General features: G+C 69.6%; 109 protein-coding genes, 2 tRNA genes and 1 riboswitch (1 of these 112 cut by a window edge). Of the genes, 39 read left to right on the forward strand and 72 right to left on the reverse strand.

What is annotated here, in order from left to right; genetic code table 11:
- The 8 genes from ACFWN2_RS33805 to ACFWN2_RS33840 form a co-directional block, all read left to right on the forward strand.
- Positions 1–160, forward strand: the final stretch of a protein-coding gene (locus tag ACFWN2_RS33805; RefSeq protein ID WP_382434413.1) for a hypothetical protein. Its footprint begins 164 nt before the window's first position; the window shows 160 of its 324 coding nt (coding positions 165–324); its start codon lies off the left edge, out of view; it ends in the stop codon at positions 158–160.
- Positions 161–165: 5 nt separating this feature from the next.
- Entirely contained in the window at positions 166–666 is a 501-nt protein-coding gene (locus tag ACFWN2_RS33810; protein ID WP_382434415.1) for an amino-acid N-acetyltransferase, read from the forward strand.
- Between the two features lie 63 nt (positions 667–729).
- Positions 730–1,581, forward strand: coding sequence for a MerR family transcriptional regulator (locus ACFWN2_RS33815; RefSeq protein WP_382434417.1), 852 nt, complete (start codon positions 730–732; stop codon positions 1,579–1,581).
- Positions 1,565–2,356, forward strand: a complete 792-nt coding sequence (locus ACFWN2_RS33820) for a hypothetical protein (RefSeq protein ID WP_382434419.1) — start codon at positions 1,565–1,567, stop codon at positions 2,354–2,356. The genes ACFWN2_RS33815 and ACFWN2_RS33820 overlap by 17 nt, the downstream gene beginning before the upstream one ends.
- A 94-nt stretch (positions 2,357–2,450) precedes the next feature.
- Positions 2,451–2,855, forward strand: a complete 405-nt coding sequence (locus ACFWN2_RS33825) for a hypothetical protein (protein WP_382434421.1) — start codon at positions 2,451–2,453, stop codon at positions 2,853–2,855.
- Entirely contained in the window at positions 2,852–4,006 is a 1,155-nt protein-coding gene (locus tag ACFWN2_RS33830; RefSeq protein WP_382434423.1) for a YcaO-like family protein, read from the forward strand. Before ACFWN2_RS33825 ends, ACFWN2_RS33830 begins: the two co-directional genes overlap by 4 nt.
- A gap of 4 nt (positions 4,007–4,010) precedes the next feature.
- Positions 4,011–4,664 carry a nitroreductase family protein gene (locus ACFWN2_RS33835; RefSeq protein WP_382434425.1) on the forward strand — a complete coding sequence of 218 codons (654 nt, stop codon included), beginning with the start codon at positions 4,011–4,013 and terminating at the stop codon, positions 4,662–4,664.
- Positions 4,665–4,748: 84 nt separating this feature from the next.
- Complete coding sequence (locus ACFWN2_RS33840; RefSeq protein ID WP_382434427.1) at positions 4,749–5,216, forward strand: phospholipase; 468 nt, start codon at positions 4,749–4,751, stop codon at positions 5,214–5,216.
- A 1-nt stretch (position 5,217) separates the two neighbouring features.
- Here ACFWN2_RS33840 and ACFWN2_RS33845 read toward each other — a convergent pair whose 3' ends face one another.
- Positions 5,218–7,602: a DNA translocase FtsK 4TM domain-containing protein gene (locus ACFWN2_RS33845; protein ID WP_382434429.1), complete on the reverse strand. Its 2,385-nt coding sequence runs from the start codon at positions 7,600–7,602 to the stop codon at positions 5,218–5,220.
- Between the two features lie 64 nt (positions 7,603–7,666).
- Between ACFWN2_RS33845 and ACFWN2_RS33850 the strand changes: the two genes are divergently transcribed.
- Positions 7,667–8,494 (forward strand): lysophospholipid acyltransferase family protein, encoded by an 828-nt coding sequence (locus ACFWN2_RS33850; RefSeq protein WP_382434431.1) that lies wholly within the window; start codon positions 7,667–7,669, stop codon positions 8,492–8,494.
- Here ACFWN2_RS33850 and ACFWN2_RS33855 read toward each other — a convergent pair.
- Both ACFWN2_RS33855 and ACFWN2_RS33860 read right to left on the reverse strand, forming a co-directional pair.
- A complete protein-coding gene (locus tag ACFWN2_RS33855; RefSeq protein ID WP_382434433.1) occupies positions 8,391–9,071 on the reverse strand; it encodes a hypothetical protein in 681 nt (226 codons plus the stop codon). The genes ACFWN2_RS33850 and ACFWN2_RS33855 overlap by 104 nt on opposite strands.
- Positions 9,072–9,119: 48 nt before the next feature.
- The gene (locus tag ACFWN2_RS33860) at positions 9,120–11,924 is read right to left on the reverse strand and encodes a BTAD domain-containing putative transcriptional regulator (RefSeq protein WP_382434435.1); all 2,805 of its coding nucleotides are present in this window, start codon (positions 11,922–11,924) and stop codon (positions 9,120–9,122) included.
- Positions 11,925–12,029: 105 nt separating this feature from the next.
- Here ACFWN2_RS33860 and ACFWN2_RS33865 point away from each other — a divergent pair, with 105 nt between their 5' ends.
- Positions 12,030–12,644: a class I SAM-dependent DNA methyltransferase gene (locus tag ACFWN2_RS33865; RefSeq protein ID WP_382434437.1), complete on the forward strand. Its 615-nt coding sequence runs from the start codon at positions 12,030–12,032 to the stop codon at positions 12,642–12,644.
- On the opposite strand, the gene atpB is transcribed toward ACFWN2_RS33865, so the two are convergent.
- From atpB to thyX, 8 genes are all read right to left on the reverse strand, one after another.
- Complete coding sequence (gene atpB, locus ACFWN2_RS33870) at positions 12,641–13,387, reverse strand: F0F1 ATP synthase subunit A (protein WP_382434439.1); 747 nt, start codon at positions 13,385–13,387, stop codon at positions 12,641–12,643. The two genes, ACFWN2_RS33865 and atpB, sit on opposite strands and share 4 nt — an antisense overlap.
- 156 nt (positions 13,388–13,543) lie before the next feature.
- Positions 13,544–15,223: a ribonuclease J gene (locus ACFWN2_RS33875; RefSeq protein ID WP_382434441.1), complete on the reverse strand. Its 1,680-nt coding sequence runs from the start codon at positions 15,221–15,223 to the stop codon at positions 13,544–13,546.
- The gene (gene dapA, locus ACFWN2_RS33880; RefSeq protein ID WP_382434443.1) at positions 15,220–16,116 is read right to left on the reverse strand and encodes a 4-hydroxy-tetrahydrodipicolinate synthase; all 897 of its coding nucleotides are present in this window, start codon (positions 16,114–16,116) and stop codon (positions 15,220–15,222) included. The genes ACFWN2_RS33875 and dapA overlap by 4 nt, the downstream gene beginning before the upstream one ends.
- Positions 16,117–16,135: 19 nt before the next feature.
- Entirely contained in the window at positions 16,136–16,747 is a 612-nt protein-coding gene (locus ACFWN2_RS33885; protein WP_382434445.1) for a TIGR03085 family metal-binding protein, read from the reverse strand.
- Positions 16,748–16,770: 23 nt separating this feature from the next.
- Positions 16,771–17,184, reverse strand: coding sequence for a hypothetical protein (locus tag ACFWN2_RS33890; RefSeq protein ID WP_382434447.1), 414 nt, complete (start codon positions 17,182–17,184; stop codon positions 16,771–16,773).
- A 3-nt stretch (positions 17,185–17,187) separates the two neighbouring features.
- Positions 17,188–18,630, reverse strand: coding sequence for a protein kinase (locus ACFWN2_RS33895; protein ID WP_382434449.1), 1,443 nt, complete (start codon positions 18,628–18,630; stop codon positions 17,188–17,190).
- A 71-nt stretch (positions 18,631–18,701) separates the two neighbouring features.
- Positions 18,702–19,103, reverse strand: a complete 402-nt coding sequence (locus ACFWN2_RS33900) for an ACT domain-containing protein (RefSeq protein WP_382434451.1) — start codon at positions 19,101–19,103, stop codon at positions 18,702–18,704.
- Positions 19,104–19,108: 5 nt separating this feature from the next.
- Complete coding sequence (thyX, locus tag ACFWN2_RS33905) at positions 19,109–19,813, reverse strand: FAD-dependent thymidylate synthase (protein ID WP_382434453.1); 705 nt, start codon at positions 19,811–19,813, stop codon at positions 19,109–19,111.
- A gap of 68 nt (positions 19,814–19,881) precedes the next feature.
- On the opposite strand from thyX, the gene ACFWN2_RS33910 reads away from it, so the two are divergent.
- The gene (locus tag ACFWN2_RS33910) at positions 19,882–20,391 is read left to right on the forward strand and encodes a toxin-antitoxin system HicB family antitoxin (RefSeq protein WP_382434454.1); all 510 of its coding nucleotides are present in this window, start codon (positions 19,882–19,884) and stop codon (positions 20,389–20,391) included.
- A gap of 5 nt (positions 20,392–20,396) precedes the next feature.
- Entirely contained in the window at positions 20,397–21,311 is a 915-nt protein-coding gene (locus ACFWN2_RS33915) for a DUF4097 domain-containing protein (protein WP_382434456.1), read from the forward strand.
- A 27-nt stretch (positions 21,312–21,338) separates the two neighbouring features.
- Here the strand turns inward: ACFWN2_RS33915 and ACFWN2_RS33920 are convergent, their stop codons facing one another.
- Genes ACFWN2_RS33920 through ACFWN2_RS33930 form a run of 3 tightly spaced genes read right to left on the reverse strand, consistent with a single transcriptional unit; the run spans position 21,339 to position 23,449 of the window.
- A complete protein-coding gene (locus ACFWN2_RS33920; RefSeq protein ID WP_382434458.1) occupies positions 21,339–21,833 on the reverse strand; it encodes a hypothetical protein in 495 nt (164 codons plus the stop codon).
- 18 nt (positions 21,834–21,851) lie between these two features.
- The gene (locus tag ACFWN2_RS33925; protein ID WP_382434459.1) at positions 21,852–22,460 is read right to left on the reverse strand and encodes a TetR family transcriptional regulator; all 609 of its coding nucleotides are present in this window, start codon (positions 22,458–22,460) and stop codon (positions 21,852–21,854) included.
- 5 nt (positions 22,461–22,465) lie between these two features.
- Positions 22,466–23,449 carry an aldo/keto reductase gene (locus tag ACFWN2_RS33930; RefSeq protein ID WP_382434460.1) on the reverse strand — a complete coding sequence of 328 codons (984 nt, stop codon included), beginning with the start codon at positions 23,447–23,449 and terminating at the stop codon, positions 22,466–22,468.
- A gap of 128 nt (positions 23,450–23,577) precedes the next feature.
- On the opposite strand from ACFWN2_RS33930, the gene ACFWN2_RS33935 reads away from it, so the two are divergent.
- Both ACFWN2_RS33935 and ACFWN2_RS33940 read left to right on the forward strand, forming a co-directional pair.
- The gene (locus ACFWN2_RS33935) at positions 23,578–24,120 is read left to right on the forward strand and encodes an ArsR/SmtB family transcription factor (protein WP_382434461.1); all 543 of its coding nucleotides are present in this window, start codon (positions 23,578–23,580) and stop codon (positions 24,118–24,120) included.
- A complete protein-coding gene (locus tag ACFWN2_RS33940) occupies positions 24,117–24,992 on the forward strand; it encodes an SRPBCC family protein (protein WP_382434462.1) in 876 nt (291 codons plus the stop codon). Before ACFWN2_RS33935 ends, ACFWN2_RS33940 begins: the two co-directional genes overlap by 4 nt.
- 170 nt (positions 24,993–25,162) lie before the next feature.
- Here ACFWN2_RS33940 and ACFWN2_RS33945 read toward each other — a convergent pair whose 3' ends face one another.
- Together ACFWN2_RS33945 and ACFWN2_RS33950 are read right to left on the reverse strand one after the other, a co-directional pair.
- The gene (locus ACFWN2_RS33945; RefSeq protein WP_382434589.1) at positions 25,163–25,660 is read right to left on the reverse strand and encodes a hypothetical protein; all 498 of its coding nucleotides are present in this window, start codon (positions 25,658–25,660) and stop codon (positions 25,163–25,165) included.
- A gap of 30 nt (positions 25,661–25,690) precedes the next feature.
- On the reverse strand, positions 25,691–26,233 hold the full coding sequence (locus tag ACFWN2_RS33950) for a GNAT family N-acetyltransferase (RefSeq protein ID WP_382434464.1): 543 nt from the start codon (positions 26,231–26,233) through the stop codon (positions 25,691–25,693).
- 62 nt (positions 26,234–26,295) lie between these two features.
- Here ACFWN2_RS33950 and ACFWN2_RS33955 point away from each other — a divergent pair, with 62 nt between their 5' ends.
- Both ACFWN2_RS33955 and ACFWN2_RS33960 read left to right on the forward strand, forming a co-directional pair.
- Entirely contained in the window at positions 26,296–27,501 is a 1,206-nt protein-coding gene (locus ACFWN2_RS33955; RefSeq protein WP_382434590.1) for a winged helix-turn-helix domain-containing protein, read from the forward strand.
- 69 nt (positions 27,502–27,570) lie between these two features.
- Positions 27,571–28,242 carry a hypothetical protein gene (locus ACFWN2_RS33960; RefSeq protein ID WP_382434466.1) on the forward strand — a complete coding sequence of 224 codons (672 nt, stop codon included), beginning with the start codon at positions 27,571–27,573 and terminating at the stop codon, positions 28,240–28,242.
- Positions 28,243–28,318: 76 nt separating this feature from the next.
- Here ACFWN2_RS33960 and ACFWN2_RS33965 read toward each other — a convergent pair whose 3' ends face one another.
- From ACFWN2_RS33965 to rimP, 18 genes are all read right to left on the reverse strand, one after another.
- Complete coding sequence (locus tag ACFWN2_RS33965) at positions 28,319–28,756, reverse strand: tetratricopeptide repeat protein (RefSeq protein WP_382434468.1); 438 nt, start codon at positions 28,754–28,756, stop codon at positions 28,319–28,321.
- Positions 28,753–29,490: a 4-hydroxy-tetrahydrodipicolinate reductase gene (gene dapB / locus ACFWN2_RS33970; RefSeq protein ID WP_382434470.1), complete on the reverse strand. Its 738-nt coding sequence runs from the start codon at positions 29,488–29,490 to the stop codon at positions 28,753–28,755. The genes ACFWN2_RS33965 and dapB overlap by 4 nt, the downstream gene beginning before the upstream one ends.
- Positions 29,487–30,779 carry a M16 family metallopeptidase gene (locus tag ACFWN2_RS33975; RefSeq protein WP_382434592.1) on the reverse strand — a complete coding sequence of 431 codons (1,293 nt, stop codon included), beginning with the start codon at positions 30,777–30,779 and terminating at the stop codon, positions 29,487–29,489. The genes dapB and ACFWN2_RS33975 overlap by 4 nt, the downstream gene beginning before the upstream one ends.
- Before the next feature lie 107 nt (positions 30,780–30,886).
- Positions 30,887–33,127, reverse strand: coding sequence for a polyribonucleotide nucleotidyltransferase (locus tag ACFWN2_RS33980; protein ID WP_382434472.1), 2,241 nt, complete (start codon positions 33,125–33,127; stop codon positions 30,887–30,889).
- Positions 33,128–33,359: 232 nt separating this feature from the next.
- Positions 33,360–33,629, reverse strand: coding sequence for a 30S ribosomal protein S15 (gene rpsO, locus ACFWN2_RS33985; protein ID WP_045318466.1), 270 nt, complete (start codon positions 33,627–33,629; stop codon positions 33,360–33,362).
- Between the two features lie 309 nt (positions 33,630–33,938).
- Complete coding sequence (locus tag ACFWN2_RS33990) at positions 33,939–34,424, reverse strand: helix-turn-helix domain-containing protein (RefSeq protein ID WP_382434593.1); 486 nt, start codon at positions 34,422–34,424, stop codon at positions 33,939–33,941.
- Positions 34,425–34,508: 84 nt separating this feature from the next.
- Entirely contained in the window at positions 34,509–35,441 is a 933-nt protein-coding gene (locus ACFWN2_RS33995) for a bifunctional riboflavin kinase/FAD synthetase (RefSeq protein ID WP_382434475.1), read from the reverse strand.
- 52 nt (positions 35,442–35,493) lie between these two features.
- Complete coding sequence (gene truB / locus ACFWN2_RS34000) at positions 35,494–36,381, reverse strand: tRNA pseudouridine(55) synthase TruB (RefSeq protein WP_382434477.1); 888 nt, start codon at positions 36,379–36,381, stop codon at positions 35,494–35,496.
- Between the two features lie 11 nt (positions 36,382–36,392).
- Positions 36,393–37,754, reverse strand: a complete 1,362-nt coding sequence (locus ACFWN2_RS34005) for a nitrate/nitrite transporter (protein WP_382434478.1) — start codon at positions 37,752–37,754, stop codon at positions 36,393–36,395.
- A 96-nt stretch (positions 37,755–37,850) separates the two neighbouring features.
- A complete protein-coding gene (locus ACFWN2_RS34010) occupies positions 37,851–39,152 on the reverse strand; it encodes an MATE family efflux transporter (RefSeq protein ID WP_382434480.1) in 1,302 nt (433 codons plus the stop codon).
- A 46-nt stretch (positions 39,153–39,198) separates the two neighbouring features.
- Positions 39,199–40,332: an ROK family protein gene (locus tag ACFWN2_RS34015; protein WP_382434482.1), complete on the reverse strand. Its 1,134-nt coding sequence runs from the start codon at positions 40,330–40,332 to the stop codon at positions 39,199–39,201.
- Complete coding sequence (locus ACFWN2_RS34020) at positions 40,329–41,315, reverse strand: bifunctional oligoribonuclease/PAP phosphatase NrnA (protein WP_382434483.1); 987 nt, start codon at positions 41,313–41,315, stop codon at positions 40,329–40,331. The genes ACFWN2_RS34015 and ACFWN2_RS34020 overlap by 4 nt, the downstream gene beginning before the upstream one ends.
- A 205-nt stretch (positions 41,316–41,520) precedes the next feature.
- Positions 41,521–41,970: a 30S ribosome-binding factor RbfA gene (gene rbfA / locus ACFWN2_RS34025; protein WP_382434485.1), complete on the reverse strand. Its 450-nt coding sequence runs from the start codon at positions 41,968–41,970 to the stop codon at positions 41,521–41,523.
- A 13-nt stretch (positions 41,971–41,983) separates the two neighbouring features.
- Positions 41,984–42,280: a DUF503 domain-containing protein gene (locus tag ACFWN2_RS34030; RefSeq protein WP_258947864.1), complete on the reverse strand. Its 297-nt coding sequence runs from the start codon at positions 42,278–42,280 to the stop codon at positions 41,984–41,986.
- A gap of 70 nt (positions 42,281–42,350) precedes the next feature.
- Positions 42,351–45,551: a translation initiation factor IF-2 gene (infB, locus tag ACFWN2_RS34035; protein ID WP_382434486.1), complete on the reverse strand. Its 3,201-nt coding sequence runs from the start codon at positions 45,549–45,551 to the stop codon at positions 42,351–42,353.
- A gap of 87 nt (positions 45,552–45,638) precedes the next feature.
- Positions 45,639–45,887, reverse strand: coding sequence for a YlxR family protein (locus ACFWN2_RS34040; protein ID WP_382434487.1), 249 nt, complete (start codon positions 45,885–45,887; stop codon positions 45,639–45,641).
- A 117-nt stretch (positions 45,888–46,004) separates the two neighbouring features.
- Positions 46,005–47,018, reverse strand: coding sequence for a transcription termination factor NusA (nusA, locus tag ACFWN2_RS34045; protein ID WP_382434488.1), 1,014 nt, complete (start codon positions 47,016–47,018; stop codon positions 46,005–46,007).
- Positions 47,015–47,539 (reverse strand): ribosome maturation factor RimP, encoded by a 525-nt coding sequence (gene rimP / locus ACFWN2_RS34050; protein ID WP_382434489.1) that lies wholly within the window; start codon positions 47,537–47,539, stop codon positions 47,015–47,017. The genes nusA and rimP overlap by 4 nt, the downstream gene beginning before the upstream one ends.
- A 128-nt stretch (positions 47,540–47,667) precedes the next feature.
- On the opposite strand from rimP, the gene ACFWN2_RS34055 reads away from it, so the two are divergent.
- Both ACFWN2_RS34055 and ACFWN2_RS34060 read left to right on the forward strand, forming a co-directional pair.
- Positions 47,668–48,111: a hypothetical protein gene (locus tag ACFWN2_RS34055; protein WP_382434491.1), complete on the forward strand. Its 444-nt coding sequence runs from the start codon at positions 47,668–47,670 to the stop codon at positions 48,109–48,111.
- Positions 48,108–48,539, forward strand: a complete 432-nt coding sequence (locus ACFWN2_RS34060; RefSeq protein ID WP_382434493.1) for a ferritin-like domain-containing protein — start codon at positions 48,108–48,110, stop codon at positions 48,537–48,539. Before ACFWN2_RS34055 ends, ACFWN2_RS34060 begins: the two co-directional genes overlap by 4 nt.
- 170 nt (positions 48,540–48,709) lie before the next feature.
- Here ACFWN2_RS34060 and ACFWN2_RS34065 read toward each other — a convergent pair whose 3' ends face one another.
- From ACFWN2_RS34065 to ACFWN2_RS34080, 4 genes are read right to left on the reverse strand one after another with little or no spacing between them, the layout of a single operon-like run.
- A complete protein-coding gene (locus tag ACFWN2_RS34065; protein WP_382434495.1) occupies positions 48,710–49,438 on the reverse strand; it encodes a hypothetical protein in 729 nt (242 codons plus the stop codon).
- A gap of 55 nt (positions 49,439–49,493) precedes the next feature.
- Entirely contained in the window at positions 49,494–50,447 is a 954-nt protein-coding gene (locus tag ACFWN2_RS34070; protein ID WP_382434497.1) for an aminotransferase class V-fold PLP-dependent enzyme, read from the reverse strand.
- Entirely contained in the window at positions 50,440–50,904 is a 465-nt protein-coding gene (locus tag ACFWN2_RS34075) for a DUF4442 domain-containing protein (protein WP_382434499.1), read from the reverse strand. The genes ACFWN2_RS34070 and ACFWN2_RS34075 overlap by 8 nt, the downstream gene beginning before the upstream one ends.
- Before the next feature lie 11 nt (positions 50,905–50,915).
- A complete protein-coding gene (locus ACFWN2_RS34080; RefSeq protein WP_382434500.1) occupies positions 50,916–51,869 on the reverse strand; it encodes a glycosyltransferase in 954 nt (317 codons plus the stop codon).
- Positions 51,870–51,892: 23 nt separating this feature from the next.
- Between ACFWN2_RS34080 and ACFWN2_RS34085 the strand changes: the two genes are divergently transcribed.
- Both ACFWN2_RS34085 and ACFWN2_RS34090 read left to right on the forward strand, forming a co-directional pair.
- Complete coding sequence (locus ACFWN2_RS34085) at positions 51,893–52,450, forward strand: sugar O-acetyltransferase (RefSeq protein ID WP_382434501.1); 558 nt, start codon at positions 51,893–51,895, stop codon at positions 52,448–52,450.
- Between the two features lie 4 nt (positions 52,451–52,454).
- Complete coding sequence (locus tag ACFWN2_RS34090; RefSeq protein WP_382434502.1) at positions 52,455–52,862, forward strand: YjbQ family protein; 408 nt, start codon at positions 52,455–52,457, stop codon at positions 52,860–52,862.
- Here ACFWN2_RS34090 and ACFWN2_RS34095 read toward each other — a convergent pair.
- Positions 52,758–53,720, reverse strand: a complete 963-nt coding sequence (locus tag ACFWN2_RS34095) for an ABC transporter permease (protein WP_382434503.1) — start codon at positions 53,718–53,720, stop codon at positions 52,758–52,760. The two genes, ACFWN2_RS34090 and ACFWN2_RS34095, sit on opposite strands and share 105 nt — an antisense overlap.
- Positions 53,721–53,837: 117 nt before the next feature.
- Between ACFWN2_RS34095 and ACFWN2_RS34100 the strand changes: the two genes are divergently transcribed.
- Complete coding sequence (locus ACFWN2_RS34100) at positions 53,838–54,809, forward strand: hypothetical protein (RefSeq protein ID WP_382434504.1); 972 nt, start codon at positions 53,838–53,840, stop codon at positions 54,807–54,809.
- A 486-nt stretch (positions 54,810–55,295) separates the two neighbouring features.
- On the opposite strand, the gene ACFWN2_RS34105 is transcribed toward ACFWN2_RS34100, so the two are convergent.
- Positions 55,296–57,038 (reverse strand): proline--tRNA ligase, encoded by a 1,743-nt coding sequence (locus tag ACFWN2_RS34105; protein WP_382434506.1) that lies wholly within the window; start codon positions 57,036–57,038, stop codon positions 55,296–55,298.
- A gap of 135 nt (positions 57,039–57,173) precedes the next feature.
- Here ACFWN2_RS34105 and ACFWN2_RS34110 point away from each other — a divergent pair, with 135 nt between their 5' ends.
- Entirely contained in the window at positions 57,174–57,533 is a 360-nt protein-coding gene (locus tag ACFWN2_RS34110) for a VOC family protein (protein ID WP_382434508.1), read from the forward strand.
- Here ACFWN2_RS34110 and ACFWN2_RS34115 read toward each other — a convergent pair.
- Positions 57,530–58,486 carry a GNAT family N-acetyltransferase gene (locus tag ACFWN2_RS34115; protein ID WP_382434510.1) on the reverse strand — a complete coding sequence of 319 codons (957 nt, stop codon included), beginning with the start codon at positions 58,484–58,486 and terminating at the stop codon, positions 57,530–57,532. The two genes, ACFWN2_RS34110 and ACFWN2_RS34115, sit on opposite strands and share 4 nt — an antisense overlap.
- A gap of 86 nt (positions 58,487–58,572) precedes the next feature.
- Here ACFWN2_RS34115 and ACFWN2_RS34120 point away from each other — a divergent pair, with 86 nt between their 5' ends.
- The gene (locus ACFWN2_RS34120) at positions 58,573–59,328 is read left to right on the forward strand and encodes an SAM-dependent methyltransferase (RefSeq protein WP_382434512.1); all 756 of its coding nucleotides are present in this window, start codon (positions 58,573–58,575) and stop codon (positions 59,326–59,328) included.
- A gap of 612 nt (positions 59,329–59,940) precedes the next feature.
- On the opposite strand, the gene ACFWN2_RS34125 is transcribed toward ACFWN2_RS34120, so the two are convergent.
- The 3 genes from ACFWN2_RS34125 to ACFWN2_RS34135 form a co-directional block, all read right to left on the reverse strand.
- Positions 59,941–60,012 (reverse strand) — tRNA-Lys (locus ACFWN2_RS34125).
- Between the two features lie 6 nt (positions 60,013–60,018).
- A tRNA-Gln gene (locus tag ACFWN2_RS34130) sits at positions 60,019–60,091 on the reverse strand.
- A 16-nt stretch (positions 60,092–60,107) separates the two neighbouring features.
- Positions 60,108–61,439 (reverse strand): hypothetical protein, encoded by a 1,332-nt coding sequence (locus ACFWN2_RS34135; protein ID WP_382434514.1) that lies wholly within the window; start codon positions 61,437–61,439, stop codon positions 60,108–60,110.
- Between the two features lie 60 nt (positions 61,440–61,499).
- On the opposite strand from ACFWN2_RS34135, the gene yaaA reads away from it, so the two are divergent.
- From yaaA to ACFWN2_RS34150, 3 genes are all read left to right on the forward strand, one after another.
- Entirely contained in the window at positions 61,500–62,228 is a 729-nt protein-coding gene (yaaA, locus tag ACFWN2_RS34140) for a peroxide stress protein YaaA (RefSeq protein WP_382434515.1), read from the forward strand.
- A 208-nt stretch (positions 62,229–62,436) separates the two neighbouring features.
- Positions 62,437–63,405 (forward strand): serine protein kinase RIO, encoded by a 969-nt coding sequence (locus tag ACFWN2_RS34145; RefSeq protein ID WP_382434516.1) that lies wholly within the window; start codon positions 62,437–62,439, stop codon positions 63,403–63,405.
- Between the two features lie 232 nt (positions 63,406–63,637).
- Positions 63,638–65,182, forward strand: a complete 1,545-nt coding sequence (locus ACFWN2_RS34150) for a DEAD/DEAH box helicase (RefSeq protein WP_382434517.1) — start codon at positions 63,638–63,640, stop codon at positions 65,180–65,182.
- Positions 65,183–65,241: 59 nt separating this feature from the next.
- On the opposite strand, the gene ACFWN2_RS34155 is transcribed toward ACFWN2_RS34150, so the two are convergent.
- From ACFWN2_RS34155 to ACFWN2_RS34230, 16 genes are all read right to left on the reverse strand, one after another.
- Positions 65,242–65,667, reverse strand: a complete 426-nt coding sequence (locus ACFWN2_RS34155; RefSeq protein ID WP_382434518.1) for a hypothetical protein — start codon at positions 65,665–65,667, stop codon at positions 65,242–65,244.
- Positions 65,664–66,215, reverse strand: coding sequence for an RNA polymerase sigma factor (locus ACFWN2_RS34160; protein ID WP_382434520.1), 552 nt, complete (start codon positions 66,213–66,215; stop codon positions 65,664–65,666). Before ACFWN2_RS34160 ends, ACFWN2_RS34155 begins: the two co-directional genes overlap by 4 nt.
- A complete protein-coding gene (locus tag ACFWN2_RS34165; protein ID WP_382434522.1) occupies positions 66,212–66,400 on the reverse strand; it encodes a hypothetical protein in 189 nt (62 codons plus the stop codon). The genes ACFWN2_RS34160 and ACFWN2_RS34165 overlap by 4 nt, the downstream gene beginning before the upstream one ends.
- Before the next feature lie 74 nt (positions 66,401–66,474).
- Positions 66,475–67,392, reverse strand: coding sequence for a hypothetical protein (locus tag ACFWN2_RS34170; protein ID WP_382434524.1), 918 nt, complete (start codon positions 67,390–67,392; stop codon positions 66,475–66,477).
- Between the two features lie 121 nt (positions 67,393–67,513).
- Complete coding sequence (gene cobA, locus ACFWN2_RS34175; protein ID WP_382434526.1) at positions 67,514–68,722, reverse strand: uroporphyrinogen-III C-methyltransferase; 1,209 nt, start codon at positions 68,720–68,722, stop codon at positions 67,514–67,516.
- A 51-nt stretch (positions 68,723–68,773) separates the two neighbouring features.
- Positions 68,774–69,487 carry a PIG-L deacetylase family protein gene (locus ACFWN2_RS34180; RefSeq protein ID WP_382434528.1) on the reverse strand — a complete coding sequence of 238 codons (714 nt, stop codon included), beginning with the start codon at positions 69,485–69,487 and terminating at the stop codon, positions 68,774–68,776.
- A 42-nt stretch (positions 69,488–69,529) separates the two neighbouring features.
- Entirely contained in the window at positions 69,530–70,306 is a 777-nt protein-coding gene (locus ACFWN2_RS34185; protein WP_382434530.1) for a S1 family peptidase, read from the reverse strand.
- 123 nt (positions 70,307–70,429) lie between these two features.
- Positions 70,430–71,800 (reverse strand): M36 family metallopeptidase, encoded by a 1,371-nt coding sequence (locus tag ACFWN2_RS34190; protein ID WP_382434532.1) that lies wholly within the window; start codon positions 71,798–71,800, stop codon positions 70,430–70,432.
- Between the two features lie 103 nt (positions 71,801–71,903).
- A complete protein-coding gene (locus ACFWN2_RS34195) occupies positions 71,904–73,160 on the reverse strand; it encodes a cobalamin biosynthesis protein (protein WP_382434534.1) in 1,257 nt (418 codons plus the stop codon).
- Between the two features lie 43 nt (positions 73,161–73,203).
- Complete coding sequence (locus tag ACFWN2_RS34200; RefSeq protein ID WP_382434536.1) at positions 73,204–74,025, reverse strand: hypothetical protein; 822 nt, start codon at positions 74,023–74,025, stop codon at positions 73,204–73,206.
- A complete protein-coding gene (locus ACFWN2_RS34205; RefSeq protein ID WP_382434538.1) occupies positions 74,025–75,068 on the reverse strand; it encodes an SAM-dependent methyltransferase in 1,044 nt (347 codons plus the stop codon). Before ACFWN2_RS34205 ends, ACFWN2_RS34200 begins: the two co-directional genes overlap by 1 nt.
- A gap of 34 nt (positions 75,069–75,102) precedes the next feature.
- Entirely contained in the window at positions 75,103–76,479 is a 1,377-nt protein-coding gene (locus ACFWN2_RS34210) for a cobyrinate a,c-diamide synthase (protein ID WP_382434595.1), read from the reverse strand.
- 40 nt (positions 76,480–76,519) lie between these two features.
- Positions 76,520–77,134 (reverse strand): cob(I)yrinic acid a,c-diamide adenosyltransferase, encoded by a 615-nt coding sequence (cobO, locus tag ACFWN2_RS34215; protein WP_382434540.1) that lies wholly within the window; start codon positions 77,132–77,134, stop codon positions 76,520–76,522.
- Positions 77,135–77,274: 140 nt separating this feature from the next.
- On the reverse strand, positions 77,275–79,179 hold the full coding sequence (locus ACFWN2_RS34220; protein ID WP_382434542.1) for a putative cobaltochelatase: 1,905 nt from the start codon (positions 79,177–79,179) through the stop codon (positions 77,275–77,277).
- 38 nt (positions 79,180–79,217) lie between these two features.
- Positions 79,218–79,354: riboswitch (cobalamin riboswitch) on the reverse strand.
- A 30-nt stretch (positions 79,355–79,384) separates the two neighbouring features.
- Positions 79,385–80,347 (reverse strand): threonine aldolase family protein, encoded by a 963-nt coding sequence (locus ACFWN2_RS34225; protein WP_382434544.1) that lies wholly within the window; start codon positions 80,345–80,347, stop codon positions 79,385–79,387.
- Between the two features lie 7 nt (positions 80,348–80,354).
- Entirely contained in the window at positions 80,355–80,861 is a 507-nt protein-coding gene (locus ACFWN2_RS34230; protein WP_382434546.1) for a helix-turn-helix domain-containing protein, read from the reverse strand.
- Positions 80,862–80,943: 82 nt separating this feature from the next.
- On the opposite strand from ACFWN2_RS34230, the gene ACFWN2_RS34235 reads away from it, so the two are divergent.
- Positions 80,944–81,777 carry a zinc-binding alcohol dehydrogenase family protein gene (locus ACFWN2_RS34235; protein WP_382434548.1) on the forward strand — a complete coding sequence of 278 codons (834 nt, stop codon included), beginning with the start codon at positions 80,944–80,946 and terminating at the stop codon, positions 81,775–81,777.
- Here ACFWN2_RS34235 and ACFWN2_RS34240 read toward each other — a convergent pair.
- Positions 81,761–82,822 (reverse strand): hypothetical protein, encoded by a 1,062-nt coding sequence (locus tag ACFWN2_RS34240; RefSeq protein WP_382434550.1) that lies wholly within the window; start codon positions 82,820–82,822, stop codon positions 81,761–81,763. The two genes, ACFWN2_RS34235 and ACFWN2_RS34240, sit on opposite strands and share 17 nt — an antisense overlap.
- A 43-nt stretch (positions 82,823–82,865) precedes the next feature.
- On the opposite strand from ACFWN2_RS34240, the gene ACFWN2_RS34245 reads away from it, so the two are divergent.
- On the forward strand, positions 82,866–84,059 hold the full coding sequence (locus ACFWN2_RS34245; protein WP_382434552.1) for an 8-amino-7-oxononanoate synthase: 1,194 nt from the start codon (positions 82,866–82,868) through the stop codon (positions 84,057–84,059).
- On the opposite strand, the gene ACFWN2_RS34250 is transcribed toward ACFWN2_RS34245, so the two are convergent.
- Together ACFWN2_RS34250 and ACFWN2_RS34255 are read right to left on the reverse strand one after the other, a co-directional pair.
- The gene (locus ACFWN2_RS34250; RefSeq protein ID WP_382434554.1) at positions 84,013–84,471 is read right to left on the reverse strand and encodes a GNAT family N-acetyltransferase; all 459 of its coding nucleotides are present in this window, start codon (positions 84,469–84,471) and stop codon (positions 84,013–84,015) included. The two genes, ACFWN2_RS34245 and ACFWN2_RS34250, sit on opposite strands and share 47 nt — an antisense overlap.
- A 13-nt stretch (positions 84,472–84,484) precedes the next feature.
- Positions 84,485–85,219: a serine protease gene (locus ACFWN2_RS34255; protein WP_382434555.1), complete on the reverse strand. Its 735-nt coding sequence runs from the start codon at positions 85,217–85,219 to the stop codon at positions 84,485–84,487.
- Positions 85,220–85,367: 148 nt separating this feature from the next.
- On the opposite strand from ACFWN2_RS34255, the gene ACFWN2_RS34260 reads away from it, so the two are divergent.
- Complete coding sequence (locus ACFWN2_RS34260; RefSeq protein ID WP_382434556.1) at positions 85,368–85,976, forward strand: LysE family translocator; 609 nt, start codon at positions 85,368–85,370, stop codon at positions 85,974–85,976.
- Here ACFWN2_RS34260 and ACFWN2_RS34265 read toward each other — a convergent pair whose 3' ends face one another.
- From ACFWN2_RS34265 to ACFWN2_RS34280, 4 genes are all read right to left on the reverse strand, one after another.
- Complete coding sequence (locus tag ACFWN2_RS34265; protein WP_382434557.1) at positions 85,977–86,825, reverse strand: hypothetical protein; 849 nt, start codon at positions 86,823–86,825, stop codon at positions 85,977–85,979.
- A 71-nt stretch (positions 86,826–86,896) separates the two neighbouring features.
- Positions 86,897–87,652, reverse strand: a complete 756-nt coding sequence (locus ACFWN2_RS34270) for a S1 family serine peptidase (RefSeq protein WP_382434558.1) — start codon at positions 87,650–87,652, stop codon at positions 86,897–86,899.
- A gap of 22 nt (positions 87,653–87,674) precedes the next feature.
- The gene (locus ACFWN2_RS34275) at positions 87,675–88,451 is read right to left on the reverse strand and encodes a S1 family peptidase (RefSeq protein ID WP_382434560.1); all 777 of its coding nucleotides are present in this window, start codon (positions 88,449–88,451) and stop codon (positions 87,675–87,677) included.
- A 15-nt stretch (positions 88,452–88,466) separates the two neighbouring features.
- Complete coding sequence (locus ACFWN2_RS34280; RefSeq protein WP_382434562.1) at positions 88,467–89,489, reverse strand: M48 family metallopeptidase; 1,023 nt, start codon at positions 89,487–89,489, stop codon at positions 88,467–88,469.
- A 70-nt stretch (positions 89,490–89,559) separates the two neighbouring features.
- Between ACFWN2_RS34280 and ACFWN2_RS34285 the strand changes: the two genes are divergently transcribed.
- Genes ACFWN2_RS34285 through ACFWN2_RS34305 form a run of 5 tightly spaced genes read left to right on the forward strand, consistent with a single transcriptional unit; the run spans position 89,560 to position 95,459 of the window.
- Positions 89,560–90,456, forward strand: coding sequence for an alpha/beta hydrolase (locus ACFWN2_RS34285; protein ID WP_382434564.1), 897 nt, complete (start codon positions 89,560–89,562; stop codon positions 90,454–90,456).
- A 34-nt stretch (positions 90,457–90,490) separates the two neighbouring features.
- A complete protein-coding gene (locus ACFWN2_RS34290) occupies positions 90,491–92,365 on the forward strand; it encodes an ABC transporter ATP-binding protein (RefSeq protein WP_382434566.1) in 1,875 nt (624 codons plus the stop codon).
- On the forward strand, positions 92,362–92,997 hold the full coding sequence (locus tag ACFWN2_RS34295; RefSeq protein WP_382434568.1) for a CatB-related O-acetyltransferase: 636 nt from the start codon (positions 92,362–92,364) through the stop codon (positions 92,995–92,997). Before ACFWN2_RS34290 ends, ACFWN2_RS34295 begins: the two co-directional genes overlap by 4 nt.
- Complete coding sequence (locus ACFWN2_RS34300) at positions 92,994–93,536, forward strand: hypothetical protein (protein ID WP_382434570.1); 543 nt, start codon at positions 92,994–92,996, stop codon at positions 93,534–93,536. Before ACFWN2_RS34295 ends, ACFWN2_RS34300 begins: the two co-directional genes overlap by 4 nt.
- Positions 93,537–93,578: 42 nt before the next feature.
- On the forward strand, positions 93,579–95,459 hold the full coding sequence (locus ACFWN2_RS34305) for a patatin-like phospholipase family protein (protein ID WP_382434572.1): 1,881 nt from the start codon (positions 93,579–93,581) through the stop codon (positions 95,457–95,459).
- Between the two features lie 6 nt (positions 95,460–95,465).
- Here ACFWN2_RS34305 and ACFWN2_RS34310 read toward each other — a convergent pair whose 3' ends face one another.
- Positions 95,466–95,936 carry a hypothetical protein gene (locus ACFWN2_RS34310; RefSeq protein WP_382434574.1) on the reverse strand — a complete coding sequence of 157 codons (471 nt, stop codon included), beginning with the start codon at positions 95,934–95,936 and terminating at the stop codon, positions 95,466–95,468.
- Between ACFWN2_RS34310 and ACFWN2_RS34315 the strand changes: the two genes are divergently transcribed.
- Positions 95,929–96,372: a hypothetical protein gene (locus ACFWN2_RS34315; protein ID WP_382434576.1), complete on the forward strand. Its 444-nt coding sequence runs from the start codon at positions 95,929–95,931 to the stop codon at positions 96,370–96,372. The genes ACFWN2_RS34310 and ACFWN2_RS34315 overlap by 8 nt on opposite strands.
- Before the next feature lie 101 nt (positions 96,373–96,473).
- Entirely contained in the window at positions 96,474–97,502 is a 1,029-nt protein-coding gene (locus tag ACFWN2_RS34320) for a hypothetical protein (protein WP_382434578.1), read from the forward strand.
- On the opposite strand, the gene ACFWN2_RS34325 is transcribed toward ACFWN2_RS34320, so the two are convergent.
- Entirely contained in the window at positions 97,475–98,272 is a 798-nt protein-coding gene (locus tag ACFWN2_RS34325) for an SAM-dependent methyltransferase (RefSeq protein ID WP_382434597.1), read from the reverse strand. The genes ACFWN2_RS34320 and ACFWN2_RS34325 overlap by 28 nt on opposite strands.
- An 85-nt stretch (positions 98,273–98,357) precedes the next feature.
- Between ACFWN2_RS34325 and ACFWN2_RS34330 the strand changes: the two genes are divergently transcribed.
- Positions 98,358–99,068, forward strand: coding sequence for a hypothetical protein (locus tag ACFWN2_RS34330; protein WP_382434580.1), 711 nt, complete (start codon positions 98,358–98,360; stop codon positions 99,066–99,068).
- A gap of 76 nt (positions 99,069–99,144) precedes the next feature.
- Positions 99,145–101,493 carry an endopeptidase La gene (gene lon, locus ACFWN2_RS34335; protein ID WP_382434581.1) on the forward strand — a complete coding sequence of 783 codons (2,349 nt, stop codon included), beginning with the start codon at positions 99,145–99,147 and terminating at the stop codon, positions 101,491–101,493.
- Positions 101,494–101,556: 63 nt separating this feature from the next.
- Here the strand turns inward: lon and ACFWN2_RS34340 are convergent, their stop codons facing one another.
- The 3 genes from ACFWN2_RS34340 to ACFWN2_RS34350 form a co-directional block, all read right to left on the reverse strand.
- Positions 101,557–102,033, reverse strand: coding sequence for a hypothetical protein (locus ACFWN2_RS34340; protein WP_382434583.1), 477 nt, complete (start codon positions 102,031–102,033; stop codon positions 101,557–101,559).
- Between the two features lie 66 nt (positions 102,034–102,099).
- Positions 102,100–102,567: a hypothetical protein gene (locus ACFWN2_RS34345; protein WP_382434585.1), complete on the reverse strand. Its 468-nt coding sequence runs from the start codon at positions 102,565–102,567 to the stop codon at positions 102,100–102,102.
- A 93-nt stretch (positions 102,568–102,660) separates the two neighbouring features.
- Positions 102,661–103,434, reverse strand: a complete 774-nt coding sequence (locus ACFWN2_RS34350) for a polysaccharide deacetylase family protein (RefSeq protein WP_382434586.1) — start codon at positions 103,432–103,434, stop codon at positions 102,661–102,663.
- An 88-nt stretch (positions 103,435–103,522) separates the two neighbouring features.
- Here ACFWN2_RS34350 and ACFWN2_RS34355 point away from each other — a divergent pair, with 88 nt between their 5' ends.
- Positions 103,523–104,050, forward strand: a complete 528-nt coding sequence (locus ACFWN2_RS34355; RefSeq protein WP_382434587.1) for a YbhB/YbcL family Raf kinase inhibitor-like protein — start codon at positions 103,523–103,525, stop codon at positions 104,048–104,050.
- The last annotated feature ends 332 nt before the right edge of the window (positions 104,051–104,382 follow it).

The following is a 104,382-nucleotide window of genomic DNA, read 5'->3' on the forward strand; positions in this document are numbered from 1 at the left end:
CCACGCTCTCGGCAACGAGACCAGGGAACAACGCGACCATTCGATCAAGTTGCTCCGCCTGCTCTTGAACGCTCGCGACCGCTCTCTGCCCGAATCTCCGCCGGCAGCACCCGACCCACCGCCTGACGAAACACCCGGCGACACGGCGGCCCATACTTGACGGTTGTGACCAGTGGGGTAGTCGTGCGGCGCGCCCGCACCAGCGACGTGCGCGCCATGAAGGCGTTGATCGACGGGTACGCGGGCAAGGTTCTGCTGGCCAAACCCCTGGTCACGCTGTACGAGGCGGTGCAGGAGTTCTGGGTGGCCGAGGAGGACGGCGAGCTGCTCGGCTGCGGCGCCCTGCACGTCATGTGGGAGGACCTGGCCGAGATCCGCAGCGTCGCGGTGTCGCCGCTGGCCCTGGGCAAGGGCGTGGGGCACCGGATCGTGGCGCAGCTCATCGCGACGGCCAAGGAGCTGCAGCTCGTGCGCATCTTCTGCCTGACGTTCGAGACGCGGTTCTTCAACAAGCACGGCTTCGTGGAGATCGAGGGCACGCCGGTGAGTCCCGAGGTTTACGAGGAGATCATGCGGTCGGTCGACGAGGGTGTCGCCGAGTTCCTCGACCTGAGCTACGTGAAGCCGAACACGCTCGGCAACAGCCGGATGCTCCTGGAGCTGTAACTCTTCGAGTAATCACTCGAAGAGTCTTGACTCGACGAACCTAAGCACGCCAGGATCAACGGCGTGCCCGAATCGCTCACCGTCGACGAGCTCGCTGCCCGGATCGGCCTGCCCAGCAGCACCATTCGCATGTACCAGACGAAGGGTGTGCTGCACGCGCCGAGACGGCAGGGGCGCGTGGCGTACTACGACGCCTCGCACGTCGAGCGGCTGACGTTGGTGCAGCGGTTGCAGCAGCGGGGGTTCTCGCTGCCCGCGATCGCCGAGCTGATCACGGCACGTGAAAAGGGCGAGTCGGTCGCCGCGGTGCTCGGCATGGGCGAGACCGAGGGGCCCGACGACTGGGTTCGGATCAAGGTGCGCGACATCCGGCACCTCGTTCCGATGGGAGACGTCCAACCGCGACTCCTCCTCCGGGCTATGCGGTTGGGCTTGGTGCGGTGGAAGTACGGCTGGCCGCACGCGCGTCGCTGGGCACTCGAAGCGGGCGGCAGGCTTGCCGGCCTACGGGTGCCCAGCGATGACGTCATGGACAGCTTCACGCGCCTGCGCACGGCCACCGACGCGGTGGCGGCGGACTTCGTGCGGTTGTTCGAGCGGCAGTTCTGGCCGGAGCTCGCGCGCAAGGCCGGTGACGAGAACCAGCTGGAGAACGTGCGGGCGTTGCTGGTCGAGCTGACGTACACGGCGGAGACCGCGGTGGTGGGGACGCTGCGGGAGTCGATCCGGGACGCGGCCGAGGAGTTCGCGTCGCGGCACGGGTTGCTGCCTAGCGACGACTACCAGCCCGCGTGGGCCGAGCAGCCGTTGCCGCCGATCGCCGAGAACCTCATGGATCCGGCCGGGGATCTGCCGAGCGAGCAGGAGATCGAGAACTTCCTGAAACGGGGGGACGAGGATGAGCCTGGTCGCTGATCCCGCCTGGCACGCGCAAATAAGAGACGAAGGCCTTGTCGTGTACGCGGGTGCTGATCTCGCGTACCTGATCCCGGACCTGCCCAGGGCGGTGGCCGTGGCGCTGGCGGGACTGTTCGAGCCGGTTTTGAGGGGAGTGGCTCGCACGGTCGACGAAAGCCGGTTGGGGGAACCGGTTCGTCAGCACCTGGCCCAGCTGAGGACCCTGGGCGCTCTCCGCCCGGCCGGGTTGCCCGCCGACGACGCGAAACCGATGGGGGTCGGCACGCGCGTCGTCGGGGAGGCACCCGCCGGGCTGGCAGAGCGGTTGCCGCACGACGAGAATCCGGATCTGCTGCTCGTGGTGCGGACCACCGGCACGCTGGTCGACCTGGTCGAGGTGGCACGCGAGACGAAGGTTCCGCACCTGTTGCTGGACCTCGCGTACCACCACACCGCCGCCGTCGGGCCCTTCGTGGTGCCCGGTGCCGGCGCGTGCCTGGCGTGCCTCGCGGTGCGGGCGGGGCGGCGGTGGGGGGATCCGCCGCCTCCCCCGCGTCCGGGGGCGCTCGACCACGAGTTTCCCATTTCCCTTGCCCTGCAAGCGATTCACAACATCCACAACGGCTCGCTGGCGTTGCTCGACACGGTCGTCACCGTCAACCTCGACGAGTTCACGACGACGCGCGAGAGCGTGCTTCCCGCCGCCGGGTGCGAGGTCTGCCCGACGGTCGAGTTCGGGCGCGTGTCACTTCCTTGGGGGAACCATGAACGCGACGGCAGTACGGTTACCTGACCAGTTCTCACCCGGTGCGGCCGCGGCCAACGCGGCGACGCCCACCTGTTGCTGTTGTTGTTGCTGTTGCGCGGTTTCCTCGGTCGGCGCGGCCGTGCACATCCCCGCGGCTCTGCACCAGGACACCAAGGACCTGCCACAACCGCGCAGCCTGCTCGTCCTGCCGTCCGCGATCTTCCCGTTGCTCGTCGTCGTGCTGCCGTTCGTCACGGCGGGCGCGATCTTCGACCTGCACTGGGGCTGGTGGGCCGGCGGACTCGGGGTGGCGCTGGCGTGGGCGGCGGCCTCCGGGTTCCTCGCCCGGTCGCCGAAGCCGTGGATGAGCCTGGTCAGGCTGCTCGGCTGGATCCTGCTGTGGTGCGTCGAACCGTTCCTCGTGCTGCCCGTGCTCGGCACACTGGCCGAAGTCACCCACATCGCCGTCATCGCGCCGATCTACGTCGGAGGCGCGCTGTGGCTCGGTTACTGGATCTTCCGGCGCTACCGGAGGAAGCGGTGAAGACCGTCGCGGAGGCGCTGGTCGAGCGCGCGGTCGGCTGGCGGCAGGGCGTGGTGTCGCAGCTGCAGCCCGTGCCGCACAGTCTGTCCGATGTGGACGTCGAGGGCTGGGCGGCGGTGCCGGAGCCGTTCGCGACCGGCGGCACGTCCGGCGGCACCAGCAAGGTCGCCGCGATCGCCGAGGCACTGGAACGCCACGCCGCCGCACGAGCCGAGCTGGAGACCGTCTCCGACGGCGAGTGCTGGCCGCTGGAACACTTCAGCCTGCACACGGTCGAGCAGCGCGTGGCCCCGAACTACCGCTATCGCAAGGGATACGTCGACACCCCGTACACGCGGGCGTGGACGCTCCCCGGCAACGACCCGATCCGCGTCCCGGCCGGCCTGGTGGCCCTGGACGCCTCCTACGGCCTGCCCGCGACCTCGTCCGGCCTGGCGGCAGGACCGTCGACGACCAGCGCCCTGCTGCGGGCGGTCCAGGAACTGGTGGAGCGCGACGCGTTCACCACGACCTGGCTGCATTCCCTTGCGCCGCAACGGTTCGACGCCGGACTCCCGCACGGCGCCGAGGCGTTCGACCTCACCCCGGCCTACAGCCCGCACCCGGTGGTCGCCGTAGTGGGGTCGCTCCCGATCGCGGGCAGACCCCGCCCGACGCTGGGACTGGCCTGCCGCGCGACAACGGCGGAGGCGGTGCGGAAGGCCTACGAGGAGTGGGTGCAGGGCACGGTGTTCATCGAGGTGTGGCTGGCGCGCAACGGCGACAGTCCGGTCGAGGAGGCCACCGACTTCGACAAGCACGCCGCCTACTACGCCACCCACCCGGCGAAGTGGGACGACCTGCCGTGGTTCACCGGCTTCGAGGCGGACCCGCCCAATGACGCCACGGCCCGCGGCACCACAGCGGAACTGACCGAACTGGTCCACGCCCTCGACGACGCGAAGATCCGCCTCGCCTACCGCGAGCTCACCACGCCGGAACTCTCCGCCGTGGGCCTGCACTGCGTGCGGGTCCTGTCCCCCGACCTGGCCCCGCTGCACTCGGACCACCGCTGGCCCCACCTGGGCGGCCGCGCAGGAGAACTCAGCTGGCGCTACCCGCACGCCTCACCGGGCGTGTTCCCGAATCCCGCACCACATCCACTGGGGTGAGCCCGTGTTCGACGACTTCTGGGCAGCGAGCCGCTTCTCCCCGCTGCACCAGCGCAAACTGGCCGACCGCCTGCGCGACTTCCGCCCGCAGCCACCCCTGGTCGACCCGCTCGAACCACCCACGCCGCCGATCCCGCTGCCGCGTCCGAACGACCGCCTGCAGAAGCTCTTCCAGGCACGCAGGAGCACACGGGAGTTCGCCGACAAGCCGTTGAGCGACAAGCAACTCGGCTCGGTCCTGGGCGCCCTGTCCGACAACAGCTTTCCGTCGGCCGGCGGGCTCGACCCGTTGCGCTGCTACGCCTTCGTCAACGGCCGCGCGGTCCGCTACGACATCCGCCGCCACGCACTGCAGGACATCGGCGCCGCACCGGACACCCTCGCCGAGATCCTCGGAACCTCTTCGGTGCCACCACTGACGATCGTCCTTGTGTTAACGGACAAGGACTCGTTCGAGAAGTACGGCGAACGCGCGGGCCGCTTCGGCTTGATCGAAGCAGGAGCGGCGGCCCAGACCATCTGCCTCCGTTTGGCGGAACAGAAACTGGGCGGCTACCTGCTCGGCGGAGTAGCGGACAACGAGATGCTGCACGTCCTGGGCCTTCCCCGTGAACTCCGCGTGGCCACGGCGATCGCCTGCGGGCACACGATCACCTGACGTTCATCAGATCGTGTCTACCGAGGACAGTCGATCACCGGCTACAACTGGGCGAGACCCTGCTCACACACCGAGGAGCTCGCCATGTCGAACACCCTGCGCTCGGCATTCGTGGGTGCCGCCGCCTCCGTCGCCCTGATCTTCACGGGCGCCCCGGCACACGCCGTGGACATCGTCGCGGTCACCGACGACTACCTGTACTCGAAGTCCCTCAGCCAGTTCACAACACTGCGCGCGCAGCAGCCCAACGCGGGCCAGCTCGACTGGTCCTCCGACGGCTGCTCGTACTCGCCGGACAACCCCTTCGGCTTCAAGTTCCTGCCGACCTGCCACCGCCACGACTTCGGCTACCGCAACTACAAGCGCCAGGGCCGGTGGAACGAGGCGAACCGCCTGCGCATCGACAACAACTTCAAGGCCGACATGTACAACCAGTGCGGCTCGAACTGGGCCTGCAAGCGCACTGCCGACCTGTACTACGCGGCGGTCCGCCAGTTCGGTGGCAGCGCGAGCTCCACGGCCACCAGCATCCAGCAGGCCGGCCTGAAGTAGGTCACTCGTCGTCGGCGGGGCCGCCTCCACGCATCAGGTAGACCACGTTCTCGAGCTCGTCCGGCTTGATCAGCACCTCGCGTGCCTTCGAGCCCTCGGACGGCCCGACGACGCCACGGGTCTCCAGCAGGTCCATGAGGCGCCCCGCCTTCGCGAACCCGACGCGCAGCTTGCGCTGCAGCATCGACGTCGAGCCGAACTGCGACGTCACGATCAGCTCGGTCGCCTGCACCAGCAGTTCCAGGTCGTCGCCGATGTCGGCGTCGATCTCCTTCTTCTCGCCGGCCTTCTGCGCGGTGACCCCGTCGGTGTACTCGGGCTGAGCCTGGTTCTTGGTGAACTCGACGATCGAGGAGATCTCCTCGTCGCCCACGAACGCACCCTGGATGCGCACCGGCTTCCCCGCCCCCATCGGCAGGTACAGCGCGTCACCCATGCCGATCAGCTTCTCGGCACCGGGCTGGTCCAGGATGACCCGCGAGTCCGTCAACGACGACGTCGCGAACGCCAGCCGGGAAGGCACGTTCGTCTTGATCAGACCGGTGACGACGTCCACCGAAGGACGCTGAGTGGCCAGCACCAGGTGGATACCCGCGGCACGGGCCTTCTGCGTGATGCGCACGATCGCGTCCTCGACGTCACGGGGCGCCGTCATCATCAGGTCGGCCAGCTCGTCGACGATCGCCATGATGTACGGGTAGGGCCGGTAGACCCGCTCCGATCCGGGCGGCGCCGTGATCTCGCCGGACTTCACCTTGCGGTTGAAGTCGTCGACGTGACGCACCCGGTTGACCTGCATGTCCTGGTAGCGCTGCTCCATCTCCTCGACGAGCCACGCCAGCGCCGCCGCGGCCTTCTTCGGCTGCGTGATGATCGGCGTGATCAGGTGCGGGATGCCCTCGTACGGCGTCAGCTCGACCATCTTCGGGTCGATCAGGATCATCCGGACCTCGTCGGGCGTCGCGCGGGCCAGCAGCGACACCAGCATCGAGTTGACGAACGACGACTTACCGGAACCCGTGGAGCCCGCGACCAGGAGGTGCGGCATCTTCGTGAGGTTCGCGGTGACCATGTGGCCCTCGATGTCCTTGCCGAGGCCGATCACCATCGGGTGCGCGTCCTTGACGGTGGACGGCGCGCGCAGCACGTCGCCCAGTCGCACCATCTCGCGGTCGCTGTTGGGGACCTCGATGCCCACCGCGGACTTGCCGGGGATCGGGGCCAGCAGGCGGACGTTGTCCGTCGCCACCGCGTACGCGATGTTCTTGGTCAGCGCGGTGATCTTCTCGACCTTCACGCCGGGGCCGAGCTCGACCTCGTAACGCGTGACCGTCGGGCCGCGGGTGAAGCCGGTGACCTGGGCGTCGATCGAGAACTGGTCGAGGACGCCGGTGATGGCCTCGATCATCTGGTCGTTGGCCTTGCTGCGGGTCTTCGGCGCGTCGCCGTCCTTCAGCACGTCCGGCGGCGGCAGCTGGTACTCGCCGTCGACGGCGCGCACGACCAGCGCCGGGGCGGCCACGGCCTTCTTCTCCCTCGGCGGCTTGGCCACCACGGGCTCCGAAGGTTCCTCCAGCGGCAGCTCGGCCTGCGGTTCGTCGTCCGCAACGGGCTCGACGGCCTGGCGCCGGCGCGACGGGCGGCGCAGCCTGACCGGCTTCGGCTCCTCGACGGGCTCTTCCTCGTCGGACGGGGACTCGTCGGCGGGCTTGCCGGGGTGCAGCAGCGAGCGGATCCGTTCGGGCGCCTGGCGGATCGGCGTGTGCGTCACGACCAGCAGGCCGTAGGCGAAGATCAGGAACAGCAACGGCCCCGCGACCCACGGCGTGAGGCCCTGCGCGAGGAACCCGCCTGCCAGGTAGCCCAGGGCACCACCGGCGCTGCGGCGTTCGATCGGGTCCATCGGCAGGCCGCCGATGAGGTGGAACATGCCGAGCACGCCGATGATCATCAGGAACGAGCCGATGATCAGCCGCGGCCGCGCGTCGGGCTTGGGGTCGGTGCGCATCAGCGTCACGCCGATGCCGAGAAGCACGACCGGCACGATCACCGCGGGGAACCCGACGGAGCTGCGCACGGCGACGTCCACCCACTGCCCGACCGGTCCGCCTGCCTGCCACCACACGCCCGCGCCGGTGATGACGGCGAGCGCGATCAGCAGGAGCCCGAGGCCGTCACGACGATGTTCGGGATCGAGGTCCTTGGTGCGGCTGACGGTGCGCACGACACTGCCGACGCCACGCCCCAAAGCACCCCACACGGCGCTGATGGCACCGCCGCTCTTGCGCGCGGCGGGCTTTCTGGACGCGGTGGACCGCGCCCGCGGCTTCGCCGGTGCTTTGCCGCGTGACGTGGTCTTTCTCGAAGTCCCTGTGCGCCCGGCCATGCCTACAAGGTAGTCCCTCGCATCTCACCAGCCACGTTGGTAACGGGGACGCGCGTGAAATCCCATGGTTCACCGGATCGTGCACGGCGTCCTCCCGACACGCCGTACGCTGCCCCGCGTGTCCACACCGCTTTTCTGGCGCGTGCTCATGGTGGTCGACCGGGGCCTGATCGCGCTGACCGGCAAGCTCGAGGTATCGGGTGACATCCCCCCGGAGCTGCTCGGCAAGCCGTTGCTGCTCGCCTCCAACCACATCGGCAACCTCGACCCGATGGTGCTCATCGCGGCCTGCCGCAAGATCGGCGTCAACCCGCGGTTCATGCTCGCGGGCGGCCTGCTCGACGCACCGGTCATGGGTCCGGCCCTGAAGGCGTGCGGTCACCTGCGGGTCGACCGGCGGTCGGCGAACGTCGGCGAGGCGATGCACCGGGCCGTCGAGGCGTTGAACAAGGGCGGCGACCCGATCGCCGTCTACCCCGAGGGCAAGATCAGCCTGGACCCCGGACTGTGGCCGGAACGCGGCAAGACCGGTGTCGCCCGCATGGCGCTGGGCGGCGGCATCCCGGTGATCCCGATCAGCCAGTGGGGCGCGCACGAGGCCGTCTACTGGGGCAACCTCAACGTCAGCGGCTGGAAGGACGTCCTGCCGTACCTGACGTCCTGGCTGCGCGCGGTGCGCAAGCGGCCGAAGCTCAAGGTCCACTTCGGCAAGCCGGTCGAGCTGTCCGACCTCAGGGCCGAGACCATGGGCGACGCCCGGCGCGCCCACGAGCGGATCATGGTCGCGATCACCGAGGGCTTGGTGCCGCTGCGCCTCGACGAGCCGGACCTGCCGAAGTTCCACGACCCGACGCGTCCGACGACCGGCGTCTCCCCCTGGCGGCCCGCCTGACCGAGTAGGCGACCACGACGACCAGCATGGTCAACGGCATCGGGTGGCCCATCCACAGCCCGAGCGCGAGGTCGACCAACGGGATCGTCAACGCCAGCACGAACGCCTTGGTGCTCGCCGTGGGCAGCTTGACCTTGGGGTCGGCCCACGGCGTGCGCCCCCACGGCTTCGCGACGCTGAGCCAGGTCTGGAACGCGAACCCGACGACCATCAGCGCGGTCCCGACCGGCGTCCACGCGCTGACGTCGCCGTTCGCCGCGGCTTCGAGCCTGCCGCTCAGCACGAAGATCCCGACGTAGAGCTGCACGACCGTGATCGCGAACTTCCCGAGCACCCACCAGTGCTTGAAGTAGCCCCACGGTGTCGTCGCGCTGAGCATCATCCCGCTGAACGCGCTGGTGGCGCCCATGAACGCGAGCACGTGGTGGTCGAGCACCCGCGCCATCCTGAACGCGTTGACGTCACCCGTGTTCAGGCCGTGGAGCAGTAGCGTGAACAGCGCGAGGGCCTGGCTCAGCCAGCCGACCGACGTCACGACGTGCAGCCACACCAGCAAAGTTCGAGCGCGCTTCTGCATGATGAGTAGTGTGTCTACACATCAGCGCGGGCACATCAGGGATCACCCCTAAGAGAGCTCGTGCAGCCTCGCCCGCACCTCCGGAGTGCGCGGGTGGTCGTAGTCCTCGTAGATCGTCAGCGCTTCCAGCAGGTGCGTCCGCGCCACCTCCGGCTGCCCCGCGCTCGTCTCCCCCAGGCCGTGCAACGCCTCCGCGAGGCTCTTGCGGTCGCCGAGCACGCGCAGGAACTCGATCGCGTGCCGGAACGAGTCGCGCCCCTCGACCGTCCGCCCCAGCTTCGACTGCGCCCAGCCGATGCTGACCAGCGCCATCGCCTTGCCGTGCACCGCGTCGTGCGAGTCCATCAGCTCGAACGCCGTCCGAGCGGACTCCAGCGACGCCTCGAACTGGCCGGCTGAACGCAGGATGTCGCTCAGGAACAACCTCGTGCCGCCCTGGCCGAACCACGAGCCGACCTCGGCGTGCCCGCGCAGGGCCTCGCCGAACCGGTCGACGGCGAGGTCGAACTGACGCAGGCCGCCGTACGCCATGCCCAGGCCGGTGAGGCTCCACGCGGCACCGGCCGCGTCGCCGATCCCGCGCCGGATCGCCAGCGCGCGGTCGAAGAGCTCCAGCGCGTCCGCGAAGCGCTCGCCGCGGAACGCCGACAGCCCCTGCCCGTGCACCGCCCACGAGCGCGCAGCCTGATTGCCCTCCCGCGCCGCGGCCCGTTCGGCGACGCGGTACGTGCGCGTCCACTCGTCCAGAGCGCTCGACACGATGAAGTAGTTCCACAACGCCACCGGGATCTGCCACGCCGCGGGCGAGTCGTGCTCCTCGGCCAGCCTCGCCACCGCCAGCAGGTTCGAGGACTCCGTGCGGCACCAGGTGAACGCCTCGTCGTGCGAGGTGAAGTCCTGAGTGGACAGTGGCGGCAGCAGGAACGACGGGTGGTCCGGCGGCGCGATCACGGTGCCGGCGGCGTTCGCGGTGTCGAAGTACCAGCCCAGCAGCCGCCTCACGGCCTCGTCGCGGCCGTCCGACGACTCCTCGGTGGCGCTGAGTTCCGTGGCGTACAGGCGAAGCAGGTCGTGCAGCCGGAATCGGCCGCGCGCCACCTCCTCCAGCACGTGCCCGCCCGCCAGCACGTCGAGCAACGTCCGCGCCCGCGACACGGGCACACCGGCGAGCGCCGCCACGGCGTTCAGGCTGATCTCGGCGCCGGGGTGCAGGCCGATCAACCGGAACACGCGGGCGGCGTCGGGCTTCAGCGCGAGGTAGGACCACGAGAAGGCGGCGCGCACGGCCGTGTCCTCGTCGTCGCCCGTGGCCAGCACGTTCAGCCGGTCGCGTTCGTCGGCGAGATCGCTCGCCAGGTCTGCGAGGGTCAGATGGGGCCGGGTGACGACCCGTTCGGCCGCGATCCGCACCGCCAGCGGCAGGTGCCCGCACAGTTCGACGAGCTTCGCGGCGGCGACGGGTTCGGCGGCGACGCGGTCGGAGCCCACCGCGGACGTCAGCAGCGCCAACCCCTCGTCGCGCGTGAGGATCGACAACGTCACCGAGTGCGCGCCGTCGCGGGCGACGAGCCCGCCGAGGTGGTTGCGGGACGTCACCAGCACCATCGACGTCGACCGGCCCGGCAGCAACGGGCGGACCTGCTCGGCCAGCCGCGCGTTGTCCAGCAGCACCAGAACCCGTTTGCCCGCGAGGACGCTGCGGTAGAGCGCGGACTTCGCCGGCAGGTCCTCCGGGATGCGTTCGGACGGCACGCCGAGGCTCTGCAGCAGCTGGTGCAGGGCGGTGCCGGGCTGCACGGGCGGTGCGGACGAGTCGAACCCGCGCAGGTCGACGTGCAACTGGCCGTCGGGGAAGCGGGACGCCACCTGGTGGGCGAAGCGGACGGCCAGGGCAGTCTTGCCGACGCCGCCGGTGCCGGTGATCGCGACCAGCACCGGTGAGTGGTCGTGCGGAACGACTTCGGCGAGCCGCGCAAGCTCTTTCTCACGGCCGGTGAAGTCGCGGATCTGGTGCGGCAGTTGAACGGGCACCAGCGCGGGCGCCACCGGTTCCGGCTGCGGGTCGTGCCGGCCGACGAGGACCTGTTCGTGGAGCTGACGCAGTTCAGGACCGGGCTCGATGCCGAGCTCCTCGATCAGCAGCCGCCGCAGGTCCGCGTAGACGGCGAGCGCCTCCGCCTGTCTGCCGCCGCGGTAGAGCGCGGACATCAGCAGGCCGTGCAGCCTCTCCCGCAACGGATGCGCGCTGACCAGCGTCGTGAGCTCCGCCGCCACCTCGGCCTCACGCCCGACCGCGAGCATCAACGCCGCACGCTGCTCCACGGCCGTGAGCCGCAGTTCGGCCAGACGCGCGCGCTCCACCGCCGCGAACGGCCCCGGCACGCCCTCCAGCGCGACACCCCGCCACAGCCCCAAGGCCGCGTCGAACGCGCTGACGGCGTCTGCCGGTCTGTCGCGCAGACGCCCGGCCTCGTCCAGATGGGTGCGGAACACAGCGGCGTCCGAACTGCTGGAAGTGAGCCTCAGCAAATATCCAGCGTCCGTGGAGAGCAGCACGGAACTCGGCGCCCGCGACGCCCTGCCCGGTTCGAAGAGCCTGCGCAGCCCGGCGACGTAGGTGTGGATGCCGTTGTCGGCGCTGGCGGGTGGATCATCACCCCACACGGCGTCGATCAGTTCGCTGCGCGACACCACGTGATTCGCGCGCAGGGCGAGCACGGCGAGCACAGCCCTCTGCCGCGGCGGACCGAGCGCGAGCTCCTCGCCGTCCACCGAGGCCGCGAGCGCGCCCAGCAAGCTGACGCGCAACTCGTTCTGCACCGTGGTTCTCACTTCGTCGCTGTCCGCAGTCACTTAGCAACCTACCGTCAGTTTTCGTCCAGAAGCCATCCAGAAGGCGTGCAGAGAGGTTCTCCACACTTCACTCAGGGTGGATTGGGTCGAAATGAGGGGCGGGGAATGAACGCGGCCGAGGTCTTCGACACGCTGGGGCTGGAATACCAACGCGCCTGGTCGCACCAGCCGGCGCTGCACGGCACTCTCGCCTGGTTCGCCGCGACGCAGCCGTCGGGCTCGCGCGTGCTCGACATCGGTTGCGGCACAGGCGTTCCCGTGGCGCGCAACCTCGCCAAGGCCGGCATGAGGGTCACCGGTCTCGACGTGTCCCCGGTCATGGTCGACATCGCGGCGGAGCAGGTCCCCGACGCCACGTTCCACAAGATCGACATCCGCGACTTCGAGTCACCTCCCGGTTCGTGGGACGTCATCTGCGCCGTCTTCTCGTTGCTGCAGATGACCCAGGCCGAGATCGTCCAGACCCTCGGCCGCATCTCGACGTGGCTGCGGCCCGGCGGCCACTTCTTCCTCGCCACCGTCGCCATCGACGTCGAACAGGTCACTCTGCCCTGGATGGGCCAGGAGATCGAGGTGTCGTCGTTCTCCGAGGAGAACTTCGAGGCTCACCTGAACGAGGTCGGGCTGCGGGTCGTGCGCCGGAGCCGGCCGGTGTTCACCCCGTCCTACCCCGGCGCCACGCCCGAGGAGTCGCTGCACCTGGTGTGCCAGCGGCCTTAGTGCTGCTCGGCCAGCGCGCGCCCGATGAAGTGCGCCGACAGCAACGCGAAGATGTACGCCTGCAACACCTGCACCAGCGCCTCCAGGAAGAACAGCGCGATCGCGAGCGCGAACCCCAGCACCGACACCGGCTTGAGGTAGATCGGCGCGTTGAACAGCAGGAACTCGGCGCCGAGCGTGAACACCAGGATCAGCAGGTGGCCCGCGAACATCGCCGCGAACACCCGGATCGCGAGGTTCACCGGGTCGAAGAAGAACTTGAGCAGCACCTCGGTCGGGATCAGCAGCCCCCACAGCACGGGCTTCGGCACGTCCGGGATGACGAACTGGTTGCGCAGATAGCCCTTCAGCCCGAACTTCCGGATGCCCACGAAGTGGTAGAGCGGAAAGATGATCAGCAACGCGATCGCGAACGGGAACCCGCTGTGCGTGAACGTCGGGAACTGCACGAGCGGAATCAGCCCGTAGAGGTTGTTCACCAGCACGAAGCAGAAGATGCTGACGATCAACGGCACGTACGGCGCGAATTCCTTGGCACCGATCTGCTCGCGGGCGATCGTGTTGCGGCCGAAGTCGTAGACCGATTCGGCGGCGAACTGCCAGCGTGACGGGACCAGCTGGAGATTCCTGGTGGTGACCAGGAAGAACGTCAGGATGATCACCACCGACAGCACCAGCAGCGCCTGCGGTTTGGTCACCGAGAAGTCGAACGGCAGGCCGAGCGGCTCGTGCCAGGTGAACATCGGCGGGAGAAGAATGTCGTCTTTGCCCGGTGGGCTGAAAACAACGTCGGCCATTGGGCGAACCCCCTCGTCCATGGTCTGGGGTCAAACCTTATCGGACGAGGGGGACGCAGATCACAGCAGGGTCACGGAAACCGCTGCTTTCACACGGAAGTGTCAGACCGGGATGACCGTCGGAACGATCATCGGACGGCGCCGGTAGGTCTCCGCCACCCAACGGCCCACGACGCGGCGCACGGCCTGTGCGACCCGGTGCGTGTCGGTGATGCCTTCGGCCTCCGTGCGCGCGAGTTCCATCTCCACGAGCGGCACGACGGCCTCCAACGCCTTGGGGTCGTCGGAGAAGCCGCGACCGGAGATCGTCGGCGACGTGACGGCACGGCCGGTCGCCGTGTCGATGGCCACCGAGATCGAGATGAAGCCGCCCTCGCCCAGCACCAGGCGGTCGGACAGCGTCGACTCGCCGACGTCGCCGACGGACAGGCCGTCGACGTACACGTGGCCCACGACGACCCGGCCGGACACCGCCGCCTTGCCGTCGATCAGGTCCACGACGACGCCGTCCTCGGCGATCACGACGTGGTCCTCGGCGACACCGGTGGCGACGGCGAGAGCCGCGTTCGCGCGCAAGTGCCTCCACTCGCCGTGCACGGGCATCACGTTGGACGGCCGCACGGCGTTGTAGAGGAACAGCAGCTCGCCGGCCGGTGAGTGGCCGGAGACGTGCACCTTGGCGTTGCCCTGGTGCACGACGGTGGCGCCGAGCTTGGCGAGGCCGTTGACGACGTTGAAGACCGCGTTCTCGTTGCCGGGGATCAGCGACGACGCGAGGATGACCGTGTCGCCCTCGCGGATCGAGATCTGGCGGTGCTCGCCGCGGGCCATGCGGGACAGTGCCGAGAGCGGCTCGCCCTGCGAACCGGTGGAGACGAAGATGACCTCGTCCTCCTCCATCCGCATCGCGACGTCGAGGTCGACGAACAGGCCGTCCGGCACGTTCAGGAAGCCCAGGTCGGACGCGATGCCCATGTTGCGGACCATCGAGCGGCCGACGAACGCGATCTTGCGCTTGTACTGCACGGCCACGTCGAGGACCTGCTGCACGCGGTGCACGTGCGAGGCGAAGCACGCGACGATGACGCGCTGGTCGGCCTTGCGGATCACGTTCTCCAGCACGGGGCCGATCTCGCGCTCGGGCACCACGAAGCCGGGCACCTCGGCGTTGGTCGAGTCGACCAGGAACAGGTCCACGCCCTCGTCACCGAGACGCGAGAAACCCGCCAGGTCCGTCAACCGACCGTCGAGCGGCAGCTGGTCGAGCTTGATGTCACCGGTGTGCAGCACGAGGCCCGCGCTGGTCCTGATGGCGACCGCGAGCGCGTCCGGGATCGAGTGGTTCACGGCGAAGAACTCGAGCTCGAACGGCCCGGACGAGCGCCGTTCCCCCTCCTTCACCTCCACGAGCTGCGGGGTCTGGCGGTGCTCGCGGCACTTGGCGGCGAGCAACGCCAGCGTGAAGCGGGAGCCCACGACCGGCAGGTCGGGACGCAGCTTCAGCAGGAACGGGACCGCTCCGATGTGGTCCTCGTGGCCGTGCGTCAGGACGATGGCCTCGATGTCGTCGAGCCTGTCCTCGATGGCGCGGAAGTCGGGCAGGATCAGGTCCACGCCCGGTTGGTCGTCCTCGGGGAAAAGAACGCCGCAGTCGACCACGAGCAGCCTTCCGGCGTGCTCGAAGACGGTCATGTTGCGGCCGACCTCGCCGATTCCGCCGAGAGCGACGACGCGGAGGCCGCCTTCCGGCAGTGCGGGTGGCAGTTCGGTCGATTGGGTCACGCGTTGACTCCCAGTTCGGCCGCGATGGCCTCGATGTCCTCGGCTGCGGCCGGCACCAGCGGCAGACGGGGGTCACCCACGTCCAGTCCGCGCAGGCGCAGCGCAGCCTTCGTGTACGTCACGCCGGGAACCCGGCGGAAGGGTCGCAGCAACGGCAGCAGCGACTCGTGGATTTCCTTTGCCCGGACCACGTTTCCGGATTCATACGCATCAGCGAGATCGCGCAGGCGATCTCCGGCGAGGTGACCGATGACGCTCACGAACCCCACGGCGCCCACGGACAGCCACGGCAGGTTCAGCGGGTCGTCGCCCGAGTAGTAGGCGAGGTCGGTCGAGGCGATCACGCGGCTGCCCGCGTGCAGGTCGCCCTTGGCGTCCTTCACGGCCTGGATCCGCGGGTGCTCCGACAGGCGCAGCAGCGTGTCGACCTCGATGGGCACGATCGCGCGCGGCGGGATGTCGTAGAGCATCACCGGCAGTTCGGAGGCGTCGGCGACGGCGGTGAAGTGCGCCAGCAGGCCCTCCTGCGGGGGCCGCGAGTAGTACGGCGTCACGACCAGCACGCCGTGTGCGCCCGCCTTCGACGCCTGCTGCACCAGGTGAATGCTGTGCGCGGTGTCGTAGGTGCCCGCGCCGGCGACCACGGTCGCACGGTCGCCCACGGCCTCTACGACGGCCGTGAGCAGCGCGGCCTTCTCGCGGTCGGTCGTCGTGGGGCTCTCGCCGGTCGTGCCGTTGACGACCAGGCCGTCGTTGCCCAGGTCCACCAGGTGTTTCGCCAGTTCCTGCGCCTTGGGGAGATCGACCTCGCCGCGCGAGTCGAAAGGCGTGACCATGGCGGTGAGAACGCGGCCGAACGGGCGGTCCGGCCCTGCGTAGGGGCTTCCTGGCATGCGCAGAAACTACCCGAGTTCACACACTTCGGTTCAACGACCGCACTCGTTGCACCGCGTCGGCGTCACCGCTGTATTCCACCCTGGCCTCGTCGCGCCCGAACGCGAGCATCACGAGCTCCGGCACCTCGCCGGTGATCACCACGCCGTTCGCGCCCTGCTTGGCGACGACGTGCTCGCCATCGGGCCGTACGAGCGTCACGCCGACGGGCGACGACTTGTACGTCATGCGCGCGGTGAACGGCAGCAGCTTCCACAGCGTCGCCTCGCGCCTCGCGTCGTACGGCCGTGGCTCCCAGTCGGCCTGTGCGCGTCGCACGTCCTCGTGGTGCACGAAGTACTCGCCGGTGTTCATCAGCTCGTCGAACGGCGAGATCCAGAACGGCGGCGTGCGGACCAGGTCCAGGAGCTCGCTCCACGCCTTGTGCGCGTAGTCCTCCTGGACCTTCTCCGTCCACTTCGCGAAGACCGGCAGCACGATGCCCGGCGCGGTGTCCGGGCGGCGCTCGCGGATCGCGAGGTGCGCCGCCAGGTCCTTGGCCGACCAGGTGCCGCACAGCGTGGGCGCGTCGGGGCCGAGCTCGGTCATCAGGTCGACGAGCGCCTTGCGTTCGTCACGGGCGAGGCTCACCCGCCCATTGCACCACAGCCGGCTCAGGCCTCGTTCGGCTTGTAGCAGGCGGTGAACCCGGTCGGCTTGGACGAGCTGTCGGCCAGCAGCTTGACCACCTGGTCGCGCTTGAGGTTCTCCGGGTAGCCGGGCCAGTCCGGTTCCTGCCCGTTGACGTGCAGCTCGTCGAGCCAGTAGCCCGACTGGCCGGAGACCTTGGCCATCTCGAGGTCGCAGCCCTTCACCCGGACCATGACCTCGATGATCTTCTCCGAGGACTTGACCGTGCGCTTGCCGATCTTCTTGGACTTCTTCTCCTTCTCCGTGCTCGGCTCGCCGGGGTTGCTGAACCCGGCGGCCTTGAGCTCGGCGACGAACTTGTCCTCGTTGCCGGAGCAGGCCGTCAAAGCGGCCGCGCTGCCGAGAACCAATAACGCGGAGATGATCCGTCTCTTCACGTTTCAGCTGTCCTTCTTCGCGCTGATGCTGCCGTCGAGTTTGCTGCCGTCCTTGGAGCCCGCGAGGCACCAGATCTTGCGTTCCGCGTTGCCGCTCTTGTCCTTGGTCCACGCGCTCTCGCTCGGGACCAGGGTCGTGAGCTTGAGCTTCGAACCGTCCTTGATCCACGCCGAGTTCAGCGTCATCTCGCACCGGGCCACGCCGAGGCTCTTCAGCGAGTCGACCCCGGGATACGCGGCGTCGGGGTAGTTCGACGCGACCGGCAGGCTGTCGATCACGTCGAACACCTCGAAGTCGTGCGGCTTGTCGCACTCCTCGCGGGTGTCCGAGTTGAGCAGCTTGGTCGGGGCGACCTCGCCGAGCCCGCAGGTGTTCTCGTAGAGCTGGAACACCGGCACCTCGGCGCCCTCGCCGTACGTGAGCGCCGCGCTGCCGCTGCTGCCTCCGGGCGCGGTGAACGCCTTGTGCACGAAGATGCCGCCCGTGAACGCCGCCGCGGCGATGACGGCGGCGCCGACCAGCGCGATGACGCGGTTGCGCTTCTTCTTCGCCGGGTCGGCGGCCGCGGGCTGCTGGTACTGCTGGGTCTGCACGGGCGCGATGCCGGTCGGCGGCGTCGGTTGGTTGCCGATGCTGGAGAGCATCGCGCGGGCCTGCGGTCCGGACAGCCGGGCGTTCGGGTCGGCGATCAGCAGACCGGTGATGACCGCGCCGAGCACGCCGGTCGCGCGGGTCAGCCGGGGCGTCTCGCTCATGATCGCGTGCAGCGTCGAGGCCGTGGAAGAGCGCTCGAACGGGCTCCAGCCCTCGACGGCGTAGCAGAGGGTCGCGCCCAGGGCCCACAGGTCGGACGCGGGACCGGCCTCGTGGCCGTGGATGCGTTCCGGCGCCATGTACGCGGGCGAGCCGATGAGGCTGCCGCTCGTGGTCAGGCGCGGGTCGTCGACGGCCTGGGCGATGCCGAAGTCGGTGAGCTTGAGCTTGCCGTCCGGGCGCACCATCAGGTTGCCGGGCTTCACGTCGCGGTGCACGATCCCGGCCTGGTGCGCGGTCTCCAGCGCCGACAACGCCTGCAGCGCCATCGAGATGACCTGGTTCTGCGGCATCGGGCCGTGCGTGCTGATCAACGTCGACAGCGTCGCCGCGTCGACCAGCTCCATGATGATGTAGGTCGTGCCGTTCTCGTTGATGGCGTCGTACACCGTCACGACGGCGGGGTCGTTGAGCTTGCCCGCGGTACGCGCCTCACGCAGAGCGCGCTCTTCGAGCACACGGCGTTCCTCGTGCGCGATGCCGTCCGGCAGGTGCAGTTCCTTGACCGCGACGAAACGCCCGATGTGACGGTCCTGCGCACGCCACACGATGCCCATGCCGCCGCGGCCGAGTTCCGCGACCAGGGCGTACCTGCCCGCGATGACGCGCGGTTCGACTGCCTGTCCGTGCAACGTGCGCTCCTGAAGCCTGGGAACCGTGGGCGTTGACGGTACTTCAGACCCGTCAACTGGGGGATCGGTTCCTAGGCTTCCGGTGCTACAACCAGTTCGTGACCTGCGGCACGCAACGCCACGACGGCGCGGCCGAGGTCGGCCTGCTTCACGAGCAGGTGGTCCGTGTCGTATGTGGACAGCGCGAACAACGAGACGCCGGCCGCCGCCAGTTCCCCCGCCAGCGCGGCCATGATGCCGGTGAGCGTGAACTCCAGGGGCCCGCGCACGGTCAGCAGCCGCCACCCCTTCTCGGCCGCGTCACCGTCCACCGCGAACGACGCCGGGGCGATGATCGACAGCTCCGCCGGGGTCCTGGTGACGGACACCAGCACGCCGGTGAGGTCGAGCAGCCCGGCCGGGACGGGAGCGTCCGGTGCCAGGCGCGTGACCGCGTATTCGCCGGGCCGGACGTCCACGATGAGCCGCTTCATGGATGTCAGCCTTCAACCACCAGTGGGCTGGAGGCAACTTCTGTGCCGTCCGGGAGTGTCGAGACGACGAAGTCCGCGAACGCGTTGGGCGCGGCCTTGGTCAGTTCGCGCAGGCACGCCACGGCGAGTTCGCGCAGTTCGACGTTGATGTGCTCGGTGGCGCGCATCGCGATGAAGTGGCGCCACGAGCGGTAGTTGCCCGTCACGACGATCTCGGTGCCCGTGGCGTTGGGCAGCACGGACCGTGCGATCTGTCGCGCGCGCCGGCCGTTGACGGTCTGCTCCAGGCTCTGCACGAGGTCCTCGTAGGCCTTCAGGCTCGCCTCGGTCGCGGCGACGAACCGGGCGTGCAGCTCCGGGTTCTCGGCGATCAGCGAAGGCTCGACGACGTCGGTCGGGTCGGTGCGCTGGGAGAGCTGCGAGTACGAGAAGTGCCGGTGGCGGATCAGCTCGTGGGTGAGCGAGCGGGGCAGCTCGGTCAGGTAGAGCGAGGCGCTGCCGTGCTCGAACGCGGCGAGGTGCCCGACGTCGAGCAGGTGGTGCAGGAACGTCGCGTTCGTGTTCGTCATGGGGTTCGAGCGGTCCCACGACTGGTAGCAGGCCCGGCCGGCGAACTCGACGAGCGCCGCGCCGCCGTCCGCGTCGGTTGTCCACGGCACGTCGTCCGGCGGGATGAACTCGGTCTTGGCCACCAAACGCACTCTCGGCATGGCTCCGACATTAACGCTGACGCCAGCCGGTGGTTGCACGATGTCGAAAGTGACGTCATAGTGGTGTCATGGATCTGTCGCCGTACATCGCGTCACTGCGCGAGGACTTGGCGACGGCCGCGTCAGCGGGAGATGAGAACACCCGTCGAACGGCCGCCGCGTTGTCCGCAGCGCTCGAGCCAGCCGCGCGACTGGCGATCATGAACGCACTGTCCGACCTGGCAGCGGAGGTCACCGCCTCCCTGGACGGCCAGGTCGTGGACGTACGACTCGCGGGACGTGACGTCCAGGTGGTCGTCACGGGCTCCGCCGAACCGGAGCCGGAACCCGCACAGCGCCAGGAGGTGCCGAACTTCGGTGACGCCACCGGTGACATCAGCCGCGTCACCCTGCGTCTGATCAACGAGCTCAAGTCGAAGGCCGAGGCCGCCGCGGCGGCTCAGGGCGTGTCGCTGAACTCGTTCATCCAGCAGGCCGTCGGCGGCGCGGTGCACGGCAAGCACAAGCATCACGGACACAAGGGGTGGAGCGGAAACGCCGGCTCGGGCTCGCGCGTCCGCGGATGGGTGCAGGGGTGAGCGGGATGACCGAACCGACAGACACGGGCCAGTCCGAACCGTCCGGCGTCGTGCGCCAGCAGAGCTTCGAGTTCGCGGGCATCGCCGAGATCGACATCTCGCTGCTCAGCGGCCGGGTGCAGGTCCAGCTCGTCGACGCACCGGGCGTGCACGTCGAGGTGCGGCACGACCCGAACGCGGGCAACACGTGGACCGAGGGCCTGTCCAGCGTGCTGAGCTGGGTCAGCGGCCAGTTCGGCCCCGACAAGACGACTCCCCCGTCGGGTCCGGAGGACGCCGTGCGCGACGCACGCGTCGAACTGCTGGGCAACCGCTTGCGCATCGAGTCGTCCAAGGCACTGCCGTTGCGCGCCGTGCCGCTCTCGGTGGTGGTGACGGCTCCCGTCGGGTCGCACGTGGCCTCACGGACCGGTGCCGCCGACGTCGTCGTGACGGGCGGAGCGGGCCGGCTGGACCTGAACACCGGCACGGGCACCGTGTCCGCGGACCGCGCGACCGGCGAGGCCAAGGTCAACTCGGGCGCCGGGACCGTGCGCCTGGGCACGATGCTCTCCACGCTGAAGGCCAAGACCGGCAGCGGTGACGTCGAGGTGTCGTCGGTCGGCGGCACCGCCACGCTGGTCACCGGTACCGGTGACGTGTGGCTGGGCGCCGTGCAGGGCGACGTCCAGGTGCGCACCGGCAGCGGTGACCTGACCGTGGCCGACGCCGCGTCCGGCGAGATCCACCTCGGCACCGGTTCGGGTCACATCCGCGTCGGCGTCCGTCAGGGCACGCTCGCCCGCATCGACCTGGTGTCCACGTCCGGCACGGCCCGCAGCGACTTCGACGTCTCGTCCGAGCCGCTGGGTGACGCCACCCTGTCGGTGACGGGCCGCACGGGCAGCGGCAACGCGCTGGTGACCGCCGCTTCGAGCTGACCGGGGGGTCGGAAAAGACGTCTCCGGCTAGGGCTCCTGGAACGGTTTGGAGCCGCCGGGGACGTCGTCCGGGAAGATCGGGCAGCGGATCTCCGCCGTCAGGAACTTCCTGATGAAGCTGGAGAAGCTCCCGTCGTAGGACCACTTCTGCCGCATGTCCGTGATCAGCACGGTCCACTCGTCCGGCTCGCCCTGCGTGAACCACAGGCAGTGGTCGCCGTTCGCGGTCATGCCCCACGGCAGCAGGCCCGGCGACTCCGGATGTGCGCGCAGGCCTGGCTGACGGCGCAACGCCCGCAACATCTTGGGCGCCGTTGACATCCAGTTCATGAAACCGGCACGTGCCGTTGGGTGCAGGATGCGAACGTAACCACCGACGATCAGAGGCGGATAGGCCTCGGCGAGGTGCACGTAATCGCTGGGCAGAGCCGTGCCGGCCCGCGCTTGGAGCGCGTCCCAGTCAACCGGGTCCGGACGCCTCTCCGGCGCACCCAGCAGATCGATCCACTCGTCAGGCGGCACCGTTCACCTCCGTGACCCTCAAGCATCGCCTGTGGCACTAGGAATTCGGTTGTACCGCAGTCCAGCGACCACCAGTGAGACGACGGCGTCGAACGCGTCCTGAATGTGAGGATTCCCCCACTCCTGGGCGTGAGCCGGGTGGTGGAACACCTGCGTCGCGTCCCACACGGCGTGCGCCGTCCTGCCGACGTCGTCCGCCGTGAACTCGCCGGTGTCCACCCCCGCCTGGACGATGCGCGCGATCAGGCCCACCAGGTGCTCGATGTGGTGCTCGACCACGCCGCTGCTCTCGCCGACGAGGGTCTTGTAGGTCGTGAACAGCTCCAGGTCGTCGGTGTGCGAGCTCCGCTTCTTGTCGAAGAGCCGTTGCAGCCACTCCCCGAGCACCTCGGCGGCGGAAAGGCCCTGGTCGATCGCCGGCTCCATCTCGCGGTGGATCGCGTCGAGCCAGCGCGTGGTCACCGCCTCCCGCAGCGCGGCCTTGGTCGCGAAGTGGCGGTAGACGCTGCCGTGGCTGACCCCGAGCGCCTTGGCGACGTCGACCACCGTCGCCTTGGCAGGGCCGTACCTGCGCAGCACCTCTTCGGTCGCCACGAGGATCGCCTCCGCGGTCAGCGCCTCCGCCACTCCACTCACCTCTCGCTGTCCAGCATCGCCATCTGCTCGGCCGCGTAGCGCGTGCCCGCAGCGGCTCCAACAGGGACAACAGCCTCGATCTCCTGCAATTCCCGTTCGGTGAACGTCACGCCGACGGCACCGATCGCCTCCTCAAGCCTCGCACGCTTGGTCGTGCCGACCAGAGGCACCACGTCCTCGCCCCGTGCGGCGACCCAGGCGATCGCGAGCTGCGCGACCGTGACGCCCTTGGCCAGCGCGATCTCGTTGAGCTTCTCGACGAGGTCCTGGTTGCGGGTCAGGTTGTCGCCCTGGAACCGGGGCGCGTGGCCGCGCCAGTCGCTCGCGTCGAGGGTGAGCGGCTTCGAGGAGATCAGTCCGCGCGAGAGCACGCCGTACGCGGTGATGCCGATGCCCAGCTCACGGGTGGTCTGCAGGATCTCCCGCTCGACACCGCGTTCCAGCAGGCCGTACTCGATCTGCAGGTCCGCGATGGGGTGCACGGCGTGCGCGCGGCGGATGGTCTCGGCGCCGACCTCGCTCAGGCCGATGTGCCGGACGCGGCCCTTGTCGATCTGCTCGGCGATGGCGCCGATGGTGTCCTCGATCGGCACGCTCGGGTCGAGCCGCGCCGGCCGGTAGATGTCGACGTGGTCGGTGCCCAGGCGCTGCAACGAGTACGCGAGGAAGTTGGCCACCGCGACCGGCCGGGTGTCGAACCCGATGAACGCCCCGTCGGCGTCCCTCATGCCGCCGAACTTGACGCTGAGCTGCACCTCGTCGCGACGACCCTTGATGGCCTCGGCGACCAGCAGCTCGTTGTGGCCCTGGCCGTAGAAGTCACCGGTGTCGAGCAGCGTGACCCCGGCGTCGACGGCGGCCCGCACCGTCGCGATGCTCTCGTCCCGGTCGGCCGGGCCGTAGGCGTTGGACATGCCCATGCAGCCCAGGCCGATGGCGGACACGGCCGGGCCGGTGGCTCCGAGCTGGCGCTTCTGCATTTCGAACCCCTTCGTCGTCTTCGGTCCCTCCACCATGCCTGATGGACTGACAGATTTCAATATCTGTCAGTCCATAGCTGTCCGCCTCATTGACAAAAGAGCTTTGAACGTTCAAAGTCTTTTTTGCGATGAGAGACGTGATCTACCTGGACCGGATGGAGCAGGCCGAGACCCTGCTCAAGCCGCAGCGCGTGGAGGTGCTGCGGCAGCTCGCCGCGCCGCGTTCGTGCACCGAGGTCGCCGAGGTGCTCGACCAGACGCCGCAACGCGTGCACTACCACGTGAAACAGCTGGTCAAGGCCGGTCTGGCCACCCAGGTCTCCGAACGGAAGGTGCGCGGCGTCCAGGAAGGCCTCTACCAGGCCGTGGCGCGGTCGTACTGGCTGTCACCGGGCCTGGTCGGCCGGATCGGGACGCGCGACGAACTGGCATTGGGGCACCTCGTGGACCTCGCCGAACAGATCCAGGTTGACGTGGCGGCGCTCGACAGGTCGAGCGAACTGCCGTCCGTCGGCGTGTCCGGGGAGATCCGCGTGCCACCGGAGGACCGCGCCCGCTTCCTGGCCGAGCTGCAGACGACCTTGCAGGACCTCTTCACCCGATACGGCGGCGCGGAGGGGGATGCGTTCCGCATCGCGCTCGCCTGCTACCCCAAGGGAGACGATCGATGAGCACCGGAGTTGTCCGAGTACGCACGTCCGCTTCGCCCCCCAGGGTCTACCAGGCCCTGACGACGGCCGACGACCTGCGCGTGTGGCTGGCCGAGCACGCCGACGTGGACCTCGAACACGGCGTGTACGAGTTCTGGGGGCGCTACACGCCCGACAGCGGGCGCGGGCGCCAGAAGCTGCTGGAGGTCACCTCTTCTTCGGTGCGCTTCTCGTGGCTCCTGCAGGGCACCGAATACACGATCGAGCTCGGCGTGGAGGAGCGCGACGGCCAGACGCTGATCGTGGCGTCGCAGTCGCCGTACCCGGTGTGGGGCGCGGCGATCGAGGACGAGGGCGGCGCCGGCGTCATCCACACGTTCTGGTCGCTGACGCTCGCGAACCTGGTCGAGCACGTCGAGGGCAGGCCGACGTTCGCGCTCTGCGACTTCTCGACACCGGCGCAGCGCATCGACGTCGACATCGCCGCGTCGCCCGAGGCGATCATCCACGCGCTGACCGACGAGGAGGTGTTCGCGCGGTACTTCGGCGCCCGCTGCTCGATCGAGCCGCGCGTCGGCGGCCACTGGGCGATGGGCAGCTTCGAGGACGAGCCGAACCCCGCCAAGATCATCGCGCTGGACACCGAACGGTTCGCGATCGAGTTCCCGGACGGGATGGTGTCGTCCTGGGAGCTCAAGGGGTCGGAGGGCAAGACCCGGCTGACGTTCGTGCAGAGCGGCTTCGACCCCGCCGACCCGCCGTACGGCTCGTGGATGGGCTGGCTGTCCGGGTTCGCGGACATGCGCCGCATGCTGGAGCTGCCGGACTGGCGTCCGATGTGGCACTCGTACGAGGCTCCCGGCCTGCCTGACGGAGTTCTCGTCACCGAATGATCGAGCGTGAAACGGCGGGTGAGAGCCAGATCATTCGGCTCTCACCCGTTTGCCCCTGGCTTTCATCGGTCGAGGCTCGATAGCTTCGGGGTCGTGCTTGAGTCAGCGCGAATCACCGTGGCAGCCCTCTTGATCGCTTTCTCCGTGACGGCGGCGGTCTTCTTCAACTACTAGAACCACGCCATGACCACGGCCGGAGATGCCGCGAGGAAGCTGAACCTCACGAACCGGCCCACCATGCCCGTGGCCACGAACATCGTCGTGGACATGCCCGCGAGCCCGGCGAGCACGCTCGTCGCCATGAACGGCGGCACGCCGACCAGCGCGCTCACCCCGTGGGTGCCGGCCATCCAGTTCGGGTGCGCCTTGCACTTCACGTGGATCCAGTCGCCCCAGCGGTGCATCCGCGTGCCGGGGCCGAACCAGCGCGCGAGCTTCGACGGCTTGTCGCTGGGCTTGCGGCGCAGGAACTTCGGCAGGTGGATGTCGCCGCGCGCGGCGTAGAAGTACAGCAACTTGCCCAGCACCTGGCCGACCGCCACCGACAGGCCGACGATCCAGAACGATGTGTCCGGCCAGCGCGCGCAGAGTCCCAGGACGAACATCTCAATGCTGATCAAGGGGACTACCGCTGAGCCGAACGCGACCCCGAAGGTGAGGCCAACCAGGGCGAGCACCCGGCCGAGGTTACACAGATCTCAGTCGCCGAGTCGGACGGCGAGCTCTCCGGACACCCGGACCTCGCGCAACGGACGCCCGCCTGCGTCCAACGTGCGTACGGTGCCGTCACCCGTCCAGCCCAGTCGTTCGTAGAAGTTCTTCGACGCCTTGTCGGCCTCCGGCACCCACGCGATGCCCCGCGTCGCACCGGACTCCTGGAGCCGCCTGCCCGCCTCCGCGACGAGCCGCGTGCCGTGCCCCCTGCGGCCCCAGCGCGGTTCCACGAGGACGCTGACCAGCGCCGTGGTGGCCGCGTCCGCGGGCAGGCTTCCGTCCGCTTTGGCCACTTCCTCGTCAGGCGCCTTGCTCGCCACGACGAACCCGACCGTCCACTCCCCCTCCGTCGCCTTGAGCACGGCCCCCTGCCCCACGGCGAGGGCCCACGCGTCGTCGGCGTCGAGCGTGTCGAGAACGTCCTGAGGGAGCAGCTCCGCGTAAGCGAGCCGCCACGTCTCCCGATGGATGCGGACGATCTCTGGAAGGTCAGCAGCGGTGGCGATGTCCACGCCGGCGTCGGCCATGGACGCACCCTATCGACGTCGAATTGTCAGGGGTGCGTGGCACCATCGCCCACGTGCAGAGCATGAGCGCCGATGTGGCCCGCCGAATCGCCCTGGGTGCGCAGGGCTTCACCGACCTGCGGCCGTCCGCCGCCACCCGCAGACACCTGCAGCGCGTCCTGTCCCGCGTGCAGCTGCTGCAGATCGACTCGGTGAACGTGGCCGTGCGCGCGCACTACATGCCGCTGTTCTCGCGCCTGGGCTCTTATGCACCGTCCCTGCTGGACGAAGCCGCCTGGACCCACTCGGCGCGCAAGCCCCGCATGCTCGTCGAGACGTGGGCCCACGAGGCGTCCCTGGTGCCCGTGGCCGACTGGCCCCTGTTCCACTCGGGAGCGAAGAAGCGCGGCTGGTGGCAGAACTACCAGACGATCGTCGAACGCTCCCCGCAACTCGTCGACGACGTGCTCGCCGCCGTGAAGGAACTGGGCCCGATCGGCGCGGGCACCCTGGAGAAGGCCCTCATGGGCGACAGGGGCCGCGCGAAGGGCCCGTGGTGGGACTGGTCCGAGGTCAAGCGCATCTGCGAGGTCCTGTTCGGCGTGGGCGTCCTGACCACAGGCACCCGCCGCAGCTTCGAGCGTCTGTACGACCTGACCGAACGCGTCATCCCGGCCGACGTCCTGGCCCAGAAGTGGGACGCGGACTCAGGAGCCCGCGAACTGGTCCTGCGCTCCGCCGTGGCCCTGGGCGTCGCGACCGAACCGGACCTCCGCGACTACTACCGCCTCGACCCGCGCCGCTCCCAGGCCGCCGTCGCCTCACTGGTCGCGGACGGCGTGCTGGAACCGGTGGCGGTCGAGGGCTGGAAGGGCGTCGGCTACCGGCACGTCGAGGCCCGCGCGCCCCGCCGCGTCGTGGGGCGCGCGCTGCTGTGCCCGTTCGACCCGCTGATCTGGGAGCGGGCGCGGACCGAACGGATCTTCGGGTTCCGGTACCGCATCGAGATCTACGTGCCGGAGCCCAAGCGGGTGCACGGGTACTACGTGTTCCCGTTCCTGCTGGACGGTGCGCTCGTGGGGCGCGTGGACATCAAGGCCGACCGGGCAGCCGGGGTGCTGCGGGTGCAGTCGGCGTGGGCGGAGCCCGGAGTGGACCGGGGGCGGGTCGCGGTGGAGCTGGCGGCGGAGCTGCGGCACATGGCCGACTGGCTGGAGCTGGAGGACGTTCTGGTGGTGCAGAAGGGGGATCTGGCGGCGGAGCTGATCGCCGCGGTGGTCAACGGCTGACCGAAACCCGATGCGTTTCGGGGTTCAGGGCCTTGCTCTCGGCAGCTTCGACGGCGTAGGAGGTCAGGTATGAGCGACAGGTCGCCGGATGATGCCGTTGAGTCCCACGAGCTTCGGGACAGCATCGGCCCTGTGAAGGTCGTGCGCCCGCATCTCAGTTCCGGGTTGCAGACCGCGGTGATTCTCGTCGGGGGTCTGCCGACCGCTGTGCTCCTGGGAATCATCCCGCTCGTCACGCTCGCCTCGGACAGCGACACGGCCACCAAGATGAGCGTGATTCAGGCCGCCACCTCGTGGTGGGCAGCGGTCGTCGCCTTGATCGCGTCGGCGGTCGCTCTCGTCGCTTACCGGAACAGCATCCAGCGGCCGGACCTCGTGATGAAGGCGAGCAATTCGCTCAGCGTCATCAAGCTGACGCTGACGAACGCGGGAAACGCCAGTGCGCTCAGGCCGGTGGTACGACTGCGAGTGGGGAACGAAGGCGTCTTCCAGCGAGACGACCACAACCCGGGCTGGACGTACGAAGAGTTTCAGGTGGACGGCTACTGCGGAGTGCTGACGTGGTACGGCGCTGACACCGTGATCTACCCGGGCTTCAAGTTCGATCTACCACTGGTGACCCTGGACGAATCCGCGGACCTGCGAGCGGTTCGAAACTGGCCCGTCACCGCGACATGGGTCTGCGAGGGCGGCCAGCGCAAGGAGCAGCATTTCGGGTTCACGCTGCCATCCGCACGTTGAACAGGGCCGGCCGAATCGGGCCGGCGATCGAGTTGCACGCGTGAGTGGAGCCCCGGGCCGCAGCCCAGGGCTCAAATCACGCGTGCAGTTCGATCGCCTTGCGCATCGTCTCCCGCGCCCGCCCGCGGTCCCCCGCGATGTCGTACGCGTAGGCCAGCCGGAACCACACCCGCCAGTCGTCGGGCGAAGCCTCGACCTCGGCCCGCCGCTCCTCGAACCACGAGTCGGCGGCGTCCCGGTCCACCCGGCCGGACGGCCGGCGCGGCAGGTGCGAGACGTCCGGCAGCAACCCGTCCGCGTCCAGCTCGCGGGCCATCTTCTCGGTCTCCCAACCGAAACGCAGGTTGGAGTACACGAGCCAGACCCCGAGCAGCGGCAGGATCAGCACGCCGACGCCCAGCAGCACGCCGACGATCTCGCCGGTCCGCAGCAGGGCGATCGCACGGCCTGCGAGCAGGACGAAGTAGACCGCGAGGGCCGCGATCAGCACCGCGACGGTGATGCGGACCTTCACAGGTCGAGGTACTTGTCGAGGCCTACCGCGAGCCCGGGACGACCCACGATCTCCCGCACGCCCAGCACCACGCCGGGCATGAAGGACGTGCGGTGCAACGAGTCCTGGCGCAGGGTCAGGGTCTCGCTCTCGCCGCCGAACACGACCTCCTGGTGCGCGATCATCCCGGAGATCCGCAGCGAGTGGACTCGCACGCCGTCGACCAGGGCGCCGCGAGCACCCGGCTCCTCGACGGTGGTCGCGTCGGGCATCGGGTCCATCCCCGAACGCGCCGCCGCGATCAGGCGGGCCGTGTGGGCCGCGGTGCCGGACGGTGCGTCGGCCTTGCGCGGGTGGTGCAGCTCGATGATCTCGGCCGACTCGTAGTAGCGGGCCGCGATCTCCGAGAAGCGCATCAGCAGGACGGCGCCGATGCCGAAGTTCGGCGCGACCAGCACGCCGACGTCCGGGCGGTCGGCGAGCAGCGTGGACACCGCGTCCAGCTTCGCCTGGTCGAAGCCGGAAGTGCCCACCACGCAATGGATTCCGGCGTCGATGCAGAACGAGAGGTTCTGCATCACCACGTCGGGGTGCGTGAAGTCGACGACGACCTGAGCGCCCGCGTCGACCAAAGAGGACAACGGGTCGTCGGCGTCGATGGCCGCCACGACCTCCATGTCCTTCGCGGCCTCGACCGCGCGGACCACCTCGGAACCCATGCGGCCCCGCGCGCCGAGAACTCCGACGCGAATCATGCAATCACCTCGTGTACCTGGTCCGGCAGATCGTCGGCGTGATCGTAAGGGCCCACCACCGCCGCGGCGGTGGGACGGCGCAGCAGATCACGTGCGAGCAGCGCCACTTCTTCGGAAGAGACGGCGTCGATCCGCGCCAAAGTCGCTTCCACGCTCAGGTGGTCGCCGTAGTTGAGCTCAGACTTGCCGATGCGCGACATCCGGGAGCTGGTGTCCTCCAGCCCCAGCACCAGCGCGCCGCGCAGCTGGCCCTTGCCGCGCGCCACCTCCGCGTCCGACAGGCCGCCGCGCGCCACGTCCACGAGCACCTCGCGGATCACGCCGGCGGTCTCGCCGAGGCGGTCCGGCTGGCAACCCGCGTAGACGGCGAACGTGCCGGTGTCGGCGTAGAGCCCGACCGACGAGTACACCTGGTACGCCAGGCCTCGCCGTTCGCGCACCTCCTGGAACAGCCGCGAGCTCATGCCGCCGCCGATCGCCGCGTTCAGCACGTTCAACGCGAACCGGCGTTCGTCGTGGCGGTCGAGGCCCTTCATGCCGAGCATCAGGTGCGCCTGCTCGGTGTCGTCGGTGTGCAGCACCAGCTTGCGGGCGTCGGCGATGCGCGCCCGACCCGTCCGCGGCACTACCGCGCTGCCCTCCCGCGACAGCCGGTCGCCGACGGCCTTGCGCACCAACCGCATCACCTGCGTGTGCTCGATGTTGCCGGCGACGGCGAACACCATGCGCGGCAACGTGTAGCGCTTCTTGTAGAACGAGTACAGGTTGTCCCGCTGCATGTCCTGAATGGACTTCTCGGTGCCGAGAACGGGACGCCCCAACGCATGCCCGCCGAACAACGCCTCGGTGAACGCGTCGTGCAGCAGGTCCTCGGGGTCGTCGTCGCGCATCGCGATCTCTTCGAGCACGACACCGCGTTCGGTCTCGAAGTCACGCGGACCGCAGATCGCCTCGAACACCACGTCCGCGACGAGGTCGATCGCCAGCGGCAGATCTTCGTCCAGGACGTGCGCGTAGTAGCAGGTGTGCTCCTTCGCGGTGAACGCGTTCAGCTCACCGCCGACCGCGTCGATCTCCTCCGCGATGGCCGCGGCCGATCGCCGCGAGGTTCCCTTGAACAGCAGGTGTTCCAGGTAGTGCGCGGCGCCCGCGACCTCAGGCCGTTCGTCACGGGACCCGACCTGCACCCACAGCCCGACCGACGCGGACCGCACGCTCGGGATGCGCTCGGTGATGACGCGCAGGCCCGACGGCAGCATGCTGCGCCGCACCTCGGACCCGGCGGACATCTCCAGCACCCGCGTGCTGCCGGGCTTCTGGAGGTGGCCCAGCACGGGAGTACGCGGACGGCCGCGGGTGGATGCACCCGCGGCCGTCACGTTGTTGTCAGTCGTGCTCACTGCGCGGGAGCCGCCTCAGCAGCGGTGTCCTCGGCAGCAGGGGCCTCAGCCGGCTTCGCGGCGTCCTCTTCGGACACCACGACGAGGCTGATCTTGCCGCGCTGGTCGATGTCGGCGATCTCGACGCGGAGCTTGTCGCCGACCTTGACGACGTCCTCCACCTTCGCGATGCGCTTGCCGTTGCCCAGCTTCGAGATGTGGACGAGGCCGTCCTTGCCGGGCAGCAGCGAGACGAACGCGCCGAACGCGGCCGTCTTCACCACGGTGCCCAGGAAGCGCTCGCCGACCTTCGGCAGCTGCGGGTTCGCGATCGCGTTGATCATGCCGATCGCGGCCTCGGCCGAGGGGCCGTCCGCCGCGCCGACGTAGATCGTGCCGTCGTCCTCGATGGAGATGTCGGCACCGGTCTGCTCGGTGATCGAGTTGATCATCTTGCCCTTCGGGCCGATGACCTCGCCGATCTTGTCGGTCGGGATCTTGACCGACGTCACGCGCGGAGCGAAGGCGCTCATCTCGTCCGGGTCGGAGATGGCCTCGGCCATGACCTCCAGGATGGTGTAGCGCGCGTCGCGGGCCTGGCCCAGCGCCGCCGCCAGCACCTCGGACGGGATGCCGTCGAGCTTCGTGTCGAGCTGGAGAGCCGTCACGAACTCCTTGGTGCCGGCGACCTTGAAGTCCATGTCGCCGAACGCGTCCTCGGCACCGAGGATGTCGGTCAGCGCCACGTACTCGGTCTTGCCGTCGACCTCGTCGGAGACGAGACCCATCGCGATGCCGGAGACCGGCGCCTTCAGCGGGACACCCGCGTTGAGCAGCGACAGGGTCGAGGCGCAGACCGAACCCATGGACGTCGAGCCGTTGGAGCCGAGGGCCTCGGACACCTGACGGATCGCGTACGGGAACTCGTCGCGCTTCGGGAGCACCGGCATGAGCGCGCGCTCGGCCAGTGCGCCGTGGCCGATCTCGCGGCGCTTCGGCGAACCCACGCGGCCGGTCTCACCGGTCGAGTAGGGCGGGAAGTTGTAGTGGTGCAGGTAGCGCTTGTGCGTCTCGGGAGCGAGCGAGTCGATCTGCTGCTCCATGCGCAGCATGTTCAGCGTGGTGACACCCAGGATCTGGGTCTCGCCGCGCTCGAACAGCGCCGAACCGTGCGTCCTCGGGATCACGGCCACCTCGGCACCGAGGTCGCGGATGTCCGTGAGGCCGCGGCCGTCGATGCGGACCTTGTCGCGCAGGATCCGCTGGCGCACGAGCTTCTTGGTCAGCGAGCGGAACGCGGCGCCGACCTCCTTCTCGCGACCCTCGAACTGCTCGGCCAGCTTCTCGAGCGTGGCGGCCTTGATCTCGTCGAGCTTGCCCTCGCGCTCCTGCTTGCCCGCGATGGTCAGCGCCTGCGCCAGCTCACCGGCGGCGGCGGACTCGACGGCCTCGAACGCGTCGGCCTGGTAGGCCGGGTACGTCGGGAAGTCGCCGGTGGCCTTCGCGGCGACCTGGGCGAGCTGCGCCTGGGCCTCGCAGAGGACCTTGATGAACGGCTTGGAGGCTTCGAGACCGGCGGCCACGACCTCCTCGGTGGGGGCGGTGGCGCCCTCGGCGATCATGTCGATCACGTTGTCGGTGGCCTCGGCCTCGACCATCATGATCGCGACGTCACCGGAGTCGGTCACGCGACCCGCGACGACCATGTCGAACACGGCCTTCTCGAGCTGCTCGTAGGTCGGGAAGGCGACCCACTGGCCCTCGATCAGAGCGACGCGGACGCCACCGATCGGGCCGGAGAACGGCAGACCCGCGAGCTGCGTCGACGCGGACGCGGCGTTGATCGCCACGACGTCGTACAGGTCCTTCGGGTTCAGGCTCATCACCGTGATGACGACCTGGATCTCGTTGCGCAGACCGTCCACGAAGGACGGGCGCAGCGGACGGTCGATCAGGCGGCAGGTGAGGATGGCGTCCGTGCTCGGACGGCCCTCACGCCGGAAGAAGGAGCCGGGGATGCGGCCCGCGGCGTACATGCGCTCCTCGACGTCCACCGTGAGGGGGAAGAAGTCGAAGTGCTCCTTGGGGTGCTTCGACGCCGTCGTGGCGCTCAGAAGCATGGTCTCGTCGTCCAGGTACGCCACCACGCTGCCCGCGGCCTGACGCGCGAGGCGCCCGGTCTCGAAGCGGATGGAGCGCGAGCCGAACTTGCCGTTGTCGATAACGGCAGTCGCCTCGTGGACCTCGATGTCCGTCATTTACTTGTTGCTCCTCGTCTTTTGGACACCGCTCACGCGTTCTGACGAGGCCGGTCTTCGATCGAAGTCCTCTGGGGCGTTTCCACCAGAGGGCCACTACCGAGGACCGGCGGAAAACTGCTTCGCGCGATGCGGGTCCTGTGTTTCGTTCCTCTTTGCAACCAGGGATCTGTATACACCCGGTTGTGCACCGAGGGGGAGTGACCGGCCGGTCACTCCCCCTCGGTGAAAATCACCTGCGCAGACCGAGGCGCTGGATCAGCGCGCGGTAGCGGTTGATGTCCACCTTGGTCAGGTAGTTCAGCAGACGGCGGCGACGGCCGACCATCAGCAGAAGACCACGGCGGGAGTGGTGGTCGTGCTTGTGCTGCTTGAGGTGCTCGGTGAGGTCGGCGATGCGCTTGCTCAGCAGAGCGACCTGCGCCTCGGTCGAGCCCGTGTCCGAGTCGTGCAGACCGTACTCACCGAGGATGGACTTCTTCTGATCCGTGGACAGTGCCACTAGGTACTTCTCCTACTTGTTCAGGTCCGTGCGGCCCCACGCCCGCCGAATTGCTGGCCGGGGTAGCCGGTACTGGCCGCCACGGACCGCAGCCAGACCCAACTGCGAAGGCTATCAGGCAGAGTGCTCAGCGGCGCGCTGACGTGCGCAACCCCACCCGGTCCACGGGTGTGTGCACGCCGTCCGCGCTGCTCACGAGCACTGCTTCCGCCGGCCGCAGGCCACCGTCAGGTGCGCGAACCAATTGTCGTTCGCACTCGCCGCCCGTGCCAACTCATTTAACGAGCCGTGAATTCCCGTCACAGGACTTCACCGGGGCGGCCCCGCGGCCCGGATCGCCCTGCGGAACAGGTCGGCGATCGCCGGGAAGTCCTCGTGCAGGAGGTCCGCCGCCTGCTGCAGCTCGAGCCGGTCGGCGACGCGGCGCAGCACCGGGTACGCGACGCTCTCGTCGCCGTTGACCGGCAACGAGTCGCGCGACACCGTCGGCTTGGACTCGCGCACCTCGTCGAGCGCGCGCTGCAACGCGTCCGGTGCCCCGGTCGCCACGTCCGGCGTGAGGATCTTGCGCTCCAGCATGATCAGCCGCGCGAGCACCGCCGGGTTGCCGATCTTGGCGCGCCGGCCGCTCATGACCTGGCTGAGCATCGGCGCGCTGATCCCGAGCACGTCCGCGAGCTGGGCCTGGGACACGTTGAAGGCCACGACCAACCGACGCACCCGGTCACCCAGAGGCTCCCCGTACCACTCCCGTTGCAGGGCGAGGTTGCGTTGAACGATCTTGTGGTCCTCCACCTTGGCCTCTCCAGTAGCCCGCACTCTGCTCCGCATCCTGCCAGCCGGGGGGCGTTCGGACGCCCACTTCGCCTGATCTGACGGTCACGACTCGGCCAGCAGTTCCCTCGTTCGGTCCACATCGCGGTGCATTTGCTCGAGCAGGGCCTCGACGGAGTCGAACTTCTCCATCTCGCGCAGCCTGTCGACGAAGTCCACGGCGACGCGCTGGCCGTAATAGTCCTCGTCCACGTCCAGCACGAACGCCTCGACGCGCCGCTCGCGGCCGGAGAACGTCGGATTCGTCCCTACTGAGACGGCGGCCTTGAGCGTCTTGCCCTTGGCGTCGGTGAACCAGCACGCGTAGATGCCGTCCGCCGGAACGGCCGCGAACTTCGGCGTGGACAGGTTGGCGGTCGGGAACCCGAGGTCCTTGCCCCGCCCGTCGCCCCTGACGACGATCCCCTCCAGCCGGTGCGGCTTGCCCAGCGCCTCGGCCGCCGCCTTCACGTCCCCGGCGTCGATGCACGCGCGGATGTAGGTCGACGAGTAGGTCACGTCGTCAGCGGACACCAGGTCAGCCCCCTCGGTCACGAATCCGAACCGCTGCCCCAGCTGACGCAGCAACGCGACGTTACCGGCAGCCTTGTGCCCGAAGGTGAAGTTCTCTCCCACCACGACCGCAGCCGCGTGCAGCTTCTCGACGAGCACCTCGTGCACGAACTCGTCCGCGGGCATCCTGCTGGTCTCCAGGCTGAACGGCACCACCACGAAGTGGTCGATGCCCAGCTCCTCGACGAGCTCCGACCGCCGGCGCAGCGTGGTGAGCTGCGCGGGGTGGCTGCCGGGACGCACCACCTCGGACGGGTGGGGGTCGAAGGTCATCAGCACGCTCGGCAGGCCGCGCTGCTCCGCGAGTTCGACGGCACGCCCGATCAGGGCCTGGTGGCCTTTGTGGACACCGTCGAACACGCCGATGGTCACGACGCAGCGGCCCCAGCCGCCGGGAAGGTGATCTAGTCCGCGCCAGCGTTGCACGACGATCAGCCTACGACCCCGGCCGTTCGGCACGCCTGCCCACCTCGCCGGACTACCCGGCCGGGCTCAGCACCACCACGGGCTTGCACGCGGTGCCCTCGTCCTTGGCCAGCGCGATGACGTGCCCGTCCGGCCCGAACACGCCGTACGTCCCGTCGATCCCGCCCGCGCTCAGCCGCTGCCCGTGCGACAACGCCGACGCCTCGTTCGGGTCGATCTCCCGGCGCGGGAACGCCGTGGCGACCGCCGAGTCGAGGTCGAGCGACAGGCCGGGCGTCTCCTCCAGCTGCTGGAGCGTCTTGGCCACGCGCAGGTCGAACGGCCCGACCCTGGTGCGGCGCAACGCCCCCAGGTGACCGCCGACGCCCAGCGCGGCGCCCAGGTCACGCGCCAACGCGCGCACGTAGGTACCGGACGAACACTCGACCATCACGTCCAGCAGCACCTGCTTGTCCTCACGGCGCGAGAACAGCACGTCGAACCGATGCACGGTCACGGGCCGTGCGGGGATCTCGACGTCCTCGCCCGCACGCACGCGGGCATAGGCGCGCTTGCCGTCGATCTTCACCGCGGACACGGACGACGGCACCTGCTGGATCGGTCCGGTCAGCTTCGCCACCTCGGCGGCGACGGCGTCGTCGGCGACACCGGAAGCGTCCTCAGTGGACAGCACCTCGCCCTCGGCGTCGTCCGTGGTGGTGGACGCGCCGAGCACGATCGTCGCGAGATAGGCCTTGCTGTCCAACGCGAGGTGGCCGAGGAGCTTCGTCGCCCGCTCGATGCCGAGCACGAGCACGCCGGTCGCCATCGGGTCCAGCGTGCCTGCGTGCCCGACCTTGCGGGTGCCGAGAATCCTGCGCACACGCGCCACCACGTCGTGCGAGGTCATGCCGTCCGGCTTGTCGACGACGACCAGGCCCGGTGCAACAGAGGGTTTCACGGCGCAGAAGCTTAAGCGACGTGCAGAGCGTCCCAGCGACGACGCCGGATCTGCACGGGCACGGTCTCCCCGCGCTCCTCCGCCTCGAACACCGCGGCACGCGCGCGCCGCCACCACACGAGCATCCGCCAGCCGCCCAGCACCAGCAGCACCACGCTGAAGCTCAGCGCGACGCGGAACGCCGTGACCGGGGCCAGCACGCCCTCGAAGACGTCCAGCAGCACACCGATGCCCAGCGCCGAGATCGTCACCGCGAGGAAGCCGCCGACGTTCACCAGACCGCTCGCCGTGGACTGGCGGTGCGACGGGTTGTAGTCGCGGGCCAGCGCGAACGCCACGCCCGAGATCGGCCCGCCCACGGTGAGCACGAGGAACACGACGGCGATGACCGGCGCCGGCACCCGTCCTCCCGGCCACAGCAGCAGCACGGCCCAGCCGGCCAGGGCGAACCCCAGGAACCCGACCGCGATCGGCATGCGCCACTCGGGGTTGCGCGAGAACAGCCCGCCGATGACCGGCCCCGTCACGATCGCGCCGATCACGAGCAGTCCCAGCGTCGACGACGCGGCCTTGGGCGACATGCCCTGCGCCTGCACGAGGTACGGGTAGCCCCACAGCAGGCCGATGACGGCGGGCGTCGACATGGTGCTGAAGTGCGCCCAGAACCCGAGGCGGGTGCCTGGCACGCTCCACGCCTGCCGCACCTTCGGCCAGAGCTTGCGCAACGGCACGGGTTCCGGCTTCGGCACCACGAACCCTGCGGGCACGTCACGCACGCGCATGAACGCCACGACCGAGTACAGCGCGGTCGCGCCGCCCGCGATGAGGAACGCCCACGTCCACCCGATCGAGCCGAGCAGGAGGGTCAGCGGCACGGTGGCGACGAGGTTGCCGACACCGCCGATCGTGGCCGTGATCGCGACGACGAACGAGTACTGGCGCGGCGGGAAGTGCGACGCGACGAGGCGGATCACGCTGATGAACGTCATCGCGTCGCCCATGCCCAGCACGGCCCGTGCGGCGAGCCCGAGTGCGTACGAGTCGGCGACGGCGAAGAGCAGCTGGCCGGTGCCCATGAGCAGGGCGGCGACCGTGAGCACGCGGCGCGGCCCGAAGCGGTCGACGAGCAGGCCGGTGGGAATCTGCATGAGGGCGTAGACACCGATCTGCAGCACGGTGAAGACACCGAGCTGAGCGGGTCCGAGCCCGAAGCGTTCGCTCGCCTCCAGTCCGGCCACGCCGAGCGTGGTCCGGTGGAACAGGGCGGCGAAGTAGACGAAGACGGCGGTGGTCCAGATCAGCCACGAAGTTCGGGTGGCGCGATCGACCGGCGGCAAGGCGGCACTCTCCCCAGGTCGGAGGCGGGCAGACATTAGTTACATCGCATCAAGCAACCTTCTTGGTAACGGTTTCATGCCGTGAGGTCGACCACAGCGCCCGTTCGGGGAGGTCCGCCGTGGCACTGGTCACTACCGGACCGCGCCCTCCACGGCCCACTCCCCCGACCGCGTACGCCACACCACGGCCACGAGTCGCAGCACCATGAACAGCGACAGCCCCGACCAGATGCCGACCAGCCCCCACCCGAACGCGAGCGAGGCCCACACCAGCGGCAGGAACCCGATCACCGCCGAGCCGAGCGTCGCCGTGCGCATGAACTTCACGTCACCGGCGCCCAGCAGCACACCGTCCAACCCGAACACCACACCCGCGATCGGTTGCAGCGCAACGAAGAACCACCACGCGTGCGGGATCTCGGCCAGCACGCCCGCGTCCGTCGTGAACGCCCGCGGCAGCACGGTGACCAACGCCGCGAACACGATCCCGAGCCCGATGCCGAACACCAGCCCGTACCGCGTGATCTGCCAGGCGAGCGTCTCCGCCTGCCTGCGCTTCGACGCCCCGAGCGCGGCACCGACGAGCGACTGGGCGGCGATGGCCAACGAGTCGAGCACAAGTGCGAGGAACGTCCACAGTTGCAACACGACCTGATGCGCGCCCAAGGCCCCCACGGACGTGCGTGCCGCCACCGAGGCCGCACTGATGAAGCACGCCTGGAACGCAAGGCTCCGCAACACCAGATCGCGCCCCATGCCGAGCTGCGCGCGCATGGACGCCCAATGCGGCTTCAACGACACGTGCTCCGCGAACAAGGCCTTGAAGAAGAGCCCGGCGGAGAGCAGCTGCGCGACGACGTTGGCGATGGCCGAGCCCTCAAGCCCCCAGCCCGCGCCGTAGACGAGCGCGGGACACAGCACCGCGCTGATGCCGTTGCCGATCAGGATGTACTTGAGCGGTCTCCTGGTGTCCTGAACACCGCGCATCCACCCGTTGCCGGCCATCGTGACGAGGATGAACGGCGCACCGAACAACGCGATGCGCACCCACTCCACCGCCGCGTCCGCCACGGCACCGGGGCCCGCCAGCAGTTCCGCCAGCGGCCGCGCGAACAGCTGCCCCAGGACCACCACGAGCACACCGGCGGCGAGCGCCAGCCACGTCGCCTGAACGCCCTCCTCGACGGCCTCCTGACGCCTCCCGGCCCCGTGCAACCGGGCCGTGCGCGCGGTCGTGCCGTACGAGAGGAACGTCAGCTGCGTGGACACCTGCGTGAGCAGCACACCGCCGAGCGCGAGCCCGGCCAGCGGCAACGCCCCCAGGTGCCCGACCACCGCCGTGTCCACGAGCACGTACAACGGCTCGGCCGCCAGCACCCCCAGTGCGGGCACCGCCAGCCCGATCACCCGCCGAGCGGGAACCCGATCCTCCACCCGTCGAACCTAGGCGCTGACGGGCAGTGCTGTGCGGTGATGCCACTCACGACCGTTGGGGCAGCCCGAACACCTGCTCGCGCGCCACGGCGAGCCCCGAGTGCAACGCCCCCGAGCGCACCGGCTTCGCGGTGATCTGAGCCAGGTGCACCGGCGTCCGCGGCACGACGAGCTTCAGCAGTTCGGCGGCCACGAGGTCGCACAACGTCTCACCGCCCGCGTGCGCCACCGCGCCGGACAGCAGCACGAGCTCCGGGTCGAGCACGCACACGACGTTCGCCAGCCCGAGCGCGATCTTGTGGGCCAGCGCCGTCAGGAACGCCTTCCCCTCGGTCCCCGCGTTCAGGGCGTGCGCCACGGCCTCCAGCCCGGTCGGCTCGGAGATCCCGTACTCGGCGGCCAGTGCGACGATCGCGTCGCTGTCGACCAGGTCGCCGTAGCGCCCGCCGGGCACCTGCATGGAGTCGATCTCGCCCGCGCCGCCCGTGACACCGCGCAGCAGCGTCCCGTTGACCACGACGGCCGACCCGATCTCGTCCGCGGGCCAGAACAGCACGAAGTTGCGCAACCCGACCGCACGGCCGGAGCTCATCTCCTCCAGCGCGGCGAGGTTGATGTCGTTCTCGATCGACACCGAGGTGCCGAGCAGCTCGCGCAACGTCGACGGCAGGTCGACGGCCTCCAGGCCGGGCAGGTGCGGCGCGAACCCGAGGTGCCCCGTCGCCGGGTCCACCGCACCGGGCGTCCCCACCACGACGTGCGACAACGCGTCGAGCGACAGCCCGGCCAGCACCGCGGCCTTCTGCACCGTCTCGCGGAAGATCCGGAGGGTGTTCTCCTTCGGCATCGGCACGCTGTGCTCCGCCAGCAACGAGCCGGTGATGTCCGCGATGGCCACGTCGATCAGCTCGGCCGACAGCGCCACCGCCGCCACGTACCCCACACCGCCGTTGACGGCCCACATCTGCGCGCGAGGCCCGCGTCCACCACCGCGCAGGCCGGTGCGGACGACCATGCCGTCCTCTTCGAGCCGTGCCAGCAGCTGTGCGGTGGCGGGCTTCGACAGCCCGATCACCTCTTCCAGCTCGGCCCGCGTCATCGCCCCGCTGCGCAGCAACGTCTCGATCGCGGCCCGGTCGTTGATCTCCCGCAGCAGCCGCGGGCTCCCTGTCCGTGTCATGACTCCACCTGCTCCAACGCGCCCTTGAGCGCGGCGACGACCTGCTCCGCGGTCCCGTCGAACGTGAACCCGGCCGCCAGCCGGTGCCCGCCGCCCCCGAGGACCTGCGCCACCTCACGAACGTCCACCCGGTTCACGGCTCGCAGCGACACGGACCAGAACCCGGGCTTGAGCTCCTTGAGCACGGCCGCGACCTCGGCCTCGGAGGCGGAGCGCACGACGTCGATCACGCTCTCCACCTCTTCGCTGCGCACACCACGAGCGTCATCGAGGCTCACGACCGCATGCGCCAGCCCCAGGCCGTGCGCTGCCTTCTGGTCGAGCTCCGCCTTGGCCAGCACGCGCGACAACATGCCGAGGTACGCGAACGGATGCGAGTCCATCAACGGCCGCGTAACGGCATACGCGTCCACTCCGGTCTCCAGCAGCCGTGCGGCGGTCTTGTGCGCCTCAGGCCCCGCCTTGCGGAAGCCGCCGGTGTCGGTCACGAGCCCCGCGTAGAGGCATCGCGCGATGGGCTCGTCGATCTCGACGTCCATCTCGTCCAGCAACTTGAGCGCGATGAGCGCCGTGGCCTCCGCGTGCGAGTCGATGCAGTGCACCGTCCCGTACCGCGTGTTCGACACGTGGTGGTCCACGACGACGACGGGACCCGTGCAGTTCGTGACGCGGTCACCGAGCGGCCCGAGCCGTTGCACGCTGCCGGTGTCCATGACGACCAGGAACTCGGGCGCCTGCGGCACCTCGTCGCGATGGACGAGCAACCCCGCCGTGTCCAACGCCTTCAGGCTCTCGGGCACGGCCTCCGGCTCACCGAACGCCACCCGCACCGCCACCCCGCGCCGGTGCAGCGCGAGCCCCACCGCCAAGGCACTCCCGAGCGTGTCGGCGTCGGGGTTGATGTGACTGAGGAGGGTCACATCACGGGCGCCGGCCAGCAGCCGCGCGGCTTCGGCGATGGTGGTGCTCAGGTCGTCTGCCACAGGGAGACGTTAGCCGTTGACGGTCTGGAAGTGCGGTAGGGCACCCTCGGACAAGACAGTTTCCATCCGATTACAGCGCCGGTGTGCCAAGTGGACGATCCTCGGGAAACCGAAAGGCGGACACGCCGAAACGTGTCCGCCCTGGTCTGCAGCTGTCCGTCGAGGACTCGGTCCTCGTCCGCGTGAGAAGCCTTGATCCGAGGACTCAGTCCTCGTCGTCGTCCTCGCGAGGCGCCTTGTACGGGTCTGCCTCGCCCGCCGGAGCGGCCCCGACGGCCCGCCGAGCGACCTCGGCGTCCGCTGCCTGGGCCTTCGCCAGCAGTTCGTCCATTTTCCTGGCCGCGTCCGGCACGGTGTCGGTCATGAACGTCAGCGTGGGCGTGAACCGCACACCGGTCTGAGCCCCGACCATGGAGCGCAACACGCCCTTGGCCTTCTCGAGGGCCGCGGCGGCACCGGCGTAGTCGGGCTCGGTGTCCAGGCGCTCACCGAGAACGGTGTAGTACACCGTCGCGTCGTGCAGGTCGCCGGTCACCTTGGTGTCGGTGATCGTGACTCGCGCCAGGCGCGGGTCCTTGACCTCGTGCTCCAGAGCCGAAGCGACGATCTGCGAGATCCGCTTGGCGAGCTTGCGGGCACGTGCCGTGTCGGCCACGAGCCTCCCCTTCCTAGTCGTCCTCCGGCCCGACGAAACGAGTCCGGGCGGAGAGCAATTCGAGTTCGGGACGTCCCGCGACCAGCCTTTCACAGCCGGCGAGAACGTCCCTGACGTGCTCCAGGTCGGCGGCGACCGCCGCCACCCCGATCAAGCTGCGCCGATGCAGGTCCAGATGACCGGCCTCGGAGACAGCGACCTCGAAGCGCTTGCGCAGTTCGGCCACGACGGGCCGCACCACGGAACGCTTCTCCTTCAACGAATGGACGTCGCCGAGCAACACGTCCAGCTCCAGAGCACCCACGTACATGGACGAGATCCTCCAGAAGAAAGGGGTGCGGAGCCACCGGTTAAACGGCTCCGCACCCCTCACCGACCGACTAGGCGCGCGGCTTCTCGCGCATCTCGAAGGTCTCGATGACGTCTTCCAGCTTGAGGTCGCTGTAGTTGCCGAGCGTGAGACCACACTCGAAACCTTCGCGGACCTCGGTGGCGTCGTCCTTGAACCGCTTGAGCGAGCTGATCGGGAGGTTCTCCGCGATCACCTTGCCGTCACGGAGCAGGCGAGCACGCGCGTTGCGGCGGATCTCGCCCGACAGGACCATGCAACCCGCGATCGTGCCGACCTTGGAGGACTTGAAGACGTCGCGGACCTCGGCGCGGCCGAGCTGGACCTCTTCGTACTCCGGCTTGAGGAGACCCTTGAGGGCCGCCTCGATCTCGTCGATCGCCTGGTAGATGACCGTGTAGTACCGGACGTCCACGCCCTCGCGGTTCGCGAGCTCGGTCGCCTTGCCCTCGGCCCGGACGTTGAAGCCCAGGACGATGGCGGAACCGGCCACGGCGAGGTTGATGTCGCCTTCGGTGATGCCACCGACACCGCGGTGGATCACGCGCAGCTCGACGTCGTCGCCGACCTCGATCTTCATGAGCGCGTCCTCGAGGGCCTCGACGGTACCCGAGTTGTCACCCTTGATGATCAAGGTGAGTGCTGAGGTCTCCTTCAGCGCTGCGTCCAGGTCCTCCAGGCTGACGCGCTTGCGCTTCGCCGCGTTGGCGGCGTTGCGGGTGCGGGCCTGACGACGCTCGGCGATCTGCCGGGCCACCCGGTCCTCGTCGACGACGAGGAACGAGTCACCGGCGCGGGGCACCGAGGTCAGACCGATGACCTGCACCGGACGCGACGGGGTCGCGACGGTGACGTCATCGCCGTGCTCGTCGACCATGCGGCGCACGCGACCGTACGCGTCACCCGCGACGATCGAGGAGCCGACGCGGAGCGAACCGCGCTGCACGAGCACCGTGGCGACCGGACCGCGACCGCGGTCGAGGTGCGCCTCGATCGCGACACCCTGGGCCTCCATGTCCGGGTTGGCCCGGAGGTCCAGCGAAGCGTCGGCGGTCAACAGGATGGCCTCGAGGAGGCTGTCGATGTTGATGCCCTGCTTGGCCGAGATGTCGACGAACATCGTGTCGCCGCCGTACTCCTCGGCGACGAGGCCGTACTCCGTCAGCTGCTGACGGATCTTGGAGGGGTTCGCACCCTCCTTGTCGATCTTGTTGACCGCGACCACGATCGGCGCCTGAGCGGCCTGCGCGTGGTTGATGGCCTCCACCGTCTGCGGCATCACGCCGTCGTCGGCGGCGACGACGATGACCGCGATGTCGGTCGCGTTCGCACCACGAGCACGCATGGCGGTGAACGCCTCGTGACCCGGGGTGTCGATGAAGGTGATGAGCCGCGGGTTGCCCTCGAGCTCGGTCTCCACCTGGTACGCGCCGATGTGCTGGGTGATGCCACCGGCCTCGCCCTCGTGCACCTTCGCCTTGCGGATGGTGTCGAGCAGGCGGGTCTTACCGTGGTCGACGTGACCCATGACGGTCACGACCGGCGGGCGGACCTGCAGGTCGTCCTCGTCACCGGCGTCCTCGCCGTAGGTGATGTCGAACGTCTCGAGCAGCTCGCGGTCCTCCTCCTCGGGGGACACGACCTGCACGACGTAGTTCATCTCGGTGCCGAGGAGCTCCAGGATCTCGTCGGACACCGACTGCGTCGCCGTGACCATCTCGCCCAGGTGGAAGAGCACCTGCACGAGCGACGCCGGGTTGGCGTTGATCTTGTCGGCGAAGTCGGTCAGCGAGGCACCGCGCGGCAGGCGGATCGTCTCGCCACTGCCCTTGGGCAGGCGGACGCCACCGACCGAAGGCGCCTGCATGTTGTCCATGTACTCCTGGCGCTTCTGCCGCTTGGACTTGCGTCCACGACGCGCCGGACCACCCGGACGACCGAAGGCACCAGCGGTACCGCCGCGACCGGCGCCACCGCCACCACCGGGACGACCGCGGAAACCGCCGCCACCACCGGCAGGAGCACCGCCGCCGCCACCGGCACCGCCGGGACGGAAGCCACCGCCACCGCCACCGCCGCCACCGGGACGGAAGCCACCGCCACCGCCACCGCCGCCACCGGGACGGAAGCCGCCACCGCCGCCACCGCCACCGCCGCCGCGGAAGCCGCCACCGCCGCCGCCCCCACCGGGACGACCGCCGCCACCGCCACCGCCACCGGGACGGCCACCGCCGCCACCAGGGCCAGGACGGTTACCGGCAGGACGGTTGCCCGGCATCATGCCGGGGTTCGGGCGCGGGGGCATGTTGCCCGGGTTGGGACGGGGACCGCCCTGACCCGGAGCCGGGCGAGGACCGCCCTGACCGGGGCCGGGACGACCGCCACCACCCTGAGCGGCGGCCGGACGCGGGCCACCCTGACCGGGCGCACCGCTCGGACGCGGGTTCGCCGGACGCGGGTCACCGGGCTTCGGGCCACCGGCCGGGCGGTCGCCGCCCTGCTCGGGACGCGGGCCGGGACGGGGTCCGGGGCGCGGCGAGGGAGCGTTGCCGCCACCAACGCCGAAGGGGTTGTTGCCAGGACGCGGAGCGCGCGGACCGGCGGGCTTGGCGCCCTGGGTGCGCGGCGGGACCACGGACTGGGACTGCTGACCACCGGCGGCCGCGGCGGGAGCCTGCGGCTGCTGGGGCTGTTGCGGCTGCTGCTGCGGAGCCGGGCGCGGGCCCGGACGCGGACCGGAACCCGGCTTGGAGCCGGGGGCCGGGGCAGCCTTGGGGGCGGCCGGAGCCGACGCGGCGGGTGCCGGTGCGGCGGCCGGAGCCTGGGACTGCACGGGTGCCGGTGCGGGCGCCGCGGGAGCCGGAGCCTGCGCGGCAGGAGCTGCCGGGGCGGGCTTCGGAGCCGGCGGGCGCGGGCCAGGGGCGGCCGGACGGGGTCCGGGCATGCCCTTGGGCGCAGCGGGCTTGTCGGCCGCAGGCTTCGACTCCGCCGGTGCGGCGGGCGCTGCTGCGGCAGCGGGTGCGGGTGCCTTGGGCTTCGGAGCGGACGGCTTGGGAGCCGGCTTCGAAGACTTGGCCTCGTACGCGTCACGGAGCCGACGGGCCACGGGGGCCTCGACGGTCGAGGACGCGGACTTCACGTATTCGCCTTGTTCGGCGAGCTTGTTGAGAACTTCCTTGCTCGTAACACCGAGCTCTTTTGCGAGCTCGTGCACGCGGGCCTTGCCTGCCACTGCTCTCCTAGGTCGTGAGGCCGGCGGGCAAGTCCCATCGACCTCGTCTTAACGTCGCGCGTTCATGTCTTCAGCTTCACGGCTGACTCATGACGGGTCGACCTGCTTCCTTGTTGCTTGTTGGCCGCGGGGCTGTCCCGTGGCCAATTTCCCGTGCTGCTCCACGTGCTCGCGCAACGAAGCGACGTCGAGTGCTCCCTGGACCCGGAGGGCCCGCGAGAACGCCCGTCGCCGCTCGGCGTTGCGGAGACATTCGAGATCGAAATGCAACCAAGCACCCCGACCAGGAAGCCGCCGATGAACGTCCGGAACCACCGAACCGTCCACCGCGACCACACGCAGCAGCTCAGACGGCAACGTCCGTGCGCGGCATCCGATGCACGTACGAACAGGGCCGATGTGCTGGGAAACCGCTCCCGACGTTGAACCGTTGATAATTCTATCCCCTGGAGCTCATTCAGCCGAACCGGATGTGACCGCACCGGCGGCCGGAGCCTCCGCATCGCTGCGGATGTCGATGCGCCAGCCCGTCAGACGGGCGGCCAGGCGGGCGTTCTGGCCCTCCTTGCCGATCGCCAGCGAGAGCTGGAAGTCCGGCACCACGACACGGGCCGTCTTGGCACGCTCGTCGAGCACCTTCACCGACACAACCTTGGCTGGTGACAATGCATTCCCGACGAAAGTGGCCGGGTCGTCGGAGTGGTCGATGATGTCGATCTTCTCGCCACCGAGCTCGTGCATGACGTTGCGCACACGGGCTCCCATGGGGCCGATGCAGGCACCCTTGGCGTTCACTCCGGCAACCGTTGATTTCACCGCGATCTTGGAGCGGTGACCTGCCTCACGTGCCACCGCGGGGATCTCCACGGTGCCGTCCGCGATCTCCGGGACCTCGAGGGCGAACAGCCGCCGCACGAGGTTCGGGTGGGTGCGCGAGAGGGCGATCTGAGGGCCGCGGGCGCCGCGGGAGACGCTCACGACGTAGCACTTGATGCGCTCGCCGTGGTTGTACTGCTCGCCCGGCACCTGCTCGGCCGGCGGCAGCACGCCCTCGGTGTCACCCACCTGGACGACGACCATGCCGCGGGCGTTCGCGCGGGCGTCGCGCTGGACGACACCCGCGATGATCTCGCCCTCCTTGGCGGCGAACTCACCGAACGTGCGCTCGTGCTCGGCGTCGCGCAGGCGCTGCAGGATGACCTGACGCGCCGTGGTGGCCGCGATGCGGCCGAAGCCCTCCGGAGTGTCGTCCCACTCCTCCTGGACCGCTCCGTCCGGGCCCAGGTCCTGCGCGAGCACGCGCACGACGCCGGACTTGCGGTCGATCTCCACGCGCGAGTGCGTGGCGTGTCCTTCGGTGTGCTTGTAGGCGGTCAGCAGTGCTGACTCGATCGCCTCCAGGACCGTCTCGAAGGGGATGTCCTTTTCACGTTCGATCGCCCTCAGGGCGGCGATGTCGACGTTCACCTCGGCTCCTCCTCCGGTGCTTTCCGAGTGAGCCGAGCCAGTTCCTCGACCGGCGGCTGCTTGAACTCGATCTCCATGACCGCGCGTTCGATGTGGCGGTACTCCACGCGTCGCAGCTCGTCCTTGTGCAGCAGCTCGACCCCGGTCTCGTCGCACTCGCCGACCCGGCCGAACCACTCGGCCTTCTCCGGCTGCTTGACCTTCACGAGACGCAGGTGAGCGCGCTTCCAGTGGCGCGGGCGCGTCAGGGGGCGGTCGACACCCGGCGAGGTGACCTCGAGGGTGTACGGCCCGTTGATGATGTGGTCGTGCTCGTCGAGCGCGGCGGAGACCACGCGGCTCGCCTCGGCGACCTCGTCGAGCCCGATGCCGTCCTCTCCGTCGACGACGACCTTGACCAGACGGCGGCGCCCAGCCTGATTCACGTCGAGCGCGTCGAGGTCGAAGCCCGCGGCTTCGAGAGCTTCCCGCACAACGGGTGCTAGCTGCGCGGAAAGCTCTCCGCGCGGCGGGCTGGACACGTGGTGTCTCCTTCAGTTCGAACGCATGAAAACCCCGGCCGACGCTGTTTCCGGCGGCCGTGGACGACCAGACTATCTCCTTCGCCCGGCTCCCACCGACCCGCACGGGTGCTGGCAACATGGGCCGCGTGATCTCCGAATCGGTCAGCCGCCGCCGCGTGCTGTTCGCGGTGGCAGCCGCACCGCTCGCCGTCGCGTGCACCGCAGAACCGCCGCCACCACCGCCTCCGGACCCGCTGTCGGCCCTCGCCGCGCAGGCGCGTGCGGACGCCAAGCTGGCCCAGGCGCTGACGGCGGTGCCCGCCGCCGCGGAGATCGCGAAGGCCCGTGAGACGCACGCCTCGCTGCTGCAGGCCGAGGTCGACCGGGAACGCCCGCCGCTGTCGTCCACGGCTCCGCCCGTGCCCACGACGCCGCCCACCCCGCCGGACCCGCTGGCCGCGTTGCGCACCTCGCTCGACGAGGCCGTCCGCGAGGCCTCGGCCGTCGTCGCCTCGCTGCCCTCCTACCGCGCCGGTCTCGTCGGCTCGGTCGCCGCGGGCTGCGCCTCGCTGCGGGAGGTGCTCGGATGAGCGTCGACGCCGTCCAGACCGCTCTCGGCACCGAGCACGCGGCGTTGTGGACCTACGGCATGGTGGCGGCGTTCGTGGGTGACCAGAGCGCGGCCGCCGTCGCGGAGGGCGCGAACCTGCACAGGGCCCGCCGGGACACGACCGAGCGGTGGCTGCGCGACCACAGCGCCACCCCGAACCCGCCCGCGGCGGCCTACCTGCCGCCGTCCAAGGTGTCCGACGGACCGTCCGCGCTCGCCGCGCTGGTGGCCGTCGAACAGGACACGTGCGCCGCGTGGCGCGGCGTGCTCGAACGGACCGACGACTCGGCGCTGCGCACGTCGGCGCTGGAGGCGTTGACGACCGCGGCCGTGCGGGCGACGCGGTGGCGCAAGGCGGCCGGCACGACCCCGGCGTCGATCACGATGCCGGGTGTCGCGTCGGGCTAGCAGGACTTAGTGCGGTGACCACAATCCTCACCGGGTTGTGCACGGTCCAGGTGGACGCATCGCGGCACCTCCCCCACGCCCCCGTACCACCAGTACGAGGACGTGGGGGAGGCACCACGATGCATCGCCCTGGACCGCGCACAACCCGGCAAGGGTTAGTGGTCACCGCACTAGTCGCCGAAGGAGGACGCGAGCCTGATCGCGTCCGCGGAGACCTTCTTCATCTCCTTGTTGTGCGCGAGCGCGTCGGCGCCCTTGCTCGGCGAGTCGGACTCGACGATCACGACCAGCTGGTCGCGCTGCTCGGAGGCGTACCCGCCGTTGGCCAGCGTGGTCAGCGGCGGCACGCTGATGGCCTTGTCCAGCACCAGGTCCTTGACGTTGCCGGTGCCGTCCTTCTGGGTCAGCTCCCGCAGCTGCCGCGCCTCGTCGGTCGTCTTCATCTTCACCACGGACACCGACGAGTACACGGTGCGGCCGTCCGGCAGCGTGGCCGTGTAGAACGCACGCGTCAGCTGCAGGCACGGCGTGGTCTTGAAGAACGCCTGCGTCTGGCTCGTCGCGTGGGCGGCGCAGTCGCTGTCCTTCACCGGGTCCGGGAGCTCCGGCACGGTGGTGAACTCGAACTCCCCCGCGGTCTTCTGCGGCTGGGCGACCTGCTTGTCCACCGGGTCCGACGGCTGCAGCACCCACCAGACGAACCCCGACACCACCGCGACGCCGACGAGTGCCAGCGCCCTGCCCACCCACGTGCTCTTGCGCACGGGCGGGGGTGGCGGGCCGGGCACCTGCCCCGGGCGGTTGTCCATGATCGACTGCAGCTTCATCAGCTCGTCGGCCGGGTACAACGGCGCGGTGTCGGTGGGCCTCGGTGGGAAGCGAGGCAGGTTCTGGGTCACCTCTTCAGGTGACTGGCGTGGTTCCGACACAAGGACCCACGGTAACGGACGGCAGTCAGGTGAGCGCTTCGAGCACCCGATCAACGTCCTCGATCGTGTTGTAAAGGTGACACGCATACCGCGTGCGACCAGCGCGAACCGAGGAAACGACGCCCTGAACGGGTGGCATGCCGATCGAGACGATCGCCGAGCCGTTCGGAGGCAGGCCCAGTCCGGTCAGGAGGCGATCCGTCAGACCCACGCAGTGCGCGCGCACTGATTCGAGGTCCAAAGAGGCCACCCACGGCAGCGCGACTGCCGCACCGACGTGCGAGGACCACGTGGGCGAGAGGTCGAACCGCCGTGCGTCCGAACGGAGCACGAGTTCGGTGCCGTAGTTCTCGCCCGTGCTGTACCAGTTGGCCGCCAACGGCTTGAGGAAGTCCATCCGGTCCGGACGCACCGCCATCCAGGCCGCGCCGCGCGGTGCCATCAGCCACTTGTAGGCCACGCCGACGACGAAATCGGCCCACGCCAACGACAGTGGCATCCACCCGGCGGCCTGCGACACGTCGAGCAGCACCGGTTTGCCGGACGCCTCAAGCGCTTCGAGGTCCGCGATCCTGCCGTCCGAGGACTGGACCACGCTCAGCGCGACGAGGTCGCACTCGTCCACTGTGGACACGATCCGGTGCCCGGCGGCGACGAACGGCAGCGTGACGCTGGTGAAGTCACCGGGATCGACGTAGATCTTCGAGCCGGCCGGGAGCGACTGCGCGACCAGCGACACGAACTGCGACACCGTGGCGCCGCAGGCGACCGAGGCCGCGGGCACGCCGACCACCCGGCCGAACGCCTCGCGGGAGGTCTCCACGGCGTCGTTGAACGTCGACGACGTGTCCTCGCCGCGCCGCCACCGTTCGTGCGAGGCCATCACTGCGTCGGCGACGTGCCGTGGTGGCACCCCGATGGACGCCGTGTTCAGGTAACCGGGCTGGACGTCGAAACCCGCTCCGAAGGCCTCACGCATGCGCGAGCTGCTTGTCGCGCTTGCGTCGCGCGTAGACCTGCTTCTTCACCCGTGCGATCACGGTCCCATCCTGCCCGACGACGTCCGTGTCGAACCAGATCAAAACCTTCTCGCTGCCCCTGGTCCGTTCCAGCACCTGCTCGACGTGCTCGTCGGTCAGCCGGAACTCCGCGGTCACGGTGCCGCGGCCGGGCGCGACGAACTCGATCTCACCGGCCTGGTCCCACACCACGTGCTCGCCCTTGAGCTGGTTGAACAGCAGCAACACCCAGAACGGGTCGGTCATCGCGAACAGCGAGCCGCCGAAGTGGGTGCCGAAGAAGTTGCGGTTCCACGGACGCAGGCGCATCCGCACGCGCGCATACCGGTAGTCCGGCGAGATCTCCTCGACGCGGATGCCGGCGAACAGGAACGGCGGCCACAGGTTCATCCCGAAGCGCAGGCGGCTTGCCTTCATAAAAAACAGTGTTACACAACGTCGGCCAGACTGTCCGCAACTTCTTCCGGCGAGGGCGTGTGACGTATCTCCCGAGCTATCTGACCAGCGGCTTCCCGGTAGGACGAGTCGGCGAACAGCTGCCGCACGGCATCCGCGATCGGCCCGGCGCTGAACGCCGCGGGACGCAGCGCCGCACCGGCCGCGACGAGCGCGCCGGCGTTGCCGAACTGGTCGGCCCCCTGCGGCAGCACCACCTGGGGCACCCCGGCGGCGAGCGCGCCCAGCATCGTGCCGCTGCCGCCGTGGTGCACGGCGACGTCCGCGTACCGGAGCACCTCGGCCTGAGGCAGCCACGGGTACACCGTGACGTTCGGCGGCAGCCTGGGCAGCTCCACGCGCGGCGCGGCCACGACCACCTGCGCCTCGGTGAGCTTGCCGAGCCCCACGACCGCCTCGGCGAGCAGCTCCCGCGTGCCGAACGCGGTGCCGAGCGTGAGGTAGATCAGCTTCCCCGCCGTGCGGTCCGGCACGTCACCGGGCGGCGAGAACGGCACGGGCCGCAGCGGAATCCGGTCCTCCCGGAGGAAGTCGGGGTCCTGCAGCGAGGGCGGGCAGATGTCGAGGTGCCGTCCGCCGGTGGGCCGCACGAGCCCGATGCCGTCCGGGAACATCCGCCCGAACCCGTGCCACAGCGCGGGAAACCCGCGGCGCCGGGCCTCGGAGACGACCTCGGGCACGGCCCACTCGCCGATCACGAGGTCGGGCAGCAACCGCTCCAGCTCCTGCGCGATGTCCTCGGCGTAGATCTCCCCGAACACCATGCCCGGCCGGAACGGCCGCAACCCGAGCTTCCCGAGGACCGGGTGCATGTCCTCGCCGACCGCGAAGTGCACCTCGTGCCCGGCCTTGTGCATCGCCTGCGCCAACGGGATCAACGGGTATGTGTGGCCAACGGTGGCCATGCTGGCGAAGAGCACGCGCATGCCCGTGACGATACTGAGTCCTCATGGGAACCAACCGCGAGAAGATGATCAACGGCGAGCCCTACCTGCCAGCGGATCCCGAGCTCGACGCGGACCGGCGCCGCGGCTGGCGTGAGATGGCGCGGTTCAACGCGCACGACCCGGAGGACCTCGACGGGATGTACGACATCCTCAAGGGGTTCGTGGCGGAGATCGGCGAGAACACGACGTTCATGCAGCGCCTGCAGATCGAGTACGGCTACAACACGCGCGTGGGCGCGAACAGCTTCATGAACTACGGCGGCGTCATCCTCGACTGCGGCCCGGTGACCATCGGCGACCACGTGATGATGGGACCGAACGTGCAGCTGCTGACCGCGTTGCACCCGATCGAGGACCACGACGCGCGCATCGCGGGCTGGGAGACGACCGCGCCGATCGTCATCGGCGACAAGGTGTGGTTCGGCGGCGGTGTGATCGTGTGTCCCGGCGTGACCATCGGCAACAACACGGTCGTGGGCGCGGGCAGTGTCGTGACGCGTGATCTGCCTGCTCACGTGCTCGCGGTCGGCAACCCGGCACGGGTCGTTCGTAAGATCTGAGGTCATGCGCAGCGAGGAGATCCAGATCCGCACCGGCTCCGACGAGGTCGTCCACGATCTGACGCGGGACTGCCAGCGGTTCCTCGACGGCGAGGACGGCGACGGCCTGCTGCACGTGTGGGTGCCGCACGCGACGGCGGGCGTCGCCATCATCGAGACGGGCGCGGGCAGCGACGACGACCTGCTGACCGCGTTGGAACGCATCCTGCCGCGAGACGTCCGGTGGCGGCACCGGCACGGCACGCCTGGCCACGGTCGTGACCACGTGATGCCCGCGCTGGTGCCGCCTTACGCGACGATCCCGGTTCTAGGCGGTGTGCTGACGCTCGGCACTTGGCAGTCCATCTGCCTCGTCGACACCAACGTCGACAACCCCGTCCGCACGGTCCGTCTGAGCTTTCTTGCCGGCTAGCAGCAGCACGACGCCGAGGAGCGCGATCCCGCCGAACACCCACCACTCGGTGCTGACGGACCCGTCGTACATGAGGCTGCGCAGGCCTTCCGCCGAGAACCTGAACGGCGTCCACGACCACAGCACCGCCCTGTACGCCGGGTTGAGCAGCTCCGGCACCTGCCCCGCGACGGCCGGCGCCATCAGGTAGAGCAGGCCCAGGACACCCATCGCGCGGATGCCGAGGTGCTTGAAGAGGCCGGCCTGCAGCAGTGCGAACGAGACGGCGACGGCGAGCAGGAACACGAGCGCCTGCGCGTTGAGCGTGACGCCCCACCACGCCAGCAGTCCGACGGTCGAGCCGGTGACGAGGACTGCGGCGCCCGTCGCCGACAACCACCTCCCGCGCTGACCCTTCAGCACCACGAACAGCAGTCCGGCGATCATCCCGCCGACCCACAGCAGCGCGCTCGCGGCGAGCGGCGCCGTGCGTTCGGCCGCGGACACGGCCTGCGTCTCGACCTTGACCGGCAACCCGGCACCTTGCGCGACGCCGGTCAGCACCTGCTGCGCGACCTGCGTGCCGGACGGGTTGACGGCGGGACTCAGCAGGATCGTCGCCTGGCCGGGCGCGATCTCCAGAACCCCGTAGACCTCCTTGTCTCGCAGGAGGATCCGGGCCTCGTCCGCGGACACGACCCTGATGTCGACCTCGGCGGAGTCGGCCGCCCGCACCCTCTCCGCGATCGGCGGAGGTGCGACGACGGCGAGCGGGACGTCGTGCGGGTGCACGGTCGCCTGCACACCGAAGGTCAGCAGTCCCAGGAGAAAGGCCACCACCGCGCCTGCGACGGCGGTGACCAGCGCGGTGCGCATCATCTAACTCCTTAGTTCATCAAGCGTTGAATTTAACCGGCACGCTACGCCCAGGACGTCAGCCAGGTCAACGCTTGATGAATTAAGCCGCTGTCAGACCCACCAGGTACCGTTTCGCCCGTGACGTACCCAGGTGGCGGCGGGCAGGGCGGCTGGAACGACCAGCAGGGCTGGGGCCAGCAACAACAGGGTGACTATCAGAGCGGTGGCTACCAGACGGGCGGCTATCCGCAGACGGGTGGTTTCCCGCAGCAGGGCGGCTACACCGACCAGAACCAGTTCCCGCAGCAGGGCTACGGCGGGTACGGCGGCCTCGGCGTGTACGGCGGCTTCGACAACGAGCCGCCGAAGAAGAGCAACAAGACGCTCTGGCTGGTGATCGGCGCCGTCGTCCTGGTGCTGCTCGTCGGCGGCGGCATCACGTGGCTGCTGGTCTCGCAGTCGGGCTCTGGCGGCACCACGGCACAGCCGACGACGTCCACCACGACCAGCACCTCAGCGCAGCCGACGGACGCCGCGTGCCCGAAGAACGAGGGCGTGCAGTGCGTCGAGACGGCGCTCGGCTACAACTACGAGGTCCCGAAGACCTGGGACGTCATCGCCGACGCCAAGGTGCCGGTGGAGGGCATCCCGGGCATCTCGCTGTCCGGCATCACCACCTACGGCGACTACACGTGCGAGGGCAAGCCGTTCACCAAGGGCACCAACGGCGGCACGCTGCTCCCCAAGAGCGACATCAACAAGGCGGCCACCGACTTCACCAAGGCCCTCGCCGCGCAGTACTACTCGTCCGGCGGCGACCCCAAGGTCTCCACGACCGAGCCCAAGCCGGTGAAGATCCAGCACACCCAGAAGGACGGCAAGAAGGTCACCATCGACGGCGTGCAGGTCGACGCCACCGTCACCCAGACCGGCAACAAGTGCCTGGCCGGCAAGGGAATGGTCAAGGTCGTGGTGCTCAACGGCAGCAACAAGCTGCACGTCCTCGCCGTGAACGGCGACCTGGAGGGCGGCGGAGGCGGCGCCACCCCGCCGTTGCTCAAGGAGGCCGACCTCCAGAAGATGGTCGACTCGCTGATCCCGACCTCGTAACCGCGCGTTGACCTCGTAATCCCGCGTTCCACGCCGCCGCGTCGAGGGCCGCCAGCGACCCTCACCGGCAACTGAACCGCGCCCTCTCCTGTGCCCGCTCGCTCAAACGCGCCACCTGCCGCGGGCCGAGCCACCGCCACAGACTGTCGGCTCAGGCCTCAGCCGCGCCTTCGTCACAGGCCGCTGCCCTCGCCGCCTGGCCACACCGCCCCAGCCACCTTCACAGGCAGCCGCCTCGTCAACCCAGCCACCGGCGGAGCCGCCCCACAAGCCCGGCCCCCATCCCGCGGCTCTGCCCCACAAACCCGCTCCCCCAGCCCCGCGGCCCCCACAAGCCCGCTCCCCATCCGCAGCCCACCCCACATGCCGCTCCCCCAACCCCGCAGTCCCGCGGCACCAACCCACTCCCCGTCCCCGCGGTCCCGCCCCCACAAACGCCGAACGCCGGACCGCGCCCCAGCGCAGCCCGGCGTCCGATCACCGATCTCAGCCCGTGACGACCCGCACCAGGTGGTCGACGGCCTCCGCCACCGGCACCTCGACGCGCTCGCCCGAGCGGCGGTCCTTGACCTCGACGTTGCCGTCCTTCAACCCGCGGCCGATCACCAGGATCGTCGGGATGCCGACGAGCTCGGCGTCCGCGAACTTCACGCCGGGGCTCGCCTTGCGGTCGTCCAGCAGCACCTTGAGGCCCTTGGCGCTGAGCTGCTTCGCGAAGTCCTCGCCCGCGTTCAGCAGCGTCTCGTCCTTGCCTGCCACCACGACGTGGACGTCGGCGGGCGCGACGTTGCGGGGCCAGATCAGGCCGCGGTCGTCGTGCGACTGCTCCGCGATGGCCGCGACGAGCCGCGAGACGCCGACGCCGTACGAGCCCATGGTGATGCGGACGGGCTTGGAGTCCGGGCCGAGCGCGTCGAGCGAGAACGCGTCCGCGTACTTGCGGCCGAGCTGGAAGATGTGGCCGATCTCGATGCCGCGTGCGGCGACCAGCACGCCCTTGCCGTCCGGGGACGCGTCGCCCTCGCGGACCTCGGCGACGTCGATGACGCCGTCGGGCGTGAAGTCGCGGCCCGCCACCAGGTCGACGACGTGGTGGTCGGCCTTGTCGGCGCCGGTCACCCACGCGGTGCCCGTGACGACACGGGGATCGGCGAGGAAGCGGATGCCGTTCGCCTGGATCGCGCCCGGACCGATGTACCCCTTGACCAGGAACGAGTTCTTGGCGAAGTCGGCCTCGTCGACCATCGCGACCTCGGCGGGCTCCAGCGCCGCCTCCAGGCGCTTGAAGTCGACCTCGCGGTCACCGGGGACGGCGACGGCGAGCAGCTCCCAGTCCTTGCCGGGGTGCTTGAGCTTCACGAGGACGTTCTTCAACGTGTCCGCCGCGGTGAACTTGCGGTCGGTGTTGGCGTTGAGGAAGTCGACCAGCGTCTCGATGGTGGGCGTCGCCGGCGTGTGGTGCACCTGCGCGGCGGGCTTGTCGTCGATCGACTGCTCGGCGGGCGCGGGCGTCGCGACGGCCTCGACGTTCGCCGCGTAGCCCGACTCGGTGCTGCGCACGAACGTGTCCTCGCCCGTCTCGGCGACGGCCAGGAACTCCTCGGACGCCGAGCCGCCCATCGCGCCGGACGTGGCGGAGACGATCACGTACTCCAGGCCGAGCCGGTCGAAGATGCGGATGTAGGCGTCGCGGTGGTTCTTGTACGACTCGCTTAGGCCCTCGTCGGTGAGGTCGAACGAGTACGAGTCCTTCATCAGGAACTCGCGGCCGCGCAGGATGCCCGCGCGGGGACGCGCCTCGTCGCGGTACTTGGTCTGGATCTGGTACAGCGTGACGGGGTAGTCCTTGTACGAGCTGTACTCACCCTTCACGGTGAGGGTGAACATCTCCTCGTGCGTGGGACCGAGGAGGTAGTCGGCGCCCTTGCGGTCCTTGAGGCGGAACAGGTTGGGGCCGTACTCGGTCCACCGGTTCGTCGCCTCGTAGGGCTCCTTGGGCAGCAGCGCGGGGAACTGGATCTCCTGCGCGCCGAAGGCGTCCATCTCCTCGCGGACGACGGCCTCGATGTTGCGCAGGACCTTGAGCCCCAGCGGCAGCCAGGTGTACCCGCCCGGCGCGACGCGGCGGACGTAGCCGGCGCGCACCAGCAGCTTGTGGCTGGGCACTTCGGCGTCCGCCGGATCCTCGCGAAGGGTGCGCAGGAACAGCGACGACATCCTGGTGATCACGGTGGGTACTCCTCGTTCACGGGCAGTTGAAACAGCGTACTGGTTGGGCGTTCCCCGAAATCGCGCGCGGTGCTTCACTTGGGCTCTGACCTGCGACGACAGGAATTGTCAGACCCCCTGAGTAGCGTCCTTCCCATGCCGCTGACCATTGAGATGATCACGATCGACACGGGCGACGCGCGCAAGCTCGCGGAGTTCTGGACGGCCGCCCTGGGCACCACGATCCAGAACGACTGGGGTGAGTTCATCGTGCTCGCGCCGAACACCGGGTCCGGCCCGGCGCTCGCCTTCCAGCAGGTGCCGGACGCCACGCCGGGCAAGAACAGAGTCCACTTCGACTCGCACGTGCCCGACCGCCTGGCGGAGGTCGCGCGGCTGGAGGCCCTCGGTGCCACGGAGGTCGGGGTGCACAGCGTTCCCGGCCTGGTGTGGTCCGTGCTGGCCGACCCGGACGGCAACCAGTTCTGCGTCGGCCAGGCCGGCGAAGAGCTCTAAAGCGCGACCGGAAGCCCGTAGTCGACCCAGGTCCGCGCCACCTCGAACCCGGCGCGCTCGTACAGGCCGAGCGCTCCGGTCGAGTTGGCCGTGTCCACGGAGAGTCCCGCGCGCTGGTAGCCCTTCTCCGCACCCTGAGCCAGCGTGCGGCCCAGCAGTGCCGAGGCGACCCCGCGCCCGCGGTGCTCGTCCAGGGTGCCGACGTCCCCGATCCACAGCTCGCGCACGCCGGTCATCTCCTCGACGACCGGGTAGTGCCGCGCGAGCACGAAGCCGACCACGGCGCCCTGTGAGAGCGCCAGGAAGGAGGACTCCGGAACGAACCTGGGGCTGTCGGTGAACGACGCCGCCCATTCCTGGGGGCTGCGCTCGACCGAGCCCCAGTGCCGCGCGAACGCCGCGTTGCAGACCAGCCTGGCCTCTTCGTCACGAGCAGCGGAGAACGGCACGATCTCGTAGCCGGACGGGATCGGCGCCTGGGCGAGTGACTCGCCCAGTGCCACCTCCAGCTCGTAGAAGTGGCGGTCGGCGCTGTAGCCGAGCTTCTCGACCAGCGCGATGTGCCCCGCAGAACGGCTCTCCACCATGGTGCACACGATGAGCGGCATGCCTGGATGCCGCGCGAAGTGGAGTACCCGTGCCAGCTCCGCGAGACGGGGCAGGAGCCGCAGTCCAATGCCCCGACGCCGGAACTCGGGGTGCACGACCCCGTCGAGCCGGACGCGGTGCGTGCCCACGGGGTTGTCGCGCAACGCGACAAGTCCATAGCCCGCAAGCCTTTCGCCCGCGAGCACGGCCACCGACCCGCCGAGCAGGTCGGTCTCGCGGAACGTCTCGGCGAAGTCCTCTTCGGACAACAGCTCGCCGGTGTCGTCGACCGCCTCGGCCGCGTTGTAGAGCGCGGCCACCTCTGGGATGTCCGCTGTCGTGAGCGGGCGCCACACGAGTTCCACGCCAACTGAAGCTACGGGGAGGTGCTGAGCCCGACAACTGAATAACGCGTTGCCACGAAGACGCCATCAAGGCCATTCTGCGAGCGATGACGCCACCAAAGATCGCACCGCTGTACGAGGACGTGACGTTCCACGGACCGCTGTCCGAGGAACGAGCGGCCCGCCTGATCCGCTCACTGATGCCGCTCGACCACGCCCACGTGCTGGACCTGGGCTGCGGCTGGGCGGAGTTCCTCCTGCGGACCCTGGAGGCCGCGCCCACAGCCACCGGCACCGGTGTCGACCGCAACGCCGTCGACATCGCACAGGCTCAAGCCAACGCCGACGCACGAGGCCTGGCCGACCGCGTCGACCTGGTGGTGGCCGACGTGGGCGAGTGGCGCCCGGACAGGCAGGCCGACGCCGTCATCGTGAACGGCGCCAGCCAGGTGTGGGGCGGAGACCCGTTGCAGCACACGGCGAACGCGCTGACAGAGGCCAGGAAGCTGCTCAAGCCGGGAGGCCGTTTCCTGCTGGGCGAGGGCTTCTGGCAACGGGAACCCACCGAGGCCCACCTGGCCGCGATGCCGGTCCCCCGCGACCAGTACGGCTCGCTGGCAGACCTCGTGGACCTGGCCCACAACCACGGCTACCGCCTGCTGGCCGCCGAACAGGCGAGCCTCGACGAGTGGGACGTGTTCGAGAACGGCCACGGCCGGGCCTGGGAACGCTGGCTGCGCGACAACCCGGACTCCGAGCACGCCGCCGACATCAGGGCGAAGGCCGACAGGCAACGCGGCTGGCGGCTGCGGGGGTGGCGCGAGACGATGGGCCTCGCCTACCTGACGCTGCAGGCACCCTGACCGACGCTGCCACGGCAGGCCGAACGACACCGGCTCTCGGGCGTGCCTCGGGCGGCCGGTGCGGTCACCTGCCACCGCAGGACGAACCACGCCTGCTCTCACGACTGCCCCAGACAGCCGGCGCACTCACCTGCCATCGCTGGCCGAACCACACTGACCCCTGACCTGCCCCAGGCAACCAGCGCGCTCACACCTGCCACGCCTCGCGCCCCGGCTTCTCCGCCCGACACCGAACGGCGGTTCGCGGCCGGCTCAACGCCGTGCGACCAAAGCGCGCCACCCTGCCGCCTAAAGCGACACCTGCCGAACACATCGCCACACAGCGCACGCCGCACCTACGCGACACATGCCATACACACCACCCACGCGGCACACGCCGCACCTACGCGACACGCGCCATACGCAGCACCCACGCGGCACACACCGCACCCAAGCGGCACATGCCACACACGCCACCCACGCGGTACACCGCCGCACCCAAGCGACACATGCCATACACACCACCCACGCGGTGCACCGCCTCACCCAAGGCGACACGTGCCGCACCCTCCGCCCACAGCGGCGAGTGCGGCACGCCCACCAAGACCACCTGCCGTAGCAGGCGTCCCCAAGGGAACACGGCCGGGCTCGAACCGGCGTCCCTCCGGATGAAGAGCCGGAGCTCTACCACTGAGCTACGCGTTCCAAGCGTCCGGCGGGCCGGGCTCGAACCGGCGTCCACCCGGTCCCAGAGCCGGGCGCTCCACCACTGAGCTACCACCGAACGCCCTCCAGCCTGCTCAGCCCGAAGCGTCCTGTCCACCGAATTCCGAAGTGCGCACCGGCTTGCCGCTGAACACGCGCGCACCCCGCAAAGCCATGGCCCACAACGGATCCGACACCGCCACGCCGTGCACGAGCTCCGGGGTCGGCCGGAAGCGCGCGATCAACGTGTGCTTGCGCGGCGCGGTCCAGGAGCGTGCCGGGTCCACACCGTGCGCACGGCAGGCCGCCTCGACGTCCTGACGGGTGCACGTCGCGACCCCGTCGAGCACCTCCCACGGCAGCGGCAACGCGGCCCACACGGCCGTGTCGGGGTGCAGGCCTCCGCCCGTCTCCCGGTGCCACCAGGCGAGGTCGGCCGCCATCACCCGCATCGCCTTGCCCGGCCAGGCCGTGTCGAGCAGCGACGTGAGGCCCGCCGCGTGCAGGCAGGTGATCCACGCCGTGCGGGCGGTGTTGTAGGCGCCGGCGTAGGCGTTCCAGGTGGACGAGTCGACGCCGGAGCGCACGATCATGGTCGTGCGGTCCACATCGGACCCGCGCCACAGGTCGCCGAGCACCGACGCGAGCGCACGGGTCGCCGCCGACCACCGGCCGAGCAGCGAGCCGAGCTGTTCGGCCGTCAGGTGACGCAGGACGTTCCAGGCCGGGTGCGCCAGCGCGATCATCTCCCAGTCCGTGCCGGTAGAAGCACGGCAGCGCGCGAAGAGCACGTCGGCCACCTGGTCGAACGGGTTCTCGCGGCCCGCGAGGCTGAACTCGCGGCGCAGCTTGCGGCGGGCCGTGAAGTAGGCGACGAAGCAGGCCGCGCCGACGTCCGCGCGGAAGCGGTCGCGGTCGATCGCGCCCACGAATCCCGCGGACGCCAGCAGCGTCGCGCGGCGCAGTTCCTGGGCGCGGCCGAGGCGGTCCGCCTTGGCGGAAAGCCTGCGCAGCATGCGGAAGCGGCGGTTGTACTGCCGCTTCGACAGCTCGACGCCTGCCGACGCGCGGGCCTCGCGGTTCAGCCGGTCGGCGAGGAAGTCCGTGCGCGAGGGGTCCCAGCCGATGCCGGCGCCGGCCAGCGCCGCGAACTCCAGCACCGACACCGGGTCCTCGGCGTCCACGTCACCGTCCACGGCGAACAGGCGGCGGGTGGCGGCGACCTGTCGCGCGGCTCCGACCGGGCGGGCGTAGTCGTCGCTCATCCCGGAGAAGCCGTGCCACCGCGACGCGTGCGCCGCGACGCCGCCGATCACCACGCGCTCCCGGCGCGTCGGGTTCGGCAGCGCCTCCAGCACGAGGACCGCCACCTCCTCGGGGCGCGGCCGGGCGTCGAGCGAGCGGTACAGGCGGTCGAGTGCGTCCACGCCTTCCAGGTGACCACGCCCTGTCCAGCTGTTTTCGTGCTTTGCCCTACGCTTTCGACCGTGCTGGTGCTGCTTCCCCCGTCGGAGACCAAGGCGATCGGCGGCGAGGGCGCGCCGCTCGACCTCGACGCGCTGTCGTTCCCCGAGCTCAACCCCGTGCGCGACAAGCTGGTGTCCGCGCTGGCCGATCTCGCGAAGAACGTCCCGGCGAGCCTCAAGGCGCTCGACATCTCCGAACGCCAGGTCGACGAGGTGCACCGCAACGGGCGGCTGCGCTCGTCGGAGACGACGCCCGCGCTGCTGCGCTACACCGGCGTGCTCTACGACAACCTCGACTTCCCCTCGCTCAAGAAGGCCGAGAAGGAACGCGCCTACCAGCGGCTCGCGGTCGCGTCGGCCCTGTTCGGGGCGGTCCGCGGCGGCGATCCGGTGCCCGCGTACCGGTTGTCCGGCGGCAGCGTGCTGCCCGACCACGGCAGCCTGCGCACGCTGTGGAAGCCCTCGCTGGAGCCGGTGCTCAAGGACGCCGACGAGTTCGTCGTCGACCTCCGGTCCGGCGCGTACTCGAGCCTCGCGAAGATCCCGCACGCCGTCGTCGTCCGGGTGGTCACGAGCGAGGGCAAGGTCGTCAGCCACTTCAACAAGGCGCACAAGGGCCTGCTCGCCCGTGCCATCGCGAGGTCCAGCGCGGAGCCGAACGACCTGAAAGGCCTGGTCAAGCTCGCGCAGAAGGCCGGACTGACCATGGTCCCGACGGGTGCGAAGACCGCAGACCTGATCACGGATTAATTCGGTTGCGGGCACCAGAACCGCACGGCAAGCTCTCCCCCGAAGCGTGACAACGGAGCTGGATCGAGGAGGTGCGACATGTCAGAGCCTGTCTTTGGGCGCGGCACCGCACTCGCGACCCGTCCAGCCGCCCTTCGCGCCTGATCAGCACCGTTTGATCGCAGAGCGCCAGTGGGGCGGTCACCTTCAGATCTTGGGAGACCCCACCGTGCGCGAGCACGATCTCTACGAACGTTACGAATCTGCTTTCGAAGGCGCCGACGACACCATGCGGCGCAAGGGAAAGCGCACCACCAGTCGCGGCGACGACGCGGAACCCACGCGTCGCGGCCGCATGACCGAGGCCGAGAAGGTCCGCGTCGCACGAGTGCGCGAGGACCAGCTCAGCTCGGCCGACACCCCCGAGGACGGCGACCGCTGGTCCACGTGGGGCGATGCCGACCAGGGTCCGAAACCGCACCCGGCCTGGCTCATCACGGAACTGGCCGCGGTGGACCGCGAGCTGGGCATCGTGAAGACCGGCAAGGAGGCGGACGTCTTCCTGCTCGAACGCGCGATCGGCGACAGGGCGAGCCTGCTCGCCGCGAAGCGCTACCGCAGCAACGACCACCGGATGTTCCACCGCGACGCGGGGTACCTCGAGGGTCGTCGCATGAAGAAGTCCCGTGAGACGCGGGCAATCGCGAACCGCACGGCGTTCGGGCGCAACCTGATCGCCGAGCAGTGGGCGGTCGCGGAGTTCGCCGCACTCTCGAAGCTGTGGCAGATCGGCGCACCCGTGCCGTACCCGGTGCAGCGCAGCGGCACGGAGCTGCTGCTGGAGTTCGTCGGGGACGCCGAGGGCAACGCGGCTCCCCGGCTCGCGCAGACCCGTCCCGACGAGGACGAGCTGCTCGACCTGTGGCGTCAGCTGGTCGCGACGCTGTCGACGCTCGCGGAGGCGGGCATGACGCACGGCGACCTCTCGGCGTACAACCTGATGGTCCACGAAGGCAGGCTGATCATGATCGACCTGCCGCAGGTGGTCGATCTCGTCGCGAACCCCCGCGGCGTGGAGTTCCTCGACCGCGACGTCCGCAACGTCTGCGGCTGGTTCGCCTCCCGGGGCCTGCCGCCGGAGATCGGCGACCCGTCCTCGCTGGTGGCAACGCTGCTGGACGTGGCGGGTATGGCCTGACCCACGTTGCGCGTCCGGCCGTGTCCAACGACACTGCCGGGCGCGCGAGCGGTTGCCATTGATCAGCTAGACTGCAAGAGCACCGATGAAGGCTTGACGGCCGTTGACCGGTGCGTCCACCCACTCATTCAGGCGTGACCACCACGCCGGGCTCGTCCTTGTGAACTGGCACCGCGGCAAGCGCGGGGCAGCCTTGAGACGTGCCATGTCTCGGAGGTTTGTTTTGCCATCCATGTCCGAAGGTCGTTCCGAGCGCGGACAGAGCCGCAGGTCACCGCGGCGCCGCTCGGGTCGCCAGGGCAACTCCTCGCGTCCGCAGCAGCGGGTCGAGGAACCGATCGTCGCCGAGCACTTCGAGAGCACGCTGCCGGAAGGCCCGCTGCCCTCGTTCGCCGAGCTCGGCCTCTCCGACGCTTTGATCCGTTCGCTCGCCGCCAACGAGATCACCGAGCCGTTCCCCATCCAGGCGGCCACCCTTCCCGACTCGATGTCGGGCAAGGACATCCTCGGCCGCGGCCAGACCGGCTCCGGCAAGACGCTGGCGTTCGGCCTCGCGATGCTGACCCGCCTCGCGGGCGGCCGCTCGCTGCCGCACAAGCCGCGCGGCCTGATCCTCGTCCCGACGCGTGAGCTCGCGATGCAGGTGGAGACGGCGCTCATGCCGCACGCCCGCGCGCTGGGCCTGTGGTGCCGCGTGGTCGTCGGCGGCACGTCGTTCCCGCGTCAGATCGACCACCTGCGCCGCGGCGTCGACCTGCTGATCGCCACGCCGGGCCGGCTGTCCGACCACGTCCGCCAGGAGACCTGCGACCTGTCCCAGGTCGAGATCACCGCGCTGGACGAGGCCGACCAGATGGCGGACATGGGCTTCATGCCCCAGGTCCGCGCGATCCTCGACCTGACCCCGCAGGACGGGCAGCGCCTGCTGTTCTCCGCGACGCTCGACGGCGACGTGGACAAGCTGGTCCGCCAGTACCTGCACTCCCCGGTGACGCACTCGGTGGCCCCGCCGACCGCGAGCGTCACGACCATGGAGCACCACCTGCTGTTCGTGTCCGCCGAGGACAAGCAGACGGTGGTGACCGAGGTGGCCGCGCGCGAGGGCCGCACGATCATGTTCGTGCGCACCAAGCACCACGTCGACCGCCTCGCCAAGAAGCTCCGCTCGGTCGGCGTCCACGCGGGCGCCCTGCACGGCGGCAAGGCCCAGAGCGCGCGCACCCGCGTGCTCGGCGAGTTCCGCGAGGGCACCACGCCCGTCCTGATCGCGACGGACGTGGCGGCCCGCGGCATTCACGTCGACGACGTCTCGCTCGTCGTCCACGTCGACCCGCCGGCCGACCCGAAGGACTACCTGCACCGCGCGGGCCGCACGGCTCGCGCAGGCCAGTCCGGCACGGTCGTCACCCTGGTCACGCACGACCAGCGCCGCGCCGTCCAGGGCATGGCCCAGCGCGCGGGCATCCGCCCGGAGAGCACGAAGGTGCGCCCCGGCGACGACGACCTGGTCCGCATCACCGGCGCGCGCACGCCGTCGGGCGAGCCGATCATCGAGCGCGAGAAGCCGGCCCGCCGCAGCGGTGGCGGTCGCCGGTTCGGCGCTCCCGCCGCCGGTGGCAGCGGCCGCGGTGAGTACCGCGGTGGTTCGGGCAGGCGCACCGAGGGCGGCGAGTTCCGCGGTGGACCGCGCCGGTCGGAGCGGTCCGAGGGTGGCCGCGCGTTCGGGCGGACCGAGCGCAGCAGCGCGGGTCGTCCGCGCCGGGCGCCGCAGCACTGAGTTTGGTTCGACGGAGGCCGCTTCCCCGCTTCGGAGAGGCGGCCTTCGCCATGTTCTGGTCATTTCAGGTCACCATCTCGCACCAGATTCACCAGTTGAACGGCAAGAGACAACCCGAGGCAGAGAGACAGAGCCATCTCCAAGTCGTTCGTGAGCAGGTAGATCGACACCGCGACCACCAACGGGGCGAGCGACACCCACGCCGTCTGCGCTGGAGTTCGTTCTAGCGCTCGGCGGTCGCCTGGACGACGTTCGCGCGTGCGAGCATTCCTCGGCGGCCTCCCTGGAGCTGCCGTCTGCTTCGGACCGCCGGTACGCGGCCGAGCAGCTTCCTTCGGGATGGCTTCCGGCACAACGACCTTGGCCAGGAAGGCCGCTCGGAGGGCTGGGTCCTGACTGCGCGCGGTGAACATCCGCTTGAGCTCGTCGTCGAGGTCGTTCAAACGACGTGTGATCTCGTCTGGCCCGTGGTCGGGGCTGGTCATCGGTTCCTCCCCTCACCTGCAGTGTCGCGTTCGGACGGTTTCGATCTGCCCGTGAGGGCGCGGAGCGTGGCTCGTCCTCGACTGACACGTTGTTTGGCAGCGCTGACGCTCACGTCGCTGATCGTGGCGATCTCCTCGTAGGAGAGGCCGTCAGCGGCGAGGAGCACGGCTTCTCGCTGTTCCAGCGGAAGTTCTCCGAGTGCCTGCAACGTCTCCAACAGCTCGTACGCGACATGGGGTTCTGCCGCGTTCCATTGCGGAATCCCGAGCAGCAGATCGTCCTCGGAGACACAACGGCCGCGCTTGGAGACGATCTTCTTCGCCTCGTTCCCCACGACCTTGTACAACCAGCTTCGTTCGTTGTCGATCGGCTCCATGTCCGGACACCGGTGCAGGAGCTTGATGATCGAGTCGATGGCGACGTCTTCCGCTTCTGCGGTTGAACACCCCATCTTCACCGCGTACGCGGCCAACTTGGGGAGCCGCTCCTTGAGCAGAGTCAGGGCGTGCTCGGGATGCACGCCCTGACCACCAGCATCGTTGCTCACCGAACCTCCGGCTCCGCGATAGGCTGGATGTAGATCACCAGCCGGGAGCCGTCGGCCTTCTGGTCGTCGACCACGCCGCCGTCGGGCAGGTAGCGCAGCACTTCGACGTAGGTGCCGCGACGCTGCTTCTCCGCCGACGCACTGGCCGTGATGTCGAGCATGCGGTCGATCCACCCGATCGCCATTGCCACCTCCAGAAACTGTTCTCTTACATGAGTAAGAGCCCACAGAGCCCCGAAGGTGACAAAAGATCTTGAAATCAGGAGGGTCGCTTCCTGGTCCTGGAAGCGACCCTCGATCGTTCCGCTACGCGCTCACTTCCCGGCCACGCCTTGAACGTCCACTGCGCGGCCGAGCCGGAACAGGACGCCGCCGTCACCTTCCCGGACGCGTCCCGGTAGCACTTGGTGTTGTACTGCATGTCCGAGATCGTCTTGTTCGGGTTGATGGACCACTGCTGCGCCGGCCCGCCGTCGCACTTCCTCAGCAGCACCTTGCCCGAGGACAAGGTCGTGCACTGCTGCGGCGAGCCCTGTTCCATGAACGCGCCGTGGAACTTGAACTGCTGCGACACCGAGCCGTTGCACGTCGCGGTCGTCAGCTGGGCGCCGGAAGCGCCGCCCTGCAGGCACTTGCCGGTCGAGACGTTCTTGTACTCGCCGTTGGTGGTCTTGGGCTTGGCGCCGCCGTAGCACTCGCCGGTCGAGGTGTTGAAGATCGGCGTCGGGTCGACGGTGAGGTTCGACGGCGGGTTGAGGATGGTCTCCTCCATCACCGGCTTGCCGTCGTCGTGGTAGTTCGTCAGGGCGTCTTCGCAGTCGATGGCGTTCATGGCGTTGCCGCCCTTGCCGCCGATCCAGGCGTCGAAGTGCCAGAGCTTGGGGCCGCCGTTGGGGCCGTTGCCGTTCCAGTCCTGCTCGCACGAGGAACAGGAGTCCTCCATGACGAAGTACTTCTTCACGCGCGGGAAATAGATCTTCGTGCCCGGCTTGGCCTCTTTGCTGGAGGTGGCGAACGTGATCGGGTCGGACCACGTGCCCTTGCCGCCCGCCGTGTCGTGGAGGCCGGGGTAGGCGATGTCGCCGCCGGGCGGCGTGTTGTCGTACCAGCCGTAGAAGGTCCAGAAGACCTGTTGGGATGCCGCGTTGGCCGACACAGAACCAACCAAACCGGACATCGCTAGCAAAATTCCTGCCGCCAAAGACAGGGCGCGTTTCATTCGGGCCTCCGCGAACCGGTGGACTTGGCGGCGTGAATGCAGAGTCCACCGGCTTGGCGGCTTTTGTAAAGAAACTTATCTAACTATTTGCTGGAGCAATGTCGGCGACCGGGCCCACCACGATGATCGCCGGGGGACGAACCTCCCAGGCCTTCACGTCCGCGCCCAACGTGTCCAAAGTGGACCTGTAGACGCGCTGGGAGGCCGTGCTGCCCTCCTGGATCACGGCGACGGGGGTCGCGCCGGGGCGGCCTTCCATCAGTGCCGTGGCGAACGCACCGGCTCGTTCGACGGCCATCATCAACACGACGGTGCCCTGCAGCCGTGCGATCGCGGACCAGTCGACGAGAGAGCGCGGGTCGTCCGGTGCTACGTGACCGGAGACGACGACCACCTCGTGTGCTACTCCTCGGTGCGTGACCGGCACACCGGCCAACGCGGGCACGCCGAACGCCGACGTCACGCCCGGCACCACGGTCACGGGGATCCCGGCCTCGGCGCACGCCAGCAGCTCCTCGAAACCGCGCCCGAAGACGTACGGGTCGCCGCCCTTGAGCCGGACGACGAACTTGCCCTCCTTGGCGCGGTCGATCAGCGTCTGGTTGATGAACTCCTGCGTGGCCGCGCGCCCGTACGGGATCTTCGCGGCGTCCACGACCTCGACGTGCGCGGGCAGTTCCTCCAGCAGCTCGCGCGGTGCCAGCCGGTCCGCCACGACCACGTCGGCGTGTGCCAGCAAACGCTTGCCCTGCACGGTGATCAGCTCGGGGTCGCCGGGCCCGCCGCCCACCAGCGCTACGCCGACGGGCGGTGCGGCCTGGTCCGCGATGCGGCCGTCTCGCAACGCCGCCACGAGCCCGTCCCGCACGGAGGCCGACCGGCGGTGCTCACCGCCCGCGAGTACACCGATCAACATGCCGTCGTGCGTGCCCGTCGCCGGCGTGACGGCCGTGCCCTCCACGGCGATGTCCGCGCGCACGCAGAACACACGCTGCGAGAGTGCCTCCTCGCCGATCTGTGCGTTCACCTCGATGTTGGACGTGCACGCCACCACGTACCACGCGCCGTTGACGTCACCAGCCTCGAAACGCCTCTCGTGCCACGTCAGCTCACCCGCGTCGACCATGCCCTGCACGGCGGGTGTGACGGACGGCGACACGAGCTCGACGACGGCGCCGGACGCGATCAGGCGAGGCAGGCGGCGCTGCGCGACCGTGCCTCCGCCGACCACGAGGACGCGCCGGCCCCGGAGGTCGAGGCCGGCCAGGTAGTGCTGTTCAAAGGGCATGCGTAGAAGCATCCACACCGGACACGCCGTGTCCAGCCGAAGGGAACATGGTCACAGCTCCAGCAGCTCGAAAGAGGTCGCGAGCACTCCCCCGAAGCGCTTTCCCACCGCTTCCGCCATCGAACGGAGGAACGGTTCCGGGTCTGCCATGTCGCCGCTCAACGCCTCCAGGTACGCCTTGTGCGCGCGTAGCGAGGCCACGGAAGCGTCGAACGAGTCGGTGATGTCCACGGCGTGCGTCGCCAACGGCGAGGACGCCGCCGCCACGTACTTCACGCCTTCCCACTTCTCCAGACCGAGCTCCGGGAAGATCCACCGGTTGCCCGCGTCGCGCACCGCGTCGACGGCCGCGCGTCCGACGGCGATGTGGTCGGCCATGTTCAGCCCACCGCCGGGCCACGTCTCGCGGTAGTTGCCGGTGATCACGAACTCAGGGCGGTGGCGGCGAATGGCGGACGCGATGTCGCGCCGCAACGGGACGCCGTACTCGATCGTGCCGTCCGGGTGGTCCAGGAACTCGACCTCGGTCACGCCGACGGCCGCGCAGGACGCGATCTGCTCCTCGACCCTCAACGGCGCGCAGACGGCCGGATCCATCGAGTCGATGCCGTTCTCACCACGGCACGCGAGCAGGTACCTGATGTTCTTGCCTTGGCCGGTCCAACGCGCGATAGCGCCCGCACCGCCGTACTCCATGTCATCGGGATGAGCGACGACGACCAGCGCGCTCGACCAGTCCTCGGGCACCGCTTCCAGATCCGCCATGCGTGCAGGGTGCGCGCCGAGGCACGCACCCTGCAACACGGGTCAGAGCTGAGCAGTGATCACGTCGTAGTAGGTCGCGATGCGGCCGTACACGCCGGGGTAGCCGGCGCCGGCACAGCCGCGGCCCCACGAGGTGTCACCGATGAGCTTGCCGCCGTACACCAGCGGACCACCGGAGTCGCCCTGGCAGGTGTCGGTGCCGCCCTGCGGGAAGCCCGCGCAGATCATCGAGCTGTTGCTGTACTGCGGGTATGCGGTGCGGCAGGTCGCGTCGGACGTCAGCGGCACGTTGGCCTTGAGCAGGTAGCGCGAGGCGGAACCACCCGAGGAGGTGGTGCCCCAGCCGAGGATCAGCGCCGAGTTGCCCGCCGCGTACAGCGCGGTGTCGGACGGCGTGGCCAGCGGCAGGGTGGCCGAGCTGATGTTGCGGTCGAGCGTCAGCACGGCCACGTCGAAGCCGGCCGTCGCGCTGCGGTAGCTCGGGTGCACCCAGATCCGGGTGACGCTCGCGACCGTGCCCGCGGTGCTCTGCTTGTCGTCACGCCCGTGCACCACGCGGGTGCTGGACGCGGACCGGCCCGAGACGCAGTGCGCCGCGGTGACGACCTTGTTGGCCTTCACCAGCGTTCCACCGCAGAACTGGGAACCGGAGGTCGAGGCCAGGTAGACCACCCAGGGGTACGTCGAGGTGCTCGCCCGCGTGCCACCGACGATCATCGGCGAGACGTCGCCCGCGTTCGCGGCGGGAGCGACGAAGAAGATGCTCGCGAGAGCGGACACAACGACGGACACGATCAGGCGATGCAGGGTTTTCGCCATGTTGCCAGTCCTTCCCTATGACGCTGTGTGTGCAGGGTGTGAAGTAACGGCACACACAGCGTCATGGGCGGAGATTCGGCGGCGTAACCGCCATTAGTCGGACATGTCCGACTTCACAATTGACTACTTGAGGATTCCCCGCGCCTTGAAGGCGGCCGCGACGGTGGCGGCGTCCGCGTCACCGTAGAGCTTCTTCGCGGTCGCGACGGTCGCGTTCGCCGCCGCCTCGAACGTGGTCGACGGCGAGTACGAGAACTGCGACTCCAGCACGATCTTCGCCGACTTGTCCCGGCCGAACGCCTTGTAGACGTCCCACAGCGCCCGAGACCAGATCTGGCCGTCGAAGTGCACCTCGTTCTGGCGCTGGCTCACCGTCAGGTTCGTGTCGGTGCGGCGCAGGCAGTGCGGCGTCTCGGTCGTGTACGCCGTCGCGTCCCAGTCCATGATGCACGCCAACGGGGTCGTGGCCGTGTCCTGGGCGTCGCGGGAGGACATGATCAACGCCCACCAGTCGCCGAAGCCCTCCCCGATCGAGCCGCCGTCGAGGGATGAGCCGAAGCCGGGCACCTGGGCGTCCTGGATCGCGTGGCCGAGCTCGTGCCACACCACCTCGACGTCCTCGGCGTCGTCCACACCGCCCGTGCCGAACGTGATCTGGTCCTTGTTCGGGTCGTAGAACGAGTTGTCCTCGGTCAAGCCGAGCGTGGTGATCTTCTGCGCCTGGTTGTTGACGTTCGTGAACCCGAGGCTCTGGATGAACTTCTGCGCCTCCGTCACGCCCCAGTAGGCGTTGACCTGCTCGAAGAAGTCGTTGGCGCGCGTGTACTCGAACTTGTTGTTCTTGTTGTACGCGAGCTTGCTCTTGGCGCCGGTCAGCGTGGCGTACTTGCCCTTGAGGTACCCGGAACCGTCCAGATCGGACAGTGTGACCGTCTTGTACGCGGCCGCGGGAACGGCCGAGTCGGCGTCGTTGGCGTCCTTGAGGTTCTGGTTCTGCTGCGACGCCACGGGGTTCGGGCTGAACACCTTGCCGGTGCCGTTGGCGTGCTTGACCAGGCTCTCGGTCTTCACGACGGCGCCGGACTCCGCGTGCACCAGCGTGCGCTCGGATCCCTTGCCGTTGTCGGAGATCACCTCGTAGACGAGCCCGGTGCCGGGCAGCACCTTGAGGTTCGCGCCCTCCGGCGCGGAGACCTTGGTCTTCGCGTCCTCGGCGGTGACGGCGGGCGTGACGTCGACCGAGCCCAGGGCGAGGCGGCCGTCGTCCACGGTCTTCGCGCCGGTCGCCTTGTCGACGTGCTCGACGTAGTACGCGCCCAGCACGGGCTTGCCGTCGTAGGTCTGCTCGTACCAGGTGTGCGTGGCGGTCAGGGAGTCGCGAACGGCGAGCAGCCGCAGGCCTTCCTTCGGCGCGGCGGCCTGGGCGGTGATCGTCAGCAGGGACAGTGCGACGCCGGCGGTGCAGGCGACAGCGACGAGACGACGGGCTCTCATGCCGGTCTCCAGTGCTTTCGGGCCCGGTGCAGGGGTGGGCCGTGTGCATGGCGACGCTAATCGGGAGAACTTCGGTAGAAACCCTACGAAAGAAGGAAAAACATCAGTGTTCCCAGACTCCGGGAACAACAATTACGTCGGCTTCGACCGGAACGTCCAGCGTTGGCCCGGTTCCAAAAGCGACGAACGCGACCGCGGCCCCACTGGAGGCCAATTCGCACGCGCCCTCGTGGCGGACTTCGGTGCCCGCGCGCAGAAGCGGCCCGACCGCGTCGATCGCCTCGGGCGTCCCGATCACGAACGCGGCGCGCCGGATCTCCGCCTCCGCCCGCGGCGTGCGCTGCTCGGCCGAACCGGGACCGAGCCCGACCAGCGCGAGCCGGCCGCGCGGCAGCACCCGTGCCGCGGCCACGGTCACGTTGTCCCGCTTGAACTTCTCGGCCGCCAGCTCGATCGGGCCGCCGTGCCCGATGCTCCGCGCGCCGCGCAACGCGGCCGCCTCCGCGACACTCGCGGTGCCCAGCGAGTTGCGCACCACCGAGCTCGGGTTCGGCACACCGATCTCGGCGAGCTCCTCCGTCGGGAACGTCAGCAGCTCGGCCGTGTCGCCGTGCCAGAAACCCCAGTCCTCCACGGCGTCCACGATGCCGGGTTCGTCCGCCTTGACGTCCGCCGTCGCGAAAGCCTTGATGGCGCGCAGGTCCAGGCCGCCCTGAGCGTCCAGCTCCGACAGCGCGGCACCGACGCTCGTGGCCGACGCGCCGCGCGTCGAGCCCACACCGACGACGAGCGTGCGCGGCACGATCCGCAGCACGTTGTCCTTCGTCGCGGCGGCGCGGTCGTCGACGACGATCACCCACGTCGCGTCCTCACCGCCCGGCACGACGTTCGGCGGCAGCGCCGGAAGCGGGAAGCTCAACGGGTTGCGCAGCACGACCTTCTCGCCCGCCTCGATGGCGGCGGTGCAGGCCTCGACGTCGCCATCCGCGGTGGCGTCCAGCTGCTCGACCAGCTCGTCGAGCATCGAGTCGATGGACGGGCCGCTGGTCACGACGGCCGTGCGGTTCAGCGCGTCCGCGACGTGGCGGGCGAACACGTCCGCGTCGCCGGCCAGAGCGACCACGAAGTGCTGGTCCACGCACACCACGGCGGGGTCGGATCGCTTGTCGCGCAACAGGGGCGCGATCAGGCGGACCGCCGAGGCCGCGTCCAGGAAGAGCACGACGGCACCGAGGCGGGGCCACAGGCTGCGGACGGCGGGCTTGACGGGACCGTCGGGGACAACGGCGTCGGAGCCGAGGAGACCGGCCAGGTCGGCGGCGTCACCGCGCTGGGCGGGGCCGGCGAAGACTCCGATCACGCTGATGCTCCCCACGACTGGCCGCGACCAGCCCGCTCACCGATCACTTCTTGCTTCCCCACAACACCGTCACGGGGACCGCGGGAGCGAATCCCGAGTCCAGCAGGCGTGAGGCGGTCCAGTGCACGCCCTCGACCTCGTACCCCGCGGCCACCAGCGCGTCCCGCGCGGGCACGATCTCGTCCACGCTCTCCGTCGCGACGACCACGCGCTTCGCCGACACCGCGGCGGAAGCCTTGACCGCGCTGAGGTTCCCGCGGCCGACGAACACCGCGTCCGGGCGCGGCAACGACGACGCGTCCAGCTCCGACTCCTCGACGCGGACGTCGACGCCGTGCGCGGACGCGTTCGCGATGATCCGCACGCACTGCACGGGATCGGGTTCGACCGCGATCACCGCGGCACCCAGCCGGGCGCACTCGACGCCGACCGCGCCGGACCCCGCCAGCACGTCCCACACCAGCACACCGGGACGCGGGGCGAGGCGGGCCAGCACGAACGCGCGCACCTCGGCGCCGAGCACGTGCGTGCGGCTCGCGAACGCGTCGTCCGGCAGCGCCCAGCCGTCGTTCGAGCGGAGGAACTCGTTGTCCGCCAGGCACAACACGGCGTCCGGAGAGTTCCAGCGGCGGGTCACGGCGTCGCGCGGGTCCACTGTGGTCAGTTCGTCGCCGTCGTTCACGACCAGCGTGCGGCGCCAGCCAGCGAGGCCCGCGCCGACCTCGGCAGGGCCGATGCCCTCGGCCAGTTCGACGATCACGGCGGAGTGGGCCCGGCACACGTTCAGCGCGGGGCGCAGGCCGTCCGCCGCGTCGACGACCTCGACGGGACGGCCCGCTGCCTCCAGCAGCTTCTCGTGCGACATCAGTTCGCGGACCGCTTGGGCTTGCGGACCTGCTTCTTCCTCGGCGTGGAGGTCGAGGCGTTGACCGTCGGCGGCTTCGGCATCTCAGCGGCCACCACCGTCAGCTTCGGCTTGGGCGCCGGCTCCTCGGCGGGCTTGCGCACCGACTGCTGTATTTCCTCGACCGCCGTCCACGCCGGGTTCGGCTCGGTCACGGGAGCGGCCGCGGGGATCGGCTCGTCCGGACGTGCCGGAACGGGCTCCTCCACGCGCGCCGCGATGCGCGAGGCGGCACGGCGGGACCAGCTCGACGGACGGGCGGCGCGCAACGGCTCGTCGACCGACGTCGTCGCCGAGGCCGACACACGACGCGTGGGCGCCTTCACGGCGGCACCGACGAGGAACAGCGTCGGGCGGTAGAGCTTGTGCTTCTTCACCACAGCCTCCAGCTCGCCGACCGTGGTGTGCACGACGACCTCGTCGGCCTGGCTCACCTTGTACGCGACGACGACCGGCGTGGCCTCGGAGTACCCGCCCTGCAGCAGCTTCTCCACGAACTGGCCGGTGCGCGCGCCCGAGACCGTGGCGGCCATGGTGGTCTGCAACGCGGCGAACTCGCTGACGCGCTCACTGCTCTCCGGCGAGAGCAGCACCGTCGAGAACGCCTCGGTCTGCGTGATCTCGCGCCCGATCTTCGCGGCAGCGGCGGCGACGACGGACACGCCCGGCACGACCTCGACCTCCAGGCCGAGGCGCACGCACAGGTCGTGCTGCTCCTGGACGCCACCACCGGTCGCGGCGTCACCCGTGTGCAGGCGCACGACGACCTGGCGCGACGCGGCGGCGCGGCGGTACAGGTCGGTGATCTCCTCCTGCGTGACGCGGGAGAAGTCGACCAGGTCGGCGTCGGCGCGGGCGTGCTCGCGGACGCACTCGGCGTCCACCGCGCTGGGGGCCCAGATGACGACGTCGGCTTCCGCGATGCGGCGCGCGCCTCGGACAGTGATGAGGTCGGCGGCACCGGGACCGGCGCCGACGAAGGTGACCCGACCGGTCGTCGTCACGACAGCTCCACAGGGGGTTTGGGGGAGGGAGGGCTTAGGCGAAGACCGTACCGTCTGCCACTCCTGCCACGAACGGGTGGCAGGCCCGCACGAAACGGGCTATGGCCTCTTGATCACCGGCGGGGTGCGTGTGGAGGTACGAAGCGTGCACCCCGCCCACCGCGAACCCCTCGGCGACGGGCCGCGAGTCGACGCCGCGCCAGTGCCACGCGGGCGGGTTCGAGTGCGGTGTGGACAGCTGGGTCCGGTGGAACTCGTGGCCGGTCACACGGCTGCCGGGCGCGTGCAGCGGCGAGTTCGCGGACGCCACCGCGTCCCGGTAGCCCAAGGTCAGTTTCGGGGTCATGAACCCCTCGGCGTCGAGCACGCCGCACATCGGGTGCCCGTCGAGCGACTTGGCGAGGTACAGCAACCCTCCGCACTCGGCGTGCACGGGCGCGCCCGATCGAGCGAACCGAGCCACGGCCTCGCGCAACGGGGTGTTGGCCGACAGGGCTTCGGCGTGCTGCTCAGGGAACCCACCCGGCAGGACCAGGCCCGCCGTGCCCTCCGGGAGGTCCTCGTCGTGCAGCGGGTCGACGACGGCCACGGCCGCGCCCGCCGCCTTCAGCACCTCGACGTGTTCGGCGTAGCCGAACGTGAAGGCCGCTCCACCCGCGACGGCGATCACCGGTTCGCCGCTCACGGCCTCGACCTGCGGATCCCAGGCGGCGACGGCCATGTCGGGCACCGACCTCGCCAGCCTGCGCACCGCGTCGAGGTCGACGTGCTTGGCCACCGCCGCGGCGATCGCGTCGACCGCGGACACCGCCTCCGCGCCGTGCTCGGCCGCCGTCACGAGCCCCAAGTGCCGTGAGGGCAAGGAGAACTGCGGATCGCGCGGCAGCACGCCGAGCACGTCCAGGCCCACCTCGTCGCACGCGGACCGGAGCACCTGCTCGTGCCGTTCCGACCCGACCTGGTTGAGGATCACGCCGCCGAGCCGGACCGTGGGGTCGTAGCCGCGGAAGCCGTGCAGCAGCGCGGCGAGCGACCGGCTCTGCCCGCGCGCGTCCACGACGAACAGCACGGGTGCGTTGATCAGCTTGGCGACGTGCGCGGTCGACCCGATGCCGGCGGTGTCGACGCGGCCGTCGAACAGGCCCATCACGCCCTCGACCACGGCGATGTCGCAGCCTTTGGAGCCGTGCGCGAACAGGCCGGGGACGCGGTGCTCGCCGACCATGACGGGGTCGAGGTTGCGGCCGGGCCGGTTCGTGGCGAGCGAGTGGTAGCCGGGGTCGATGTAGTCGGGGCCGACCTTGAACGGCGCGACCCGCGAACCCGCGCGGCGCAACGCGGCCATGAGCCCGGTCGCGACGGTGGTCTTGCCGCTGCCCGAGGCGGGGGCGGCGATGACGAGCCGGTTCACCACGTGGGCCTCCGATGTCCCGGAGCGACGACCAGCCTGTTCACCACTCGATCCCCCGCTGGCCCTTCTGCCCGGCGTCCATCGGGTGCTTGACCTTGGTCATCTCCACCACCAGGTCGGCGGCGTCGACCAGCTTCTGCGGCGCGTACCGCCCGGTGATCACGACGTGCTGGTGGCCGGGCCGGTTCGCCAGCACGTCGACCACCTCGTCCACGTCGATCCAGCCCCAGTGCAGCGGGTACGTGAACTCGTCGAGCACGTAGAAGCCGTGGCGTTCCGCACCGATCCGCCGCGCGATCTCCGCCCAGCCCTCCCGCGCGGCCGAGGCGTGGTCGTCCTCGGTGCCCTGCTTGCGGGTCCAGGACCAGCCCTCGCCCATCTTGTGCCACTCGACGGCGCCGCCCTCGCCGGTCTCGTCGTGCAGCCGGCCGAGCGCCTTGAACGCGGACTCCTCGCCGACCTTCCACTTGGCGGACTTCACGAACTGGAACACGCCGATGTCCCAGCCCTGGTTCCAGCCGCGCAGCGCCATGCCGAACGCCGACGTCGACTTCCCCTTCATCTCACCGGTGTGCAGCATCAGCAACGGCCGGTTGCGGCGCTGGCGGGTGGTCAGGCCGTCCTTCGGCACCTCGGTGGGTTGTCCTTGAGGCACTGGGGATTCTCCTTGCTCGTTGGTCGCTGCTCCGCAGACTCCGGTGAGTTCGCCGGGAAGCTGGTCGTCCGGCCGCCGCTTCGCCGTGATTGGGCTTCGCCGAATCCCGACGAAGGGGCACCCGGACGACCAGCGCGAACTCACGCAGCCCGGACGACGCCGGCGAGGTGGTCGGCGGACAGCTGGTCGAGCCGGACGCACGTGCCCTGCAACGCCTCGGCGATCTTCTGCGCGAGACCGAGGCGGACGTGGCCCTGTTCGCAGTCCACGACCACGACGGCGGTCTTCTCGAGCAGTCCGGCGGCCTTCAGAGCGTCCTTGGTCGGGTCGCCGCCGAGTCCGGACGACGTGGCGCGGCCGTCCGTCAGCAGCACCACCAACGGCCGCTTGCGCGGGTCGCGGAGGCGTTCGATCTCCAGGACCCTGTGCGCCTTCAGCAGACCGTCCGCGAGCGGGGTCCGGCCGCCGGTGCGCATCTTCTTGAGGCGGGTGGCCGCCGCGTCGACGGAGGTGGTGGGCGGGAGCGCCACCTCGGCCTGGTTACCGCGGAACGTCACCACGCCGACCTTGTCCCGGCGCTGGTAGGCGTCGCGCAGCAACGAGATCACCGCACCGCTGACGGCCGACATCCGCTTCTGCGCCGCCATCGACCCGGAGGCGTCGACGACGAACAGGACGAGGTTCGACTCCTTGCCCTCCCGCACGGCCTTGCGCAGGTCGGCGGCGGTGAGCAGCAGGCCGGGACCGCTGCGGCCGCGCGTCGCCTGGTGCGGTGCGGCGTTCGTCAGCGTGTCGACGAGGTGCAGACCACTGCCGTCCACTTTGGACGAACGGACGATCCTGCCGGTGCGCGCGCGGGCCCTGGAACGCTTGCCGGGCGCGCCTTCGCCGACTCCGGGGACCTCCAGCAGCCGCGCCTTGAACGCGGGCGACGGCTCCGGTGCCGGACGGTCCTGAGGCGCGTTCCCGTTGCCCTTCGGGCCTTCCTGCGGTTCGGGCAGCTCACCACCACCGGGGCCGTCGTCGTCCGGACCCTCGTCGGGTTCGGCGGCGTGCTCGGCCGCCTGCTTCATCGCGTCCTCGAGCTGCTGCTCCTCGATGCCCGGCTCGTCGAACGGGTCGCGCCGGCGCCGGTGCGGCAGTGCCAGCCGGACCGCGACCTCGACGTCGACCTCCTCGACCTCCGACGCACCGCGCCACGCCGCGTGAGCGCTGGCGGCACGGGCGACGACGAGGTCCGCGCGCATGCCGTCGACCTCGAAAGCCGCGCACACAGCGGCGATCCGGCGCAGCTCACCGTCCGGAAGGGACACTCGCGCGAGGTTGTGGCGCGCGTCCGTGATCTGCTGCTTGAGCTGGGCGTCCTCGCCGGCCCACCTCGCCGCGAACGCGACGGGGTCGGCCTCGTAGGCGAGCCGGCGCCGGATCACCTCGGTGCGCACGCTCACATCACGAGCCGCCTTCACCGCCACCGTCAACCCGAACCGGTCGAGCAGCTGCGGCCGCAGCTCACCCTCCTCGGGGTTCATCGTGCCGACCAGCAGGAACTGCGACGGGTGCGAGACCGACACGCCTTCGCGTTCGACGTGCGCACGCCCCATCGCGGCGGCGTCGAGCAGCAGGTCGACCAGGTGGTCGTGCAGCAGGTTGACCTCGTCGACGTAGAGCACGCCCCGGTGCGCCGACGCCAGCAGGCCGGGCTGGAACGCCCGCACGCCCTCGGTCAGCGCCTTCTCGAGGTCGAGCGACCCGACGAGCCGGTCCTCGGTGGCGCCGACGGGCAGTTCGACGAGCCGGGCCGGGCGGCTCTCGGTGCCGTCGTGCGGCGCGTCGGGGCAGTCGGTCGTACCGGGCACGCAGCCGAAACGGCAGTTCTTCGAGACCTCGAGCTCGGGCAGCAGCGCGGCGAGGGCGCGCACGACGGTCGACTTCGCGGTCCCCTTCTCGCCGCGGACGAGAACACCGCCGATGGCGGGGTGCACCGCGTTCAGCAGCAGGGCGAGCCGGAGGTCGTCGTGTCCGACGACAGCCGAAAAGGGGTACATGCTCGGCGAAGTCCTTCCTCGGGTGTCCACGCCCGTGGCCGGTTGGATAAGAGGGGGACGAGTTCCTGACTCCCGGTCTCTCCAGAACCGGTCACAGTCGCGGGACGGCGCCGGATTCGCACCGGCTTCCTCGCACTCCCCTCACAGCCCCGGCATCGTCGCACTTCGCACCGCCGGGTCCAACAGCCAGGTGAGCGACGTCGCCCTAGATCAGGCTCCTGAACTCCGCCCAGGCCTCCCCGACCTCCTCCGCCGTCCACTCCAGCGCGGGCGCCGCGATCGTCACCTCGGTCTTGGCGAGCGTCCCGTCCCGCCAGAACCCGCCGAGGAACTTCCCGCCCAGCTCGGTCAGCCGCTTCGGGTCGCCGGGCAGGTGCAGCGCGAACTGGTGGGTGTGCGGCTCAGGCAGGCCCATGGCGGCGGCCACGACCTTGGCGTGCTCGACCTGGGTGCCCAGGCGGGGCAGCACCGTGTCGAGGCCGTGCATCGCGGACAACGCCGCCGGCCACTGCTGGAACAGCATGCCGCCGTACCGGTGCCGCCACACTCGCGCCTGGTCCACGAAGTCTTGGGTGCCTGCGAGCGCCGCGCCCGACATGCCTTCCAGCGACTTGTAGAACGACACGTAGACCGAGTCGAAGAGGCCCGCGATCTCCGGCAGCGGCTTGCCCAGGCCGTGCGTGCTCTCCCACAGCCGCGCGCCGTCGAGGTGCACGACCGCGTCCCGTTCGCGCGCGGCGTCCACGACCTCGGTCAGCTCGTCCCAGGTCGGCAGGACGAACCCGGCCTCGCGGTCCGGCACCTCCAGCAGCAGCGTGCCGAACGGTTCGGGGCACGAGGCGACGTCCGCGTTGCGCACCTTGATCGGGCGCAGGCCGGACAGCACGGTCAGCGCGTCGTCCTCGTGGTGCAGCGGGTGCGCCTGCGGGTGCATCGCGACGATCGGGTTGTGCGTGCGGTCCGCCCAGCACTTCAGCGCGATCTGCTGCGCCATGGTGCCGGTCGGCACGAACAGCGCGGCCTCGGTGCCCAGCAGCTGCGCGACGCGGGTCTCCAGCGCCTCCACCGGTCCGCCGTCGCCGTAGCGGTCGGGCTCGACGTCCGGCACGGGGCCGAGCTCTTCGAGCAGCGTGCGCTTCCTGACTCCGGACAGCTGACGGTTCAACACCCCCGCATCAAACCTCAGCCGCGAGCGTCTCCGCGAGTGAAATGACGCCCGCCCGGATCTCGTCGGCGGTCATCCCCTGGGCCAGCAGGAACTCGATGTGCTCACCCCGGAGCACGGCCAGGACGGTGTGCGCCTTGAAGGTCGAGCCGACCAGCCGGGCCAGGCGTTCCACGGTGATCCGGAAGTTGCCCTCGCAGCTGCGGACCGTCGTCCGTTCCACGGCGATGACCAGCGGCAACGACGCCAGCACGTGGTCGAACAGCGTGCCGGCGAACTCCCCGGCGGAGCGGCACTCCAACGACGCCGTCTGGATCCACGAGGCGGCGGTGGAGTCGACCACGGCCCTGACCAGACCGGCCTTGTCGCCGAACCGCCGGAACACGGTGCCCTTGCCCACACCCGCCGCCAGTGCCACGTCCTCGACGGACACGGCCTCGATGCCCCGGGAGCTGATCAGCTCGGTCGCGGCGGCCAGGATCGCGGCCCGGTTGCGGGCGGCATCGGCACGTTCCAACGAACTCTCCCTTGACACAAGCGGACTGACGGTCCGTATATTACCAAACGGACCGACGGTCCGCTTACTGAGGGAGGACCAGGTGAAGGCAGTGCGGTTCCACGAGTTCGGAGGGCCCGAGGTGCTCACCGTCGAGGAGGTGCCCGACCCCGTCGGCGACACGCTCGTCGACGTCACCGCGATCGGGCTCAACTACGGCGAGACGGTCATCCGCCGCGGCAAGGGCAGGGAGCTCTTCCCGTGGTACCCGGGACCGGCCCTTCCCGTCACGCTGGGCTCGGAAGTCGTTGGCACCACAGGAGAAGGCCGCCGGGTCATGGGCGTGCCGCGCGACGGTGCCTACGCCACGAAGGCCGTCATCGAGCACCCGATCGACGTGCCCGACGGCGTGAGCGACCACGAGGCGCTCGCACTCTTCCTGCAGGGCACCACGGCGGTCGCGACGGCCAAGGCGGCACGGATCCGGCCGGGTGACCGGGTGCTGGTCGAGGCGGCGTCCGGTGGTGTCGGCAGCCTGCTGGTCCAGCTCGCGCAACGGGCGGGCGCGACCGTGCTCGCCGCGTCCAGCAAAGGCGGGATCGGCTACGACTGGGACGGGCTCGAACCGGTGGACGTCGTCTTCGAGTCGATCGGCGGCGCGATCGGTAGGAAGGCGTTCGAGCTGCTCAGGGACGGTGCCGGCAGGATGGTCGTGTTCGGGTACGCCAGTGGTGAGCCGCTGGACGTCACGGCGAGCGACGTCTTCCGCAAGGGCGTGGCGGTCATGGGCCTCCCCCGCGGCACCACGCCGCAAGAGGTGCTGAACCTGAACCTCAAGCCCGTGCTCGGTGACGTCTACCGGCTCGACGACATCGCCGAGGCGCACGAAGCACTCGAAGCCCGCACCACGCGGGGCAAGCTCATCGCGCGACCGTGACGGACCGGGGCGCGCGGAACGACAGCAGCTGAAGCCACTCCGGATCAGGGCCGGTCAGGTGCAGCGACGGCTCGTGCGACGCCACCGTCCGCAACGTCACGGCGGCCTCCAGCCGTGCCAGTCCCGCACCGAGGCAGAAGTGCCTGCCGTATCCGAACGCCAGGTGCCGCTGGTCGGTTTCCTTACCGCTCAACAACAACACGAGCTCCGCGCCGGCCGGCACGCGCACACCGGACAACACGACCTCACGCGCGGTCAGCCGCCGCCACGTGACCACGGGCGTCTCGGTCCGCAGCACGTCCTCGACGAACGACTCGGCCACACCGGGCTCCGGCAACCGCGCCCACAGCGAACGGTCCTGCAACGCACGGCGCAACGCCGTGGACAGCAGCTGGGTCGTCGTCTCCTGGCCCGCGATCAGCAGGAAGTAGCAAAGCCCCGCGGAGTCCTCTGCGGACACACCGGCGTCGGCCAGCGCGCAGAACAACTCGCCGTCGCGGGCGTGGTAGCGCTTGATCAGCCACTGGTGGAAGTCGCCGACGTCGTCGACCAGCTCCATCTGCCGTTCGCGGCCGATGTCGCCCCAGAAGAACTCCAACGAACCGGAGCTCCAGCGCTTCAACGTGGGGATGTCGACGTTCTCCAGCCCGAGCAGCTCCATCAGCACGATCGCCGGCAGGTCCCAGGCCAGGTCCCGCACGAGATCCGTGCCACCCAGCCGTTCCGAAACCAGGGCACGGATGCGAGGCTCCGCTGCGGCGACGCGGGCGGGTGTGAAGAACGACGCGACCAGCCGGCGAAGAGAGGCGTGCGACGAGGACCCGTTGTTCGCCAAGGTCGGCGGCAGCGAGAACCGGGCGCGGACCAGGGCTCGCAACGCCGAGGGCGCGACGGGCGTGACGGCGGTCAGCGCGTTGTCGGGCAGGTAGGTGACCGGATCGGCCAGCACGGCGCGCACGTCGTCGTGGTCGGACACCACCCACCGGCCGCCGGCGAACTGCACCGGCGAGGTGAGTTCGGCGCGCGTGAAGGTGAACAGGTCCACGAGCGGCACGCTAGCGGGCAGATGGGAGACTCAGGCGGTGACCGTGAGCACAACTGAGGCGATTTCCAGCGGTGGTGAGTCCACGTTCGACTGGATCGACGTCCGTTCTGAAGCGAGGGCCAAGGCCGGTCTGACCCGGCGCCTGAGGCCGCGCACCGCCGGCTCGACGGACCTCGACCTCGCGAGCAACGACTACCTGGGCCTCGCCAAGGACAAGCGCGTCGCGGGTGCCGCGGCCGCCGCCACGCTGAAGTGGGGCGCTGGTTCCACGGGATCGCGCCTGGTCACGGGCTCGACGGAGCTGCACGCCGAGCTGGAGTACGAGCTCGCGAACTTCTGCGGCTCGCAGTCGGCGCTGGTGTTCAGCAGCGGGTACATGGCGAACCTCGCCGCGGTCACGGCGCTGACGGGTCCCGGTACGGCGATCGTCGCCGACCAGCACATCCACGCCAGCCTCATCGACGGCACGCGCCTGTCGAAGGCCGACGTCGTCGTCGCGGACCACTGCGACGTCGGCAAGGTCAGGCACGCGCTGGAGACCCGCGGCAAGCGGCGGGCGATCGTCGTCACGGACTCGGTGTTCAGCGTGGACGGTGACATCGCCCCGTTGAACGAACTGCACGAGGTCTGCCGCGCGAACGGCTCCGCGCTGGTGGTCGACGACGCGCACGGGCTCGGTGTCGTCGGGCCCGGTGGCCGTGGCGCCGTGGCCGAGGCGGGCCTGATCAGGCAGCCGGACGTGATCACCACGCTGACGCTGAGCAAGTCGCTGGGCGCGCAGGGCGGCGCGGTCCTCGGCCCGAGCCGGGTGATCAAGCACCTGATCGACACCGCGCGGCCGTTCATCTTCGACACCGGTCTCGCGCCGAGCAGCGCGGCGGCGGCCCTCGCGGCGATCAAGATCCTGCGCGAGGAACCGGACCGTCCCGAGCGGGCGCTGACCGTGGCGCACGACCTGAGCCACCGCCTGAAGGAGGCCGGTTTCCAGGTCAGCACGCCGACCGCGGCCGTCGTGAGCGTGCGGGCGCCAAGCCCGGAGCAGGCGTTCCAGTGGGCCGAGACGTGCCGCACGAGCGGTGTGGTCGTCGGCTGCTTCCGGCCGCCGTCGGTGCCGGACCAGATCAGCAGGCTGCGGCTCACCGCGCGCGCCGATCTGACCGAGGCCGACATCGAGCGCGCGGTGCGCGTGATCAGGGAGAGCGCCGCATCCGCAGGTGTGGAATCCCGTCCTCGATGAACTCCTCGCCCTCGGGCACGAACCCGAACGAGGCGTAGAAGTCGGCGACGTACGTCTGCGCGTCGAGCACTGACGGCGCGGTGCCGATGTCCACGAGCGCGGCCTGCATGAGCCGGCGGCTGTACCCGCGGCCGCGGGCCATGCGGGCGGTGACGACGCGGCCGATGCGGAACGTGCCGTCCGCGTCCTCGAGAAGCCGCAGGTACGCGAGCGGATCGTGCGCCCCCTCGGCCTCCAGCCAGAAGTGCCGTGTGCCCTGCTCCAGGTCACGGCCGTCCACGTCGGCGTAGATGCAGTTCTGCTCGACGACGAAGACGTCCTGCCGCAGTCGCAGGATCGCGTAGAGCTGGGCGGGGCTCAGGTCGAGCCCCCACTGGCGGCGCAGCGTGGCGGGAAACTGTGTGGTTCGCACCTGACCGTGGATATCAGAAGCCCAGCGTCTGCCGGTAGTTGGCGAGCCGGGTGTAGACGCCGGGTTCGTCTGCCCGAGCGCAGCCTCGGCCGAACGACACAACGCCCGCCAGCCGTCCGCGCACCACGAGCGGCCCGCCGGAGTCGCCCGTGCAAGCGTCCCGCCCGCCGCGCCCGGCGCACAGCATCGCGCCCGGCCGGTAGTCCGGCTCCTTGAGCGCGCACTCCTGGTCGGACAGGATCGGCACCGTCACCTTGCGCAGCGTCAGGGAGGGCGCGCTGTTCTCGGCAGTGCGGCCCCAGCCGAGCACCACGCCGTCGGCACCGGCCTCGCCGAGCCCGATCGTCCGGTACGGCACCGGACGCGCGAGCGTGAGCACCGCCACGTCGTCGCCCTTGGTGACCTCGACGTAGTCGGGGTGCCGCCACACGCCCGAGACGACGGCCTCGACGCCCTCACCCTTCTCGCGCAGGTCGGTCCGGCCCGCGACCACGCGCAACTGCTCGGCGGGGCGCTGGTTCTTGCCGAACACGCCCTTCAGCGTCACGCAGTGCGCGGCCGTCATGACCTTGTCCGCGGCGACGAGCGCGCCACCGCAGATCAGCTGACCGTCCGTGGTGGTGATCGCCACAACCCACGGGTTGTCCGCCACCCGCGCGGGTGTCCCCCCAACGATCGCATCGGCGGTCGAAGTACCGCTGACCAGCGCGATCACCGCCACCAGCACGGCAAGCCGCTTACCCCTCACGGACCACTCCTCGTTGCACCAGGTGGACGATCGGTCACCAACGGTAGCGATCGCGCTAAGGCGACGTCAAAACCGGAGATTCTTGTGTTAACGTCCCATCAGGCCGGAGATTTTGCGGTCGGTGGTATAGATCACGGGGGTATGTACGGTGTTGTTCGACTTCGGCCAGGTCCCGGCCTTCCTCATCGCGTGCGCGGTCGTCATCGTGACCCCCGGCGTGGACGCGTTCCTGCTCCTGCGCACGTCACTGCGGTCCGGCACCCGCGCCGGACTGCTCGCGCTGGGCGGCATCCACACGGCCGCGGCGGTCCAGGTCGCCCTGGTCATCTCGGGCCTCGGAGTGGTGCTCGCGCAGTACCCGATGATGCTCACGGCCCTGCGCTGGATCGGCGCCGGCTACCTGCTCTACCTGGCGATTTCCATCACGCGCGGACTCGTCAAGCGCACCGGTGAGCAGCCGGAGGAGGTCATGAGCGCGCGCCCGTTCCGGCAGGGCTTCCTGACCAACATCACGAACCCGAAGATGATCCTGTTCTCGCTGGCGTTCCTGCCACAGTTCATCGGATCGGGTGAACCGGCACCGCAGCTCGCGATGCTCGCCCTGGTGTTCCTCGGGCTGGCGGCCGTGTGGGAGCTGATGATCGTGCTGGCGGCGTCGCGGGTGGCCGGGAAGCTCAAGCGGCCCGGGGTGACGACCGCGCTCGACGCCGTGTGCGCGGCCGTCTTCCTGACGATGTCCGTGGGGCTCGTGCTCTAGTCAGGCCAGGTGGAGGTACCACCTCTGACCCTGGGGGTTCCCGGAGAAGCCGCCCTTCGCGTACAGGCACAGGGAGGAACTGGGCGTGAGGTACTTGCCCGTGCCCACGTTGCGGAGCAGGTGACCGCCGAACACGTCAGGCCCCTCCAGCTGCCACTGCTGCTCCGGATCGGCCGCCGCGCAGTCGCCTGCCAGATCGACGAACTGCACCGCCGTCGTCCCGGGCTTCGGGCGCAGGCAGTGCTCGCCCACCCTGAGCTGGACGAGCCCACCGCCCAGTTCGACCCGTTGATACGGCGACCCCGGGCACACGCCCATACCGGCACCGTCGGCGCAGTTGTCGGTCGTCTCGTCCGCCCACCACCGGGAGTTCTCCAGCGTGACCGACGCCCCGGTGGTGTCCGGCAGCGGCGTGGTCCGGCCGACGTCGGTCACGACCCACCGCTGGTGGTCGGTGTCCTCCGGCTCCTGCGTGATGAGCTTGAAGAAGTACTCGCCGTACCAGGACGTGTCGACGTACGGGTTCCACGGGGAGTCGATCTTCAGCTTCGTCGCACCGGACGCGTCCGTGACGAGCTCCCAGCGCTGCTGGCGGTTCGTCTCGTCGCAGACTTTCGTGACCAGCCATTCGCCGGTCGCACACCACCGGTCGGCGACGTTGCGCAGGAAGAACTGCCCGTTCGGCAGACCGACCTTCTCCCAGCGCTGCGTCGCGGCGCCGGTGCAGCCGGCCAGTTCGATCTCGAACGGATCCGCCGTGCCGCCCGTCATGCACTGGTCGCGTGCGACGCTCTTCAGCTCGACGATCGGGTTCCCGGCGGGCTCGGCGCTCGCGGGAACTGTGGTCATGGCCCCCAGGGTGAGCGCGGCCAGAACGGCGGCGACAACACCCGATGATCTTCCGGTCATACCCCTGCAGGCTACGGAGTCACAGCGGATCCCGTCGCCAGTTGCACACCGGTCAGATAGGTCGCCACGCGCGTGTAGACGCCGGGCGCGTTCGGACGGGCGCAGCCGATGCCCCACGACACAACGCCCACCAACCGGCCGTCGATCACGAACGGTCCACCGGAGTCGTCCACGCACGCGTCGATGCCACCGTCGGGATACCCCGCGCAGAACATCGCCTGGGCGTCATAGCGCGCATAGGTCGCGGCGCACTGCTCGTCGGTCCAGACCGGCACCTGAGCCTTGTGCAGCAACGGACTCTTGTCCGCGTCGTCCTCCGACTGCCGGCCCCACCCGTAGACGACACCGACGCCGCCCGCCATGTACGCGCCCTGCCCGGCGACCGGCAGCGGCCGGTACGGCATCGGCTCGGCGAGCGTCAGCAGGGCCACGTCCTTGCCGCGCGACGGGGTCGAGTAGCCGTCGACCAGCTGGTACGACGTGCCGACGGTGGTGGAGCCGTCGTCGGTGCGCAGGTCGAGCCGCCCACCGACGACGGTGATCGAGCCGGGCTCGCGGCCGTGGACGCAGTGCGCCGCCGTGACCACCTGCCCCGGACCGACGAGTGCTCCGCCGCAGAACTGGTGGCCCGACGACGTCGTCAGTGCCACCACCCACGGCGCCTCGTCGGGGCTGTCCACCACGACGCCGCCGACGATCCTGGGCGTGCCGTGAGCCGGGGTCACCGTGATCACGAGCAGGGCCAGAACCACCGCGAGCAGTCGCATGGGCTCACAAGTACCCAGGTGTCTACGGGTCGACAACTCCAGGCGGCGAAGCATCCACGACCGGGTGAAGGTCCTTGGCGTAGCGGGAGATCCGGACGTACACACCGGGCTTGCCCCTGCGCGCGCAGCCCTCGCCCCACGACGTGACGCCGACGAGCTTGCCGTCGATCACGATCGGGCCGCCCGAGTCGCCCTGGCAGGTGTCGATCTTGCCGCCGTCGTAGCCGGCGCAGAACATGTCCGCCTTCACGAAGTGCGGGTAGGTGTCGACGCAGTAGTCGTCCGGCAGCACGGGCACGGTGGCCTGCATGAGGTAGCGGGACGTCTTGCCGTTCTCGGAAGTGCGGCCCCAGCCGAGCGCGCGCAGCTCCCTGCCGGGTTCGTAGAGTGCCTGATCGGTCAGTTCGGCGAACGGCAGCGGGGTGTACCGGACCGCCTTCTTCAGGGTGAGCACCGCGATGTCCTCGCCCTCGTCGGCCGAGACGTACTGGCGGTGGATCCAGATGTCGGTGACCGCGGCGACCACCCCGGCCTCGCGGTCCTGCTTGTCCTCGCGACCGGCGACGACCTGCACGTCCTTGGGCGCACGGCCGAGCGCGCAGTGGGCCGCGGTGAGCACCTTCTGCGGAGCGACGATCGTGCCGCCGCAGAACTGGGTGCCGCGGTCGTCGAGGAGGTAGACGACCCACGGATTGGCTTCGATGGAGGCGCGCTCGCCGCCGACGACCTGCTCGTCGGCGGCGGCGACACCTGTTGACGCGAGCACTGCGGAGAGAACCAACACGAGGAGTCGTCTCATGACTCCAGATGGTAGCTACTCCGCTGAGCCGTTCGGAGCAACCTTGCTCCAGAGCTTGCCCGCCGCGCCCATGACCGACTCGCCGATGTCGTTGATCGTCTTGATCAGCGGGTCGGCGGAGTTGTTCATGGACTCGCGGTACGACCGGGCGGCGCCCTTGATGTCGTCGGTGAGGTTGCTCGTCGGCCGGTCGTCCTCGCGGCGCGCGTACGTGCCGGTCAGGATCTCGCGGTACTCCTCGCTCGCCGACCAGCGCTGCAGCTCGGCGGCGCGCACCACGACCAGCGGGTGCGTGCGGTGCTCGGTGTGCAGCAGCTTGAGGAGGCTGTCGCGGATGTCCTCGACCTCCTCGTACTCCTTGGCCTGGGCGAGGAACGACGCGATGTCGACGTTGCCTCCCAGGTCACCCGCGAGCGCGAGGTGCGTGCGCAGCGCGGCCTGCGGGTCCTGGCAGGCCAGCAGGCCGGCCCGGTCGCAGGAGAGCTCGGTCTTGCGCTGCCACTCGCGCAGCGCCGCGATGACCGCGCGCATCGCGATGGCGCCCGCGGGCACCCACGCGAAGGACGTGGTCAGGTCGATCAGCCTGCGCAGCAGCGTGTTGTACAGCGCGTGGCCCGACATCGCGTGGCCCATCTCGTGACCGATCAGGAACCGCAGCGACTCGTTGTCGAGCAGGTCGACCGAGCCCGTGCTGATCACGATGAACGGCTTGTCGATGCCGTAGGTGTAGCCGTACGCCTGCGAGTTGCGTTCGACGAAGAGCTCGGGCACCTCGGCGAGGTCGAACGTCGCCGCCACCTCGTTGCGGATGCGGTCGAGCTGCGGGTACTGCTTGGGGCCGACGCGGACGGAGGACGCCACCTGAAGCAGGCGCTCACCCCGTTCGGTGAAGGCTCCGGCGACCGCCTTGAGGATCGGTGCCACTGCGGGCACCGCCCTCAGCACCGCGAGGGCGCCTCGGTCGGCAGGATGCTCATAGGCGCGTGGGCTGATGCCCGGGAACCGCACCCTCGATGACTGCTCAATATCCCCCGTCACGCCATCCAGGTTAGACACGATCCGGACAAGGCTGCACGGAATCGGCGTCAGACCGTTGCAAACTTGCCCGGTGAGCAGCGACGAAGACACCACAGTTCTGCCTTTGCGCGGCGGGGCGTCAGCGACCCTGGTCCGCCGCCGGGCCGTGGCCAACGACCGGGGCGCCATCCTCTACGTGCACGGATTCGCGGACTACTTCTTCCAGGAGCACGTGGCCGAGCACTACACCGCCCAGGGCTACGACTTCTACGCCGTCGACCTGCGCGGATACGGCCGGTCGTTGCGCGACGGCGAGGTGCCGAACTACACGACGGACATGGCCGTGTACTTCGAGGAGATCGACGCGGCGATCGCCGTCATTCGTGAAGAGCACTCGCGTGTGGTGCTCATGGGGCACTCGACGGGCGGGCTCACGACGTCGTTGTGGGCGCACGAACGACGCGCGGGCGACCTGATCGACGCGTTGGTGCTCAACAGCCCGTGGCTCGACGTCGTCGAACCGCCGGTCGTGCGGCAGATCGTGAAGGTCCTGGGCGGCCTGGTGCCGAAGGTGAAGATCCGCGCGAACCTCGGTGAGGCGTACGGGGCGGCGATCCACAACTCCCGCAACGGCGAGTGGGACTTCGACCTGAAGTGGAAGCCGCTGGCCGGGTTCCCGGTGCTGGCGGGGTGGATCCGGGCGGTCCTCATCGCCCAGGAGAAGGTCCACAAGGGACTCGACGTGCGCGTGCCGGTGCTGGTGCTGCACTCCGACAAGAGCATGTTGAACGCCAAGGCGTGGAGCGAGGACGTGTCCAAAGCGGACGCCGTGCTCGACGTCGAGGGCATGCGCAAGTGGGGTCCGAAGATCGGATCATCGGTCAAGGTCGTGGAGATCAAGGCCGGCATGCACGACCTGTTCCTGTCGCCTGAGCCGGTGCGTGCGGCGGCCCTCGCCGAGGTGGACGAGTTCCTGAAAACGGCTTGACCTCCTCGTAGGTCGAGGTTCGAGACTGGTCGTCATGAACATCGACTTCAACGCCTGGTACGCGCTCGAAAGCGCGATGCAGGACGAGAAGAGCCGTCGCGTGAGCCGGGCGACGTTGAAGCGTGTCGCCCGGTTCGCCCACCCGCAACGGCGAGCCGTGTACGCGTTGCTCGCCACCAGCGGGCTCGCGGCCGTGCTCGCCGTGGCCTCTCCGGTGCTGGCCGGACGGGTCGTCGACACCATCTTCGCCGGCCGCGACTTCGGGCTCGTGGTGTGGCTCGCGCTGGCGATCGCCGGCGTGGCGGTGCTGGAGGCCGGGTTCTCACTGGCCGAGCGGTGGCAGTCGTCGCGAGTCGGCGAGGACCTGATCCTGCGGCTGCGCCAGTCCGTCTTCGACCACGTGCAACGCATGCCGATCGCGTTCTTCACCCGCACGCGCACCGGGGCGCTGGTGTCGCGGCTGAACAACGACGTGATCGCGGCGCAGCGGGCGTTCTCCGAGACGATCTCCGGCGTGGTCACGAACGTGATCGCGCTGGCCCTGACGCTGGTCGTGATGCTGACGCTGTCGTGGCAGGTCACGGTGCTCGCGATGGTGCTGCTGCCGATCTTCCTGATCCCGGCCCGGCGGATGGGCAAGCGCCTGGCGTCGATGCACCGCGAGGCGGCGAACCTCGACTCGATGATGACCACGCAGATGACCGAGCGGTTCTCCGCGCCCGGCGCGACGTTGATCAAGCTGTTCGGCCGGCCGGCTCTGGAGAGCGCGGAGTTCGGTGCACGGGCACGGCGCGTGCGCGACATCGGCGTGCGGACGGCCGTGGCGCAGTGGCTGTTCCTCGTGGCGTTGACGCTGGTGTCCTCGTTGGCGTTGGCGCTGGTCTACGGCCTGGGCGGGTACTTCGTGTTCGCCGGGGAGATGGCGCCGGGCACGATCGTGACGCTCGCACTGCTGCTCACGCGGCTCTACGCGCCGTTGACGGCGTTGGCCGGCGCACGGGTGGACGTGATGACGGCGCTGGTGTCGTTCGAGCGCGTCTTCGAGGTGCTGGACCTGCCGCCGCTGATCAAGGAGAAGGCCGCACCGGTCGCCGTGCCCGACGGTCCGGTGTCGGTCGAATTCTCGGACGTGCAGTTCGCCTACCCGTCCGCGGACAAGGTGTCACTGGCGTCGCTGGAAGAGGTGGCGTCGCTCGACACGCGCGGCGGCGAGGAGATCCTCGGCGGCGTGTCGTTCACCGCGGAGCCCGGCTCGCTGATCGCACTGGTGGGCGCGTCCGGCGCGGGCAAGTCGACCATCGCCTCGCTGGTCCCCCGCCTGTACGACACGGACTCCGGCACCGTGCGACTGTCCGGTGTGGACGTTCGCGACCTGTCGTTCGACTCGATCCGCGAGACCGTGGGCATGGTGACGCAGGACGGGCACCTGTTCCACGAGTCGATCGGCGCGAACCTGCGCCTGGCGGCGCCCGCCGCGACCGACGAGGAGATCTGGGACGCGCTGACCCGCGCCAGGCTGGCGGACCTGGTGTCGTCGTTGCCCGACCAGCTCGACACGGTGGTGGGCGAACGCGGCTACCGGCTGTCCGGCGGCGAACGGCAACGGCTCACGATCGCCCGGTTGCTGCTGGCCAAGCCACGAGTGGTGATCCTGGACGAGGCGACCGCGCACCTGGACTCGCGCTCGGAGGCCGCCGTGCAGGAGGCGCTGGTCGAGGCCCTGGCGGGCCGCACCTCGCTGGTGATCGCGCACCGGCTGTCGACCATCCGCGCGGCGAACCAGATCCTCGTCGTGGACCGCGGACAGATCGTCGAACGTGGTACGCATGAGACGTTGCTGGCCCTGGAAGGCCACTACGCCAAGCTGTACCGCACTCAGTTCAGCGAAGAACCGATCGGAGCGCCGTGACCATTCCCTCGCCCGACAACCTCTACCCGTTGCCGGACTACGCGCGCACGGTGCTGCTCAAGCCGTTGGTGAAGAACCCGCAGATCGAGGTCGGCGAGTACACCTACTACGACGACCCGTTGCACGCCACGGAGTTCGAACAACGCAACGTCCTCTACAACTACGGCACCGAGAAGCTCGTCATCGGCCGCTACTGCGCGCTGGCGGAAGGCGTGCGGTTCATCATGTCCGGCGCCAACCACAGCATGGCGGGCGTGTCGACGTTCCCGTTCACGATCTTCGGCGGCGTCTGGGGCGAGAAGACCCTGGACATCGCCCTGGGCGCGCCGTCGCGGGGCGACACGGTGGTGGGCAACGACGTCTGGATCGGCTACAACGCGTTGATCATGCCGGGCGTGCACATCGGCAACGGCGCGATCATCGCCGCCGGGTCCGTGGTGGTGTCGGACGTGCCGGCGTACGGGATCGTGGGCGGCAACCCGGCCTCGTTGATCAAGACGCGGTACAGCGAGGCGGACGTGGCTTTGCTGGAGCGCATCGCGTGGTGGGACTGGCCGGTGGAGAAGGTGACGGAGCACGTCCGCGTGATCATGGCGGGCACGCCGGCGGAGCTCGCCTCGGTCGCCCCGTGAGAGCGCTGCTGATCACCGGCCCGGTCGGCGTGGGCAAGACGACGATCGCGGAGGCGGTCGGCGACCGGTTCCGCGAGACCGGCACGCCGCACGCCGTCGTGGACCTCGACTGGCTGTCGAAGTGCTGGCCCGCGCCGTCCGGCGACCCGTTCCACTTCGAGCTGCAGCTGCGCAACCTCCGGGCCGTGGCCCGCAACCACGCCAAGGCGGGCGCACGCCGCCTCGTGCTGGCGGGCGTGGTGGAGAGCCGGGCCGACCGCGACCGGTACGCCTCGGTGATCGACGGCCCGCTCCTGGTCGGCCGGCTGAAGGCCGACCTGTCCGTCATCCGCGAACGGCTCGCCGCGCGGCACCCGGACGAGGCGGAGCTGCGGTGGCACCTCGACCGCGCCGAGGAGTTGGAGACGCTGTTCGCGTCGGCCGCGGTCGAGGACTTCGTGATGGACGCGGCGCGGCCGGTGAGCGTCGTGTCGGCCGAAACGGCGTTGGAATGGCTGCTGCGCGAGCCTCCCCCGAACCCGTTCTCGGCGTCCGAGTGAACGTCTCTTCACGGGGCGCGGAGATCGCGCGATCATGAGCACATGGAGTACGACCGCTACTGCGACCTGACCATGCGCGGCGGTACCACCAGCGGTGTCGTGTACCCGCTCGCCGTCGCCTCGCTGGCCCGCCACTACGAGTTCAGGCAGATCGGTGGCGCGTCGGCGGGGGCGATCGCCGCCGGGTTCACGGCGGCGGCCGAGAGAGGTCGCGCGAACGGCGGGTTCGAGAAGCTGGCCGGGCTGATCGACTGGTTCACGTCCGGGTCCGGCGCGGAGCGGTGGCGGATGGCGCAGCTGTTCCAGCCCGCCGAGAAGACGCGGGCGCTGTACCGGTTCGTCGTCGCCTCCATGCAGAAGCGGGAGACGACCGGGCGCAGTGCGATCACGTGCCTGTTCTTCGCGTTGCTGGGTGCGGTCGGGCTGCGGGCGAAGTCCGTGCTGGCGCTGATGGCGTTGCTGTGGCTGGGCGGGCCGGTGCTGTACTCGGCGTGGCTCGCGCCGTCGGCGTATCCGGGCTGGCTCGCGGTGGTGGTCGCCGTGGTGGCGGTGGCGTGCGTGGTGATCGTGTTGTGGCCGTTGCGGTCTGGTTTGCCTTGGCCTGCTTGGGTTTTCGCCTTCGTACCGCTGGTGCTCGGGCTGGCGTTCTCGCGGCATTACGCGACTGCGGCGATCGTGCTGCTGGTGTGGCTGGTGCTGTCGCTGGCGGCGGTGAGCGCGTTGATCGTGACGTACGGGTACGCGATGCAGCGCTTCCTGAAGGAGCACGCCCGGTCCATCCACTTCGGACTCGTTCCCGGCACCGGTGACTTCACGCCGTCGTGGCTCGACCGGCTGGCGGGGATGCCGAAGTCGACGGGGGTGCCGCCGCTCGCCGACTGGATCGCCGACCAGCTCGACGACATCGCGGGCACCTCGCAGGCGCTGACGTTCGGGGATCTCGGGGACATCAACCTCGTGCTGATGACGACCGACCTGTCGGAGGGGCGGCCGTACCGGTTGCCGTTCCGGGAGGAGTGGCAGTACTGCGAGGAGTGCCTCGGCTACGTGCTGCCGGCGCGGGTCGTGGAGCAGTTGAACGGGGCCGAGACCGCTCTGAAGTGCCCGCTGCACGAGCACATGCCGTTGCGCGCGCTGCCTTCCCGCGACCAGCTGCCCGTCGTGCTCGCCGTGCGCATGTCGCTGTCGTTCCCCGGCCTGTTCGCCGCCGTGCCGCTGTGCAGGGACGGACGCGTGCACTGGTTCTCCGACGGCGGCATCACCAGCAACTTCCCGATCCACTTCTTCGACTCGCTGCTGCCGCGCTGGCCCACGTTCGGCCTGAGCCTGCAGCCCTACCCGAACGGCGACAAGGACGAGGTGTGGCTGCCGGAGCAGGACGCGTCCACGTCCGGCACGCCCTACTCGTCGCTGAACTCCATGCCGCGCTTCCTCTTCTCGATCCTGAACACGTTCCTCGACTGGCGCGACACCATGCAGTCCGCGCTTCCCGGCTACCGCGGCCGCATCGCGCACGTGCGGCAGTCCGACGACGAAGGCGGCTCGAACCTCTTCATGCCGCCGGACACGATCAGGCGGCTGGCGTTGCGCGGGCAGAAGGCAGGCGACCTGCTGCGCGAGCGGTTCGTGCAGCAGCGCAACACCGACCGCTACCGCTGGATCCGCCTGCGCATGGCACTGCGCGAGTACCACGACCTCGGCGCGCAGGCCGCCGACCGCGAGGCGCTGTACGACGAGCTGCTCGCGCGGTTCGAGATCCCCGCCGAGCTGCACGAGTGGTTCCGCACGCCGCCGGCCGACGGTGACCCGTTCCGGGCGGAGATCGAGGTCGCGCTGGACCACGTCGGACGGATGAAGGACGACGGGCCGTTCGACGGGGTGCCGCCGGTGGATCCGGATTTGCGGCTGACGCCACCCGAGTAGGCGAGGTCAGGACGGCGTGATGGTCCACGCCCCGCTCGAGGTGATCTGGATCAAAGCAGGTCCCTCGAGCGGCACGGTGCCTTCGTAGCCCCCGATGTGGTTGACCGCGAGGTCGAGCGACTTCGAGGACAAGACGTGCACCGCGAAGTTGCTCTCGCCGTTGTTGGTGATCTTCGCCTTCCGCGCGGTCCCGGTGAAGAGGACGACGCCGTCGCCGTTGCCCTGCATCGAACCTGCCGTCATCGTCGCCATGTCGATCTCGCCCACCGTCAACGTCCACGCACCGCTCGCGTTGACCGTCAGGGTGGTGGTGCGACTTCCGTCGCGGACGTCCATCCACATCGAACCGCTGTACGCGCCGATCTCGTTCACGAGCAACGAGTCGAAGCCGTTCGACTTAAGGACCGTGTTGCTCGTGCAGGCCGGGCACTCGAACTTGGCGATCTTCAGTCCGGCCGGGCGATCGAGAGTGATCACGTCGTCGCCCGTCCCCTTGAACACCGAGGGCGGCAACTTCGGCGGCGTCGTTGTGGTCGTCGTTCTCCTCGTGGTGGTTGTCGTCGTGGTCGTTGTGGTCGTGGACGCGGCCGACGAACTGGCCGCGGCGTCGGCTGCCTGCTGCCGGGTCGATCGACCGCCCAACGTGACAGCGAATATCAGCAGCACCGCGATGCCGGCGGCCAGCCAGACGACGGCGTGCGAGTTCTTTTCAGGCGGCTGTGGCTGCCCGGCTTCCCCCACGGGCTCCGGATTCGGTTCGGTCATCGTTCTCGCCTTTGCTGAGAAGGTCCTGTGCACGAGCAGCCGGCTTGACAGGCACTTCGCAGACCGGTCATCACGCGTTAACGAATCAGGGACCCATCACCCGATCGGCCGTAATGCCTTGACCGCGCCCGTTAACCTGGTGCCGTGACGCGATTTAGCCACCCCCGACCCGCGTGGGTGGCGCGCGCCTGAACCTTCCCGTTGGTCGGGGGACTCCGCACCCACCAGACCAAGCGAAACGGGAAACCCATGTACCGCACCGAAGAACTCGTGCACGCCCTGAACGTCCGCGACCTCACCGATCCCGCGCAGGGCCCGCACGCGATGCAGCTCCTGATCGCCGACCTGAAAGCGGCGCTCGACACCCCGCTGGAAGTCCGCCACCACCCGCTCGTGCCGGTGGAGCACAACTACGAACACCTCGGCTACGCACCGGACGCGATCACCAGGGACGCCCGCTACACCAGGTACGTCAGCGAGACGTGCATGCTGCGCAGCCACACCTCGGCGATGATCCCGCCCGCGCTCAAGCAGGCCACGCCGGACGTCACGCTGGTCTGCCCCGGCCTGGTCTACCGCCGTGACACGGTCGACCGCCTGCACACCGGCACGCCGCACCAGCTGGACGTCTGGCGCATCAGCACGCAAGAAGAACCGCTGGAAGAACTCATCCACCTGGTCGTCACGACCCTGTTGCCCGAAAAGCGTTACCGCACAACACATGCTGAACACCCGTACACCACGCATGGCAAGCAGATCGACGTCGAGCACGACGGGCAGTGGGTCGAGGTCGGTGAGTGCGGCAGGGCCGCGAGGCACGTGCTCAAGCACCACCCGCACGGCCTCGCGATGGGCCTCGGTCTGGACCGGATCCTGATGCTGCGCAAGGGAATCCCGGACATCCGGCTGCTGCGCAACGAAGATCCGCGCATCGCGACGCAGATGCTCGACCTGACCGAGTACCGGCCGATCTCCAGGCACCCTGCCGCGACCAGGGACATCTCGATCATGGCGAACGACCACGAGGACGCCGACACCCTGGGCGACCGCATCCGCGAACTGGTGCCCGAGGACGTGATCGAGGAGATCGAGATCCTCGACGAGACCCATACCGACCAGCTACCGGAACACGTCCGGAAGAGGCTGAACGCGTTGCCCGGTCAGAAGAACGTGCTCATCCGCGTGACGATGAGGGCGCTGGAACGCACCCTCACCGACCGCGAGACCAACGAGATCAGGGACAGGCTGCTTCAGGGCTTGCGGGCCACGGCGCCGTAAATGCCCACGTGGGCGTCGTCGAAGGAGTCCGGGCGCCAGTCGTTGACCGCGACGACGCCCGGCTCCAGCAGTTCCATGCCGTCGAAGAACTTCGTGACCTCGGCGTGCGTGCGCATCTTGAGCTTGTTGTCCGAGCTGCTGTAGATCTGCGCGACCCGGCGGGCCTCGGCGAGCTCCTCCTCGTTGAGGGTGTCCCAGGTGGCGTGCGTGATGGCCAGGTACGAGCCGGCGGGCAGCTCCGACATGTACTCGGCGACGGCCTCGTACGGGCTGTCGGTGTCCTGGACGAAGTGCAGCGCGGCGATGATCAGGACGCCGACCGGGCGGGTGAAGTCGAGCGTCTCGCGGGCTCCGGAGAGGACGGTCCTGGTCGCGCGCAGGTCGGCGAGGATCGCGTTCGCGTTCGGGTTGTCGGCCAGCAGGGCGTTGCTGTGCGAGACGGCGACGGGCTCGAAGTCGACGTAGACGACGCGCGCGTCCGGGTTGTCCTGCTGGGCGATCTCGTGGACGTTGCCCACGGTCGGGATGCCCGAGCCGAGGTCGAGGAACTGGTCGACGCCCTGCCCCATCAGGTGGCGGACGGCCCTGCGCAGGAACGAGCGGTTCGCCTGCGCGCTCTGGGCGACGCCGGGGAAGATCTGCTCCACCTGCTTGGCGGCGGCGCGGTCGGCTTCGAAGTTGTGCGAGCCGCCCAGGTAGTAGTCGTACATCCGCGCCACGCTCGGGCGCGTGACGTCGACCGTGGACGGGACCCACTTCAGCTCTTCCATCACGTGCGCATCCTCCGTCGTCGCCGCACGGGTGTCCACCGCCACACAACCGAACCGGGACCGATTCGGCCACGTGTGAGAGGACATGCATTCCAGCACCGCTGAACGCCACGCGCGGTTCCGCCTTCTCAGGGAACGCTCGCCGGTGCACTTCGACGCCGATATCGGTGGCTGGTGCATCACCCGTTACGACGACGTACTCAGAGTGCTCGACCTCGATTCCGGTGCCCCGCAACCACTACCCAAACGGGCGATCGCCAACGCACTGAAGCTCGCCAGGCCCGTGATCACCCTGTCCACCCTCGAACTGCTCGACGCCGACGACGCCACGTTCGCGCAATCGCTTGCGGCCACGGCGGCCGAGGCGTTCACGCTCGCGCACGGCGTCGAGGCGTTCGCCGCCACGGCGCTCCGGACCACGCAGGAGTTCCTCACCAACGCCTTGGGCGCCCTCCAAGAGCACCCCGGCCAGGCGGCGCTCCTCAGGAACACGCCGGAGCTCGCCGGAGACGCCGTCGAGGAGCTGCTGCGGTTCGACACCCCGATCGCCGTCGCTCCCGCCCGCCGGACGCCCGCCCCCGTCGTGCTGAGCGGGCGTACGGTCGAGGCAGGTGAGGTGCTCCTGCCGTTCGTCGCGGCGGCCAACCGGTGCTCGGTGAAATTTCCCGGCGGCGACCGCCTCGACCTGCGGCGCAAGCCCGTCGGGGTGCTGTCCTCGTGTCCCACGAGCGCCGCGCTCGCCCGCGTGACCGGTGAGATTTCGCTGGTCAGACGCCTTCGAGCCACTGCTCGCTGACAGCGAACACGCCAGGGGAACACCAGCAGACTCCAGTTGGTTGAGCGGTACAGACTCAACTTTGGAGGATGACGAGATGGGCGAAACCCTGGCCCTGCCGGTACTGCCGCTGGACGACGTCGTGGTGCTGCCCGGCATGGTGGTGCCGATCCGCATCTCCGGTGCGGACGCGAGCGCCGAGGCCCGTGCGGCCGTAGACGCGGCCACGACCGCGGCGAATCATCAAGTGCTGCTCGTCCCACGGCTGGACGGGAAGTACGCGGCGGTCGGCACGCTGGCCGAGATCGAACAGGTGGGCCGCCTGCCCGGTGGCGAACGCGCTGCCGTCGTGCGCGGCACCAAGCGCGTGCGCATCGGCACGGGCACCACGGGGCCGGGCGCGGCGCTGTGGGTGAACGCGACGGTCGCGGACGACTCCGTGATCACCGACCGGACCCGTGAGCTCGCGAAGCAGTACCGCGCGCTGGTGACGAACATCCTGCAGACGCGCGGCGCGTGGCAGATGGTCGACTCGGTGCAGCAGATCAGCGACCCGTCGGCGCTGGCCGACCTCGCGGGCTACGCCTCCTACCTCGACGAGAAGCAGAAGATCTGGCTGCTGGAGACGAGTGACGTCACCGAGCGGCTCGAGAAGCTCGTCGAGTGGGGCCAGGCGCACCTGACCGAGCTCGACGTCAACGAGACGATCGCCAAGGACGTCAAGGAAGGCGTCGAGAAGCAGCAGCGGGAGTTCCTGTTGCGCCAGCAGATGGCCGCGATCCGCAAGGAACTGGCCGAGCTCGACGGCAAGCCCGCGACCGAGCAGGACGACTACCGCGCCCGCGTGGAGGCGGCGGACCTGCCCGAGAAGGTGCAGAAGGCCGCGCTGGCCGAGGTCGACAAGCTGGAGCGCACCTCCGAGCAGTCGCCCGAGGTGGGCTGGATCCGGACGTGGCTCGACATGGTCCTCGAAATGCCGTGGAACGAGCGGACCGAGGACTCCTACGACATCAAGGCGGCGCGCGAGATCCTCGACGCCGACCACGCGGGCCTCGACGACGTGAAGCAGCGCATCACGGAGTACCTGGCCGTGCGCAAGCGCCGTGCCGACCGCGGCATGGGCGTGGTGGGCGGACGTCGTTCCGGCGCCGTGCTCGCGCTGACGGGCCCTCCCGGTGTCGGCAAGACGTCGCTCGGCGAGTCCGTGGCACGGGCGATGGGCCGCAAGTTCGTCCGCGTGGCCCTGGGCGGCGTGCGCGACGAGGCCGAGATCCGCGGCCACCGCAGGACGTACGTCGGCGCGTTGCCGGGCCGGATCGTCCGCGCGATCAGCGAGGCCGGTTCGATGAACCCGGTCGTGCTGCTCGACGAGATCGACAAGGTCGGCTCCGACTACCGCGGCGACCCGACGGCGGCGTTGCTGGAGGTGCTGGACCCGGCGCAGAACCACACGTTCCGCGACCACTACCTGGAGGTCGAGCTCGACCTGTCGGACGTGGTGTTCCTCGCGACCGCGAACGTGCTGGAGTCGATCCCCGCGCCGTTGCTCGACCGCATGGAACTCGTGCAGCTCGACGGCTACACCGAGGACGAGAAGGTCACGATCGCCAGCGGACACCTGCTGCCCCGCCAGGTCGAACGCGCCGGCCTCACCCCCGAGGACGTGACGTTCGAGAAGCCCGCGCTGCACCAGCTCGCGAGCGAGTACACGCGGGAAGCCGGTGTGCGGCAACTGGAACGGGCCCTCGCGCGGATCCTGCGCAAGGTGACCGCGAAGGTCGCGCTGGGCGAGTCGGAACTGCCGATCGTGGTCGACCAGCCGTCGTTGAAGGGCTACATCGGCAGCCCGAAGAACACGCCCGAGTCGGCGGAACGGACCTCGGTGCCCGGCGTGGCAACAGGTCTGGCCGTCACGGGTGTCGGCGGCGACGTGCTGTTCATCGAGGCCTCGCTGGCCCCGAAGGACACGGGTTCGACCGGCGTCACGCTTACCGGCCAGCTGGGCGACGTGATGAAGGAGTCCGCGCAGATCGCGTTGTCCTACCTGCGTTCGCACGACGAGAAGGCCGCGTCACTGGCCGACCGGGGAGTGCACATCCACGTCCCGGCGGGCGCGGTGCCGAAGGACGGACCGTCCGCGGGCGTCACGATGACGACGGCGCTGGCGTCGCTGCTCTCGGGCCGCCCGGTGCGTTCCGACGTGGCGATGACGGGCGAGATCTCGTTGACCGGCAGGGTGTTGCCGATCGGTGGCGTGAAGCAGAAACTGCTGGCCGCTCACCGCGCGGGCATCACGACCGTGCTGCTGCCTCAGCGCAACGAGCCCGATCTGGACGACGTGCCGGAGTCGGTGCGTGAGCAGCTGACGGTGCACTTCGTCTCGGACGTGGCCCAGGTGCTGGAGCACGCGCTCTCGAAGGAGACCGTCGCAACCGTTGCGGCGTAACGGAATGAGACCCCTCGTGGGGGCAGTAGCGGCGACTGCTGCCCCCACGAGGCTTTTTCGTGTCTACAGGCCGACGTCGATGACGAGCCGGTTCGGGCTCGTCAGCGTGAAGACCCGGTGCCACGACGCGGTGTTGCTGTAGCCGACGGCGATTCCGAGCGTGGCCTCGAAGTCGCACGTGAGCGCGACCCCGCGGACGTTGCTCAGACCGGGCGTCGCGAAGTTCCGCGACCCGGTGTACGTCAGGTTCCCGTTGTCGTCGTGCGCGGCCGCACCGATCAACGTGACCGCGAGGATCTCGTTGACCTGACCACCCGCGACGACAATCGGGTTCCCGGACGCGCAGTGCGCCACGCTCGTGACCTCACTGACCCGGTGCTCGGACGGCAACCCGGACAGGTCCAGCACCACCCGGCTGAAACCGTTGTGCTGCCCGGTCCTGATGTCCGACAGCGTGGGCGTGCTCTGCGCCGACGCCGTCGGCACGGCCGTGAAGGCCGCCAGCACCGCCACGAGCACCGCGGCAAGACGTCTGTTCATCTCGGCCCCCTCTCCAGGGCTCTACCGACACCCTGAGGACGTGTGACTCAAGCCACAGTTGCTCCGTCAGCCGTGGATGTCGATGACGACCCGGTCCGGGTTCGTCAGCGTGGTCACGGTGTGCGTCGAGTTCGGGTTCGCGTACCCGACCGCGATGCCGAGCGTCGCCTCGAAATCGCACGAGATGGCGATGCCCTTGACGTTGGTCAGCCCCTGCGGCACGAAGTTGCGCGGCCCGGTGTACGTGCGCTGGAAGTTCTCGTCGTACGTCGCCGCGCTGAACATCGTCGTGCGCAGGATCTCCTGGCCCGCCACGGGAATCCGCTTGTCCGCCGCGCAGTCCCAGACCTCCGTGACCTCGTCGGACACGGACCCGCTCGGCAGGCCGTTCATGAGCAGCACGATCCGCTCGAAGCCGTCGTGCTTGCTCGTCTGGATGTCCGTCAGCTCGGCGTGGCCACTGGCCGACGCCGCGGGCACGAACGCGAACACCGCGAGAACTGCGAGCAGCACCGCGGTCAAGCTCTTCTTCATCTTGTGACTCCCCAGTCTTCGTGGATGTGCGAACGAAGGGCTCCCCGAGGCCCCATCTCGATCACGCGCGCACCACCGCCCTGGGTTGCACGGCTAGCCCAGGAAGTCCTCCAGCGGCACCGGCGTCAGCCCGTCCTGCTTCGCGCGGTTCAGGAACGCCGTGAAGTCCTCGACGAACGTCGTCCGGAAGTGCATGAGCACGATGTCCCCGGCGTTGAGCCGATCCCCCTGCTGGAACTGCACCCGCCCGTCGTTGACCGCGGCAGTCCAGTTGACCAGCGCCTTGAACCCACAACTGGCCGCCGCATGGCGAGTGGTCGCGTCGTAGTTCCCGAACGGCGGCCGGAACAACGTGGGCCGCTTCCCGTACTCGTTCGCCAGGAAGTCCGCGTTGCCGCAGATCTCGTGCTTCTGGAACTCCAGCCCCTTGCCGAGCAGGTTCGGGTGGCTCGTCGTGTGGCTGTGGACCGTGACCGGCAACTGCTTGAAGTAGTCCTTGTGCCCCTCGGCGTACTTCGTGTTGAGAAACGCCGACGGCCACACCCCGGCCTCGATCATCAGCTCACGGGCCTTCGGATGCTGCACAGCGCCGTCGTCGATCGTGATGAACACGTACGGCTTGTCGGTGTGAATGCGCGTGACAACGGGCACCATCCCGTCGACGACCGCAGGCGCCTTCGCCTGCACGGTCCCGTACGGGTACGGCGGCTCGAACATCCGCTTGGGCCGCTCCCGCGTCGTAGTAGTAGCGGTCGGCGCGGCAGAAGTGGTGAGCACGGGCCCACCGGGCTGCGGTTCGGCCGTGTCCGCACACGACACCACACCCGCAACCAGCAAAAAGGCGGCAAACAGCCGCAACCTGGACATCAAAATCCCCCTCCACGCCAGAGACGTCGAGCAGGCCCCTCCGGTTGCACGGGGATAGGGTCGAACTGATCACAAAAGGAGGACTCCCATGAGCCTCGAGCGCCCAGTCGCTCCCGACCCCTACCAGCTGCTACCGCAGGTAGGCACCTTCACCGTCACCTCGACGGACGTGCGCGACGGCGAGCAGCTAGACGACGCCCAGGTCTTCGAAGGCGGCAACACCTCCCCCCACCTGACCTGGTCGGGCTTCCCGGAGGAGACCCGCAGCTTCGTGGTCACCTGCTACGACCCCGACGCCCCCACCCCGTCGGGCTTCTGGCACTGGGTGGCCGTCAACCTCCCGGCCACCACCACGGAACTGGCGGCAGGCGCAGGCGCCTCGGACGACACGCTCCCAGGCGACGCCTTCCACGTCCGCTCGGACTACAGCACCCGAGCCTTCGGCGGCGCGGCCCCGCCGAAGGGCGACCACCCGCACCGCTACTACTTCGTGGTGCACGCGGTGGACGTGGACAAGCTGGACGTGGACGGCGACGCGTCCCCGGCGGTGGTCAGCTTCAACCTGGCGTTCCACACGCTGGCGAGGGCGATCATCACGCCGACCTACCAGCACTGAGGCTCAAGGGGACAGGGCGGGGCGGGGCGGGCCAGGCGCCGGGGAGGTCGGCCAGGCAGGCGGGGCAGGCCAAGCGGGCGGGCAGGAGGAGCGGCGTGCACGCTCACGGAGAGGCCTGATGGCCGCGAAGCCGAAGGCGAGCCGCATGACAGGTGCGATGCCGAAGGCGAGCCGTGCAATCGGTGCGATGCCGAAGGCGAGCCGTCTTTGACAAGAGGTACCGGCGGTGGGGTCCCGTCACGAGTCGCGCCATAGCTCTTGCTGCACCTGGTCAGGGGTGTCAAGCGGACACGCTTTTCGTCCGCTTGACACCCCTGACCAGGTGTGGCCCG

The sequence above is a fragment of the Lentzea sp. NPDC058436 genome, assembly GCF_042721515.1.
Classification (GTDB): domain Bacteria; phylum Actinomycetota; class Actinomycetes; order Mycobacteriales; family Pseudonocardiaceae; genus Lentzea.

What these genes read in the sequence shown, in the direction of transcription:
- lon (WP_382434581.1), top strand. Translation starts at nt 99,145, where the DNA reads ATGGGCGAAACCCTGGCCCTGCCGGTACTGCCGCTGGACGACGTCGTG.
- ACFWN2_RS33910 (WP_382434454.1), top strand. Translation starts at nt 19,882, where the DNA reads ATGGATCTGTCGCCGTACATCGCGTCACTGCGCGAGGACTTGGCGACG.
- ACFWN2_RS34265 (WP_382434557.1), bottom strand. Translation starts at nt 86,825, where the DNA reads ATGACCACAGTTCCCGCGAGCGCCGAGCCCGCCGGGAACCCGATCGTC.
- ACFWN2_RS33980 (WP_382434472.1), bottom strand. Translation starts at nt 33,127, where the DNA reads ATGACGGACATCGAGGTCCACGAGGCGACTGCCGTTATCGACAACGGC.
- ACFWN2_RS34200 (WP_382434536.1), bottom strand. Translation starts at nt 74,025, where the DNA reads ATGTCGCACGAGAAGCTGCTGGAGGCAGCGGGCCGTCCCGTCGAGGTC.
- ACFWN2_RS34305 (WP_382434572.1), top strand. Translation starts at nt 93,579, where the DNA reads ATGGAGTACGACCGCTACTGCGACCTGACCATGCGCGGCGGTACCACC.
- ACFWN2_RS33955 (WP_382434590.1), top strand. Translation starts at nt 26,296, where the DNA reads ATGAGCGCCGATGTGGCCCGCCGAATCGCCCTGGGTGCGCAGGGCTTC.
- ACFWN2_RS34080 (WP_382434500.1), bottom strand. Translation starts at nt 51,869, where the DNA reads ATGCGCGTGCTCTTCGCCAGCATGGCCACCGTTGGCCACACATACCCG.
- ACFWN2_RS33950 (WP_382434464.1), bottom strand. Translation starts at nt 26,233, where the DNA reads ATGGCCGACGCCGGCGTGGACATCGCCACCGCTGCTGACCTTCCAGAG.
- thyX (WP_382434453.1), bottom strand. Translation starts at nt 19,813, where the DNA reads ATGCCGAGAGTGCGTTTGGTGGCCAAGACCGAGTTCATCCCGCCGGAC.
- ACFWN2_RS34120 (WP_382434512.1), top strand. Translation starts at nt 58,573, where the DNA reads ATGACGCCACCAAAGATCGCACCGCTGTACGAGGACGTGACGTTCCAC.
- ACFWN2_RS34220 (WP_382434542.1), bottom strand. Translation starts at nt 79,179, where the DNA reads ATGTACCCCTTTTCGGCTGTCGTCGGACACGACGACCTCCGGCTCGCC.
- ACFWN2_RS34290 (WP_382434566.1), top strand. Translation starts at nt 90,491, where the DNA reads ATGAACATCGACTTCAACGCCTGGTACGCGCTCGAAAGCGCGATGCAG.
- ACFWN2_RS33960 (WP_382434466.1), top strand. Translation starts at nt 27,571, where the DNA reads ATGAGCGACAGGTCGCCGGATGATGCCGTTGAGTCCCACGAGCTTCGG.
- ACFWN2_RS34165 (WP_382434522.1), bottom strand. Translation starts at nt 66,400, where the DNA reads ATGGCGATCGGGTGGATCGACCGCATGCTCGACATCACGGCCAGTGCG.
- ACFWN2_RS33820 (WP_382434419.1), top strand. Translation starts at nt 1,565, where the DNA reads ATGAGCCTGGTCGCTGATCCCGCCTGGCACGCGCAAATAAGAGACGAA.
- ACFWN2_RS34005 (WP_382434478.1), bottom strand. Translation starts at nt 37,754, where the DNA reads ATGTCTGCCCGCCTCCGACCTGGGGAGAGTGCCGCCTTGCCGCCGGTC.
- ACFWN2_RS34340 (WP_382434583.1), bottom strand. Translation starts at nt 102,033, where the DNA reads ATGAACAGACGTCTTGCCGCGGTGCTCGTGGCGGTGCTGGCGGCCTTC.
- ACFWN2_RS34060 (WP_382434493.1), top strand. Translation starts at nt 48,108, where the DNA reads ATGAGCGTCGACGCCGTCCAGACCGCTCTCGGCACCGAGCACGCGGCG.
- ACFWN2_RS33930 (WP_382434460.1), bottom strand. Translation starts at nt 23,449, where the DNA reads ATGCAGAAGCGCCAGCTCGGAGCCACCGGCCCGGCCGTGTCCGCCATC.
- ACFWN2_RS34330 (WP_382434580.1), top strand. Translation starts at nt 98,358, where the DNA reads ATGCATTCCAGCACCGCTGAACGCCACGCGCGGTTCCGCCTTCTCAGG.
- ACFWN2_RS33865 (WP_382434437.1), top strand. Translation starts at nt 12,030, where the DNA reads ATGAACGCGGCCGAGGTCTTCGACACGCTGGGGCTGGAATACCAACGC.
- ACFWN2_RS33940 (WP_382434462.1), top strand. Translation starts at nt 24,117, where the DNA reads ATGAGCACCGGAGTTGTCCGAGTACGCACGTCCGCTTCGCCCCCCAGG.
- ACFWN2_RS34190 (WP_382434532.1), bottom strand. Translation starts at nt 71,800, where the DNA reads ATGAGAGCCCGTCGTCTCGTCGCTGTCGCCTGCACCGCCGGCGTCGCA.
- ACFWN2_RS34085 (WP_382434501.1), top strand. Translation starts at nt 51,893, where the DNA reads ATGGGAACCAACCGCGAGAAGATGATCAACGGCGAGCCCTACCTGCCA.
- cobA (WP_382434526.1), bottom strand. Translation starts at nt 68,722, where the DNA reads ATGCCCTTTGAACAGCACTACCTGGCCGGCCTCGACCTCCGGGGCCGG.
- ACFWN2_RS34270 (WP_382434558.1), bottom strand. Translation starts at nt 87,652, where the DNA reads ATGCGACTGCTCGCGGTGGTTCTGGCCCTGCTCGTGATCACGGTGACC.
- ACFWN2_RS33935 (WP_382434461.1), top strand. Translation starts at nt 23,578, where the DNA reads ATGAGAGACGTGATCTACCTGGACCGGATGGAGCAGGCCGAGACCCTG.
- ACFWN2_RS33900 (WP_382434451.1), bottom strand. Translation starts at nt 19,103, where the DNA reads ATGAAGCGGCTCATCGTGGACGTCCGGCCCGGCGAATACGCGGTCACG.
- ACFWN2_RS34320 (WP_382434578.1), top strand. Translation starts at nt 96,474, where the DNA reads ATGTACCGCACCGAAGAACTCGTGCACGCCCTGAACGTCCGCGACCTC.
- ACFWN2_RS33845 (WP_382434429.1), bottom strand. Translation starts at nt 7,602, where the DNA reads ATGGCCGGGCGCACAGGGACTTCGAGAAAGACCACGTCACGCGGCAAA.
- ACFWN2_RS33915 (WP_382434456.1), top strand. Translation starts at nt 20,397, where the DNA reads ATGACCGAACCGACAGACACGGGCCAGTCCGAACCGTCCGGCGTCGTG.
- ACFWN2_RS34345 (WP_382434585.1), bottom strand. Translation starts at nt 102,567, where the DNA reads ATGAAGAAGAGCTTGACCGCGGTGCTGCTCGCAGTTCTCGCGGTGTTC.
- ACFWN2_RS34180 (WP_382434528.1), bottom strand. Translation starts at nt 69,487, where the DNA reads ATGGCGGATCTGGAAGCGGTGCCCGAGGACTGGTCGAGCGCGCTGGTC.
- ACFWN2_RS34185 (WP_382434530.1), bottom strand. Translation starts at nt 70,306, where the DNA reads ATGGCGAAAACCCTGCATCGCCTGATCGTGTCCGTCGTTGTGTCCGCT.
- ACFWN2_RS34155 (WP_382434518.1), bottom strand. Translation starts at nt 65,667, where the DNA reads ATGACCAGCCCCGACCACGGGCCAGACGAGATCACACGTCGTTTGAAC.
- ACFWN2_RS33840 (WP_382434427.1), top strand. Translation starts at nt 4,749, where the DNA reads ATGTCGAACACCCTGCGCTCGGCATTCGTGGGTGCCGCCGCCTCCGTC.
- ACFWN2_RS34015 (WP_382434482.1), bottom strand. Translation starts at nt 40,332, where the DNA reads ATGACACGGACAGGGAGCCCGCGGCTGCTGCGGGAGATCAACGACCGG.
- ACFWN2_RS34070 (WP_382434497.1), bottom strand. Translation starts at nt 50,447, where the DNA reads ATGCGTGAGGCCTTCGGAGCGGGTTTCGACGTCCAGCCCGGTTACCTG.
- ACFWN2_RS33975 (WP_382434592.1), bottom strand. Translation starts at nt 30,779, where the DNA reads ATGTCCGCCGGGTCCGAGGTGCGGCGCAGCATGCTGCCGTCGGGCCTG.
- ACFWN2_RS33855 (WP_382434433.1), bottom strand. Translation starts at nt 9,071, where the DNA reads ATGCAGAAGCGCGCTCGAACTTTGCTGGTGTGGCTGCACGTCGTGACG.
- ACFWN2_RS34110 (WP_382434508.1), top strand. Translation starts at nt 57,174, where the DNA reads ATGCCGCTGACCATTGAGATGATCACGATCGACACGGGCGACGCGCGC.
- ACFWN2_RS33850 (WP_382434431.1), top strand. Translation starts at nt 7,667, where the DNA reads ATGGTTCACCGGATCGTGCACGGCGTCCTCCCGACACGCCGTACGCTG.
- ACFWN2_RS34150 (WP_382434517.1), top strand. Translation starts at nt 63,638, where the DNA reads ATGTCCGAAGGTCGTTCCGAGCGCGGACAGAGCCGCAGGTCACCGCGG.
- ACFWN2_RS34095 (WP_382434503.1), bottom strand. Translation starts at nt 53,720, where the DNA reads ATGATGCGCACCGCGCTGGTCACCGCCGTCGCAGGCGCGGTGGTGGCC.
- ACFWN2_RS34170 (WP_382434524.1), bottom strand. Translation starts at nt 67,392, where the DNA reads ATGTCCGGTTTGGTTGGTTCTGTGTCGGCCAACGCGGCATCCCAACAG.
- ACFWN2_RS34275 (WP_382434560.1), bottom strand. Translation starts at nt 88,451, where the DNA reads ATGAGACGACTCCTCGTGTTGGTTCTCTCCGCAGTGCTCGCGTCAACA.
- atpB (WP_382434439.1), bottom strand. Translation starts at nt 13,387, where the DNA reads ATGTTCACCTGGCACGAGCCGCTCGGCCTGCCGTTCGACTTCTCGGTG.
- ACFWN2_RS34355 (WP_382434587.1), top strand. Translation starts at nt 103,523, where the DNA reads ATGAGCCTCGAGCGCCCAGTCGCTCCCGACCCCTACCAGCTGCTACCG.
- ACFWN2_RS34030 (WP_258947864.1), bottom strand. Translation starts at nt 42,280, where the DNA reads ATGTACGTGGGTGCTCTGGAGCTGGACGTGTTGCTCGGCGACGTCCAT.
- dapA (WP_382434443.1), bottom strand. Translation starts at nt 16,116, where the DNA reads ATGCCAGGAAGCCCCTACGCAGGGCCGGACCGCCCGTTCGGCCGCGTT.
- ACFWN2_RS34090 (WP_382434502.1), top strand. Translation starts at nt 52,455, where the DNA reads ATGCGCAGCGAGGAGATCCAGATCCGCACCGGCTCCGACGAGGTCGTC.
- ACFWN2_RS34325 (WP_382434597.1), bottom strand. Translation starts at nt 98,272, where the DNA reads ATGGAAGAGCTGAAGTGGGTCCCGTCCACGGTCGACGTCACGCGCCCG.
- dapB (WP_382434470.1), bottom strand. Translation starts at nt 29,490, where the DNA reads ATGATTCGCGTCGGAGTTCTCGGCGCGCGGGGCCGCATGGGTTCCGAG.
- ACFWN2_RS34350 (WP_382434586.1), bottom strand. Translation starts at nt 103,434, where the DNA reads ATGTCCAGGTTGCGGCTGTTTGCCGCCTTTTTGCTGGTTGCGGGTGTG.
- ACFWN2_RS34075 (WP_382434499.1), bottom strand. Translation starts at nt 50,904, where the DNA reads ATGAAGGCAAGCCGCCTGCGCTTCGGGATGAACCTGTGGCCGCCGTTC.